Source organism: Shewanella chilikensis (genome assembly GCF_002836945.1).
Taxonomy (GTDB): Bacteria; Pseudomonadota; Gammaproteobacteria; order Enterobacterales; family Shewanellaceae; genus Shewanella; species Shewanella chilikensis.
In genome coordinates this window covers 1-97,323 of record NZ_NIJM01000011.1, presented here as the reverse complement: position 1 = coordinate 97,323, position 97,323 = coordinate 1, and the positions used below count along the sequence as shown (strand labels likewise).

The window sequence follows — 97,323 nt, the reverse complement described above, 5'->3', positions numbered from 1 at the left end:
TATGCTCGTAACTGCGCCCCGACAGTGCATCTTCACCACACAAAAATGCCCTTCTCACGCAACGGTTAATCACGTGGTAAAAGGGCGTACTTTCAGCATCTATCAACTGGCGACGGGCGGTGGTCATAACCAACCTCGACTGAGCTTTGATGGGTATTTCAAAGCCTAGTCAAGCCTGGGCGAAACATCAAAAAGATATGGCTGTCCTGTCTTTTTTATGGATGTCCTGTATTTTTGCAGACCTAATGTATATTTCGCACACTCTTTACCAATCTGAATCGCCACGGATTTTCACCTGAGCAGATAACCCAATTGAATTTGGTACCTAACGGATTTTGTCATTGAGCCGTTGCTCACTGAAAACAAACCCAAGCCAAGCCCCCTTTACCTGATAAAACAAAGCCTCGCGAGTTCGAGGCTTTGGATTCAAAACATTATTTTAATAATCAGAACATTTTTGGGGCCTTATACATATACCTCTTATCAATATAAAGCACTTTGCTTTCCATTGAGTTTGCTATCACTAGATATGACTTTTTATACTCTTTAGTCTCATTGAATCCTGCATATACCATGTACGAAAGATAATCACTATTCAATTTAATGTTCGAGCAATTTAGAGGTTTATTGTCAATCTCATAAGGCTCGTAAACCAAACTTTTACTGCCAGCTAATGCTAAAAGTTCATGCAGGCTTATAGATTCCTTGCCTACTAAGCCTAATGTTTCTCTGGCTTCTTTTTCAATTTCTGGGGGGCAAAAATCCATAGCTTCAGCCTCTGTACTATTACAACCTGTAACCATAAATAACATAGATATGATAAAAAGTTTTAATTCGACTCTCATTTATCCAGCTCCTTCTCTAACCCAATATACAGCAGGAATATACAGGACACCCTAAACACTTTCCGAGCTGCAAGAAAGCCCGCTGCAAGGTGTCACTCTCTGATAAATAACGACGGATTTTTGGAAATGAAACTCTCTGAGACGCTCACTTTCGGAGGTTCATGCAGAATTGCCCTTGCCAGGCCTGCCTGCGGCAGGCTTAAGCCTGTTTCTGCAAAGATCACAATCGATTTAGATTAATAGGGATGCATTTGCTCCAAGACTTTCTGCCGCCACAGCGGCTATCAACTTCGCCCAAGAGCAATGCATGAACCAGCGCTAAACTCAGCTGCCGAATCAGGGATTCGACAGCATTTCTCAGGCTGTGCCGCCGACCGTCAGACGGTCCAGTTTAAGCGTTGGCTGCCCAACCCCGACCGGGACACTCTGGCCGTCTTTACCGCAGACGCCGACGCCTTTGTCGAGTTCAAGATCTGTGCCCACCATGGAGATCTGCCCCATGGCTTCCGGGCCGTTGCCTATCAAGGTCGCCCCCTTCACCGGACTGGTGATCTCGCCGTTTTCAATCAGGTAGGCTTCAGAGGCCGAGAACACAAACTTACCCGAGGTGATATCCACCTGACCGCCACCGAAGTTGGGGGCGTAGAGGCCTTTTTTCACCGACTTGATAATATCGGCGGGCGCCGACTCACCGGCCAGCATATAGGTGTTGGTCATCCGCGGCATAGGCAAGTGAGCATATGATTCGCGGCGGCCATTCCCGGTGGGCTTTTGCCCCATCAGGCGGGCATTGAGCTTGTCCTGCATATAGCCCTTGAGAATGCCGTTCTCAATCAGCACTGTCTTGTGCGCCGGGGTACCTTCATCATCTATGGTCAGCGAGCCACGGCGGTTTTCCAACGTGCCATCGTCCACCACAGTGACCAACTTGGAGGCCACCTGCTGGCCAATCTTACCGCTGAAGGCGCTACTGCCCTTACGGTTGAAGTCACCTTCCAGACCGTGGCCAACCGCTTCATGCAACAAGACTCCGGGCCAACCTGCGCCCAGAACCACAGGCATTTCACCGGCAGGGGCGTCTATCGCCTTTAGGTTGACCTGTGCCTGACGCACGGCCTCGCGGGCAAAGGCAAAACACATGGGCAGGCCGTCATCAGCGGCAGCCATCAGGGTTTGATAGTGGTGACGACCACCGCCACCGGCACCGCCCCGTTCACGGCGGCCGTTTTCTTCGAGGATCACCGAGCAGTTGAAGCGTACCAGCGGCCGGATATCCGCCGCCAGAGTACCATCGCTGGCAGCTACCAGTATCTCTTCATGCACTCCGGCCAGGCTGACCACCACTTGAATGATGCGGCTATCCAGGCTGCGGATATAGGCATCCGCTTCCTTGAGCAGGGCAATTTTACGGCCCTCTTCCAGTGCCGCTATCGGATCTTCACTCAGATACAGCGCCTTGGCGCCGCGGCGCTTCCAGGCCTGAGTTTGATAGCTGCCCCCAGTCTGGGCTATGCCTCTGGCGGCATCGGCGGCGGCAGCCAGGGCCTTGGGGGTTATCTCATCGGCGTAGGCGAAACCTGTCTTTTCACCACTGATGGCTCGAACACCGACACCACGCTCAATATGAAAACTGCCTTCCTTGACTATGCCATCTTCCAGCACCCAGGTTTCATGACGGCTGCCCTGAAAATAGAGATCGGAAAAATCCACCTGGTGTTGGTGGATTCGCTCCAGGTAAGTTTGCAGATCGTCGAGGTGCAGTCCCTCTTGCAGTAAACTCTGTCCCACTTGGGTTAAAAATGGCATTGGGTCTCTCTCAATCCGGCCCTGTGGCCTTGTTGGTTATTTCCGCTTACCGTCGCCCAGTTGCGGCGGCAAAAATCTATTGTGTGTCTCTACGGGCATGGCGCTGCGCACCCGCGCTAACTCGGCCTTGTCCAAACATGCCTGCACCCAGCCTGTGCCTTCGGCCTTCTGCGCCAGAATGCGTCCCCAGGGGTCGACTATCATGCTCTGGCCCCAGGTCTCGCGGCTTCCTTGATTATGCTGGCCCCATTGCGCCGCCGCCAGTATAAAACACTGGGTTTCTATCGCCCTGGCTCTGAGCAACACTTCCCAGTGCGCTTCGCCTGTCACCTTGGTAAAGGCCGAGGGCAAGGCGATGATCTCGGCGCCTTGCAAACGCAGCGCCCGAAACAGATCCGGGAAACGCAGATCATAACAGATAGCCAGGCCGATGCGGCCAAAAGGGGTATCCACCACGCTTATCCGCTCACCCGGGCAAAAAGTATCGCTCTCGCGGTATTGGCCTGTACCGTCGGTCACTACCGCGTCAAACAGATGCAGCTTGTCGTAGTCGCCGAGTACCTGCCCCTGATCATTAAACAGATAACAGCGGCTGTAAACCCGGCCATCGCCACTGGCTACCGGAATAGAGCCGGCCAGCAGGAATACCTGAAACTGGGTGGCAAGTTCGGCCAAGCGCCGTTTGAGCGGGCTTTGCCCAGGCTCACCGGCCCAGGCCAACTGCATGCTCTCATGGCCGCCAAACAGCAGGCTGCACTCGGGCAGCACCACGAGTTGGGGTTCATTATCTTGGCGGGGAAGAGTCTCAAGCTGCGAGACGATAAATTGCAGGTTCTGTTCCGGCTCGCGGCAACTCTGACACTGTAGCAGACTGACTTGCATGTTCGACTTCCTGTTTCACTGGCACTTCTGTCTTGGGTTCACTCGGCGATTTGAGCGGCAGCGGCGTGACTTTATCGGCTTGAGGCAAAGGCTTTTCAGCCTCAGCGCCACCCTCTTCAACAGCCCTCTCTTGGTCGCTATTAAGCACTTTGGCTTTGTTGTCCTTGGCTTGATCACCTTGGCCTGCATCCGTGGCCGCAGGCTCATCGTCCTGCACTTGAGTCTGTCCTTTCCCAGGCGCCGATTTGGGTTGCCGTGGCAATACAGACTCAGGGATCTCTATCTCTTTGCTCTTTCGCTCCAACTCTTCCAGCTTGGGGTCTGACATGGTGCCGGTCAAGCGGAAACGTATCTCTGAAATAATCTCAATCACGGGTTCCAGCACCTTGGTCAGGGCAAAAGCCCCCAGGCCCATGGTCCAGGCGCTGGTACTGAGCAGCACAACAGTCGGCACGCTGGAGGCCAGTTGCGGCACAAAGCGAATATCATAGTTGAGGCTCTCGGTAACCAGATCGGTATAGCCGCGCACCTTCATGTTACCGGCAATGGCGTCCATCTCGGTATTGGTGGTCTTGAGCACCCCGTTCTCCAGGGTCAGATCGCCGCCAAAGGAGTTGTAATACAGGCCCTTGCCAAACACATCGGTAAAGTCCAGTGACAACTTGCGTAAAAGCGAGTCCAGACTAAAGAGAGAGAAGATCCGCGCCCCCTTGTCACTGAGCTGTTCGATATGCCCCTTGCCGAGATCGAAACGTACTTTACCGCTGAGACTCTCCAGATTAAACGCCAGCGGCGCCCCCAGCCAGTTGAGCTCGGCCTTGACCTCCAGCGGCGAGTCTTTCACGCCGGGATCCAGTCCCAAGCGAGTAGCCAACAGATCAAATTTATCTCCCTTGAGATTGAGCTCGACCTGGGTCCGGTTGTTACCATCACGGCTCAGCCATTCACCCTTGCCCTGCAAACTGGCATCGTTGCTGCTGAGCGCCAAGGTCTGGATCTGATAGCCCGTCGCCGACGGGTTAGCCTGCAACAACAAACGCCCCAGCGCCATATCCTGATAGCGGAAATCATCCACCTCCACCGCCAGCGGCGGCAGGTCACTGCCCTGAAGCAGATTGGTTTCAGGCTCGGGCTCGGATTGCGCTTTGGAATCGGGCTCAGCCGCTGCTGCCGCTATCGGATTCAGATACAGGCGCGAGGCCACCAACTTCAATCCTTGGCTGTACCAATCCGGATAGATCTCTACCCGACCGGAAAACTCCGGTGACAGTCCCTCTATCTGCCAGGCATGCTCTCCGGGGCGGGCACTGAGTTGCAACTCGGTAAAACGCTGCCCCAGTAGCTCGAGCTGTTTCACTCTGGCCTCTATCCCCTTGAGCGGAGGGAAGAAGGCCTTGTCGGCTGCAATGCTTGTAGTGCCGGCCGTGCTCTCGGTTTGAGTCTCATCCTGGGTCTTGGCCTGGGTCTTAGCTTGAGTCACGGCTTGAACTGCTGTTTGGCTCTCGCCAGCAGCCTTTTCGTCATGGTTACCACCGCCGACAAAGGCGTTGATCAGCGGCTGCCACTGGGCAAAATCCACCTCATCCAGGGCCAGCCGTAAGTGACCATCCTGCTTCTGCAACTGATCGCCGCTGCGATAGAGGCGCCCCAGCAGCAGGTCATAGTGTTTCAGGCCCTTACCTGAGTCGGCATCAAAGCCACCCCAGAATTCGGCCTTATCCCCCAGACGCACGCCCAGGGAGCTGGTCTTGTTGTCACCGAGCAGCTCGGCCTTGAGCGTCAGCGCCTGCCCAGATGCCTTTTGATAAGGCGGCGGCAACAGCAACTCTGTCTGCTTGAGATTGGCATTAACATTGGCTTGAATTCGATAGCCTATCTCATCAAAGATCAGCTTCAGATTCCCCTGCCAATCCAACGCGCCCTGATAAAAATCGCTGAGAGGATTATCCAGCTCGGACGGCAAGTTGGCGAGGTTCCACTGGCCCTTGAGCCTGGCATTGAGCCCCATATTCTGATTGACCTTGCCGGTATCGAACCCAAACTGCAACGGCTGGCCAAACAGGCTGGCACTCAAGCCTTCACCCTTGACCACCTCGTTATGAAAACTCACCTTGCCGCTGACCTTATCCAGCAGCACCCCTGGCTCACGGATATAAATCGGCACCCCGGCAAACTGGACATCACCGAGGATCTGCGCCTCTTCACCGTCATAGAGCGGAATACTCAAATCCAGCTTGCCGCTGACAGGCCCCTGAACCTGCACCACATCCAGGGTGATACCGACACTGTCTCTAAGCGGCGAGCGCTGCAACACCTCAGTGGCATCCTGCCCTTGAGTCGCCAGTTGCGCCTCGACCCGCAGCAGACTCCGGTGATCCATCTTGGGGATATAGACATGGGCGCCATCGGCCGCCACATTCAACAGCTTGCCCTTATTGACCCAGAGATCCATCCGGGCATTTTCAAACAGCGCCTTGAGACTCAAGTCTGTCACCGCCGGCCAATCCGGCTGGAAGGCATATTCGGCGTGGGTCAGATTGAACCCTGCCTGAAACACCCCGGAATGATCTTGATAGGGAAATCCGGCCAGCTCACCGTGCCAGACCACGGCGGCATCATCGCTACGACCGGCCTTGATGGCGCCTTCCAGATAATCGGCCAGTGACTCACCCATGGCATGGCGCGGGAAATAACGCCCGGCATTGGCGGCGTTGAGTAGTTTGACCCGGGAAGACAGCGCCAGGTGTGGCTTGTCGGCCAGCAGCAAACGCATCGAGGCGTCCAGGCTGATGTCGTCATTGCCCAGATGCAGTGCCGGCAGCACCAGCGCCTGGCGCTCAAGCGAGAAGCCCAGCTCAAAGGCATCGGCGCGAAAACTGAGCGGCGCCTTGAAACCATCGCCAAAGTCCAGTTTATAGTCCTGGCTAGGCAGTGCCGCGCTGAGGAAGTTGTTCCGCCAACCCAGAGAAAGATCGATTGGTGTGCTGCCAGGGATGGACTCGGAAGGCTGCCAGCTAACCCGCTCCAGCGCCACTTTGGCCTGCAGTTCACCGTCCTTGGGGCGATAGATAGCCAAAGGCCCGAGCTTGCCCTGAGGCTTGAGTTGCTGCCAGGTACGCAAGCCTTCCAAGGGCATGCCGGGAACTAGCGGTAACAGCGGCAACAAGCCATCGAGTTGCAGTTCATTGAGTTTGCCATAAAGCACCCCGGCGGTTTCCATGGCGTGAAACTCCAGCTTGGGCCAAGGCTTGTCATTGGTTGCCAGCTTGAGCTCGCTGCTGTCCAGGCGCCAGCCGTCGGCTATGGGCTGCCAGGCGATCACTCCACCGTCTATGGCAAATTTTTGTGGCTCATCTCTGAGCGACCAGCGCAGCCAGCTGGGCAACAGCTTGATCACCCCGGATTCCAGGCCACGGTTGGCAAACTCAATCCAGGCTTCCAGGTTAATCACGCCCTCCAGTGGCAGCTTGGTTTGCGGATCGTAGGGATTGGGCTGGCGCGAGGCCCACTTACCTAGATCCAGCGACTGCGCCTGCAGATAGGCCTGGCCCTTGATACTATCAGGCTTGTAGCCATCGCCCTTGAGATCCAGCCTGAGAGTGAGTTGTTCGGTCGCCGTTGCCAGCTCGTCCAAATAGAGAGCGCCGCTGCCCTGATGCAACTTGCCGCTGTTGCGCCAACTGAGGTCCCGCAGATGAATGGGACGATAATCATGGCTGCTGGACAGCAGTTGCACACTGGCATCGCGAATAGAAAAACGGTCCAGCTGCTCCAGCAGCAAAGCGTAGAGCCAATCGATATTGGTGGCTGGGGCAGGTTTACTTTCAGTATCAAGAGTCGCGGTCGATTTTTGCCCCAGATGATCCAGATCCAGCGCCAGTTGCACCCCGTCGAAGATCACGTCTTCCACTTGCGGGCCGGCGGTCATCAGACTCTGCCAAAAATCCAGTTTGACATCGACCTTGTCGATCATGAGTGTCACCGGCAAACGCTCCTGCGGCGGCAACACCAAGTCCTCAACCGTCAGCGCCGGGCCGAAAGCCTGCCAACGGGCCGACAGATTGCCTATCTGGACCTCGACGCCATATTCGCGCTCGACATAGTCGGCCAATTGCTGCTTGGCTTCATCCAGTTGCGGCAACAGCCCGCGGATGAGACTCACCATCAAGGCAAACAGCACCAAGGTCACGGCCAAAGTGCGCCAGCAATAGCGGCCAAGGGTTCGAGGGCAAAAAGACAGCCGCACTAGACCATCACCACATCATATTTACTCTGCACATACATGGGCTCGCAGTGAATGCGAATACGCTTGCCGATATAGACTTCGAGTTCAGCCACCAGGTGGTTCTCGTCATCGGACAGGCAGGCGTGTACCGCAGGGGCACAGTAAATCAGGAATTCATCGGCATCATAGGTGCGGTTGAGACGGATGATCTCGCGGAAGATCTCAAAGGAGACGGTATCCACTGTTTTCATCGAGCCGGTACCACGGCAGGCAGGACACTCGCCACAAAGTACATGCTCCAGGCTCTCGCGGGTGCGCTTGCGGGTCATTTCTACCAGGCCGAGGCCGGAAAAACCTGAGATATTGGTCTTGACCCTGTCATTGGCCAGTGCCGTGGCCAGGCTGTTGAGCACCCTTTGTTTGTGCTCATCCTGCAGCATATCGATAAAGTCGATAATGATGATGCCGCCCAGATTACGCAGCCTCAGCTGACGGGCAATCGCCTGGGTCGCTTCCAGGTTGGTGTTGAATATGGTTTCTTCGAGGTTACGGTGGCCGACAAAGGCCCCTGTGTTAATGTCCACAGTAGTCATGGCTTCTGTCTGGTCGATGATCAAATAGCCACCGGACTTGAGTTCCACCTTACGCTCCAGCGCCCGCTGAATCTCATTCTCCACATCGTAGAGATCGAAAATCGGCGCCGGGCCACTGTAGTGTTCTATCTTATCGGCAATTTCCGGCATGAACTCCTGGGCGAAATGCAGCAGTTCCTCGAAGGTGTGGCCCGAGTCCACCTGAATGCGATCGAGCTCGGCACCGACAAAGTCCCTGACAATTCGCACCGGCAAGGCCAAGTCCTGATACAGCAGCGTGGCCTTGGGCCTTTTGCGCCGCTCGCTGACCTTGGCCCACACCCGCCGCAGGAAAGCAGCATCCTGCGCCAGTTCATCCTCACCTATGCCTTCGGCCGCGGTGCGAATAATAAAGCCGCCGTCATCGTCGACAAAAGGCAGGGTAATCTTCTTCAGCCGCGCCCGCTCCTCTTCGGAGTCTATTCGCTGGGAAACCCCCACATGGCTTGAGCCCGGCATAAACACCAGGTAACGGGAAGGCAGGGTAATGTCTGTGGTCAGCCGCGCGCCTTTGGTGCCCAGGGGGTCTTTGACCACCTGCACCATGATGTCCTGGCCCTGACGTACCAGCTCGGCAATATCACGCACCACGAAGTTGCCCTTTTCCACATCGGCAACGCACTCTGTGTGCGGCACTATGTCCGAGGCATGCAGAAAGGCCGCCTTTTCCAGGCCGATATCGACGAATGCCGCCTGCATCCCGGGCAAAACCCGACTGATCTTGCCCTTGTAGATATTGCCCACCAGGCCGCGCTTCATACGCCGCTCGATATGCACTTCCTGCAGGACACCGTGTTCTACCAATGCGACTCGCGCTTCCGTGGGCGTCACATTGATCAGCAGTTCTGACCCCATCTTCCGCGGAGCCTTGCTATTGACTGTGCGACTGGTATTCACGATTTACCCTTGTTGGATGTTAATTCATTGATTTTATCGACTGGCGGGCGTTAAAGCTGCTAAAAATTCGTCAGTTTGTGTAAGCGAGCTTACAAACAACCGGCCTTGTGCAACAGCGACCGGGTTTCAGCCATGGGCAGGCCCACTACCGCCGAATAACTGCCTTCAATCTTGGCGACAAAGCTGCCACCCAGCCCCTGAATGCCATAGGCTCCCGCCTTGTCCATGGGCTCGCCCGAGGCAACATAGGCCTGAATATCGGCATCGCTCAAGTCGCAGAAGTACACCTGGGTGACCACCAGAGCCGCCTCTGTGCACTTGCCATCGGTCAAGGCCACGGCAGTCATCACCTGATGACTGCGGCCACTCAGGCTCTTGAGCATGGCGCAGGCATCGGCCTTGTCCACAGGTTTACCCAAAATTCTGTCGCCCAATACCACTATAGTATCTGAGCCCAGCACTAGAGTATCAGACCCTTGCTGATGTTCAGGGTTCCCGCGCCACAGGGCTAAACCTGCAGCCGCCTTCTCTTCGGCCAAACGGCTGACAAACTGCTGCGGGGTTTCCCCGGCTTGATGACTCTCGTCGATATCGGCGGGCAGGATCTCAAAACCAAAGTTCGGATTTCCCAGCGCCAGCTGTGCCAAAAGCTCGCGGCGTCTGGGGGAGGCTGAGGCCAAAATCAGCGGCATATTAACGTACCTTGTAGTGGCGCCTGACGCGGCGCAGTATCCAGAAGACCCAGGGCCAAATGACCAGGCTGGACAGGGAAGGCAGGAATAGCTCCATGGTGAAATGCGCCCCTGATACCACAAACTGGGCCCAGAAAATAATCAGATGATAGAAGCAGATCAGGCTGGCGATCACCAAAGACTGCTGCCACATGGGGAAGTTACGCAACTTCTGAAAGTGCAGTACCACCACATAGATCACCAGGGAAATGGCCAGTGCGCGGATCCCCAGGGTAGCCCCCAGGAGAATGTCCAGCAGCACCCCCAACACCCAGGCGGTGAGAATATTGTATCTATGAGGCAGTGCCACGGCCCAATAGATCATCACCAGCACCAACCAATCGGGGCGCCAGGCGCTGAACATTTCCGGTACCGGCATGATCTGCAGCAGCATACCCAGCAACAGGGTCAGCCATACCGCCAAACGGCCATTGGCATTTTCCAGACTCATGATTCGGCTCCACTGTTGGCGTCGATTGCAGCCGGCTCTAGTGACTCAGGCTTGGCGCCGGGATGGTCTTCAGGCCAGATAAGCAGCAGATAACGGATTCGGTCCAGCGCCGCCAGCGGCTGCGCCGTGACCTTGAGGTAGCTCTGGCCATCGTCCCGGGAAACCGAAATCACCCGCGCCACCGGATAACCTTCCGGGAAGCGGTTGCCAAGCCCAGAAGTCACCAGCAGATCGCCGACCTTGATGTCGGTACTCTTGGCCACGTGTCTGAGTTCTATCTCATCGAGCTCGCCTATACCGTTGGCTATCAGGCGCACATCGTTGCGGGTAATACGCACCGGCAAGCCGTGTTTGGGGTCGGAGAGCAGCAACACCCTGGCGGTGAGTTCGCTGACCTGTACCACTTGGCCGACAACCCCCTGGGCATCCACCACCGGCTGACCGACAAACACGCCGTTGCGACTGCCGTGGTTGATCACCACATAATGATGGAAGGGGTCACTGGCCACTTCCATCACCTCGGCCACCATCTTGCGCGAGTCCATATGCACCGGCGAGCCCAGCAGTTCACGCAAGCGTTGGTTTTCCTGGCGCAGGTGTTCAAAACGCTGCAGTCTTTCACTCATCAGCAGTTGCTGGCGCAAGAGTTCTTTGTTTTGCTGCTCCAGCATGTCACGGGTCGCCAGACTCTGGGCAGACCAATCCAGCAGCTCACCTGGCACATTGGCCAGGTACTGTAGAGGGCTCAGTAAGGATGCCAGCGACTGTCTCGCAGGTTCGAGACGATCATTGGCAACCAGCAGGATCACCGACATGACCACTGCCAATGTCAACCTGAACTGATTTGAAATACCGCGAACAAAAATAGGCTTCATAGAAAAGCTAAGGCGGTAAGATACCGCCTGTGCTGGAAAGTATTAGTTTTCTTCTGAGAACAGGTCACCGCCGTGCATATCGATCATCTCCAGTGCTTTACCGCCGCCGCGGGCCACACAGGTAAGCGGATCTTCGGCGACCATTACAGGGATCCCGGTTTCCTGCATCAGCAGACGGTCCAGATCCCGCAGCAAGGCACCACCACCTGTGAGCACCATACCGCGCTCAGAGATGTCGGACGCCAACTCCGGAGGCGACTGCTCCAGTGCTACCATCACGGCACTGACAATGCCCGACAGCGGCTCTTGCAGCGCTTCGAGGATCTCATTGCTGTTCAGGGTAAAGCTTCTCGGTACCCCTTCGGCCAGATTACGGCCGCGCACTTCAATCTCCAGTACTTCATCGCCTGGATAAGCCGTGCCGATTGTGTGCTTGATGCGTTCGGCCGTGGCTTCACCAATCAGGCTGCCGTAGTTGCGGCGCACATAGTTGATGATGGCATCGTCAAACTTGTCACCTCCGATACGCACGGAAGAGGAGTAAACCACGCCGTTGAGCGAGATGATGGCCACTTCAGTGGTACCACCACCTATATCCACCACCATGGAGCCTGTGGCTTCGGAAACCGGCAGGCCGGCCCCTATGGCGGCCGCCATTGGCTCTTCAATCAGGTAAACCTCACGGGCGCCGGCACCCATAGCTGACTCCTTGATCGCGCGGCGTTCAACCTGAGTGGCACCTACAGGCACACACACGAGTACCCGAGGGCTTGGGCGGAAAAAGCTGTTGTTGTGCACTTGCTTGATAAAGTGCTGCAGCATCTTTTCGGTTACATAGAAGTCGGCGATAACCCCATCTTTCATTGGGCGGATGGCCTGAATATTGCCGGGGGTACGTCCCAGCATCTGCTTCGCCTCAGTACCGACTGCGGCCACGGATTTCTGCCCAGAGCTGCTTCGTTCGCCACGGATGGCGACCACGGAAGGCTCATTCAATACAATGCCTTCTTCACGAACATAAATGAGAGTGTTAGCTGTACCCAAATCGATCGACAGATCGTTAGAAAAAATGCCACGCAGCTTCTTGAACATGTAACTAGCCTGTATTCTGTGGAGTCAGAAGAAATGAAAATCAGCTAACTTTATCAATGCCTCCGGCATTCCACAAGACTCGCGGGGTTAACATTCGCTAATCCGTGAGGGTTTTTGGCATATATCTGTAAAAGCTGTCGCAATGCGCTGAGATAAAGTTGCCAAAAGCTTGGATCATGCCAATCCCTTGACATGATTTGTGTGCTTATTAAGCAAAAAAGGTTTGCACCAACATAAAGAGCCCGGCCGACAAAACTATGGTCATAGGCAGTGTCAGTACCCAGGTCAACAGAATTTGTTTAATAGTGTTTTTCTGTACTCCGGAGCCATTGGCCACCATGGTGCCGGCCACGGCCGAAGACAGGATATGGGTGGTAGATACCGGCATGCCTGTCATACTGGCGATACCGATAGAACCGGCGGCGGTCAACTGCGCGGCGATACCCTGACTGTAGGTCATGCCACCGTTACCAATTTTCTCGCCAACCGTGTGCACAATCCGGCGCCAGCCCACCATGGTGCCGCAACCCAGCGCCAGGGCAACTGCCACTATGACCCATAGCGGCGCGTATTCGGTAATGACGTTAAGCTGACCACGCCAATGTTTTAACTGACTAACGTCTGCAGCGGGCAATGGCTGCTTGGCCAACTTGCGGGTACTGTCATCGATACAAAGGATCAACTGCCTGGCTTGCCGGCGCTGCTCCTGGGTCAGCTGTTTAACCGTATTCCCTTGCTCAAGGAGCCTATCCAGGCTTTGCATCGAAGCTATGGCCGAGTCCTGACAGCGACTGTCGGCGGCGTGCTCACCCAAGTTAGCCACCAGCTGCGGGTTGCGCTCATACAGGGCCATGATGCGCCGGTTGGCATCCTGAGCCTTATCCATATCGAAGCTTTGACTGTTCAAGTCCAGGGCAAAATACCCCGGCGCCATGCAGATAAGCACCAACATCACCAGGCCTATGCCCTTCTGACCGTCGTTGGAACCATGGGCGAAACTCACCCCCATGGCTGAGGCTATCAAGGTAATCCGGGCCCAGAATGGCGGGTGCTTCTTGCCATTGACCGCCATCTGCTCCGCCGGAGTGCGATGCAGTTTGGGCTTACGCCAGATACGTTTCATCACCAACAACAAAATCGCCGCCAGAATAAAGCCCAGGGTTGGAGACAAGAGCAAGGAGAGCATGATATCTATCGCCTTGCCGGTATTGACTCCATCCAGCGGCGATTGACCGTTGAGCCAGGCATAGGCACCACCGACCCCCATGATGGAGCCTATCAGAGTGTGGGAGCTGGAGGCGGGAATACCGAAGAACCAGGTACCCAAATTCCAGACGATGGCCGAGAACAGCAGGGAGAACACCAGCAACAGGCCTTGGGAGGAGTCCATGTCCAACAAGAGCCCGACCGGCAGCAGATGCACTATGGCGTAAGCCACACCGAGCCCCCCCAGCAACACCCCGGCAAAGTTGAACAGCGCCGAAGCCAGTACTGCGCCTCTGGCCGGCATGGCATTGGTATAAATCACAGTGGCTACCGCATTGGCGGTGTCGTGGAAGCCATTGATGAACTCGTATGCCAACACAAAAAGTACAGCCAGGATCAGCCCCAAAGACCAGATCCACCCCAAACCCGCAAGCGCTTCCAACATAATTTAATCAGCCAAATACAGCAGAGGCTGTCGATTATGCTCAATGTGAGTTGAAGACAAAGTTAAATTATCTACATCTTGGCGCTTTAGTGAGTTGCTTCACACTGTGGTGATTCGGCTTCAGTTAACTTCCCGCCAACTGATGATCCTGTCGTTGCCGCGATAACGGCCAAAGAAAGCACTGGCTCTGGGGTCGCTAAGTGTGCCGTCATTGAGACCATTCCAATTCCAGTACCACTGCAACCATTCAGGCGTTTTGAGCGGCGCCGTCACCTTACCGCGATAGCCGGAGCTTCCGAGCGCACGCCACAAGAGTTCAAATTCACCGCCAAAGGCAGTGACTGTGTTGCCGCCGCTGGCGAAGCGGCTAATACTCTGCCCGGCACTGAGCGCAGGTTCATAGCGGTAACCCAGGGTGAGTTGATCCTGTTGATATTCAAGCGGCGTGTTGAACACACTGCAGTTATCCAGCTCGTTCAAACGCCAGCCACTGCCATCCCAATACTCTGTCCTCGCCGCCATGCTCAAGATTTGGGTTTCCGGGCCAAAGGTATTGTCCAACAGCAAACGCCCATGACGCATCTTTTGGCTACCAAGACGCACGGCGCTGCAGCTGCCTGCCACAGAGCAGTCACCGCTGAAATCGCTTTGCATATTGCTGTCCAGCAGCTTGGCAAGCTTGTCCGGATCCTGAATTTCCAGGCCTATATCCAAAAGCGGGAAAGGCCCGTCTGTTGCAACCGGGTCCTTACGGGCAAACTTGAGTTGCCCTTGGAACTCAGCCAGGCCATCCACCCAGGTATCTGAAGTGATCTCGCCCCCCGAAACCCGGCTGTCCAAGGCCACTCCGTCGAATTGATTGACTGCCTGATAATGACTGTAAGCCTTGGCAAAATCACCGACATAATTTTGGGTCACTTGCCTATCCAGTGCCAAGGCGCTGACTTTATAACTGACTTCAAATGGCTGATCCATATAACTGAAACCATTACAGGCGGGCAGCAAACTGGCTTCATCGACTCGGAAAAAAGCCGGCACAAAACGCCCGACTGGCATTTTGGTTTTGCCGCTCGGCCCCTGCCAATAAGCACTGGCCACCAAACTCGGGAAGGTCACACTGCCCTCGTAGGGCAAAGGCGCCGTGACGCCGAATTCAAACACCCCAACCTCACTGACCGCCTGAGCGAGCCGGTTATTCTCAGGCGTTTGCTGGCGCAGATGATCATACTGCTGCAGTTGCAGTTCACCGGGTTGACCTGAAGCCGGTGCAATCAACTTATGCCATAAAGAGAGACCCGCCTGTTGATAGGACGGAGTAGTAAGGTTTTTACAGAGATCGGCATTACCATTATCCGCCCAGGCTTTGGCGCTGATGCTAAGTGGGAAATTTTCCTGCGCTCGCCGAAAAGGCGCACAGGAGGCATCCGCGGCCTGGCAGTATTGCTCTACCTCGATACAGAATCCCAACGGGAAGCTGACAAAATCATCGGCGCCGTGCATCACCAGCCCGGCATCCCCTTCGCTGGTCGTTCCCGTATAGAGGGTGTTTAACTCGACCCGACCGGCATCGGCATAATTGATATCGATTCGGCTTTGGCCTTGACTATCGAAGGCCAAGGTCAGCGGCGTGGCGGCAGCTTGACTGCTGCCTATATCCTGCCAGCTCAGGGCGCCTGTCGGTTTCAGTTGCACCTTGGGTGAACCGACAACTACCGACAGCGCCTCACTCCAGAACGAAAGCGTCTTGTTGGTACTGGCAAAGGCCGGTACACACTGGGCTGTGCCATCTGACTTCATAGCCTTAACTAGCACTCCCGTCTCTGGCTTGTTGGCCAGCTTATCTGCCACATCAAAGATGAAACCACTATCGGCAAAACTCAGGCGACAGGCGGCCGAACTCAAGGGACCGCTGCCACTTCGGCAAAGGGTATCACTGCCGGGGCGTGTGGCCGGTGTCGAGGAGGAAACCCCCAGTGTCAGCGGCGTTTGATCAAACTTTTGCAGTTGAATTTGGGTACTGCCACCGTTGAAAGTCACCGAACTTGCCGGCAACCAACGGCCGTTACTGACGGGGTTAGGGCTCAGATTGGCGGTGACAGTACCAGTGAAGAGCTCTGAGCAGCTGGCATTTTTACAGGCCCTCAAGGTGATGGGTTCGGCGCGACAGGTAAAAGGCGCGCTGCTGTAATCAAACTCAAAATGATGCACCTGCTCGCCCACGGGTTTTGACTCCAGGGCACAAACCTTGAAATTGTCTATCTCATGGTTGTTGTTGGCATCACCGGTAGAGCCGGTCAGCGACAGGTAAAAATCTGTCGGCACACGGCTTTGGCCAGGAAAGTTACGGGCATTGAATGGGCTCACCAGAGTTTGGTAACCGGCACCTGTATCTCGCTCAACAGACACCATGGCCATGTTGGCCTGGCGGGAATCTACAGTAATCTTATACTTGTGCCCCGGCGCAGGAGACTGAGAACCTCGAACATCAATACCGGGACTGATAGAATCTTCCGTCCCCTTCAGGTAACGATAAGAACCCGCCTCTGAACCACGAATAGAAACAGATTGTCGAATCTCCCCCAGGCCTCCGACACGCCCTTCTGTAGGGTTGGAAAAATTTCCGTATTCATCCAGTGCCACCCCCAACCAGCCTCCGGCAAAACCCGGGGTACCATCATTACGCTGGGCATAACCCAAGGCGCCACCAAAACTGCCCGGCTGCGGCGTCACAGCCGCATCAGAAAGGATCACCGCCACCCCATCACCGCCGGTGCCACGCCGGGGCGACCAAGCGTAATAATCAAATTCAACTGTTACCAGGTTGCCTTCGGCCGGAAACAAGCGCTGATAGGTACTGGAGGTTGCCTGATTGCCCCGGGCAGGAGTCAAACGCAGACGCCCACCCACTATGCTGGGCGGCACTGAATTGCCCAGCACCTTGATGGCCCAATCATCTGCCGATAGAGAAGCCGAATTAAAATAATCTTTGAAACAATGCAGTTCCTGCGGTGGAGGATCCACTATGACTTCGTTAACTTGAGTATCACTATTCATTACCAAATGGCGACTGGTTACCCTGCCATTCACCACAGCTCTATTATTTAAAGTCACCGTACCATCGGCGTATACATAACCGTTAACTGTACTATCGCTATTCAATGTCAGGTCATTGTAGGCCACTATGGTCAATTGCCCACCCGAAGCCACGTTAATAGTCGCACCATTTAATTCTGCATTATTAGAGATAAAAATGCGGCTGTTACCTTGCACATCCAACTGGGCGCCCTTATTAAGCTGCAAGGTTTCCAGCCAATAATCTCCCTGTGCCAACATTAACCTGGTATTGTTACCAAGCTCCATTGAACGGAAACGATATTCCATATTCGCATTAGAGAACGTGCCCACACAACCACTGTAGATTGACAGCCTTCCCCACATATTTTGCACGGCACTTTGCTGGGTCAGGGTTGCACAATCAGAAATCGAGCTCCAGCTGGTACTCGTCTTAAATCGATTTTCGTTGGCATTAAGGTTGAAGCCACCAACACTAGAACTGGCAATCTGGCATTGCATTCGCCCACCGTTACCATCATCACACGCATCCGTAGGTGACCCGTTATTTATTGAGCAATACTTCAATGCCATCCCTTGGGTTCCATTGATTTTAGCATTGTTATATAAGGTTAGAGATGAAGTACCCTGCGCATTACAATTCCGATTGTTATTACCATGATGCCCTTGCACCACTGCTGGGAAAATTTCAATATTATCAATAACCTCAAAGGCCATTGCCTGAAAAGAGCAACATAAGGTGATAACCCACAACAAGTATCTATTCACGGGCTTCCACCTCCACAACCCGGCTCACTCTCAGACATTGACTGTCATCAGCCGCGCCCACACCACAACTGCCGCTCTCGCATACCGCCTTGCTGCGGATACGATACAACTTGGCACTGCCCGGGATGGAGTCCTGGCTTAAGGTCTCGCAACTGAGCTGGACATTACAGCCATGAAACCCGGTCACGTCCGGCACCGTCCAACTTGAACCCACGGCGGCGCAACCGGCAGTGCCGCCGCTTAAGGGGAACAGCCTGGCCAGGGCCGCATCGGCGCCGCTGTTGGCAGCATTGAGCGCCCTTAAGCCCCAGACTTCCAGGTTGACGCCCTCGTCGGCGTCGCCGCCAACCCGCAACAGAGTCACCGCCAACAGCGACATCACCAATATTACAAAGATGGCTATCACCAAGGCACTGCCGCCCTGATGCTTTTGCGCATAACAGTGATAATTTCGACTAGGGAACATTGATCACCTGCACTTGATGTTGATACTGAAACTGCTCGCCGACAACAGCAAACTGCGGCTGCAACTGTACTATGGCGTTGTTAACCAGAGTCGCAGGCAGCAAACGCACCGCCGGATTGGTGGCCATATCATTACTCAAGCCTTCGGCCATCAAGGCTCCAGTGCCCATGGTATCGGGCAGAGGTTGGCCGGCATGATAACCATAGTGGCTATAACGGCGAATGCTGCCATCCACGGAAGAAAAGCAGTAGCTGACAGGTTGCCCGGCCACATAAAAGCGCTTCGCCGGCGAGGCTTCGGCAAAATTAACCGCAGCGGCAAACTGCAAGGTCAGCAGTGAGCCGTTGGCAGTGACCTTCTCTATAGCGTGACGCTTGTTGCTGCCACTGCCATAAACCTCCGCATTGGTCAGCGGATACACCAGCAATTGTTCACCGGCCGAAACCGCCGTTGCCGGTGCAAATGCTGTGGCATTGTCCGCCTGGACATCCGGCGCCAGTGGCAATGACAGATAGCTGCCGCTGGCACTGATGGGCAGAAACTCCAAACACTGCAGCTGAGAACTGGACTGCAACCTGAGGCTGGAAGGCACGGCATTACGCAGTTCCCGGCTCAGGCGCTCCATCACGAAACGGCTGCTGCCCAGCACTCTGTCAACGGCGGTAGAATCCACAAAGATACGGGTACCAAAGATAATAAAGCTGCTGACACCCACCACCAGAACCCCCAGGATAAGGATCACAGTGACTAACTCCACCAAGGTAAAGCCCTTGGCGAAAACCTGTCCTTTGAGCTGCATAAATCCCTTACTCTGCCTGCTGTGCATCAGAAATTACTCCTCAGCACGTCGTAACGGATAGCTTCGCCTGCCGGGGTGGTTACCGTGACAGTCACCAGCTTGCTGTTGGCTTGATACTGGGATACCTGAACGCTGAGGCGATAGCCTGGATAGTGTTTAAGATAATTCCGGCTGGCATTAAGCATCAGGCTCTGCTCGTTAAGACCGTGGTAATCGTCGATATCGTCAAATTGATCCCGACTCTCACCATCCGGGCCATAATCGCTAACCCGGGTACAGCTGACACCGCCCAAACCGTCACAGGCGGGTAGACCACCGTTGGCGCCGCTATGCTCATCATAACGCTTGCCCCAGATTTCATTGATCACAGCCTGAGCCAACTCTGCGCTGCGCACTCTATGCAGGGTCTGCGCCGCGTGATCGCTTTGGGGAAACAGCACACTGGTCAACAGCACCAGGGCGATACCGAGCACCAACATGCCGATCACCAGCTCTATCAGGGTGAATCCCCGCGCTTCAGCCCTCATGGATATAACCCTCGGACTCTATGGCGATAGTCAGGGTTTCATCGGCGACCACAGAGAGGCAGGCGCCATTGCAGGCAAGGTTGGTGCGGCCCAAAGCATCGAACTGGATCTGAAAACTGTCAGCGCCGTTACTTTGAAGCAGTATCCGGGTATTGCGCGGCAAGCTTTCGGCGCTATTACTGCGGATAAGGGTGGCGCAATCCTGGGTCAAATGGCTGAGTTGATAAGCGCCGCTGCTGATAGTGAGTCGATAACAGCGGTCGGGATTATTGAGTGCCAACATCTGGGTCTTTTGCAGCTCGGCAATCAATTCCTGTCGCAGCGTCCAGGCACTGTAACTACTGGAAGATACCAATTTGGGCAGCACCACAACAGAAAGAATGGCCAGCAACATGATAGTCACTACCAACTCCACCAGAGTGAATCCCCGGGCGCCTGTACCCTTGGTCGCAGCCATATGATTTCCCGCCAACGCTATCCCCGCTCAAGTATGGCAAATAAGCTCAATAGTTTGAATCCTGACGTAAAAAAGGCCTGCTTGGCAGGCCTTTTCAGCTACGGGCTATCAGCAGCCTGTAGTAACTGCATTCACAGTAATTGGCCCATATGAGGTAAGATTGTTGATGTACTCAACATAGCAAGTTCCAGGTTCATTCGCGGCCTTGGGGCTGTTACTTCCCTGGGGATAAAAGTAAATCGTTTTGGCTTGAGAATCTTCAACATAAAGCCATTCGCTTGAGGTACCTTTATCAGAAGCATTGATATCCAATGCATTGGCTAAAGAGTCAGCCCATTGAGGAAGTGCGTGCCCATAGTTCAACAACACTGAGTTCCCTGCATCCACAATTACACTCGGAGCAGAAGAAGCATCCGAAGCAACTTTTTCATTGCCGGCAATCAAGGATTTGGAGTTAACCAAGGTATCAGCCCCTTTGATAGCAGCCTCCAAACCTTTAATCGTTGAAGCTCTGGCATCAGACTGTAGATTCAAAAACTTAGGCGCTGCGGTGACAGCCAAGATCCCCAAAATAATAATCACCACCACTAATTCAATTAGCGTAAAACCTTGTTGTTTATTCATTTTTAGTCCTCTGGATTAACAGCCTGATGTTTCAACATGGTAGCTGGGCAAAGCACCTTTTGCTGAGGATTGGAGATATTCCACCCAACAAGCAGTATCTGAAGGTGTCAGGTCTGCTGGGTGAATAATTGCTGCATCTGTCAGTGTCGTCGTAACTGAAGGTGCTCCGATAATGGTCCACTCCGAGGAGTCAATATCCAGAATTACAGCCAAATCTGCTTGATTCTGCTGAATATAGCCAAACGCAACGTTAGCACTGATGTCATCACTGGCATCAGCATTTCCTTTATCATCAAGGATGATTGAAGCTGTCGCTGCCCCCTCTTTACCTTGAATGGCTGCCTTGGAATACACCATGGCATTGGCTCCCTGAAGTGCCGCTTTCATTCCCTGGAGAGTGGACTCCCTGGCATCGGATTGCAGATTGATAAACTTGGGCGCTGCTACCACAGCTAAAATACCGAGAATGATGATCACCACCACCAATTCTATCAAGGTGAAACCTTGTTGTTTTCGCATAGCGCTTTCCTTTGGTTCAAAAAATACAATTCAATCAGTTGCTGAAACTCAAGACCTGGCCGGTTCCCGGGTTATAGGTAATACCCTTGGCGCCTGTGGTGTTGAGATCCGGCGCCGGTGTTGCCACGCCTGAACTTTGGTTCAGTGCCAATGATGCCACCTGATGGTAAACACAGAGATCCAGCCCGGTTATTAAAGTACCGTCAATGGCTGTAGCACTTACACCTGCACCATCCAGGGCTCTGACGGTATAACGTTGTTCTCTGGCGTCAGCGGTATAGAGCACATTCTTAGGCGCACTCTGCAGTACTGTGTTGAACACTTGCTGGCAACTGGCATCATCCATGGAAGTGGCCGAAGTATTGCCAGTGCCGGTTGGATAACCGAAACGGGTGTCCAAAGACACGGAAATACCATCGAGGAGCACTGACGTATTACGGCGACCATCAACCTCCCATTGGGAGCGTACAAAACTCACCGCCGTAGCCAGGCCACCCGTCACGCCTTCGAGGCTGGCATCCTCGGCATCATCTGTCACATTCAAAAAACGCGGAATAGCAGTTGCGGCCAGCAGGCCCAGGATAACTATTACTATCACCAACTCGATTAACGAGAAGCCTTGCATCTGTCGTTTCATCTAGGTTTCCTCCACCTGTTCGCCATGGATATTAGCAGCTCCGTTAAGATAAAAAACCATTTAGTCAATAATCTGTATTTGACGTCAAAAAAATGACCCTTCCAGTGTCCAACTGATAGCTCAGACTGTCACCGGCAGGGCTCAGATAACGACAGCTTTGATCCCGGTTGATAAACTGAGCTTGAATCACCGCCTTATCCGGTAGACCTCCCAGAAGCTGCTGCCAAAGCACCTCGCAGCCTTTGTCATTCCGGCTGGGTGCCTGTGGCCAACCGGCCGGATTCATTGTCAATGGACTTGGCTGCACCTCGTGATCCAATGTTTGCCAATCCAATTGCATCTGTTCAGGGCGCCCCAAACGCAACCACTGGGATCTCACCATAGCTATCACATTCAGCAACCTGTGGTGTTCAAGCTGCAGCCCTCTGGCCGATACCTTGTCCACAGCAGAAAAATAACGCATTCCCAACACCGCCAAAATAATCAGCAAAATCAACAGCGCCGCCAGACTGGCAAAGGTTCGCAGCAGATCTTCCTCAGCCTGATGCTGGCTTGGCATCAGCCGCCTCCCTTGACCACATTGAGCATGTCCCACATAGGCAGATAAATACCCAGCGCCAGGATCAGCACCACAACTGCCACTATGCCGATCAAAATAGGTTCCAGCCTGGCGGTGAGGTTCTTGAGGTCATAATCTACCTCACCCTCATAAAAATCGGCGGCATCATTGAGTAGCTGATCTATGCGGCCGGTTTCCTCCCCAACCGCCACCATCTGCAACACCAGAGGCGTAAACAACTGACTCTGATTGGAAACCCTCAGCATAGATTCCCCCGCTTCGACCCCGCGGCGCATGTTGACGATTCTGTCGTGCATATAACTGTTATCCACAGCGTCGGCCACCAAGCTGAGCGCCTGAGTCATGGGCACCCCGGCGCTCAACATCATGGCGAAACTACGGCAATAACGAGCCAGAGTCGAGCGCTCTATGATGGAACCCACCGCCGGAATATGCAGCTTCCAGCGATCCCACTGCTTTTCCCCCTGCTCGGTTTTGTGCCAATAACTCACCCCGAGTACAGTTACCACCAGCGCCACCAGCATCAAGGGCCAATAATTGACAAACAGGTTGGAAGTACCGATAAGCAACCGGGTCGCCCAGGGTAATTCGGCACCGAAGCGGGAAAACATTTCGGCGAACTTGGGGATCACCATAATATTGAGGATCACCAGTGCCAGCACCACCGCCAACAGAACAAACATGGGGTAACGCATGGCAGATTTGATCCGTCTGCGGGTTTCCTGCTCCCGCTCGATATAACCGGACAACTGCAAAAAGGCATCTTCCAGTTTGCCGGTGTTTTCTCCCACATGCACCATGGAGACGAACAAGGCGTCGAACACGTCCGGATGATGGTTCATCGCCGACGACAGCGGCCGCCCGGCGGTCAACTGCTCTGAGACATCCTGCAACGCCTCTTTCATCCGCTTGGAGTGGGTGGTCTCCGCCAGCCCGGCAATGGCTCGCAGAATAGGAATGCCGGAGCGGGTCAGGGAATACATCTGCCGGGTAAAGATCTGCAGCTCATCCAGACTGACTCTGCGTTTGAGCAGGCCCTTGAGGCTAAGATCCCGGCCCGCTTTGACCTCATTGAGTTCCAGCGGGATCACGGCTCTGGCCAGCAGTTGATCGGCCGCCGCACTCTCGGAGGCGGCATCCAGCTGCCCTTTTACCTGTTCACCGCCGGCATCCCGGCCCCGATAGGCATAAAGCGGCATAATCAGACCTCATCCCTAGCCATCATCTCGGCCGCCAACGGCACCTGAGCTTCAGAGACATCTTCCACCAACTTGGCGACCTCTTCTATGGTTGTCAGGCCAGAGTGCAAATATGCCAGTGCCGATTCAGCCAGCGGGGTAAACTGCTCGCTGGCGTAAGCAGCGCGGGCAAATTCATGGGGATTACCGCTGCGCATCGCCTCTATCATGGCTTCATCCAGTTCGAGGATCTCAAATACCCCAATCCGGCCACGATAACCTGTGCCGGAACAGCTCTGACACCCAGTGCCCACTCTAAACCTGGCATCGGAAAAGTCGCGCTTGCTGATGCTCTGGAGCCAGACCCTGTCCTGCGGCGTGAGTTGATAATCTGTGGCGCAGTTCTTACACACCCGCCGCACCAGGCGCTGGGCGATAATGACCCTGAGGGCACTGGCCACCAAATAACTGGCCGCCCCCATATCAAGCAAACGCAGGGCGCTGGTAATGGCGTCATTGGTGTGCAGGGTCGAGAGCACGAAGTGACCTGTCAGGGCGCCGCGCAAGCCGATTTCGACGGTTTCCTGATCCCGCATCTCCCCCACCATTATGATGTCGGGGTCCTGGCGCAGGGTGGTGCGCAGTACATTGGAAAAATCCAGGCCTATCTTGTGATTGACCTGTACCTGGTTGATCCGCGGCAGTTGATATTCCACCGGATCTTCCACAGTAATGATCTTGCTCTCAGCCTTGTTCAGTTCACTGAGAATGCCATAAAGTGTAGTGGTCTTACCCGAACCTGTAGGGCCTGTGACCAACAACATGCCGTGGGGGCGTTTTATCTGCCGCCGTACCCGCTCGAGAATATGCGGCGGCATCCCGGTTTCATTCAGGGTCAAGAGCCCTGCCGATTGATCCAACAGCCGCATCACCACAGACTCACCGTGATAGATGGGCATGGTAGACATACGCACATCTATCTGATGGCCTTTGATTTCAATATGAAAACGGCCATCCTGGGGCAAACGTTTTTCCGAGATATCCAAGCCGGCCATCAGCTTAAGCCTGAGCACCAGCGCCGCGGCGATATTGACCTCTTTGAGCACGTTTTCCTGCAACAGACCATCCACCCGCTGGCGGATCCTGAGCGACTTGTCACCGGGTTCAATGTGAATGTCCGAGGCGCGGATCTGCACCGCATCCTCGAAAATCGACTGCAACAGCTTAACCACTGTGGTCTCGTTGTCGCTGTCGCCTTCAGTCAAACTGGCGAGATCGAACTGATCATCGGCGGCGTATTCCTCCTCCAACTTACCGGCCATCTGGGCAATGTGGCCGGTGCGGCGATAGAGGTTGTCAAAAGCATCGAACAGCTGCTGTTCCTTCACCACCGCCAGTTTCAGGCGTCTTGGCGCCAACAGCACATCCAATTCATCCAGCGCCTGCAGATCGGCAGGATCGCTCATGGCCACCAGCACGGAATCGCTATCGGCCTCAATCACCAAAGCTCGAAAACGCCGCGCCTGCACTTCAGACAAGAGGTTGACCACCTCGGCAGGAATGGGGCGCTTGCTGATATCGATAAAGGGAATATTCAACTGATGCGAGAGAAACTGCAGCAGCTGCTCCTCGCTGATAAAGTCCATGTCTATCAGGGTGCGTCCCAGCTTGCGGCCGGTTTGTTTTTGTTGTGACAGCGCGTTTTGCAGCTGCACCTCGCTGATAATCTGCTCCTGAACCAGGAGATCACCGAGGCGCATTTTCAACTTGGGTTTCACTGGCGGCCTCCTAACTGGACGAGTCGGTTTTCTATGTAGTCACGGGCATCCGAGGACAAGCCCTGGCGCTTGAGTGCTTCCTGGTAACTGGCCTTGGCGGCATCATAATCGCCACTCGCATCCTGGGCATAAGCCAGCCCCAACCACCAGCGCCCCTGGGAGGCATCCTGCTGGATCAAGCTAAGATAACTTTGTTGTACCAAGGGCCAATCCTTGAGACTTTGGCCAAGTTCCGCCTGCAGCAGCCATTTCTCGCGCCCAAGCTCGCTGCCATCGGCTATCTGTTGCAAACTGGCAAGAGCCAGAGGTAACTCGCTGCGAGCCTTCTGCACCCGGGCCAGCAACAACCAAAACACTGGTTGCTGCGGATAACTTTCGGCACCTTGACGCAGCAGTACTGCCGCCTTGTCCAACTCGCCACGACCATAAAACAGCGCAGCCAGCTCCTGGCGGGCGTTGTGATTGGCATCATTCAAACGCAAGGCTTCGGCATAGGCCGACATTGCCTTGTCTGTCTGTCCCAGTTCCTTGGCCTGTTGTCCCTGTTGTAATTTCTTTTGCGACAGCTCTGCCGGGGTCAGAGAGACCTGAGTCACGCTCATTTTTGCCTGGCTTGGTTTAGCAGCCGCTGATCTGGATTGGGTTATCCGGCCACTCTCATTGGAGCTGGGCTTCTGCTCCAAGCCTGACTTTTCATTGCGACCCGGTGTTTTTATTTGTGCTGACTGAGATGGCTCTTGTCCAGCCTCCTGTCCGAGCGGCTCTGCCTTGGCGGCCGGAATATCACCAACAGCCTTGGTATCAAATTTCCCAGAGGCGGCAAGGCTCGAATTGAAGCTGCCCGTTTCTGAGCCATAGATTTCCGGGCTTTTTGTTTCAAAGTCGTTCGTTTCAGAGCTTTTTGTTTCAAAAGCTGAGCCTTGAGCATTCAAGCCCGTATCAGGAGCTTTGGATTGTTCACTTGGAGCCAGGCTCTTGCTGGGAAGTTGCAGCGCCGAGATCTGCGCCTCAGGCTCCAAATTTAATCTATCACTGCCATCGGCAGCGCTTGAGACTGCCCTCGGCTGTGGCCGATTTCGGCCCGTAGGCCCAGGCTCATACGGCACTGTCTGTGATGGCTCTGCTCGGTCACCGCTTTGGTTTTGGTTTTGAGAAGCGCTTTGACTGCCACTTCCCAGATAACCGCCCAACCATAACCCCAGCGCCAACAAAGAGATGCCAAGCAGCGTGCCACCCAGCAGCAACCACCAGGGGTTGGCCGCCGCTTGACTGGCCTGCCCCGCCGGAACATGAGCTAAGTTGTGGGGCTGCTGGCGTTTATCCAGGTCCTTGAGCATCTGATTGACCACGCTCATAGTCCAGTTCCCTTCATGGCATAAACCCCAACCGAGGCGCCGACTGAAGCAAGGAGCAGCGCTAGAGTCGACCAAAGCCAGCGCCAGTTGGAAGTACGGGAAGCATCTTCGGTATCCTTGATGGCGCCTTTGATATGAGTGGATGTTACTTGCTGTTTGCCTTCACCGAAACAGAGCAACAGCGCCTTGTGCGCCAAAATATTCACCAATCTGGGGATCCCTCTGGCGGCGATGGCAATACGCTTACTGTCTGCGGCGCTGAATAACGCCGGCCCCTGATAACCGGCCACTGCCAATCTGTGGCGCAGATAGGCATAGACTTCATCCCGGGTCAGCGGCCGCAAGCGATAGCTGAAGGTGATCCTCTGGCGTAACTGGCGAAACTCTTGCTGCGCCAAGCGCGCATCCAACTCGGGCTGGCCGAAGATCACCACCTGCAGCAACTTGCGGCTCTCGGTTTCCAGATTGGTCAACAGCCGCAAAGCTTCAAGACTCTCATCCGGCAGAGCTTGGGCTTCATCAAGCAGCAAAACAATATTAAGCCCTTGGGCACTGAGCGCCAGCAGTTGCTGCTGAATAAGACCACTGAGTTGCTGCTGATCTTTAATATCACTCACGGCAATCCCCAGCTCCTCGGCAATCGCCAGCCTGAGTTCTGCCGGGGTCAGATAAGGATTAGGCAACCAGGCGCAGCGAAACTGCTGCGGTAACTCGTTGAGCAGTTTGCGGCACAGTAAGGTCTTGCCGGTTCCCACCTCGCCGGTGACCTTGATAAAACCTTCCCCGGTTTGCAGCGCCACCTGCAATACTTGCAAGGCCTCCACATGGGGAGCCAACCCCAGGAAAAAACCTGTATTGGGGGTCAGGGCAAAAGGCATGCTCTGCATGCCAAAGTGCTGCAGATACATAGAAGCGGTTATTCCTGTGGATACCAGCGGTCGAGCAAGCTCTGGGAACGTTGCAGTTCTTTTTGCCAGGTGCCATCAACTACCACGGTCGGCTTGAGCAAAATCACCAGCTCTGTCTTGCGCTTTAACTTACTGCGGTTGGTAAAGGCTTCACCGATAAAGGGAATATCACCCAGCAGCGGCACCTTGGATACCACTTCGGTATTCTCGCTCTTCATCAGGCCGCCAATCACTACCACATCACCGGAAAGCGCCTTGATGACAGTGTCGGACTCACGGATTTCACTCTGGGCCAAGGGCAGATCCAACGAAGAGTCACTTATCTTGATACTCTTGTTCTGCTCTTTCACATCTGTGACTGAAGGATGTACATGCAGCAAGACACTGCCGTCTTTGTCTATTTGGGGCGTCACATCCAGAGCGATTCCCGAGAAGAAGGGCGTCAACTCCACCTCAGGAGAGGTCACAGGCGTAGTGCTGGCCACTGTGGTAGAGGAAACATCCGTGACAAAGTATTCGTCACGGCCAACTTTGATCACCGCCTTCTGGTTATTGGACGCTGTCACCCTGGGGCTTGAGAGCACATCGACATCGCCTTGGGTATCGAGCAGAGTGATCAAAGCCGAAAAATCCGTACCCGTAATTTTCAACGAAGTTACACCGCCGATCACATTTGAGATTGAATCAGCAAACGTTCCTCCAGAAGTACCGAAACCCACCTCAGCTTTATGACCTCTGCGATCATAACTGCCGGTGATTCCATCCCAATTGTTATCTGCACTCCCTCCATCAGAGGCTAACCTATCCCATTGGATCCCCTGCTGATAACCATCGGAGAGGGTCACTTCGAGGATCTTGGCTTCCAGAATAACCTGCCGCTGCAGATGGCTCTCGGCGGTGGAAAGGAAACTGCGAATTTGCCGTAACTCATCCGGATTGGCTCTGACGGTTACCAAGCCGGCCTGGGGAGTGACCACCACGGAGCGGCCATCGCCACTGTTGCCCAGAATTGATTCCAGGGTCTTTTGCAACTCGCCCCAGAAATCTGTCTTGGTGCGGGAACTGATAAAGGTGCCGTTGGTGTTATTGCTGTTCTGGTTGTTGCTATTGTTATTGTTGTTATTGCCAAAACCACTGTTGTTATTGTTGTTCAGGCCATTATTGTTCTGATTGCTATTGCCGTTGTTGTTATTGTTGTCAGAGATCCTTCCCGAGCTGACCGAGGTCAGCGACAGACCGATACGCTCCATATAGAGGTAATTGACCGGGAAAGTCTCGGTTCTAAGGCCAGCGGGATAGACCCTCAAGACTCGTCCTTCCCGGCTGATCTCATAACCGTAAATATCCTGCACTACCTGCAAGGCTTCACTCAGAGTTACGCCCTTGAGCGATAAAGAGATATTGCCGCTCACTTGTGGATGCACAGCCACACTGAAGGGAGTGCCTTCCACCAAACTCGGAAAAAACACTCTGGCATCGACATCATTGGCCGAGACATCAAAACGCCGCTCTGTCTGCATAGGTGCCGCCAGCCCGGCCAAAAGACCATCGGCATTCAACTCCTGCTGCACACCGGGAGGCAAGCTGGCCGGAGGGGGCACTACTGCCCTGGCACTTTGCTGCGCCATGGAATCGCGCAGCGCCTCTTTGGAAGCTGCTGGGTTGGGCCTATCCGTGGTTTGGCAGGCCGCCAGGCCCAGAACCAACAACGGCAGCATAGAGGCGAGTCTGGTTTTCATTAATGTTTTTCCTTGCGCTCGGTAATCGCTTGAAACAGATAGAGTCGGCGGCCATCGGCCAGCAAAACACTGCCCTGATCGATACGGCTTAGCACCACACCTTGAATCCTGTCTCCCTGGCGGTAAATTTGGTTATTGATCACGGCCCGCCTGCCCTGAGGTCCATTGAGCAGACTGCTCAGTACCAAGCCCTGCCCGCCCGGCCCCTTGGCCGGAGCGATCAGCCCCTGCGCCGGCATGGTGGGGTCCCGCAAACTGGCGGCAACGAGATCCTGGCTACAGAGTAGCGCCAATAAGATTAAGCTCTTAGCTGGATGATGCCACACTGATAAAGTCCTCATTGATGCTGAGCGTGTATAACTCAAGTTGCACACTGGCCTTGGGATACTCAGACACCCGGTAATCCAGGCGCTTCCAATAAAGCTTGTCCGGCATCTTTTCCACCGCCTGTACAAACTTGAGCACGGCGAAATAGTCACCTTCCAGCTCCAGCACTATGCCGTGGCTATAAAGATTCATCTGCTGCTCATCGGCTTTGCCTACCACCAGCAAAGGTGTTGGGGCGACAGACTTGAAGCCGGTCAACTGTATTCCCTGCACCCGTTCCAGCAAGGCGGTAAGCAATGACGGCATATAACTGGCGGGCACCATGTCAACCATCTGGCTGTCCAGCTGTTGATCCAGCGTAGCGATATCACGATTCACTTGCGCCAAATTTGCCTTGAGCGCCGTATCCGGATCTTCCGCCAGGCGTTGACGATAGAGCGCCAGCTGTTGCTGGCTGAGCTTGATGCTACTCTGGCCAGCATGCAGCCGTTGCAGATTGCTCTGGCGCTCCAGCCAGAAAGACTCCAGCGGCAGATACAGCAGCAATAGCAGCAACAACAGGCTGACTCCCGCCACCATGCCTCTTTCTCTTTGACTCAAACCATCAAAGGCTTGGCCCAGACGCCGAAGGAAATTCATTTCTTCACCTCCAGGGCTTCACTGGTCAGAACGAAGGCCAATGGCTGGCCTGGCTCCCGAGCCATGGTCATGGAAGCAAACGAGCGCCCTCTCAGACTCTCTGTTTGTTTGAGCTTGTCTATCCAACGCGGCAGACTCTGCGGATATTGGCCGAAACCTTCAAACGCCAATTTGCCTTCTTCCAGCTTGATGCGACTCAGCCACACACTGCCATCGGACACTTGGGCCAACTCCTGCAGCACAGGCGCAAAGCCCTTGGAGGTCATGCGCTCCCGCTGCCCAAGTTCGGTCAGCAGTAACCCCTTGAGCTCCCGCTCCTGAGTACGGCGCTCCAGCTCAACGACCAGCTCGGCACTAGGGCGACGCTTGGCCAATTCGGCTTCCAGTTGTTGTTTTTCGCTCTCCAAGGCCTGGCGCTGCGACTCGACCTCAAGCAACTGCCTGGACACTTGCGTTTGCTGCCACCATCCCAAGCCGATAAGCGAAAGCCCCAGTAACAAGAGCACACCTGCAATAGCCAACAAACGGGCGAAACTGAGCCTTAACCTGGGGGGCAAGAGAGAAGGCGAATAGAGATTGACCCGGGTCTTGCTCATTTACTCCCCCGCTCAAGTTCCTGATAGCTGAGTTCAGCCATTTTCATGCCGACATCCATGCCATCTACCGGACGCACCTGCTGGTTGAAATTACGGGACACAAGTTGCGCCAAGGCATAGGTTTGCCCCTGAACCATAATGTCAATCGAGGCCACCGGCGCTTGCCGAAGCTGACTTTCAAAAAAGTCCATCGAGCGCTGGATCTCCAGGCTAAGGGTATCGGCAACGCCGAACCCCAAGGATTCGGCATCGGTCTGATGCAATTCGGCAAATCCGCGGATACGCCGCTGCATATAGAGCTCACCCTCGCGTACCACAGTGAGTAATAACTCCTGTCCAGGCACTTGGCTTATCACCAGCCTGGCTAAAGGGTCTTGGTTAAAGAGGTTAGTGGGCAGTAACTCTTCGATGCTGATCCCCACCAACTGCATACCGGCCTTATCTATTTCCTGGGCCAAGGCAGACAAGCGACTGTGGGAACAGACGACAACATTGAGTTTGTCACTGCTTTTAATCGGCGATTCAAAGTAATCCAAATGGATATCGGTTGGCGGCGTGCTGACCATATCCTTGACCGCCCACACCAATGCCTGAGCCATCTCATCGGCTTCAACCTTGGGCCGGTCGGCACTCAAAAGTTGATAGCGACCAAAACCTAAAGTCAATTGTAATTTTGAAGGGCCAAAATCGGCATAAACCGAGGAAAACAGTGAGTTCCAATCATCTTTGTGCAGTGGATAGCAGTGACAAAGGGCTCTTTGATCGTCATTTTCCGGGCGAAAGACCCAGGCGTGATTGGCCGCGAGGAACACCCCGGTATTGCTACCGGATTGAGGCGCGCCAAAGTTGAAAAGACGACTGATGAATGACTTGTTCGTCATAAGAAACCCTGAGTCCCTGTGAAAACGGCAGCGTTTATCGTACCCATAAGGTTATGAACTTGCTGCCAATTTAAAGTTAAGTCAATATTTTGGCATGTTCATTCTAAACACTAATCAATTCATTTTATAGGCAAATATTATTAAACTGAGAGCTGCCCTAAAGATAGGCTCAGCAAAGTCGGCAAACAAGTCCAGCCTGTAGTAACCCGGAACTCTTTCTTGATCAGGCTGTTGCCGGCATAGGCTCGCTGAACCAGCTACCCTGAGCGGCGCTGACGCCGAGTATTCTCAGTGTCTGCCACTCTTCAAACAACTCCACCCCCTCGGCGCAAACCTGCACTTCGGTACGGTAGAGTCCACCTATCAAGCTACGAACAAACAGTTGGTTTTCGGGTCGTAAATGGATCTGCCGCACTATGGATCTGTGCAGCTTAATCAGTTGGAAACCTGTGTCCTGAATATATTGGGTGCTGATCACCTGCTGGCCCACATGATCGACGCACAGGCGCGCCCCCATCTTGCGGATCATCTGTAACCTGGAGGCGATTTTCTCCTGATTGGGCGCCGCGATATCCTCACTGACCTCGAAGATCAACCTACCGGTCAGGTCCCGGTATTCCAGCAAGGTGGTACGCAACCAGCGAATAAAGGCGCGGCTCATCAGCGAATCCAGGCTCAGGTTGATGCTGAAACAAACCTTCTTGTCCGGCTCACTCGGCAGCAACTCAAATAAGACTCTTTCCAGAGTCTGGCGCTCAATTTGCGGCATCAGGCCACATTTAACCGCCATAGGCAAAAATAGGGTCGCTCGCACCAGATTACCTTCGGGATCCCTGGCTCGGGTAAACACCTCTCTATGGTGCAGCTTGCCGTCACAATCCATCACGGGCTGGGTATAAGCCAGAAATCGCTTATTGACCAAGGCCATTTCCAGAAAGCTGCGCCAGCGTACCGAGCCCTTGGCGAACTCCTGATCCACCGCGCCCTTATCATACATAAACCAGGTATTGATCCCCTGCAGCTGCGCTGCTCTAAGGGCCATTTCCGCCTCTTCCAGCAGTTGCTGATGGCCATCACCCACCTTGAAATAAGCGCCGCCGAGATGATAGAAGTTGTCGGCATTGTCCAGCTTGGGCAATACCTGGCTTTGGCAGACTTTTAACAAGCGGATCGCCAGTTGATCGGCCTCCGCCAGGGAGATTTGGGTCACCACTATTGCAAACTGGTTATGGGAGCGGCGGGCAAAGAAACTGTTGGGCTGAGACTGCAGGATCTGGCTGATACCGTTGACGTTTTGTCTGAGCAGTTCCAGCGTCAGACTGTCCCCCAGCTTTTGTTGCAGCAGATCCAGATCCTCCAGCTCCAACAGATAGAGCACCCCATGGGCTATCATGCCCTGCTCATTGCTCAGGGCATCGAGGCGATTCTTGAGAAACAGACGGTTACCTATACGGGTGTCGGGATCCAGGAAGGTATTACTGCGAATAAACTTGTCGAACCTGGCACGTTCTTTCTGGGCATCGGCCAGTTCTTCCAGCAAACGGCTGAGGGCACGGTTAATCAACCTGGGTTTACCCTTGCCCGGCATCGCCAGTGCTTTTTCGTGCTCACCCAGGAGAATCAAACGGCTGCGCTGCGCCAGCTCTTCAATCCCCTCCAATTGCCGCGAATACCAGAGATAGCCAAAGCGAACAAACGCCAGTACGGCCCCGACGCCAAGTAGAATGATCAAGACTTCGTACCAACCTGGCCTGTGCTGGGAAAACGGCTGCGGCAGTTCCAGCTCCATGCGAAACTCAGGGTTGCTCTTCAACGAAGATTGATAGCGCACCAGGTTTTCTGTAGCGATATTGCCTTTATATTCAAATAGTAATTTATCATGATGCCAGAGCTTAAAACTGGCGGCATTGTAGGCAATCAACATGGGTGGCAGCCAGGACTCCAGCTCCCAGTTACTGCCGGAATGGTATTGATTGGCCAGCATGGTTTCCAGCTCCGTGACTTTCTGTTGCTGGAACTTGTAGGTCAGTTGCAGAAAACTCATCATGGCGCAGAGCAGAAACACAAATGCCACTATCGTCAGCGATAAGAGCCAAAAACTGGTGAGCTTTTTTGTGAGAATACGGGTGAGTTTCATTGAGGGCGATCCTGCCAGTCTTCTTATTCTTCTTGGGGTGAGCCGCCTCACTGCGGGAACTCAGTCTGCTGATTATTCAGCAGCCATACGCAAAAGGCAACCAACAAGCAGCATAGACCAGAAAATGTCCCAACAGTCTTGCAAAAACAACAAAGGGGCCAACAAGGCCCCTTTGGAATAAAACTGCTATCAGACTTCCGGGTATTGCGGCAAAGTGTCTATCTGAGCCACCCCAGAGTCGATTGCGGCTTGGGCCACAGCCTTGGCGACTTTAGGCAGCAATCTTGGGTCCATCGGCTTGGGCAACACATACTGAGGGCCAAAGCTCAACTCGCTGACATTGGGGTAAGCCGCCAACACAGATTCAGGCACAGGCTCCTTGGCCAGTTCGGCAATGGCATAAACCGCGGCTATTTTCATCTCATCATTGATGCGGCTGGCACGCACATCCAGGGCGCCACGGAAGATGAATGGGAAACAAAGCACATTGTTGACCTGGTTGGGATAGTCGCTGCGACCGGTTCCCATGATCAGATCCTTACGTATCTCATGGGCCAGCTCAGGCTTGATCTCAGGATCCGGGTTGGAGCAGGCGAAGATCACCGGCTTCTCGGCCATCATAGCCACTTCCTCGGCGCCGAGAACGTCAGGGCCGGAAAGGCCCAGGAACACATCGGCGCCCTTGATCACATCCTGCAGCGTGCGCTTGTCTGTATTGTTGGCAAACAGTGCCTTGTACTCGTTGAGATCTTCACGGCGGGTATGAATCACGCCTTTTCTATCCAACATGTAGACATTTTCACGCTGGGCACCACACTTGACCAACATGCTCATACAGGCGATGGCCGCTGCGCCTGCACCCATACAGACAAACACAGCCTCTTCCAGCTTCTTGCCCTGGATCTCGAGGGCATTGATCATCCCGGCGGCTGTCACAATTGCCGTGCCGTGCTGGTCGTCGTGAAACACAGGAACCTGGCAGCGCTCGATCAGCTCACGTTCAATTTCGAAGCACTCGGGCGCCTTGATATCTTCCAGGTTGATACCGCCAAAGGAGTCGGCAATCGCTTCAACAGTATGAATAAACTCTTCAGCTGTGCGGTGTTTTACTTCGATATCTGTGGCGTCGATATTGGCAAAGTGCTTGAACAGCAAAGCCTTTCCTTCCATTACCGGCTTGGATGGCAAGGGGCCGAGGTTACCCAGTCCCAGAATGGCAGTACCGTTGGAGATCACAGCAACCGTGTTGCCCTTGTTGGTGTATCTGTACGCATTGGCAGGATTGGAAGCGATTTCACGTACCGGCTCTGCCACTCCAGGGCTGTAGGCCAGAGCCAAATCCATACTGGTCTCGGCAGGCTTGGTCAGCATCACTGCGGTTTTGCCTGGAACGGGGAACTCATGGTAATCGAGCGCTTTTTGACGGAAATCTGTCATTTTAAAATCCTGAAATGCGGAATGATATTAAGTAAAAACCGTACAAACACAGGTCTGGATCACTGCAAAATTCCTTTCACAGTGACTCAAATCACAAGGCGCTAAAGATACGCGAAAAGGCACGAGTTTAAAACAGTGGATGGCAAATTTTCCACTTAAGTCAAGTATTTTGCTTCTAAGGGGGATTTTCCAAACTTATCTGTGAAGGATGGCTGACGATAATCTGCCACTTTTTGTAGGAAAAATACAACTTACCCCGCACTACAACGGCTCTTTTGAGCGAGTTCAACGCTAAAACCTTGCTAAAATTACCAGATCCGGCCTGAGGTATGCCAACATAGAAGTTATCGTCCAGAATAAGCCACAAATACTGTCCCTTTCTTTCAAAATCCGTCACTACACCTCTGACCAGCCGGTAGTGATTTAAATCCTGTTGGCCGATAACCGAAGTCGCCTTGGGCGCATAGTCGTCAAACTGCCACAAGCCTGCATTCTGAGTGCGCGCTTGCTGCTCCATCTCGGCAAAGCATTCCCAAAATGGATGTTCCTGATAGACCCTGGCCATCGCAAAACCCTGTTGCAGCAACGCCTGCTGCAACAATAAACCATCCGCAGTAAAGACATAGGCCAAGGTGCGACCATAGGGATCCAGCTTGGTAGGACCAAACATCAGCGCCAGCTCATCCCCCACTTTGAGCTTAGAGGCTACAAAGGCCCTGGCCTCCAGACTGTAGCGCTGGGAGAGACTGGGATACTGATGATCTATCTCGGGGGCATTGACACCTATCAAGCGTATCAGGCGGCCATCTTTGAGTGTGAGGGTATCGCCATCATTGATATAGGCGAGTGTGACCTTTTCGCTGGCTGTATAGGGAATGCACAAGTTGTCGGCTGTGCTGGCCTGCGCCAATCCCAAAGACAGCAGAGTGCCCAGCAACAACAAGCCGTTTATCAAGCCTGCGCCTATGCGATTAAGGTTCCTTAGAGATATCATAGCGCCTCCCTTGGCAGTGTTTTTTCTTGGCCGCCCTGACTAACAGCGCAAAATCCTTTTTCACTGTTAACTATGTATCCTAGCCCCGGGTCAAGGTGATATCCGAAACATAGCCGTGAGCGCAGTTTTGTAAGGCGTTGCTTAGCATGGCTGCCGCTTCATCGGCCGTCATAAAATTCGATGTATCCACCAACTTACCGCTGCTGGGCCAAAACCCGGTTGCCATTCCACCTGGGTAGACGGCTATCAGCTTTATCTTGCTGCCCTTGAGCTCCAAGCGCAGAGACTCCAGCATGCCTCTGACGGCCCACTTTACCGCACAGTAACTGCTCTCTCCGGCCTTGGGTTGCAGCGCCGCGGTAGACATGACAATCACCAGTGTCATGCTCTCTTGCCGCCAACGAGCCAGCATGGCTCTAAGCAGCAACAGGGTGGACAGGAGATTATTGTCGATAAGGCTCTTTATCTCGGCCGGTGACTGAGTTTCCAGGTTACCGAAGCGACCACTGCCGGCACAGTGCAACAACATTTCAGGGGCCTCGCCCAAAGTATCTAGCAGAGCCTCAATCGCGCTCGGATTGGTTAAATCTGTTGTTTGACAACTGACTCCTGGCAACTCTGCCGCCAGTTGTTGCAACCTCTGTTCGTTGCGGCCGGTTAACAACAAGGACTCACCTTCAGTATGATAGCGCCTCGCTAGCGCTGCCCCCAAGCCACTGCTGGCCCCTGTGATCAATTTCATTTGCTTTGCTCTCCGACTTCAGATGGGGATTGCGGCAGAGGCCGATAGGTTTGGCTTTGCCAGTCAAATTGATAGGTCTTGCCCTGCCATTGATACAAGGTACGATTACCTTCTTGTATCACCCTGGCGTTAGCCGGCAGACTGGCGCGACTCCCTGTGTCGGCCAAGGTTTCGAAGTGAGTCGTGACTCGCTGCGGTGGCGCAACCACCACAGGTTCCGGCTTGGGTTGCCTGCGATATACATAGGGGCGCTGCCAGCGATCTCTGTACCAAGGATCATCCCACTGCCAACGATTCCATGGGTCGTAGCGCCAGGGCGATAGCCAGGGATTGTTAACGCCCCAATACAGCCCCCAATGACTTCGTGAGCCATGGTTATGGTGGCGATTATAATCTTCTCTATGAATATCGCCCTGATAGTGGCGCTCGGCATGGGAGTTATCCCAAGCAGCAGCCACCTGTGGCAAACTCATCAGTATCAGACTCAGGAAAATTGCTCGTTTCATATAGCCTCCAGGCTTCAAGGCCCGCAGCTTTCATGCTACTACGGCTGACTCCCGGATTCACCAGAGAATCACAGGATAAACGAAGATGACTCAGCGTGCATTCAGCCAAGGGTTAGCTGTTTGTCTCTAGCCACGGCAACTATCTCAGGGAAGATCCGACTTCGACAAGCCCCAGACATGCCTGCAGTCAGATACCTTGACCGCCGATTGCTGTGCAAGCCAAAGTGCCTTGAGGAGTTATTCGCACCTTCCTTAGCAGTTAACCGTTGCCGGGATTAATGCTATAGTGCGCGCCATTAATGCATTCGGAAGCGAGGCTATTTCCACATGAGTTTTAAGGATTTACGCAGTTTTATCGATCACCTCGAGAGTCAGGGTGAGCTCAAGCGTATCAGCTATCCGGTTGATCCTTATCTTGAAATGACCGAAATAGCCGATCGGGTGCTGCGCGCCGGTGGCCCAGCACTGTTGTTTGAAAACCCCAAGGGCAAACAGATGCCTGTGCTGGTTAACCTCTTCGGTACGCCGAAGCGGGTCGCCATGGCCCTGGGCAAGGATGATCCCATGGCGCTGCGGGACGTGGGCGAACTGCTGGCGTTTCTCAAGGAGCCAGAGCCACCCAGGGGCTTCAAGGATGCCATTGCCAAGATCCCCATGTTCAAACAAGCGCTGAACATGCCACCCAAGACAGTGCGTAACGCCCCATGCCAAGAGGTGGTGTTGCAAGGCGATCAGGTCGACCTGAACGCCCTGCCCATTCAACACTGCTGGCCCGGCGATGTTGCACCACTGGTAACCTGGGGTTTGACCATCACCAAAGGGCCGAGACAGAAACGCCAGAATCTGGGGATCTACCGCCAGCAACTGCTCGGCAAGAACAAGCTGATCATGCGTTGGTTGTCACACAGAGGCGGGGCGTTGGACTTTGCCGACTTCAAGCAGCAGCACCCAGGTGAAAAATATCCTGTGGTAGTGGCTCTGGGCAGCGACCCAGTCACCATTCTCGGCGCCGTCACGCCAGTGCCCGATGCCATGAGTGAATATGCTTTTGCCGGGCTGCTGCGCGGTGAGCGCACCGAAGTGGTCAAGGCCTTGAGTTGCGATCTGGAAGTACCGGCCACCAGCGAAATCATTCTCGAAGGTTATATCGATCCCGAAGAGATGGCGGTGGAAGGCCCCTACGGTGACCACACAGGTTATTACAATGAAACCGACAGTTTTCCTGTGTTTACCGTGACCCATATCAGTCACAGAAAAGACGCCATCTACCACAGCACCTACACGGGAAGGCCACCGGATGAACCGGCTATGCTCGGGGTAGCGCTCAATGAGGTCTTCGTTCCTATCCTGCGCAAGCAGTATCCGGAAATCGTCGACTTTTACCTGCCGCCGGAGGGTTGTTCCTACCGGATGGCGGTGATCTCCATCCGCAAACAATATCCCGGCCATGCCAAGCGGGTGATGATGGGAGCCTGGTCTTTCCTGCGTCAGTTTATGTATACCAAGTTTATTGTCATAGTCGATGAAGACGTGAATTGCCGCGATTGGCAAGACGTTATCTGGGCCATAACCACCCGGATGGATCCCAGCCGCGACACTGTGATGATAGACAACACCCCCATTGACTATCTGGATTTCGCTTCGCCCGTGGCGGGACTGGGATCCAAAATGGGCCTGGATGCCACCAATAAGTGGGAAGGTGAAACCAACCGCGAATGGGGCACCCCAATAGTGATGGACCAAGAGGTTAAACAGCGAGTGGACGAGATTTGGGAGCAGTTGGGCATAGAAGACCAAGCGACCCTATAATCCGCAATAACTACGTTAGCCATTATTAAAATAAGCCTTCAACAGAGAGGTAAAAAGGAAGTTCGATGAATAGCATCCGCTGTAAAATAGAGAAAGTTGCCCCATTCAATGACGCTGTGTACCAGGTATTGCTGCGCCCCGAAAAACCGCTGGAGTTCAAGGCAGGTCAATACCTGTGTGTGGTAATGGGTGAGAAAGACAAGCGTCCCTTCTCCATAGCTTCGGCTCCCGGCAGCGAACTCATAGAACTTCACATAGGCGCAGCCGTCAGCGAGAGCTATCCCATGCAAGTGGTCGAGCGGCTGAGAAACAACAGCCATATCGATATCGAAGCTCCGGGCGGCGAAGCCTTCCTCAGACACCAGAGTGTCAGGCCCAGACTGCTGGTTGCCGGTGGTACAGGCTTCTCCTATATCAAGAGCCTGGTAGAGCAGCAAATCGCCCTGGGGCAAAAGGTTGAAACCCTGCTCTATTGGGGCTGCCGCAATCCTGAAGCCATGTACTACGAAACCATCGCCAGAGAGTGGCATCAAGCACACCCTTGGTTGCATTTCGTGCCAGTAGTAGAACAGGCCGATGCCGACTGGCAGGGGAAACAGGCCAATCTACTGTCGCAGATACGCTCGGACTTTGTCAGCCTGGTGGGCTATGACATCTATATCGCCGGTCGTTTCGACATGGTCGGCGCTGCGCGAGAGCTGTTCCGCGAGATGGGACTGGATGAAGCCCACCTCTACGGCGATGCCTTCGCCTTTATCAAATAACTGTCTTCATCTTTATTCAATAGTGGTCGCAGCATGCGGCCGCTATTTTTGCCACTATTAATGTGTGTCAGCTCTCATCCACCGGGGTGCACAGTCCAAGCGCTCTGACATAGAATAAACAGATACACAGAAACCCCGGACACAATGGAGTTCCCATGAGTCATCCTCAAGTCACATCACTGAAACTGAAGCGTAAATCCAAACTGCTCGAGATAGGCTTCGATGATGGCAGTCAGTATCAGCTGAGCTGCGAATTTCTGCGGGTTCACTCTCCGTCGGCCGAAGTACACGGCCATGGCAACCCCAAGCTGGTGACTCACAAAAAAGAGGTCAACATCAGCGCCATTGAGCCGGTCGGCAATTATGCGGTTAAGCTGGTGTTCGATGACGGCCATGATACCGGCCTCTATTCCTGGCAGATACTGCACCAGCTCTGCACCCAACAAACTGAACTCTGGGAACAGTATCTGGCGCGGCTGCGTGCCGAAAAGGGCAGCCGTGAAGCCCTTATCAGCATGAATATCAAATATAACTGAGTAAAATACGACCAAGTTATGCGATGACCTATTCGTACCTTTGCTAGCGGATCAGCGAGCCCAAAGGCAGCCCGCTGAGTGCCCTGGCATCCTGCTTGGAAAACCAGGTGTCGGGTAATGTCACCTGCTGCCACAGCTCCCGGCACAGCGATTGACTGTCCTGCCAATTGCCGGCCAACAGCCAAGGCACCAGCAGATCGCCCACATCCGGGTAGTTAATCGGCTCAGGGCTACCCCGTTTGAGCCAACGTTTCACCGTTTGCGGCTCCAGCGTCATCATGCTGTCGGCCGCTGCCAGCAACTCCAGGGCGGCCACATTCGACAGCTGTTCAAACTGCCCAAGCAAGGGTTTAACCAAGAGCTTTTTACCCAGGGTCAGGGCTTCACTGGCCAGTTCAAATCCGGCATTGGCTATCACACCACCGCAACTGGCGAGGTCGGCCTTAAAGCCTTCACGATCAAAACCATGCCACAGAATATGCTCAGGTAAAGCAACTGGCGCCGCTTGGCTGTGATACACCATAAAACGATAGTCATTAAAAGGAAGTAACAATTCGGCAATAGCTTGTGGGCTCTCAAACGGCAGATATACCAGAATATCGTGTGAATGTTCCACGGCGCAGCGACTGACATCGACAAAGGGCGGCAAAATTGGGTAACCAAAATGATGCCAGTGACACCCCAATGCCTGATCCACAGGGGCAAAGTTCTCCAGCAACCAGTTGTTGAACCAGGAGTTTCCCACCTTGGGCACAGGGTATCTGAGAGAAGCTTGATGGCTAATGCTTATGCTGGGCACCCCCTGGCGCCTGGCAGCCCAGGCCGAAACCGGCTCAAAATCATTGAGCAAGAGATCATAACCACTGAGGTCCAACTCGCGAATGTCCCGCCAAAGTGCTAGAGCAGAGTTATTCATCAGCGTCTTGGGGATGCTGACCTGTCCCTTTTGAGTAATAAAAGTCAGCCCGGCACAGACCCGGTAATCACCGAAGGCCTGCATATCAAAAAACTGCTGCGGCTGGCGACCACTGAATAAATAGTCAACCTGAATATCGTGCTTTGCCAAGGCTTTGGCTACTACCCTGGCGCGACTCAAATGGCCATTCCCTGTGCCCTGAACACCGTAAAGTATCCGCATTGATAGTCCTTATATCCAAACTACTGCTATGAGAGTGGCACTGCAGCCCAAAAGGGCACCCGCCAGGATGTCGAGAGGGTAGTGAACGCCGAGAAACACCCTGGAAACCCCAACCAAAGCAGCCCAGATAAATACCGGCACTGCCAGCTGTGGGTAAATTTGCCATACCGCACTGGCGAACACGAAGGCACCCGCCGTATGGCCGGACGGCAGACTGAATTTGTCAGAGGGCTCAAAGCTGGCCCTGAAGCCCACCAGAACCTGATGACATGGGCGTTTACGGCGAATGGCATTTTTCAGCAGCAGATACAAAGGCAATTCCACAGCGTACGCCAACAGCAACAAGGCGAAAAAACGCGGCCCATCCTGCTCCAATAACATGAGCAGCGCCAGACACAGGTAAAGCGGGCCATTACCCGATGCAGAAAACTTGAGGGCACAGGCTTCCAGATCATGTTTGCGGCCAAATTGTGTCAGCGCGCGAAAGGTTCGAAGATCGAGTTCAGCGAGGTATGTAAACATGGCTGAGGCTCCTTCTGTGGACAGTAAGGAGCCGGGGCAAGGGCTCCAATCTGTGTAGCAGTAAAGAGCCTAGTCAAGGGGTGTGACGGGCAGGTGACACCTGCCCTAAGCTTTTATGACATCAGGCAGTGATTGCCGCCCGGCCACGATAGATTTTGATCAAATGATAAACGTTGATACAAGCCACAAAGGCGTTCATTCCCGCTACCGGCCAGGCAGAAATGGCCGCACCGTAAATCACGAACAGGGTACAACCGGTAAAGTTGATCCAACGGAGCCAGATAATATCCTTCATCATCAGAGAAATGGCCACCATGATGGAGGCAAAATAGCCAATGATTTCAATTGTGTTAAGAGCTTCCATAAGGCACCTCGTTCAGGCCCTCTGCCGTCCATAAGCCTGACGGGGGATCCGTGCCCCTAAAGCAGGTTAAAGTTAAGTAAGTTTGGATGGTACTTATATTAACAAAAGCCACAGCACATTTGTAATAAAAATACGTTATTTAATGACTCACATCAAAAAATGGTGCACATTTATACACTAGCCACGAAATATTACCACACAAATGTTAACAAAAAGAAAATCCAGCAATACCGTGATTGATAACACTTTTCTTTTCAAGAATCCCTTATATACTGGCACTTAGTGCGTTATCCCGCGGTCTTGTCAGACCTTGCGGTTCAACAGGAGTGTAAATATGGAATACAACACCTCAGAACTTTGTGACATGTACTTGGATGTTGTCGATGTCGTCGAGCCTATGTTCAGCAACTACGGCGGTTGTAGTTCATTTGGCGGCTCCATTAGCACCATCAAGTGTTTCGAAGACAACGGCCTCATTCTCGATGTATTGCAGGACGATGGCGAAGGAAAGGTTCTGCTGGTAGACGGCGGTGGTTCTCTGCGCCGAGCGCTGATCGATGCCTCGATTGCCGAGGTTGCAGTCAACAACAACTGGGAAGGCATTATCGTTTACGGTAGCGTGCGCGATGTCGATGCCCTCGAAGAGCTGGATATAGGTATCCAGGCTCTGGCCTCCATTCCTGTTGGTGCCGATGGCAATGCCATTGGTGAAGTGGACATCCCAGTGAACTTCGGTGGTGTTACCTTCCTTCCAGGCGATCATATCTACGCCGATAACACAGGGGTAATTCTATCTCCAGAACCCTTGGATATCGACTGATATTCACTGTTGAACCAAAGCCGGCTTCTGCCGGCTTTTTTGTTGCCTTTTGCTCAGCCTCAGCCAGAATAGAGGCTATTCTTGCCCCGTCAGAGAAAGGGATACTCTATGGAACTGCCGCTCTCCCCCATCACGCAAGCCAAGCTGGCCCAATCTTTCAGCCCAAGAGAAGGTGAAACCCGTCTGGGTCAGAAAGTGCGCCTGCTGCCAGGCGCGGCGAGCTATATGGATGCGCTGACTCAGGCCAAAGCCGCAGGCGCCCGTTTTGCCATCATAGGTATCAAGGAAGATCTTGGGCCCAGAGCAAATCTGGGACAAGGCGGCGCCAACCAGGCCTTTGACGCCATGTTGCCGGCACTGCTCAATCTGCAGTCTAACCGCTTTCTCAGTGGTGAAGAATGCCTGCTGCTGGGGGAGATCACCCCGGTTGTCAATGCCGCCAATAATTGCCAGCAACTCAGACAAGAGGTGGAGTCGCTGGATCAGCAGGTCATCGAAGCCCTGACTCCGGTTTTTGCCGCCGGACTTGAGCCCATCGTCATCGGCGGTGGCCACAACAACGCTTTTGGCATACTTAGCGCCGCCCGGGCGGCGTTATCCAAGCCGCTGGCAGCGGTCAACCTGGACCCTCATTCAGACTTCAGGTTGCGAGAAGGCCGCCACAGTGGCAACGGTTTCAGCTATGCTGCAGCTAACGGCTCTCTGGGGCATTATCACGTGCTCGGGCTGCATGAACTGAAAAACAGTGAAGCCAACCTGGAGCAACTTTCGGCATTTGGTGGCAGCTGGCACAGCCTGCAGCAAATTTGGGTACGTCGCGAGCTGAGCTTAGAACAGGCTCTGAATGACATTGCCCGCCAGCTGCGCCATACGGGGCTGCCGGTCGCCATAGAGCTGGATCTGGATGCCATATCCCAGATGCCCTCCAGTGCCTCTACGGTTGCCGGTATTCCATTGTTGGATGCGGCGCATTATGTCAGCCATATGGCGCGCCACACCTCTAGTGTCTATCTGCATCTGGCCGAAGGCGCCCCGGCATGCCACGATGCAGGTTTAGCCGCCGGCTACAAGGCCGTGGGTCAGTGCCTTGCCGAACTGATTTACGCCTACCTACAGGCCAAACAGGTCTGAACACTGCCACACTCTTTTCGCTTTAGCACCGCCAAGCTTGCCCGTGCTCAAATAGGCAGGACGGCTCAGCGAAGTTCAGCCGCAATAGGGAATGCTATGGCGGCTGAGGCTATTCACCCCCGGCAGATATTGTGGTCTAATGCGCAGTCTGGCCACGGGGCCAACAGCGTTTTTTACTGCGGCGATCACAGCTTGGCCGCGCAAAGATTCAGCAAGCCGCACCAATAGCTTACACTCGCGGCAATACAAGTTAGTCATAGGAATACACTGATGTCTGAAGGCTCACCAAAGAGTACACATTTCGGGTATAAAACTGTCGAAGCTGAAAAAAAGGCCGACCTGGTAGCCGGAGTCTTCCATTCCGTTGCCGCTAAATACGACATCATGAACGATGTCGCTTCCTTTGGTATCCATAGATTCTGGAAACGCTTCACCATAGAGTGCGCCGGTGCCCGTCCGGGAATGAAGGTATTGGATCTGGCCGGAGGCACCGGTGATTTGACCGCAAAATTCTCGCACCTGGTGGGCGAAAAAGGCCAAGTTATTCTGGCGGATATCAATGATTCCATGCTCAAAGTTGGCCGCAGCAAGCTGCGCGACAAGGGCATAGTGGGCAACGTCAGTTATGTACAGGCCAACGCCGAAGCGCTGCCCTTCCCGGACAATCACTTCGATATCATCACCATCGCCTTTGGCCTGCGTAATGTGACCGACAAAGATGCGGCGCTGCGCTCAATGCAACGAGTGCTCAAGCCTGGCGGTAAATTGTTGGTATTGGAGTTCTCCAAGCCACAGCATGAGATCATGCGCAAGGCCTATGATCTGTATTCGTTCAAGATCCTGCCCAAGATGGGTCAGTTGGTTGCCAAAGACGCCGACAGCTACGAATATCTGGCCGAGTCCATCCGTATGCACCCGGATCAGGAAACCCTGAAGCAGATGATGCTGGACGCCGGCCTGGAGCAGGTGGATTACATCAATATGACCGACGGCGTAGTCGCTCTGCATCGAGGCTATAAGTTCTGAGATGAATGAACTGAGCCTGACATCACAGTGGCGGCTGCTGTGCTGCGCCGCTCTGGAGATGGCGCTAGAGAAAGTCACCGACCAAGCCGAGGGCGAATATGCCCGGTTGAAATCGCTGCACGGTAAAGTCCTGTGTCTGCAGCTCAGTCAACTGAATTGGCCGCTTTATTTAGTGTTTGCCAAAAAAATTCAGGTGCTTTCCAACTATGAAGGCGAGGTGGCGGTAACCGTCAAGGCCGATGCCACCACTCTCTATCGCCTGGGCGAAGGCGAGAGTCTCACCGAGCTTATCAAGCAAGATAAGCTGGTCATCGAAGGTGAACTCTCTCTGTTGCAAACATTCAGCCATTTCCTGCAACAGGTCAGATTCGACTTTGCCGAGCCTTTGTCCCGTTATCTGGGTGATGCCCCGACGCATATACTATTGAGCGGTCTGGAGCGAGCCAGGGCAGATTTAAGCCGGGTGTTTAACAAGACCCAGTCCCATCTGGCGCAATTAACCACCGAAGAGTATAAATTAGCCCCTCATCGGCTTGAATTTATTCACCATTGCGACAAAATTGACGAGCTTGCGACCGCCACGGACGCCTTAGAACAACGACTCGCCAATTTGAAGGACAAGAAAAGCCCATGAGTTTCGCCAGTATCAAGAGAGGATATCAGGTTATCAGCATTGCCCTGCATTATGGTTTGGATGAGCTGTTGCCGAAAAAGTTGACCCCTTGGTACTTCAAACTCTGGCGTCGCAGTCTATTTTGGCTACACAACAAACATAAATCCAAGGCAGGCGGTGAACGGCTGAAACTGGCGATGCAAGAGTTGGGGCCGGTTTATATCAAGTTCGGCCAAATGCTCTCCACCCGTCGCGATCTGCTCAGTGATGAATGGGCCCATGAATTGGCCATGTTGCAGGACAGAGTCCCGCCATTTGACTCCAAGTTGGCGCGGCAAGCCATTGAGGCCGAGCTCAAGGCCCCCATAGAAACCCTGTTTGACGATTTTGACGATACCCCGCTGGCCTCGGCGTCTATTTCCCAAGTGCACACGGCAACGCTCAAGTCCAACGGTAAGCCTGTAGTCCTCAAGGTATTACGCCCCAATGTAGAGCAAAACATTCTCGCCGACTTGCAGTTGATGAGCCAGAGTGCCAAGCTGCTGGGAACCATTCTCGGCCCGGATAACCGCCTGCGCCCGGCCGAAGTGGTGGAAGACTACCGCACTACCATTTTGGGGGAGCTCAACCTTAAACTGGAAGCGCTCAATACGGTCAAGCTGCGCAACAATTTTATCGACTCCAACGCCCTCTATATTCCCTATGTCTATGAAGAGCTTTGCTATCCAAGGATGATGGTGATGGAGCGCATCGAGGGGATCCCTGTATCTGATATAGCAGCGCTCAAGGCACAGGGCACCAACCTCAAGCTGTTGGCCGAGCGTGGGGTGGAACTCTTCTTTACCCAGGTCTTTCGCGATAATTTTTTCCACGCCGACATGCACCCGGGCAACATCTTTATTTCCCGCGAGCACCCGGAAGATCCTTTCTATATCGGTCTGGACTGCGGCATTATGGGAACACTTAACGACACGGATAAACGCTATCTGGCAGAAAACTTCCTTGCCTTCTTCAATCGTGATTACCGCCGTATCGCTCAGCTGTATGTGGAATCCGGTTGGGTTTCGGCCGATACCGATATTCAGGCCTTCGAGCAAGCAGTCAAAGTGGTGTGTGAACCTATGTTCAACAAGCCGCTGAATGAGATCTCCTTCGGCCATGTATTGTTGGAACTTTTTCGCACCGCGCGCCGCTTTCATATAGTGGTGCAGCCGCAGTTGGTCTTGCTGGAAAAGACCTTGCTCTATATCGAGGGCTTGGGACGTCAGCTTTACCCTCAGCTGGATCTGTGGCAAACGGCCAAACCTTTCCTTGAGCAGTGGATGGCAGAACAGGTCGGCCCCAAGGCAATGTTCAAAAAAGTGCAAACACAATTGCCCTTCTGGTCTGATAAACTTCCAGAGTTTCCGGAGCTGATATATGACAATCTGAAGCTGGGGCGTAATCTCCTTGGGGCTCAGCAGCAGATGCTGGATAAGTATCTTAAGCACCAGCAAAAAGCACACAAAAGTAATTATTTGTTAATCACATCCGCAATTTTGTTGATCTGTGGCACGATTTCACTCAGTCAGGACGCTACACTGTGGCCGTCCTATGTCAGTATTGGGGCCGGAGCAATCCTATGGTTTGTTGGATGGCGATCCAGGCCTAAAATTAAGAAATTTTAATTAGTACATTTTAATTAAAGGTTCATAATTGAACCAAGATTATCTAAGAGGAAACCTTCATGGGTGGTATCAGTATTTGGCAACTTCTCATCATCGCGTTAATTGTAGTGCTGCTGTTCGGCACCAAGAAGCTGCGTTCACTGGGCGGCGACCTCGGCGGAGCAGTTAAGGGATTTAAAAATGCCATGTCCAGTGACGACGACAAGAAGGCCATAGAGGACACTTCTGCACAGAACACTCAGGCAGACCCAAAAGCACAGGCGACTGATAAGAAGCCTGAGTCCAAGGACAAAGAACAGGCGTAATTCCCTATGTTCGATGGTATCGGCTTTATGGAGCTGCTGCTCATCGGGGTATTGGGGCTGGTCGTTCTCGGCCCCGAACGTCTCCCGGTAGCGGTACGTTCAATTACCGGCTGGATCCGTGCCATGAAACGCATGGCTAATTCGGTCAAAGATGAACTTGAGCAGGAGCTCAAGATCGAGCAGTTACATGCAGACCTGAAGAAGGCCGAGAGTAAGGGCCTCAGCAATCTGTCTCCGGAACTGCAGGAATCTATCGATCAACTGAGAGAAGCGGCCCAATCGGTTAACCGCCCCTATCAGGTTGAAGACAGCAAATCTCCAGCCCAGGAATCCCCCAAGGCAGAAGCCGCTGTCGAGGAGAAAACACCTGCCACCGAGACGGCTCCCAAGCCGACAGGTACTGACACTAAATAATGGGTAACGCATGTCGCAACAGCAGCCATTAATCAGCCACTTGCTTGAACTGCGCACTAAACTGCTCAAAGCCATTGCAAGTGTGCTTATCGTGTTTATTGCCCTGGTTTACTGGGCCAATGATATCTATCACTATATGGCGATCCCATTGATGCAGTCATTGCCGGATACCGGCAGTATGATTGCAACGGATGTGGCCGCGCCGTTTTTTGCTCCCTTTAAACTAACACTGGTACTGTCTTTTTTCATTGCGGTGCCCTATGTGCTATTTCAGATCTGGTCCTTTGTCGCGCCCGGACTATATAAACATGAAAAACGTCTGGTAGTTCCGCTCTTATTCAGCAGTACTCTGCTGTTTTATTTGGGAATTGCCTTTGCCTACTATGTAGTGTTCCCGGTCGTATTCGGCTTCTTTACCAGTGTGGCTCCGGAAGGGGTTCAGGTCGCGACCGATATCAGCAGTTATCTGAGCTTTATTCTGAAGCTGTTCTTTGCCTTTGGTTTGGCATTCGAGATCCCGGTCGCCGTGATTTTGCTGTGCTGGGCCGGAGTCACTACTCCGGAAGACCTAAGAGCCAAACGCCCCTATATCGTTGTCGGTGCCTTTGTGGTGGGCATGATGCTGACACCGCCAGATGTCATCTCTCAGACTATGCTGGCCGTGCCAATGCTGTTATTGTTTGAAGGTGGACTCTTGGCTGCCCGTTTTTACAGCAAGGCTTCGGATGAATCAGACGAGGACGAAACCGAGGAAAAGCAGGCATAATCAGCAGGCAGCAAGGGTAATAACAAGAATAAAAGAAGGATGATATTCATGCGTTTAACCTGGATTGCTGCCTCTACTGCTGCACTGCTTTGTTTTCAGGCTCAGGCCGGAATCGAGCAGGAGTTGGCTCAATGTGCCTCCCTAACTGATAAACTCGACCGGCTCATCTGCTACGATGAGCTGGCTGCCAAAGTCTCTCATGTAAAAGCCCCCCAAGTTAGTCCTGCCGAAGTAACCACTGTGGTTGCCGCTGCGCCTGTAGCCAAGAGTGTCCAGGTCGATCCTGCGGCCGACTTCGGTGCCGATAACCTGGAATCCACTATCCAGGCCAGCAAGAAAAATGAAGTTGCGAAGATTTTCCTGACCATCAGCGAGGTCGAGAAAGACCCCTATGGCGCCCTCAAAATCAGCTTCAATAACGGTCAGGTTTGGAAACAGACCGACAGCCGCAATTTCCGCCTGAAATCCGGGCAGAAGGTTTATATCGAAAAAGCCGCCTTAGGCTCATTCCTGTTGGGAGCTGAAGGGCGCAACAGCACTATCAGGGTCAAACGTCTGCAGTGAATCAATACCTGGATATCGCTGTCAATTTGATTGGCAGCCACCTGGAACAAGATCTCAATCGAGTTATCAATGAAGCGGCAGGCGAAGGCGTCTCGCCGCTTATCATTATTGGCAGTCATCTGGATGAAAGCCGAAACTGCATCCAGGTTTGCCGGCAATATCCCCAAAAAGTCTACACTACAGCAGGTGTCCACCCTCATCATGCCAGCGAATGGCAAACGGAGAGCGCCGCAGAACTGAAGCTACTGGCCGGACAACCGGGCGTGGTTGCCATAGGGGAATGCGGCCTGGATTACAACAGAGACTTTTCGCCGCGCCAGCAGCAACGCCAGGCCTTTGAGGCCCAGTTGGCTCTGGCGGTAGAACTGCAATACCCGGTACTGATGCATCAGCGAGATGCCCATGATGATTTTCTGGCTATTCTGGATGACTATCTGGAAGCCCTGCCGGCGGCGCTGCTGCACTGTTTTACCGACGGCCCCAAACAGGCCGAAGACTATATTGCCAGGGATCTGTATTTGGGCGTAACAGGTTGGGTTTGTGACGAACGTCGGGGACAGGATCTGGTCAGCGCTCTCCCCTTAATCCCGGACAACAGATTATTACTGGAAACCGACAGTCCCTATCTACTACCACGCAGCATGCGGCCCAAGCCCAAATCCGGCCGCAATGAGCCCAAGTATCTGCCTTACATAGCCCAAGCTGTCGCCGACATCCGAGGTCAGTCGCTGGAGAGTCTTGCGCGCCAATGCTTTAGCAACAGCTTGCGTTTCTTTAAACTGGAGAGCATTCATGGCTAATGCCTACTCCATTCTATTGCTCTTCTTGAGTTTACTATCTCTCAGTCTTGCTGCCGAACCCAGAGTCGCGTTGTCGGCAACCGAAGGGCTGGATTTAGATCTACGCCCCAGCACCCGAGTCACAGAACAAGGCACTGATAGTCGCCTCAGCCAGATACAGAATTTACCGGATACCGCCTGGCACCCAGCCAATGACTACAACTTTATCGAAATGGGCGCCGATGGCCTCTGGTTCAACTTCAGCCTTTATGCCAAAGAGCCGGGCCATTTCAACAGAATACTAGCCTTCAATAACCCCAGTATGGACAAGCTGGAGATCTACCACTATGTCGATGGTCGTCTCCAACGTCAGCTAACTCTGGGAGATACCCAGGCCTTTGGCCACAGAAGCATATTAAGTACCAACTTCCTCTATGCCTTTCATATCAGGCAGCAGGAGCAGCACCAATTCTGGCTGAAATTGACCACTGCCGGCAGCAGCTATCTGCCTATCCACCTTTGGGAGCCATACGAGCTGCTACAAAGCCAGGAAACCCGCAATATGCTCAATGGCATACAGTTAGGCGCCCTGGCCGCTATAGGCTTGTTTGCATTGTTTATCGCCCTAACAACCCGCTCCTTTAGTTACAGCTATTACGCCGGCTATGTATTGACCATGACCTTATTGGTTGCTTGCATCAATGGCACGGCCTTTCGCTATCTTTGGCCCAATGTGCCGCAGCTGCAACAATATGTTATCCCTTCGTTGGTCCCTCTGGTTATCGCCTTTGGAATACTCTTTACCGAGAAGGTATTGCAGCTCAAGTACCACAGTATCCGTATGTTGAGAGCCTGTCGCTATACCGCGGCCAGCGCCATACTGCTGATGTTTGCCACTGTAGTGCTCGATTATGCGCTCGCCATCTATATCGAGATCATCTCAGTCATGTCTGTGAGCCTGATGCTACTGTTTTTCAGCATACTGCAGGCGATACGCGGCAATAAACTCGCCAAACTCTACACTGTCTCCTGGAGTGGCATGACGCTGGGGATCTTTGTCTCCTGCCTCATGTATCTGGGTCTTATCAAACTGCCCTTGATGCCCCAAACACCGGTGCTATTGGGACTCACCTTCGAGGTGGTGTTTATGGCGGCAGTACTGGCAATACGCTACAACGATGAACGCAAGGCCAAGCAAAGAATTCAGCAAGAAGCCCTGAAACAGGCGGAGCGAATCCGCGAAGCCAGGGAAGAAACCCTGAGAATGGAAGCCGAGAGCAACGAGAAGCTGGAACGTATGGTGCAGGAACGTACGCTGGAGCTGGAAATTGCGCTCAGAGAACTGAACGAAGCCAACCAGAAACTCACTGAGCAAGCCACCATAGATAGCCTTACCGGGGTCAAAAATCGCTCTACCTTCGACAAGCGTCTGCAGGCCGAAGGGCGCATCAGTCGACGGCAACAGACGTCGCTGGCGCTGCTGATGCTGGACATAGACAGATTCAAGACCATTAACGATACCCATGGCCATTTGGCCGGCGATCAAACCCTTAAGAGTATTGCCAATACCCTCAAGAATATCCTCAGGCGCCCAAGTGATCTGGTATCACGTTTTGGCGGTGAGGAGTTTGCTATTATATTGCCTAATACTGATACTAACGGGGCCCTGAGTGTGGCAGAACAGATACGTCACGCCATCTCGGCCTTGGATGTCAGTTGGGACAAACAAACAATCCCTCTGACCGCCAGTATCGGCGTCAGCGTCGCCATCATAGAGTCGGATATGCACATCACCCAATTGTTGGAGCAAGCCGACAAGGCGCTGTATCACGCCAAAAATTCAGGCAGGGATCGGGTCTACGCCTTTGATCCCGAGCAAGATACCCTTTCAGATCCAGCCAGGAGCCCAAAGTGAACATAATTACCAGTGCCTACCCACAGCGTCGTATGCGCCGTATGCGCAAGCATGAGTTCAGTCGCCGCCTGATGGCTGAGAACCAGTTGACGGTCAATGACCTCATCTACCCCATGTTTGTGCTCGAAGGTAACAAGCGTACCGAATCTGTAGCCTCCATGCCGGGCGTTGAGCGTTACAGCATAGATCTACTGCTCAAAGAAGCCGAAGAGCTGGTAGAGCTGGGGATCCCTTTGATTGCCCTCTTCCCGGTAACACCGGCGGAGAAAAAGTCTCTGATGGCCGAAGAAGCCTACAATCCTGACGGTTTGGTGCAAAGAGCCGTTCGTGAGCTCAAGGCAGAGTTCCCTCAATTGGGCGTGATGACAGATGTCGCACTGGATCCCTACACCACTCATGGCCAAGACGGGATCATAGATGAGACGGGTTACATCATTAATGACATCACCACAGAAATTTTGGTGAAACAGGCACTGTCCCACGCCGCAGCAGGTGCCGATATGGTAGCCCCTTCAGACATGATGGATGGTCGCATAGGTGCCATACGTCAGGCGCTCGAAGCTGCAGGCCACGTCAACACCCAGATTATGGCTTATAGCGCCAAGTATTCTTCCAACTACTATGGCCCCTTCCGCGATGCGGTCGGCTCTGCCGGCAACCTCAAAGGCGGCAACAAGCACAGCTATCAAATGGATCCGGCCAACTCGGACGAAGCATTGCATGAAGTCGCCCTGGACATTCAGGAAGGCGCCGATATGGTGATGGTGAAGCCAGGCATGCCTTATCTGGATATAGTGCGCAGAGTCAAAACCGAACTGGGTGTGCCGACTTTTGCCTATCAGGTCAGCGGTGAATACGCCATGCATATGGCAGCAATTCAAAACGGCTGGCTGGCAGAAAAAGCCATAGTGATGGAATCTTTGCTGTGCTTCAAACGTGCCGGCGCCGATGGCATTCTCACTTACTTTGCCAAGCAGGCCGCCCAATGGCTGAAAGACGCCAAGTAAATTGAACTCCAAAGCCGCCTTCAAGGCGGCTTTTTTGTATTTATACCATTCCCGGCAAGAATCCACTCCCTGGTTGAAAAACCTCTTTGTTCAGATCAAAATTATTTAGTGATCTTGCTAACATACATAGTGTTTGTCTCTTTGATATATCCCTCACCAATGTTTGAATCAGGGTATGGAGTCACCCCACCCGAGGTAGTATGATGCACCAGAATGTAAAAGCGTTACTCGCCACCACCGCGTTATTCTTCAGTTGCCAGGTTATGGCCAATGGCGGTTGTGGTTTCGAAGACAAACAGGAAGGCTTTATCGCCACCTGCAGCGAGGAGAAACAGGAAGTGATCTTAACGGGCGCAGTCGAAGCACAGAAACTGGTGACAGAATTACCCGAATTCAGCAGTGGCTATCAGAGTTATCAGGTAGAGACAGATGCCTTGGCTCCAATAAAAGCGGTCGATAAGGCCACAGAAATTGTCGTCATCATAGGCACCTGGTGCCCGGACTGCCACAGAGAAACACCGCGCTTTATCCGTATCATGGAGCAAGTGGCCAACCCTAATATCCAGGTGCGTTATATCGGGGTAGATCGCCAGAAACAGGATCCGGAAGGCTTGGCCGCCCAATATGACTTCCAGCGGATCCCAACCTTTATTGTACTTCAGGATGACAAAGAGATTGGCCGTATCGTTGAACGCCCGGAAGTCTCTCTGGAGCAGGATCTGGCCAAGATCCTCAAGTAATCTTTCAAGCCACTATGCCGCGTAACCTAAGGTGCACTAGGGCTGTAGCAACAAAAAAATGAGATAGTAAAAAGGACCTGGTTAAGGTCCTTTTTTAATTGTGCTTATTCTGCAGACTGCCGTTTGGCCAACATCTGCAACACCCCTTCACGCAAAGCGCCGCCGGATAAATGCAGTTGTTCAATACCCAGCAGCTCAAACAGCGCCAGCAAGATGGCAACACCGGATGTAAAGGTCGGTGCCCGCTCTGGAGCAAGGCCATCTATGCCATCCAGAGTTAAGCTCTCCTGAGCCAATAACTCCTGTTTCAGTGATTCCAACACCGCCAGAGTCAAAGTTTCCGACCTCTGCCTATGTTGCAACACTTCAACCACTGACTGCACTGCTCCGGAAGCGCCGACCACCGAATGCCAACCCAGCGCTTTCAAAGTCGATTTGTGTTCAGCCAAGGCCAGTTCCACCCTGGCTCGCACATCGTCAAAGTCCAGCGGTTGCAAGGGAGCAGAGGTGAAAAAGCATTGGTTGTAGGTGACACAGCCTATAGGCAGACTGGTTTTAAACAGCACCTTTTCACCGTCACCCACAATAAACTCGGTACTGGCACCACCTATATCTATCACCAGGCGTCGCCCTTCGCCATGAGTGGTCGCCACCATGCCTTGATAGATAAGTTCGGCTTCACGCATACCGCAGATGATCTCTATCGGGTGCCCTAATATTTGCAGGGCACGACGATTGAATTCATCGGCGTTGCTGATACAACGAAGGGTTGCTGTGGCAATGACTGCCACATTGACATCATCGACTTGATGTTCGACAAGCATATTGGAGAACATGGCCAGGCAATCGAGGCCACGTTCGAATGCCGCCAGATTGAGACTGCCATCAGCCTCAATTCCCTCGGCCAACCTCACCTTACGTTTGTACTTGGCGAGAACCTTGGGCTGGCCGCCGACGGTACGGGCAACCAGCATATTGAAGCTATTGGAGCCAAGAGTTATGGCAGCGTAGGCGGGTTTCGGCATTCAGGAATGTCTGCGAGTCCTGTCGTGACGAGGTGGACGACCACCGCTACGATGAGCTCCCTGAGGACGTCCCTGACCGCGATCACGGGTATTGCGCGGTCCGGCATGCTTACGATGGATACGAACCGGTGCTGGAATATCATCGAGCAAGGCTTCGGCATCATAAGAGGTTACCGGAATCGAGTGCTTGATATAGTCTTCGATAGCCGGCAGGTTGAGGGCGTATTCTTCACAGGCAAAGCTGACCGAAACCCCTTTGGCACCGGCACGGCCAGTACGACCGATACGGTGAACATAGTCTTCACAGTCATCAGGCAGGTCGAAGTTATAGACATGGGACACATCAGAAATATGCAGGCCACGGGCCGCTACGTCTGTGGCCACCAAAATATCCAGATCACCCTTGGTGAACAGCTCCAGGATCTTAAGGCGTTTCTTTTGTGGCACGTCACCGGTCAGTAGACCGACTCTGTGACCATCACCTTCGAGCCAACCCCAGAGGTTTTCACACTGATGTTTGGTATTGGCAAAGACTATCGCCTTATCCGGCCAATCTTCCTCTATCAGGGTAAGCAGCAGTGGGATCTTGTCTTTCATCGAAGGATAGAACAGCTCTTCCTTGATGTTTTTCGAAGTTTTCTCTTCCGGTGCAATTTCGACTTTGACCGGGTCATTCATATGGTCATAAGCCAGCTCCTGCACCTTCATCGACAGGGTAGCCGAGAACAGCATGTTGAGCCTGTCTTTGGCATCCGGCATGCGGCGGAACAGGAAGCGAATGTCTTTGATAAAGCCCAGATCAAACATACGATCCGCTTCATCCAACACTACGGCCTGAATAGCGCTGAGGTTGATAACCCCTTGACGCACGTAATCTATAATGCGCCCCGTAGTACCAATCAGGATATCCACGCCCTTGTCCAGCACCTTGCGCTGGACATCATAGCCTTCGCCGCCATAGACAATCCCCACCTTGAGTTTGGTGTGTTTGGACAGCAAGGTGGCATCTTTGGCTATCTGAATCGCCAGTTCCCGGGTTGGTGCCATGATGATGGCTCTGGGCTGATTAAGTTGGCGTTCGGCGGGAATGTCGGTGGAAAGTAAGTGGTTAAAAGTTGCTACCAGAAAGGCCAGGGTCTTGCCCGTACCTGTCTGCGCCTGACCGGCGATATCCTTGCCCTGCAAAAGTACCGGCAGGGAAAGTGCCTGAATAGGCGTACAATATTCGAAACCGTTTTCTGCAAGCGCCTGAATTACTTCAGGATGTAGTGGCAGTTCGGCAAGTTTTTGTTGAGATAAATGTGTTTCGCTCATAGCGCAAGCATACCAGTTAGGGTTGCAATAAGATACTCGATCGTTTGAAATAGCGACAAGAAAAAAACGGTGACTTGAATTGCCGTTAATCCAACCCAATATACAGGTTAAGCCATTAACAGACCAGTAATGGCAACCCAACTGGAGAACATCATGAGCGATAAAATTGTGTACCTGAGCGACGACAGCTTTGAAAACGACGTCCTGAAATCAGAACTGCCTGTATTGGTAGACTTCTGGGCCGAGTGGTGTGGCCCATGTAAAATGATCGCTCCCATCCTGGACGATGTTGCCGAAGAATACGCCGGCAAACTGACCATCGCCAAATTGAACATAGATCAAAATAACGCTTCACCTGTTAAATACGGTGTTCGCAGCATCCCTACTCTGTTGCTGTTCAAAAACGGTGAACTGGTTGCCAATCAGGTTGGCGCCCTGTCCAAGACTCAGTTGAAAGAGTTCATCGACGCCCAGATTTGATCACTCAAATCAAATAAGTGACACCCGGCACGCCCTAGAAATAAAAATGTGCCGGGTTCAGTTAAACTTCTGGACGCCCTGTCCTGATAGTGCTACTTTAATAACCAGATTCTTTCTACTAACCCACTTCTCGCTGTTCAATCAACATCCATCAAGTCCAATTTGAGAGATTGAGCGCGTAAGCTTTGTCGCGTGAAACAAGACCCACCAAAAATGAATTTAACTGAATTAAAAAACAAGTCTATTGCAGACTTAGTCGCACTGGCCGAAGAAATGAAGCTGGAGAATATGGCTCGTGCCCGCAAGCAGGATATCATCTTCTCTATATTGAAAGCCCATGCCAAGAGCGGTGAAGACATCTTCGGCGGCGGCGTTCTGGAAATACTTCAGGATGGATTTGGTTTCCTGCGCAGTGCCGATGGTTCGTATCTGGCCGGTCCCGATGATATTTATGTTTCTCCAAGCCAGATCCGTCGTTTCAACATGCGAACGGGTGACACCATTTTCGGCAAAATACGTCCCCCTAAAGAAGGCGAACGCTATTTTGCTCTGCTGAAAGTTAACGAAGTTAACTTCGACAAGCCTGAAAACTCTCGCAACAAGATCCTGTTTGAAAACCTTACCCCACTGCATGCAGAAGAACGTCTGCGTATGGAACGTGGTAACGGTTCCACCGAAGATATCACAGCCCGAATTCTGGATCTCTGCTCACCTGTGGGTAAGGGCCAGCGTGGGCTGATTGTTGCGCCACCCAAAGCCGGTAAGACTCTGCTGCTGCAGAACATTGCCCAATCAATCACCTACAACAACCCTGAAGTAGTGTTGATGGTGCTGCTGATCGACGAACGTCCTGAAGAAGTCACCGAAATGCAGCGTCTGGTTCAGGGTGAAGTGATCGCTTCCACCTTCGATGAGCCTGCAAGCCGTCACGTACAAGTTGCAGAGATGGTTATCGAAAAGGCCAAGCGCCTGGTTGAACACAAGAAAGACGTAGTGATTCTGCTGGACTCCATCACCCGTCTGGCTCGTGCTTACAACACGGTTGTGCCTTCATCCGGCAAGGTGCTGACAGGTGGTGTGGATGCCAACGCGCTGCACAGACCCAAGCGTTTCTTCGGTGCAGCCCGTAATATCGAAAACGGTGGCAGCCTGACTATTATCGCCACTGCGCTTATCGATACCGGCTCCAAGATGGACGAAGTGATTTACGAAGAGTTCAAGGGTACAGGTAACCAGGAACTGCATCTGTCACGCAAGGCCGCTGAAAAACGGGTATTCCCTGCCATTGACTTCAACCGCAGCGGTACCCGTCGTGAAGAGAAACTAACCACGCCGGATGAGCTGCAGAAGATGTGGATCCTGCGTAAGATCCTCAACCCTATGGATGAAGTCAGCGCGATGGAATTCTTGATCGACAAGTTGGCAATGACCAAGACCAATGAAGAGTTCTTCACTGCGATGAAACGCACCAAGTCTTGATGTAAAAGGCAACGGTCCCAATCGGACCGTTCCTGCTCTGACACCCATTAACACCATTCAGTCAAAGTTTGTTTAACTGAATGGTGTTATGTCAAACAAGTTGATTCTTACAAGTCGAGCGCCAAGATTTTCGAGCGGCGATGGTAGTTGTAAAGCTGCTTCTTCTTGCTAGGCAAAGCATCCACCTCCACCAATTCAAAACCATGTTCCAGGAACCAATGAATGCTGCGGGTCGTCAACGCGAATAACCTGGAATAACCACGTACCTTGGCCTGGCCTATAATGTTTTGCAGCAGCAAACTACCACGATCGGCATCGCGATAGTCAGGGTGTACCACCAAACAGGCAAATTCGCCGGCATTGTCCTCTTCAAAGGGATAAAGCGCCGCGCAGCCTATCACCAAGCCATCACGCTCAATCAGCATAAACTGCTCTATTTCTATCTCCAGTTGTTCGCGGGAGCGACGCACCAGGATACCCTGCTCTTCCAGCGGGCGGATCAGGTTGAGTATGCCGCCAATGTCGGCAATGGATGCGCGCCGTAAGCGCTCGGCACTCTCAGTGACTATCTGGGTACCTATACCTTCACGAGAAAACAATTCCTGCAACAGGGCACCATCTTCCAGATAGCTGACCAAATGGCAACGGGGTACGCCACTGCGACAGGCATCAATACTGGCCTTAAGAAACGCCATGGTGCCGACGCAACCTTCACCCTGGCCGGCCAGTTTATCGAGAATTTTCTGGGCATCGTTGGGCATCAGTTCGGCAATCACATCACCATTACGGTCCAAAATACCGTTCTGGGAGCTGAAGCCTATCATCTTGTCGGCTTTAAGCTTGATTGCTACTTGAGTCGCTACCTCTTCAGCGGTGAGATTAAAACTCTCGCCGGTGACCGAAGCTGCTATCGGCCCCATCAGGATGATGCAGTTATTTTCCAATTGCCGCTTAAGCCCTTGAACATCAATACGGCGCACCTTGCCGGAGAGGCAATAGTCAATGCCATTGTCGACCCCCAAAGGCTGGGCAATCACAAAATTACCGCTAACCACATTGATCTGAGCTCCCTGCATAGGTGTGTTCGACAAGCTCATGGACAACCTGGCAGTAATATCAAACTGCAAAGAACCAGCCACCTGCTTAATCAGCTTAAGAGTCGCTTCGTCGGTGATCCGTACACCTTGATGGTAGGCGGGCTCAATCTGATGATGAGCCAAGGATTCGTCTATCTGCGGCCGGGCGCCATAAACCAATACCACCTTGATCCCCAAGCTATGCAGCAAAGCAACATCATTGATGATGGAACGAAACTTAGGCTGAGCCAGTGCCTCCCCTCCTAACATCACAACAAATGTCTTACCCCTGTGGGCATTGACATAGGGAGCAGAATGACGAAAACCATCAACCAATTCTGTGGTACGCACCTTGGGATTTACCTCACACTCGTTAAAGCCGGCAGAAATGAATGCCACACCTGTGGCACGAACAACATAATAATGCATTTAAATTCACTTAAAAAGCATTTATTTGCAAATACGACCATTTCAACTCCTAACCATTCACATGCAGGACAAGCAATCTCCAAATACTTTTCCAAAGACAACTATCGAGTCAACATTCACAGCCAGGGTTCCAGTTATCGCAAAGAAAGGTATAGCAGGGATCTGTTGAGAATGTATGAACCCTCCAGCGACCCGGAACCTGCGCCATAAGGTTTGCTATCGTCGATGGGCAGATAGACAGGGCCCGCAACTCAGCCTTCCCAAACAAGAAACATTACAGGTAAGAGTTATAGATGCGGCGAATATAGAATCCAAAGTCAAACCCCAAGTGCCGACGTGCTGCCTGCGGGCTCGTACCTGGAAGGAGAGTTTCTGCAAATATCTAAACAACTGCCGCCCGATTATCAATTTTGAATTCAAACGCGGATCAAAATCAGGCTGATTGCTGTACCATATAGCCTCAGTTGCAGAGGCGATATCGAATAGGGCATCACAGCATCGGCCCGGTCTGATTGACATCGGCGACCGACATCTTTAAAACGTCAGCCAAGTTGGCGATAGCGCTACGAGACACAGCAAGGACACGGAACGATGGGACAGCTTATAGGAAATTTCTTCTCGGTAGTTTGGCGAGTTCTCGCTGCGGTTTTTGGTCACTGGCAAGCGCCGCCCTGGATGCATTGGTGCATAAAGCATCCCTTTAAAACCTTGGGAAGCCTACTGCTGCTATCTGTGCTGACTGTGCTTTGCTGGGGCGGCTGGTATTGGTATCAGCATTTACCCAAGCCCTATACCCTACACTATACGCTCAAGGCGCCGCAGCTAACCGATTACCACCAGGCCAAACCTCAGGTCGCTCCCTTGACCCTGACCTTCAGTGGTTCGGTCGCACCTTTGGACGTCATAGGCAAACCAGTCTCCAAAGGCGTCAGCCTCAGCCCCCAACTCGCCGGGCAGTGGCGCTGGGCCAGTGACAAGCATCTGCAATTTATTCCGGATAACGACTGGCCGATTGCGGAAAAGTTCGCGGTCAGCCTGGATAAGAAGCAGCTGCTGGCAGACCATATCTTACTGGATAAATACCAGAGCGAATTCAGCACAGCCGCCTTCACCGCCACCATCTCTGATGGGCGTCTGTACCAGGATCCGGCCCAGCCGAGTATTCAAAAGCTGGTCGCTACCCTGGCCTTCAGCCACCCGGTGGATACGACCTCGGTCAAACCCCAACTGGCGATATTGCTGAGCCCCGGCTTGACCTACAGCGGCAATGGCGATACCGAAGTCACCTTCGACGACAAGCATCTGTTCGCTTACATACATTCTCCTGCGCTCGCCACACCACTTGAGCAGAGCACTGTAACCCTGGAAGTCAGCAAAGGGATCCTGGCGGCCAGCGGCGGCAACAAGGCAGGCAAGAGCCAATGGCAAGTAGAGGTTCCCGGCCGTTATCAGCTGAGCTTTAAACAGGCTCAGGTCAACTTCGCCTACAACGACAAGGATGAACCCGAGCCGGTACTGACAATGGAAAGCTCACGTCCGGTCAACGACGAAGCGCTTCAAGGCAAGGTACATGCCTGGTTGCTGCCGCTGAAAAATCCCAAGGGAAGCCGTCACTGGTATCAGGAAAATGTCACCGAACAGGTGCTGGCCAAGGCCGACAAACTGACCTTGACCCAGATCCCCGGTGCCGAAGGCCTCAACCAGTTGCACAGCTTCAAGCTGAAAGCTCCGGTCGATCGCTACGTGGCGGTAATGGTGGATAAGGAAGTCGAAGGCCAAGGGGGTTATCTGTCCCGCGATGCCGTGCTGACTGTGCTGCGAATGCCGCAATACCCCAAGGCGCTCAATTTCCTCGGCGAAGGTTCCTTGCTGACTCTGGACGACGATCAACGCCTCGGCTATCTGGCCCGAGGGGTACAAAAGGTGCAGATTGAGGTCGCCCAGTTACTGCCTGATCAGCTCAATGCCCTGATAGATCAAAGCTCGGGCAGCTTTGCCGAGCCCTACCTCAACAACACAGATTTCGACCGTTTGGTCACCCGTCAGGTGTTCAAGCAACAGCTTGCCGGGCGCGATCCCAGCAAGACGCTCTACGGCAGCGTCGACCTCAAGCCCTTCTTCAAGGACAAGCGCGGCATCTTTGTGGTCAAGCTTACTCCGGCCGATGAAAGAGACAGCCAAACCTTCGACTATTACCAAACCGAGGCCCACGATCTGCGCTTTGTGGTCGTGACAGATCTGGGCATACTCGCCAAACGCAGCCGTGATGGCAGCCAGGATCTATTCGTGCAATCCCTCGGCAAGGGGACTCCGGTGGCAGGAGCCCGGGTGGCCGTCATCGGCCGCAACGGTTTGCCGGTAGCCGAGGCTTTAACCGATGAACGCGGTCATGCAAGCTTTGCCAAGCTTGGCGATCTGCGCCGGGAAAAGACCCCGCTCTACTATCGGGTCGAAAAGGATGGCGATCTCTCCTTCTTACCTTTGGCTGATTGGCGTCGCCAGCTCAATCTGTCCCGTTTCGACACCGGCGGCAGCTATGAAAGCGACGATCCCGGCGCCCTGAGAGCCTACCTCTTCACCGACCGCGGGCTGTATCGCCCCGGTGAGACGGCTCATATCGCCAGTTTGGTGCGGGGGCAGGACTGGAGTACCGCCCTGGGTGGCCTGCCGGTGAAAATGCAGATCACCGACCCCCGCGGGGTAACCGTGCTGGATCGCACCTTCAAACTCGATGGCAGCGGCTTTGACAGCCTGGACTTCAGCGCCGGTGAAACCGCGGTTGCCGGTGACTATCTCGCCACTCTGTCCCTCATCAAAGACAGATACCGCCTCACGCGTCTTGGTGATGTCACCTTCAAGGTGCGCGACTTCGAGCCGGATCGTATCAAGGTGCGAGTCTATTTGGGCACCGACTTGGGCACCGACAAGCAGTTTGAAGGCTGGCGCACGCCGCAGCAACTCAAGGCCGAGGTCTTGGCCGAGCAACTCTTCGGCGGCCCGGCGAGCGATCGCCGAGTCAGCGGCGAGATGGTGCTGTCACCAACCGATATCAGCTTCAAAGCCTGGCCAGGCTATCGTTTTGGGGTATTGGGCAAGCTCAAGGAATCGTTCCGCGAAGACTTGAGCGAAACCACCACAGACGGCGAAGGCAAGGCCAGCCTGGACTTGGCGCTGGACCGCTTTGCCGGCAGCACCTACAAGCTGCACTTGCTGGCTCGGGTATTTGAAGCCGGTTCAGGCCACGGTGTCAGCGCCCAAGACCAGCTACTGGTATCCGATGCCGACTGGTTACTGGGCTACAAGAGCGATGGCGATCTGGACTTCATCAGCAAAGACGGCAAGCGTGTGCTCAACCTGCAAGCCGTTGGCCAGGACCTTCAAGGTGTGGCTACTGAGCTCAAAGTCGAGCGTATCGCCCGGCGCTGGGTGTCTGTGTTGGTGAAACAGAATGACGGCACCTACCGCTATGAATCGCGCCGCAAAGACAAACTGCTGGGCAGCACTGCCCTGAGTCTGGCCGCAAGCGGTGGCCAATTGGAACTCGACACCAGGGAGCCGGGTGACTACCGCCTGAGACTGCTGGATGCAAACGGCCGCCAGTTGAACCAAATAGATTACAGCGTTGCCGGCAGCGGCAACGCCAGTCGCACGCTGGAGCGCAACGCCGAGCTGGAACTGACGCTAAACAAGGCGGAATATCTGCCGGGTGAAAGCATTCAGGTAGCGATCCAGGCCCCTTACAGCGGTGCCGGACTCATCACCATAGAGAGAGACAAGGTTTACGCCTTCAAATGGTTCAAGGCCGACAGCACCCGTTCGTTGCAAAGCATTACCCTGCCGCAAGGCATTGAGGGCAATGCTTATATCAATGTGCAGTTCCTGCGGGCACCGGACTCGGAAGAAGTCTTCATGAGCCCGCTGTCCTATGCCGTGAAACCCTTTAAGGTGGATCTAGGTGAGCGGCGTCAGGCCATCGCCCTGAGCCTGCCGGAAAAGGTTAAACCCGGGACGCAACTGGATATCGACCTCAAGCTGCCAAGCAAAGCCAGAGTCGTGGTATTCGGGGTTGATGCCGGTATTTTGCAGGTGGCCCGCTATGAAGCGCCGGATCCACTGGCGCACTTCTTCGACAAGAAGGCTCTCAGCGTAGATTCGAGCCAAATTCTCGACCTGCTGCTGCCGGATCTCAAGGTGCTGATGCGCCAGGCCGCACCCGGAGGTGACGCCGCCGCGCTGCTGGCAGCCAACCTCAACCCCTTCAAGCGCAAACGCGCCAAGCCTGTGGTCTACTGGTCGGGTATTCGTGAGTTGGCCGCCGGAAAGCAGCGGCTGCAATATACAGTGCCCGACAGCTTCAACGGCAGTATCCGCTTCTTTGCCGTCAGTGCCACCGAGAGCGGCATAGGCACCAGCGAGGCCAGTGTCGCGGTTAAGGCGCCTGTGGTGATGAGCCCCAATGTGCCGGCATTCCTGGCACCCGGCGACAGCGCCGATGTGACTGTGGGGCTCTATAACACAGAAGCCGAGGCGCAGGATGTTACCCTGACCCTCAACCTGAGCGGCGCCCTTCGTAGCGACCTGCAACCGCAGCAGTTCCATATCGAACCGGGCCGTGAGGCCACGGCGCACTTTGCCGTCAAGGCAGGTGAAAATCTGGGTCAAGGGGAGCTCCACTGGAAGCTGGCCACCAGCGAAGGCGAGCTCAAGATCAGCGAGAGCATCTCGGTACGGCCGTTAACGCCCCACCGGTTGACCCTGGCCACGGCTGTGCTCGACCGCTCCGAAGCCAAGCTCAAACTTGACCGTCAGCTGTTTACGCCGTTCAGCAAGGTGGAAGCGGCCCTTGGCAACAGCCCGCTGGTTTGGGCTCAGGGGCTGAGCCACTATCTGGACAACTATCCTCACGCCTGTACCGAGCAGTTGGTATCCAAAGCCGTACCGGCACTGCTGCTGGGCAAGCCCCAGGATAATCTCAATGACTTTAACCAACTCATTGGCCAGTTGCGTAGCCGCCAGAACAGCAGCGGCGGCTTCGGTCTCTGGGCCGCCAACCCGATAGTCGAGCCTATGGTGGCCTTGTATGTGGTAGACATGCTGCTGGACGCCAAGGCCCAGGGTTACCCCGTGCCCCAGGATCTACTGGACAAGGCCAACAGCTATCTATCGAGCGTGAGCTCCGGCCCCAGCAGCGGCCTGGATGAGCTGCGCGAGCGTGCCTATGGCGCGTATCTGCTGGCCCGCCAGGGCGTGCAGGTTAGCGGCGCCCTGGCCGACATCCGCGAGCGTTTGCAGCGCTACTATCCCAAAGATTGGCAAGCAGACATCGCCAGTGCCTGGCTGGCCGCCAGCTTTACCCTGATGCAGCAGCAACAGTTGGCCGAGCCGCTGTGGCAGGCGCAGAAGTGGCAGCTGCTTGAGGACAAGCCCCAGCGCCTCGGCCTCTACCTGGATCCCATGGTGCACGATGCCCAGCTGCTGACACTCATCGCCCGTCAGGCGCCACAGCGCCTGGATGACCTGCCGGAACAGTTGCTGCCGCGCATGGGCCAGTGGCTCAGCGAGCAGCGTTATAGCTCGCTGTCTGCCGGTACTCTGGTGCGGGCGCTGACCGCTCTGGATAACTCCCGCGGCGATCAGGGGCTGTCCATGCAAGCACTGGTCGATAAGGCCTGGCAGGCACTGAGTCTACCCAAGGCTAAGCTGCCCCTCGGCAGTGAAGAGGTGAAATACCAGAAAACCGGCACTAATGATGCCTTCTATCTTCTCAGCCAGCAGGGATTTGACCAAAGCCCGGCCAAGCCTTTCAGCCAAGGGCTGGAGGTGAGCCGCGACTATCTGACCCTGGAACAGCAACCTCTTGGCAAGGTCAAGGTCGGGGATGAATTCCTGGTCAGGCTGCGGCTGCGCTCCACAGATATGGACAAGTTGCAGCAGGTGGTCGTTATAGATCTGCTGCCCGGCGGCGTGGAGCCGGTTTATCGTGACAAGGATGACAGCTTCGACGGCTGGCAGCCGCCTGTAGGCATGGCTCAGCACAGCGACTGGTCGCCACAGTGGCTCAATGTACGCGAAGACCGCTTGGTGCTCTACGGTACCGCCTGGCGCGATGCCAAAACCTTTGTCTACAAGGTACGGGCCACCAATGTCGGCCAGTTCCAGGTGCCGCCCGCCTACGCCGAGGGGCTGTATGATCCCCTGATTCAGGCTCAGGGCCCAAGTGGTGAGTTGGTGATCGAAGCGCCATGAAACGCCGCTATTTGTGCCTGCTGGCCCTGGCAGCCTTGCTGCTGGGGCTGAGACTCTGGCCGGCACAACCTTTTTCAAAGCTGGCGCCCAGTTCCCGCATGGTGTTGGCCGCCGATGGCAGTCTGCTGCGGCTGACGCTGGCCAGTGATGGCCAGTATCGGCTCTGGCAACCCCTGGAAGGGGTTTCAGACAACATGGTGCAAGCCATCTTGCTCAAGGAAGACCGCTATTTTTACTTCCATCCCGGTATCAACCCGGCGGCCACCGCCAGGGCGATAGTCGCTACCTATCTTAAGGATGATCGCCAGGGCGCTTCGACCCTGACCATGCAACTGGCCCGGCGGGTTTACAACATCAACAGCCGCCAGGTTGCCGGGAAACTGCAGCAGATGCTGGCGGCGCTCTGGCTGGAACTGCGTTACTCCAAGCATGATATTCTCGAGGCCTATCTCAATCTGGCGCCCATGGGCGGCAATATTGAAGGTGTTGGCGCTGCCAGCCGCATCTACTTTCATAAAGACGCCGGTGAGCTGTCACTCAGTGAAGCCCTCAGCCTGGCGGTCATGCCGCAAAGCCCGGCGCGCCGCGCCCGCTTCGGTGCCGACTTTCAGGATGCCCGCGACCGTCTGGCGTTGCTCTGGCAACAAAGCTATCGCGACGATCCCCGCAACAACGGCCTGTTGACCCTCACCGCCATCGGCCATGATCGCACTGAGCTGCCATTTCTGGCGCCGCATTTCAGCCGCCGCCTGCTGCGGGATAATAGTGACACCCAAATTCACAGCACTCTGGACGTCAGCCTGCAGACCTTGCTGGAGCGGCGCCTTGGGCTGTATATCGAAAGCCAGCGCCATCTGGGGGTAAAGAATGCCGCCGCAATCCTGGTGGACAGCCGCGATCAGAGCATCAAAGCCTGGATAGGCTCGGCAGACTTCTTCGATACCGATATCCAAGGCCAGGTGGACGGCGTCAGCGCCCGCCGCTCGCCGGGTTCAACCCTGAAGCCATTTCTGTTTGGCCTGAGCATAGATCAGGGGCTCATACACCCGCTGAGCATACTCAAGGATGCACCCACCGCCTTTGGCAGTTTCCAACCGGAGAACTTTGACCACAGATTTACCGGCCCCATCAGCGCCCACGATGCCCTGGTCAAGAGCCGCAATCTGCCGGCGGTGTGGCTGGCAGGACAAGTGAACCAACCCAATCTCTACGGCTTCCTGCGCCAGGCCGGTATTCAGGGGCTCAGGGGTGAAAGTCATTATGGTTTATCCCTGGCGCTGGGCGGCGGTGAGCTGACCATGGCGGAGCTGGCGCGGCTGTACCTGATGCTGGCGAGCCAGGGCCACGACTATCCGCTGCGGGATCAACAAAGCCAGCCCATCAGTCCGCAAGGAAAGAGGTTGCTGAGCCCTGCCGCCGCCTTTATGGTGCGGGACATACTCAAGGACAACCCCCGCGCCGACGGCCTGCCCGGCAGCAACTGGACAGTGGCCTGGAAAACAGGTACCTCCTGGGGATATCGCGATGCCTGGAGCGCCGGTATCACAGGCCCCTATGTGTTGGTGGTCTGGGTGGGTAACTTCGACGCCACCCCCAACCCGGCCTTTGTCGGCGTCCGTACCGCCGGGCCCCTGTTCTTCGCCCTCAGCGATGCCTTGCAGGGCGCGCTGCCCGGCACGGCCGACATGGCCAACACGCCGCCGGATACAGTGAAAAAGGTGGCCTTCTGCGCCGCCTCCGGCGAACTGCCCAACCCTTGGTGCCCCAAATTGGTCGATGGCTGGTATATCCCGGGAGTTTCCCCCATCAAGGTCTCCAACTTGCATCGCCCCGTGTGGCTGGATAACAAAACCGGCGCCGCCGTCTGCCCGCCCTACGACTCGGCAATTCACCACCAGGAGGTGTTTGCCTTCTGGCCGTCAGACTTGGCGGCCCTGTTCGAGCAGGCAGGTTTACCCCGCAGGAGGCCGCCGGAGCTTCCGGCCGCCTGCAGCCAAAGAGTCGCGGTCAGCTACTCGGCCCCGCTTATCCGCTCCCCCTTGAAAGGCGTCACCTACAGCCTGCGCCAAAGCGTGGCCAATGAACACATAGCCCTCAAGGCCGACGCCGCCTCCGACAGCCAAATACTCTACTGGTTTGCCGGTAACAGCCTGCTCGGCCAGAGCCTGCCGGGCCAAACCCTGGAATGGCGCCCACCCAGAGCCGGACGCTTCCAACTGTCGGTCAGCGACGACAAAGGCCGCAGCGCCAGCAGACTACTGCGAGTAGATATGCTGCCTTGAGCCGGGCCGCTATTTAGATCACCTCAGTTTCGACCTCTTCAGCCCCACAAATGCAGGACGTTCGGATTTTGCTGGGGTTGTACAGTAAAGAAATACACTTTATCCCCGTGGATGCGGGGAACTCGACTATAGCTAGCAACTGTAATGAACCCGTTACGGTTTATCCCCGTGGGTGCGGGGAACTCTCTCCGAACGGCGTCAGAAGATCGTCAAGCATCGGTTTATCCCCGTGGGTGCGGGGAACTCTCAACCTATGCCAAGCAGGGCGCTATTCCCGGAGGTTTATCCCCGTGGGTGCGGGGAACTCGGTAGCTCGTTGAAGCGGCCATCTTCGTGGTACGGTTTATCCCCGTGGGTGCGGGGAACTCATTAATCCGGCCACTTATCACCCCCAATTACGCGGTTTATCCCCGTGGGTGCGGGGAACTCTCGTCACGTCCACATTGGCGTATGACGCGAGGCGGTTTATCCCCGTGGGTGCGGGGAACTCATCTTCATTCGATGTTCCGAAAAATAAACAGGCGGTTTATCCCCGTGGGTGCGGGGAACTCTAGGACATCTAGATTTAGATAAAAGATCTAAAGGGTTTATCCCCGTGGGTGCGGGGAACTCGGTCTCAGCCGCGGCGACTGCCAGCAATTCGGCGGTTTATCCCCGTGGGTGCGGGGAACTCTCTAACAACGGCTATTGCTGTATAAATACATCCGGTTTATCCCCGTGGGTGCGGGGAACTCTGTTGATATGGATTTACTACATCCTGTTTCAGCGGTTTATCCCCGTGGGTGCGGGGAACTCATGCAGCTGGCATTGTTGCAACTTTGTTTGCGCGGTTTATCCCCGTGGGTGCGGGGAACTCACCCGCATCGTAACCTGATTCGATAGCAGCAGCGGTTTATCCCCGTGGGTGCGGGGAACTCAAAAAATAAGGGGCAGGTATGTTCGATAAAGCCGGTTTATCCCCGTGGGTGCGGGGAACTCATATCAAGCGGCCGGAACATCTTGCCGGCACCCGGTTTATCCCCGTGGGTGCGGGGAACTCCACGTTGCGGCGATGCTCCGCCATGATGTCACCGGTTTATCCCCGTGGGTGCGGGGAACTCATCCACTTAATCACTGGGTTGCCTATGCAATACGGTTTATCCCCGTGGGTGCGGGGAACTCTCCGTCTGCCTGATAAGCCGACAGCAGAAGACCGGTTTATCCCCGTGGGTGCGGGGAACTCAATTCAAGCTGAAAACGGCCATAGCCTGGAGCCGGTTTATCCCCGTGGGTGCGGGGAACTCGCGGATAGGTACGGGCTGAAACAACACACCGAACGGTTTATCCCCGTGGGTGCGGGGAACTCGTTTACAGCCTTGCGGTGAGCTACGTTTTCAGCCGGTTTATCCCCGTGGGTGCGGGGAACTCGCAACACGGTCAATTTCGACCTGAACCATGGCCGGTTTATCCCCGTGGGTGCGGGGAACTCCTGCACTTGGTCGCCAAACTCATCGACCATGGCGGTTTATCCCCGTGGGTGCGGGGAACTCACTATGTAGCTGATAGAGACCAGGTCACGAGCCGGTTTATCCCCGTGGGTGCGGGGAACTCTCTATCTGGGCGCCGTCATCAATGGCCTGGTGCGGTTTATCCCCGTGGGTGCGGGGAACTCTCAAAGCGTTGCGCTCTGCCTCGAATTGTCGCCGGTTTATCCCCGTGGGTGCGGGGAACTCTTTATTTTAGGCGGCACAAAAAAGCCCGCGAACGGTTTATCCCCGTGGGTGCGGGGAACTCCTGATTTCACCAAACCGCAGCAGACTCTCTCGCGGTTTATCCCCGTGGGTGCGGGGAACTCACCTGCAATATTGAAATGGACATTTGTTTCTCCGGTTTATCCCCGTGGGTGCGGGGAACTCGATCGCGTGGTGTTTATCCGCGGCCGTATCGGCGGTTTATCCCCGTGGGTGCGGGGAACTCCAGCAGCAAAAATATCAGCCATAATTGGCCTCCGGTTTATCCCCGTGGGTGCGGGGAACTCGGCTGGGAACCAGTACAGGCCACACAAGCGGGCGGTTTATCCCCGTGGGTGCGGGGAACTCATATTTACTGGTTTAATTCTAGCACTGGAGCGCGGTTTATCCCCGTGGGTGCGGGGAACTCTCTTGGTAAATACTATTGTTTTTTAAGCGATTTTTCACTTAAAAATATTCACCAACTTTTTAGGCTATTATTCCAAGTTGTTAAAGAGCAATATTTTGTTATTTTTCAGTTGGATAAAATGAGACCAGTCGCAGACCATCCAAATCCACCGGCATACGACGATTCTCACCCAAGGTTTGAAATTCAAATCCTGATTCTGTATTGGTGGCCCAGGCCATCACCACATTGCCTTCCTCTGCCAATTCACTGATTTGATACCAAATCATTTCCCTCACCTTGCGGGAGGTGTCACCCACATAAACCCCGGCACGCACCTCCAGTAACCAGATGGCCAAACGACCACGTAAGCGAGGCGGTACATTTTCGGTCACCACAACCAACAGACTCATAGTTACTGGCTCCTGTGTCCTTGTTCTCCCAACGGTTTCGGCTCTGGTATAGCAATGGGCTGGGCATCCTTTGGAGTTGGAGGCGGCTCAATTTCACCGGCTGCCAGTACCTCCTCGATAAGGGGGATCAAACGGTTAAGCACCTTATCGTTACGAAAAATTTCCCGGCAGGCGATGCGCACCTGCCGCTCTGGCTCGCGCGGATTTTGCTTGGCAATGGCAAAGGCTTTAGGCACTACGCTGTCAAACTTGATGATATCGGCTATGTCGTAAACAAATGAAAGTGGTTTACCACTGTGAATAAATCCGATTGCCGGTGCATATCCAGCCGCCAAAATCGCGGCCTCGGTAATACCATACAGGCAGGAGGTTGCTGCACTGATACATTGATTGACCTTATCACCGCGGTTCCAGTCTTTAGGATCATAACGGCGGCCGTGCCAAGGTACACCATACTGTTGCGCCAGCATTTTATAGGTAGCCTTTACCCGCCCGCCCTCAATACCGCGCAACTGTTCCACTGAGCGGCGGCTGGGTGCCGGTTCGCCAAAACGCAGTTCAAACATCTTGCGTACCACTTTTAAACGTAACTCTTCATCCAGGGCCAATTTGGCCTGATAAAGCAGCTTATCGGAACGCGCTCCTCCGGGTTGGCCACTGGCGTATAGCCTGACACCGGCTTCGCCCACCCACACCAACAGAGTGCCTACCGCAGCAGCAAGCTTAGCAGCCGCATGAGAAACGCGGGTGCCCGGCTCCAGCATGATGCAAGCCACTGAGCCCACTGGGATATGGGTACGAATGCCGTTTTTATCCACCAGCACAAAAGCACCATCAATTACATCAATCTGCCCATATTGCAAAAAGATCATCGAGACTCTGTCTTTCATGGGGATGGGCTGCAGTGGAATAAACGGCATAACGTCTCCTTGTTATGAGTTATGAGATGACAGGTTTAATTAACATAAGCCCACATCCAAAGCCCTTGGCGGGGCCTATGCCTTGCGCCAGCAATTGCAAGAATTGTTGTGGCTCGTGCACAATTAACTCGCCTTGCAGATCAACACTGCGAAATTGCGCTTGCTTACCTTTTTCCGGAATAGGATGCGCCTGATAGGCTTGCCATTGAAACTGGCTAGCTTCAACCAGCTCATCGCTTTGTTCATCTTCCACCGGGTAGGACACCAGCGACATAATGCCTTGGCGGGACGGATTATCCGTAAGCCAATGCTGCAGACGGACTGAGACAGCCTCTTGCAGCGCCAGCGTCAGCAACGACTCGCAGGCCAAACCTCTCACTGCGGCAAAGTAACGAGTTTGGCTCAAATAGCTCAAGAGCCAATCATTTAACTGTGGTCGTATGGCTGCTGGTTTTAGCTGTTGCAACAACGCCCCTTTACTCGCCGCAGGTGTTAAGCCCAGTTCCTTGGCGATACGCTGATAAAAAGCAATTTGCTCATCCATCACCAAGTCGTGCCGTTTGCCTTTTTTGGTCACCACGGGATTGGCCCGCAGCCGAAAAGCCAAGCGCGTGCCCTCTACCAAAGTAGGTGCAAAGGGTTTGCTCACCACTGAAAAGAGTGGTGAGTCCAGTTTAGGTTGGGTTTGCGACAGGATAAAAAACAGCGGCCCATCTTCCAACGCCATATCTGGGCTATTTTGCTGCTTGGCGAGTTCCGTCCGATACAGAAAATCCCGTTGGGATTGCTCAAAGAGATCCCAAAGCAACTGGTGATAACCATAGCTGTTGCCAGCCAATACCTTCACCAACTGCGAATTGTGTAAAATATCCGGACGGAAAGTCACTTTAGATAAGAACATCAGCTCTCCTCCGATAGATGTAGGTGATACACGCAGCGCGGTTCAAACTGCCAGCGTTGACGACAGCGCAACTGATCGTGCAATACCAATTGCATCACTTGAGACTCCCAGTCGCCCTCGGCGGCATAGTCCTGCAGCTTACCTTCCCAAAAGTAATCTCTAGCGTGAGTGTCACGAGGCAAATTCAATGCAACCAGGGGCTGATACTGACGAAATGCGTCGGCAAAACCCTTTGCTTGAATGAGCTGAGGCTCCATAGGCGCCGCAAGCACACAGGCTTTACGCCCAAGATAAGGCACAAATACCGGCCGAGTAATGGCATCCATCAGTTGTTGCAGGCTATAGGGTGCATTGTCATTAGCTTTGAGTGCCACTAACGCACAGGCATCGGTACGATATTCCCTTGTTGAAAGCACTGTGCCCAGCCTGTCTCTCCCCAAGATTAACTCGTCGCGGCGGGTTCGATATTGAAACTTCCCCACCTTATCCGGTGCCTGCACTGTATGATAATCCCGCAACAGCTGACCAGCCTGCACCTCTGTCGCCAGTTGGTAACCACGATTCAGGGCTAAGTGTTGCGCTTCCTGCTCCCGCTTGAGCCCCAATGTTGCAGCCACCAACCCCATTATTGCCGCCTTGGTTGGGCCATAGTGGCTGTGACGGGATTCGCCGATGGCAATATCCCCCCAACTGGCCATTGGCCCATAGAGGCGCATGACTAAATATTCCATGCCGCCTCCGTTACTTATCTGCCCCGGCAACAAATGCGAGCAACTCGGCGAATGTGCCCTGTTCGGCATTCACATTCAGCTCGTAGCGCTTGGCGGCACACGCTCCATAGGCTTTGTCAAACAGTTGATATTGGGTTTGAATGCGTGAAGTGGCCTCTTCGAGATAGTCAGCATCTTTCCACCCCCTTATCTCTATGGGCTTGAGAAAGGCACTGGCTAAAGATCTCGGCTGCTGCTCGCCGATTTCGGTTAACACATAGCTGGCGTAGCTCTGCTGGGCAAAGCTGTTTTGTTTACCGGAAGGAGCCACTTTTACGGCAGCTTCTATCAATGCCGCCACCGCCTTATCAGCAAGCGCAGCATCACCGCCAAGGTTGTCGGCCAGCTGTTCACGATTAATGCAGATATAGCTGTAAAACAATCCAGCGGCAAAACCGGTTTCACCTATATGGGATGAACCCGAATCTTCGCGGCCATCGTTGAGGTCGTCCACCGCGGTGAAGTAATCATCTTCAATCACCACAGGGTGAACGCTTAAGGCATGGGCCACCTGACAAGCGGCTTCAATATTAAACTCGGGTTTAGACGCCAACATGCGGCCAAACATAGCGATATCCACAGCACTGGTATTATGACGCAGCAATGCCAGTTCTTCTTTGAGCGGCGCACGTTGCTCGGCAATCAAAGTTTCCACCAAGGCATCTATCGCTGCCAACTCGTCACCGCTGACATGCACCAGCTGTTCAATTTCCAGTTCTATCAATGGCTTGTCTTTATTGGCCTTTTTCAATTTGCCAAACACTTCGGCAATAGCGCAGCTCCATTCGATAGCACTTTTTTCTTTCACGCCAGCAGCCAGCAACTTATCAAAAACCTTGGCGCCCAGCATTTTGGTGCGAACCCCAAGATGCCCCGCCAGGGCACTCTGGAATAACTCTGAGGTACGCCAGTGGCGCTTCAAACTCTGGGACGACACTCGTAAACGCTCGATCCCACCCATTTTGGCGGTCTTGGGTCTGCCTTGGTCATCACGATTTAAGTTAGCGGGTGGATAGCTGGTCAACATATGTACCTGAATAAAACGACTCATCATTTTTTCCTTAAAATTCACCATAAAATTGAAGGTTAAGCGGCGTAATAATCCCGCGCCCATTTAACGGCCAGACGATTAACCGGGTTACGTTCAGGCCCCTGATAAAACTCCCGATACCACTGCAAAATATCCGCTGTCAGCGACAATAAATTCACCTTGCCATCGAGCAGACGAACAGCGCGCAGCAAGCGCCGATAAAACTCCTCGGGAGTACGGCTTTTCAGCAACTGTTTGAAGCGCATTTCACTCATAAGCGGGCGTTCTTCGTGGCCTTTCAGTTGGCTGGCAAAACTGCGGCCAACGTCATCTGTTTTAACCCAGGGCAGAATGGCAGCAACCAGAGCACTCGCCATCAGCTGTTGCTCAGTACGCCAGGAGGCCGGTACTCGTTGCAAAAAGTGGGCGAAAGCCTCTGTCATCAACACTTCTTCCGGTTTATCGACTCGGCGCAATTGCGCCCGCATGCCACGTTGTTCATCGAGAGAGGTATGCCAGCGCCTAAGCGCCGTGCCATCCGCTCCTTGTAACCCATGTTCCTGCAACCCATAGTTTTCGCTCATCAGACGGCCTCCTTGGTTGTGGATTTGCTCGGTTTAATGACTTTAATTTGCTTATTGGTATTAAAACTTTTAAAGAGGGATGCCCTCGCCTGCATAACCCGTTTCAGGTCGAGATCTTCCGGGGTGGCATTCAAGGTAAATTGATCAAACACCCTTGCCAGCGTGCGCTGCAGCTGTTGATGCCAGACATGAAAAATCTCGGAGCGTTGAAGACTTTGCCCCTGAACCGCAACGAGGCAATCATTCAACAAGTTGTAAAAGTGAGTAGATGTGCTGTGATAAAACTCGGCATCGATAAAGCTAATGTCACCGGATACATCCTGGGGACGCCGATACCAGGCTTGCTTAACATGATGACGTAACAGCTTGGCAGATTCGCGGGCAGCATTGACCAGGTATTGCACCAACTCCTGCATCTGAGTGGTGTGCTCGCTCGCCAACTGCAATACCGGCATCGTCTGTTCGTACCAACAGCGGGCTTTCATGTTGTCCATATCATAGCCAAAGCACCACAGTTGCAGTTGCTGCTTGCTACTCAGAGCATAGGTTTTGTGTTCATAGAAGTCCTGCACCACTTTGGCCGCCTGGTCGCCGTTGTCGCTGTCGGCCAGCGTCAGCCCCAGCCAGTGGCGATAACCCAGGCCCCCTTTTTGCCCCTTTAATGACAAGGGAATTTTTTCCCTCTTGGGGTCGACTCGATAGGGCGTCAATGGATGCCTCCAGGCTCCATCATAGTTCACCCCATAGTTACGGGTGATAAACTGAGTGACACCAATCTGGCTATTCTGGCCACAAAGATCGCACTGGCAGGCCATCTCGGTTGGTCGCAGGCGAATACGACGCGGCATGCCCCAATACATTTGCAAGGCGTGCACGTCCTGCGGAAAAGTCGCCGTGCCGCCCTTGTCCGAAAGCCGGGTTGGCCCCAACCAAGGGAAAATATCGGCGGATAACGGCTCAAGCGGCGGCTTAAACCCGGTTGAAGTATCCAGCACATTCAACCATAGCTTTTGCCACAGACTCGATGGCCCAACCGGACGCAGCAGCGTGGTCAATGGCCCGCCGCCCCGCAACCCAACCCTATGACCAACCCCGCCGGAAGGGGCATTGGTTTGCAGGGTAAACAATGCCTGGGCCGCACAGGCAGGACAAAGCTGCTTGATTAGGCCGCCTTTAATAAAGAAATCGAGATTGTCTTTAATGGTTTTACCGCCCGGCGCCTCGATTAACAGCCCGGCAATCTCCTTCGCTTCGCCTTCTGCCAGACCCAAGTCCTGCAAGAAGGCCGCTTGAGCTGTTTCACTGAAAAGCTCAAACGCAGGCGCCAACTGACTAAAACGAGCCTTTAACTGCTCAGCATCCGGCGCATCTTCATACCTATCGCTCCAGTCTTCCGCATCTTGCGGGGCCACAACTGTCTGCAGCAAGCCAATCAAGAATTGATAGAGTGCGCCTTGAAAATCTGGCCGCACTGCGGCGAGTTCCACCACGGGGTTGTCCGTTTCGGCTAGCTGCCAAGGTGCAATTTGGCAGGTTGAACCATCGGCCCGAATCGCCGGGATCCAAGCGTCATTGATTAGATTCATATCGCTTCTCCTTGTTGCCCCACCCAGCCCAGCTTGGCGGAGTAAAATGTTTGCCACTGCTGAGTCAGCGGGAACAACTGATGCCACTTCAAGGCAGGGGTTACGGCCTGCAGGGCTTGCAGTTGCGCCTTAATATCGGCCGAGAGGGCCGCATCGGCTTCGACCCATTGCTTTTCTCTCAGGGTTAATTGACTAAGGTCCCAAGCAAATTCATGCTCTTGGGCATAGGGTTGCCATTGGCCCTGTTCATCTTTGCCCACTAATACCACTGATAGGGTCTTATCGCTGAGGCGGGTGGGCACATTGAGCTCTTCCCCCCAACCTGTCTCGTTACTCGACTGACTGTACCCTTGCTCTATGTTCAGCAGGTTGGCATTGGCAATGCTGATGGCAGCCTTATGCTCCCCCAAGGCTTGATAACTACTGTCGAGTAAGGCTTCTGGAGCATCGAGAGGGGTATCCATGTCATAGGCGGTCTCAATCAAGTCGCGGGCATCTTCAGGCATGCGATAAGCCGGTTTGCCAAACAGCAAATAAGCTGAGCGCCACAACAACGCCAAATCTTGGTATACGGCGCGACTACCGCTGCGTTTGGGCAGCCAATCCGCTTCGGCATCCAGAGTCGGTTCCGGGCTAACCACGTAGAGACAAGGTGTACCACGCCGATCGGCAGAGTCATCTGTAATGGGATCGCCATTGGTAAGGCGACGATGCCGATGTAAGCGCCCGGCTCGCTGCAGCATTAAATCGATTGGAGCCAGGTCGGAAATCATCAGATCAAAATCCAGATCCAGGCTCTGTTCAACCACCTGAGTGGCAATTAACACTCGTCCGGCTCGAGTCGCCGCATTGCTTTCCTTGCCAAAGGCGCCGAGTACTTGCTGTTCAATCCTTTGCCTGTCCACCATGGCAAAGCGACTATGAAATAAAGTCAGCCGTTCCGCGTCAAAGCCGCAGTTGTGCAACATTTCATAAGCCGCGCGGGCTTCATCTACGGTATTACGCACCCAGCAGACACACTCTTGCCTGGCACAACTTTGTTTTATCAATGCCAGCGCTTGCTGCTCATCTGCCAACCTGGAAACATTCACGGTGCGGCACACTTGGGCACGAGTAGCCAAGGGGTATTCATGGCAGGAAACGGCTGGAAACTGGGTTGCCAGAGGATAGTCATTGCACGTTAACTCCGGAGACGGTTGCGCCAAACCTTCGGCATAAGCCTTGAGCAAGGTGGTTTTCATCGCCTGGGGCAAGGTTGCCGATAATAAGATTGCGCTGCCCCCCTGGCTGGCATGCAGTTTTAGGAGTCTTGCCAGCAAGGTTTGCATATAGGCATCGTAAGCATGGACTTCATCCACCAACAACACCTTGCCGGACAGCCCCAGTAAACGCAGTGATTGATGACGGGCGGGTAAGACACTCATCAATGCTTGGTCCAGCGTGCCCACCCCTACATTGGCCAGCAAGGCCTTCTTACGGCTATCGGCCAACCACTGGTTACAATAGGCCGAGGCCGAGAGTTCCTGATTTTGGTAACTGAGGTCCTTGGGCTGTTCCGGTAACATAACCGATTGACGAAACAGGCTCGATAGGTGACGGGCCCCATGGGACAGCACCAGCGAAGGGCGACTATCGGGATTAAACAACGCCTGATAGCAAGCCGCCAACCTTTGATACATGGCATTGGCAGTCGCCATAGTCGGTAAACCAACATACAAGCCAGATGCCAAACCTTGAGCCAACATTCTGTGTACCAAGGTGAGTGCCGCCTCTGTCTTACCGGCTCCGGTGACATCTTCCAGAATGAACAACTGCGGGGAATCACTGAGCGCTTGGTCGACAGCATATTGCTGCAAGGGAGTGGGAGTTTGAATAAAGGGGAACAGTTGCTGAATCGAATTGAATGGATTAGCAGCCAGGGACACTAACTGTGCCTGCGCTATTGCTTCAGCAGCCTGCTTTTGAGCCTGTTGGTAATAGTCACTCAGGGAGATAACACGACTCTGATAAGGAAAGAAATGCTGATTTGACCCCTGCCAGTCTGCCAAAACGGCCAGGCCCGCCAACTGCCAGGAACACTGCTGCAACCGAGCGCGCAATCCCTTATCAAACAGCAGCCCGACCTCGTCCGGAGTAAGCCAAAAGGCCAGCATCTCTTTTACAAAACTAGCGGCGGCGGCAATATCATTTGTGCTAAAAAACTGCGGCAGTGATTTAGGCCGCGCTTTCGGTGGCTGACCATGGTGACCCATCACTATCTGCAACCAACAGCTGAATGTAGCGCTAATAGCTACTTTTGGCGCCGAGAGTTCGGCTTGATTGGCAAATGCCTCAATAACATCATCAGCCCCCTTGACCAACCAAAAGCCCAAGGAATCATGCCGCTCTGTATACAGGTAATCGGATGACGACTCGGTTAACTGTTCAGATAGATGGGGAGCCAGGTTTTGAAAAGCCCGGGCAAATTTACCGAGATCATGAATACTAAGTAAAAAAGCAAACAAGCGTTGTAACTGTTGCTGAGATATTTGCAACTGCTTTGCGAGGCGTTTGCCAAAGTCATAGTTTTCTGACAGCAGGCACCAACCACAAGCAGCTACATCCAAGGCGTGATAAGCCAATAAATGGTATTCATCTCCGGAGCGATCGACACCTTTTTGTGCCTTACCCCAATAACGATAATAGTGTTCTGTCATGCCATTCGCGTCCGTTCCCTACTCTTGGGCTTAGCTTTGACCAAACCCAACACACTGACAATCCTGTAAATTCTTACAGGTTAACTGAGTTTACCTTGGCTTAAACCATGCCTGTTCTAGCTATTGAATAACCACTGCTTGATGTCATTTCGGTTTACCAGCACCAACTGCTGAGCCTCTGGAGTGCCATCCAGATACTTGGTATTGACCTGCATTTCCCTGAGCAGGTAATCCACCAAGGCTGCCCGGCACTGAATAATGAGTTGTCCCCCTTCCATCTGATAATCCTTGGCCAGCACCTGTTGTTGCTGGGCTGTCAGGCGGGGATCCGGAGCCAGAATTACCGCCAGCATGGTCTGCCAGGCCGAGTCATCTTTTACAGTTTGATGGGCGATGCCCTCCACAACAGGAATTCCCCGAAAACGGCTCAGGACAAGATCGCGAAAAGCCGCTGACTTTTCACAGTAACCCCGAACATGGTAGCGGCTGCCGGCTTTGACTAAGGTGTGAGGAGTAAAAATTCGGCCTTCATCTTCGGGATTGGATAGAGAGACATATTCCACCTCAAGCCTGAGGTTTTGCTCGATGGCATTAATCAAACCGGCGAGGACATGGCGGCAAGTGTTGCGTTCCGGCAATGCCATTCGGGTGGCACAGGAGCCATTCAAGGGGCGGGGCTGAGCAAAGTAACCTGTCTCGTACCAGAGGAAAAAATCATCCAGGGAAGCAGATGAGTAGCTGAGACTGGCATGCTCTGCAAACCCAAAACAGGCCTTATCGAGCTTTATCAGGGCGCCTGGGTGCAATTCCCGGTATTTGGCCAAATCTTTGTGGGCTTGCTGACGGGTAATGGCAAATTGGTGTTCGATATCTTTATTGCGGACTCTCCCTTTCCAAAAGGCCAACATCTCGAGAAAAGCAAATCGCTCTATCGGCAACTTACAATTGCTCACCTTACCCTCCATGGACATTTAACTGTCGTCACCTGAACATAAATTCAGTCTGCCATAGCCCCATGTCAACGAGTAGGTCTGATGGCGAAATATTCGACACGCATCATACCGTATAAAGGACTGTAAGCTGAATGCCTTAGAAAGGTGAGAACAAATCCCTTGCATACTCTGCGTTGGCCTATAGGCTTGGATGCATGGTGTGATTCGCAGCAACTCACCAAGCAGTTACGGCCCTGAGCCGCTATCCACTCCAATTGCAAAATGTGATTAACCAAGCAAAACGGTCAAGTTTTATTGGCCTAAGCTTGGCTAAAGCTAAAGATGCTTTTATTATGCATGTAAATTGATAATACAGAGAGCATCCTATGTCAGCGCAAATCTCCCTCGAACGCAGAGTCGGCGAACTGGTCGCCGAAGACTTCCGTAACGCCCATGTTTTCAGCCGTTTTGGTATCGACTTTTGCTGTGGCGGTGGCCGCTCATTGGCATCGGCCTGCGAGCGAGCCGACGCCGAGCCCACCGAGGTACTGCACGCCTTGAGCCAACTGGCCGCAGAGGGCACGCCGGACGATGCCTTGGCCAAATTGCCACTTGGTGAGCTTATCGACCATATCGAAGCGACCCACCACAAGTACATACGCGATACCGCACCGCTGCTGCTGGAATATGCCCAGAAGATGGTGCGGGCCCACGGTGAGCATTATGAAGAGATCAAACCCTTGGCCGGTTGGATCCGCGCCCTGATGGACGACCTCTTGCCCCACCTGCAAAAAGAGGAACAGATACTGTTTCCGGCCATTCGTGCCCTGAGTCAAGGGCAAGAGTTCAACACCTGTTTCGGCCATATAGGCAATCCTATCCGGGCAATGGAATATGAGCATGATGAGGCGGGGCAAATTCTGGCCAAGCTGCAGCAGTTGACCAATCACTACCAGGCCCCTGAGCATGCCTGCACTACCTGGCGGGTATGCTATGCCACCCTGGCCGAATTTGAAGCCGATTTGCACCGCCACATCCACCTGGAAAATAACCTCTTGTTTCCCAAAGCTCTGGCACTGGTGGACTGAGGGCTGTTCAAATCCCGGCTGACTTGCTACAACTGCATTAACAGCAGTAAACAAGGAGTTAGTCATGCCGGTTACAGGTTTCATTCTGGACGATATTGAAAATCTGCGTGAGTCTGCCGCAGTGGAGTTCAAACTCGCCGCCGGCCGCCATGGCAAGGGTGCGCTGCCACAGGCGCTGTGGGAAAGCTACAGCGCCTTTGCCAATACCAATGGCGGCGAAATCATTCTTGGTGTCAGAGAGGAAAAAGGCGAGTTTTATATCGAAGGAATTGCCGAACCCAGGCCCCTTATCGATGAAGCCTGGAAGATACTCAACAATTCGCAAAAAATCAGTGCCAATATTCTTGGTCCGGCCGATATCCAGCTGATAGAACTGGCCGGTAAACAGTTGATCCGCTTTCATGTGCCTCAGGCCGACTACAGCCAGCAACCCATCTATCTGGGGACGGAAGCAATTGGCGGCACCTATATCAGGGTTGGAGATGCCGATATGCGCGCCAGTCCAGCGCAGGTGAAACGTATGTTAAGACGCAAAAAAAGACACAAACTCAAGCCAGCCACAATTCCAAAGTTAAATAACTTCCCACCAAGGCAATAGCCGAGCCCATGAGTTGCACCGCCCGTTTACGCTTGCCATCCGGGTTTATCAAACTGCCAATGGCCACTCCGGCAACATGAATCGCCGCCGTCCCCAGTATAAAGCCCATTGCATAAATACCAGGCCTTGCCAATTCGGGCATTTCGGTGCCGTGGACATAACCGTGAAACAGAGCAAAAATGCCGACAAAAGCCATGCCGAAAGAGATTGGCATTTCTCGATTGAGGGCTATGACCAACCCCAGCAACAATACCGACAGCGCTATGCCAGGCTCAACAAATGGTATCGGGGTAGCGATCATGCCCGTGATAGCACTCAAAGTCATAAAAAACAGAAATGCCAACGGTACTGACCAGATGGCGCTGCGCCCTAGCTGAGTGCTGAAAATACCAACACTGAGCATAGCCAGCAGATGATCAAATCCCAGCAGGGGATGATTGAATCCATCCCAGAAACTACCATCCGCATGCAGCTCGTGTGCTGAGACCGGCAGGCTCAACAGCAACGAAAACAGCATGATTATTCGGGATGGCATAGGTTAAATCTCAGGCGATAACTGTAAATGATTATACATTAGCATCAAGTTTATGTTGTGAGAATGATAACAAAGAAAAGAGGTGAATTAACGCACACCTTAATGAAAAACAATTGTTTCAATTAATTGCATTCAGTGGATATACAGGTCTAGAAACCTAAAGCAACCTATTGATTATAAATGATATATCATCAAAGCCACAGATGAGCTACAGCAAAAGAGTCAATTCACTCAAGGACCTAATCTGTATGTGAGGCAGTAAGCTATTAGCCACCCTGCAGTTGTCACCGGCAAATGCCGGATTGAGCCAAGCAGCCTGACAGCCGGCCTTACGGGCACCTTCGACATCTGTCAGCGGGTGGTCGCCGACATGCAGCAGCGCCTCAGAGGGTAAGACCAGGCGCTCGGCGGCCAACTGGAACATATCCCGCCAGGGTTTACGTCTGACACCATTGCCCGGATGCAGCACAAACTCAAACATCTCTCCCAGGCCAATTCTGCCGGCATCCACATTGCCATTGGTGATCCCAACCAGGCGAAATCGCTCAGCCAATTGCGAAAGTAAGGCGAGCACTTCCTGTGACACCCTAAAGTCGCTGCGCCGCTCAAGGAACAAGGCCAGACCCGCTTTCGCGCCAAGCTTTGCCTTGTGCTTATCATATCCGAGCATCTCCAACCCGGTTTGCAGCAGCGCCAATCGCGCGGCACTGGTGTCATGAGTCAGCTCGGCTTGCTGCAGCAACAGCTGGCGCTTCAACGCCCGCCAGTCTGCGGCCTGCCAGTTGCCGCTCAGTGGGTATTCTTTGGCCAGCCAGTCAAGCAATGCGCCTTCGGCGGCAGCGATGATTGGCCGGTTATCATAGAGGGTATCGTCGAGATCAAAACTGATGGCTTTAATAGCGCCGGGGCGAAGAAACACCTGCATCACTTGTCCTTTTTAGCTCTGGGGTGAGCGCCGTCATACACCTTGGCCAGATGCTGAAAGTCCAGACTGGTATATATTTGGGTGGTCGCCAGATTGGCGTGTCCCAGCAGCTCCTGTACCGCCCGCAAGTCGCCGCTGGATTCCAGCATATGAGTCGCAAAGGAATGCCTCAGCTTGTGGGGATGAACCCTGGCGGATAGCACCTGCTCCCGCCCCCAGCGCGCCATGCGCGCCTGAATACTGCGATGCGCCAAGCGCTTGCCCTTGGCGGTCACGAACAGCGCCTGATCTTCACAGGGAATATCCCGGCGGTAATCCAGCCATTGTTGCAATGCGGCAATGGCGACCGAGCCCACCGGCAGCAGCCGTTCCTTGCCACCTTTTCCCATCACCTTGATTTGCTGCTGGGCGAAATCCAGTTGCGGCACATCCAGCGAGGCCAACTCAGCCAAACGCAGCCCTGAGGAGTAACACAGCTCCATCATCGCCTTGTCACGGGCACTGAGGGGATCTGTCACCTCAATATCCAACAGATGGCTGATGCTGTCGGCGTCGAGATTCTTGGGCAGCGGCTTATTCTGTTTTGGGGCGCTCAGTTGCCGGGCGGGATTGCTCTTGACCAGCTCTTCGAGCAGCAGAAATTCGTAGAACTGCTTGACCGCCGACAGACACAGAGACAAAGAGCGGGGGCTAAGCCCCTGACGGTGTAACTTGGCCAACACAGCACTCAACTGGGGATCGGTTACCTGATCCCAATCAATATCCTGCGGCAACAGCCCGGCAACCCGTTGCAGTTCGCGCAGATAGTTGCGGGCTGTATAAGGAGACAGCTGCCGCTCGGCACTGAGATAGCGCTCGAAGCGGCCAAGCCAGGGAGAATCCTGTTTAACGGCCATCAGAGCTTGGGCAGCAGATGGTCCAACAGCTGCCGCAACTGATCCAGCAGCATATTGTCCATCTCCGGATGGAAGTGGGTCACATCGGCACTGGCGATAGCAAAGATCACCTGGCCATTTTGTTCCGACAGCCGTGCCAGTGACACTGAGCCGACTTCAGAGCCGAACAAACGCTTGGACTCCTCCTTGGTCAGGCGACCAAAGTAATAGCCGTGCTGCAGGCGCTTACGCCAGATGGCCGAGAGTTCTGAGTCGATATCATGCACGGTAATCAGGCGGACATGGCTGAAGTTAAAGGCTTCTTTAAGCTCGGCGCACAGCACCTGTCTCAGCTCGCCCATATCTTCACAATCGAGCAGCTTCAATGAAAGCTGGGTATTGAAGCGGAAGATTTTCTCGTTGCGGCTGGCCATGCCAAGCAGCGCGGTGATCTCCTCTTCCAGCTGTTGTGCCCGGCTGCGCAGCAGCTCCTGCCGCCGCTCTACCAGAGAAACTGTGCCACGCTCGCCGTGGGGCAGACGCATAGCCAACAGCAGCTCGGGGTGACGGCAGAAAAACTCCGGATTATCCAACAGATATTCACGGATGATCTGCTCATCAAAAGGTGGATTGAGCTTAGCTTTGGCGTCTGTCATATCTGTATCTGTCCGTCGTATACCTGTTCGGCCGGGCCCGTCATCCACAGCGGCTTGCCCTCACCGTCCCATTTGATTGTCAGGGTGCCGCCGGGCAGGTCGACCCGCACAGTGTTGCCCAGCTTGCCCTGCAGTTGGCCCACCACAGCAGCCGCACAGGCACCACTGCCACAGGCCAGGGTTTCGGCGGCACCGCGCTCATAAACCCTGAGCTTGATATGGCCCTTGTTGATCACCTGCATAAAGCCGACATTGACCCCTTTGGGGAAGCGTTCGTGATTGGTCAGCTGCGCGCCAATAAAATCGACATCTGTGGCAGCCACATCTTCGACTTCCAGCACGCAGTGGGGGTTACCCATGGAGACAGCACCGCAGAGGAAGGTTTGCCCTTCGGTTGGCAAAAGGTAGGTCTTTTCGGCCTTTTTGGCCTTGAAGGGGATCCGAGCCGGATCCAAGATAGGTACGCCCATATTGACGGTGACATTGCCATCACGCTCCAGGCGCAGGGTCATCTTGCCGGATGAGGTGCTGACCTTGATCTTGTATTTCTGAGTCAGGCCCTTGTTGCGAACAAAACGGGCGAAGCAACGGGCGCCGTTGCCGCACTGTTCGACCTCGCTGCCATCGGCATTGAAGATACGATAATGAAAGTCCAGATCCGGATCATAGGGCGGCTCGACCAGCAGCAGTTGATCGAAACCGATACCGAAGTTGCGGTCGGCCAGGCGCCGGATCTGCTCCGGCGAAAAGTACACATTCTGAGTCACGCCATCGACGACCATAAAGTCGTTGCCCAGACCATGCATCTTAGTAAAGTGGATCAAGATTACTCCTAGGTTCCAACGCCTACAGCGGGAAAGTACTTACACTAGTTTACGGCAGCAAGTGCTCACCTTGCCACAGTTGTTCCAGCTTTTCCCGTTCACGCACCAGATAATGTTCACTGCCATCGACCATGACTTCGGCCGCTCGCGGACGGGTGTTGTAGTTGGAGGACATCACAAAGCCATAAGCACCGCTGGAACGCACCGCCAGCAGGTCGTGGGCTTGCAGCACCAAGGCGCGCGATTTACCCAGAAAATCCCCGGTTTCACACACTGGGCCGACTATGTCGTATTCCCGGCTTTCACCCTCTCTTGGCTGCACCGGGATAATCTGTTGCCAGGCGCTGTAGAGTGACGGGCGGATAAGGTCATTCATGGCACCGTCCACTATCGCAAAATGTTTGCCGGCATTCTCTTTCTGGAACAGCACCTGGGTGACAAAGATCCCGGCATTGGCGGCAATCGCCCTGCCCGGTTCGAAAATTAGCTTCAGTGGTCGTTCACCCAGACGCTCGAGCAACGCGGCGGCATACTTGTCCGGTTGTGGCGGTGTTTCTTCATCATAGGTGACCCCCAGGCCACCGCCCACGTCCAGATGCTCAATCACTATGCCTTTTTCTGCCAGCCTATCGATCAATGCCAGCATTCTGTCCATGGCATCGAGAAACGGCCTGAGCTCAGTAAGCTGTGAGCCGATATGGCAGTCAGCGCCCTTGATAGCCAAGTGCGGCAAGGATTGCACCTGCAGGAAGGCTTCCTCGGCTTCATCCATGGCGATACCGAACTTGTTTTCTTTCAGGCCGGTGGAGATATAGGGGTGAGTACCGGCATCCACATCCGGGTTGATCCGCAAGGAAACCGGCGCCTGTTTACCCAAAGAGCCTGCCACTTCGTTGAGCAGTTCAAGCTCGGCGCGGGATTCAACATTGAAGCAATATATACCCAGCTCCAGTGCCAGCTTCATTTCCGCCGCTGTCTTGCCGACACCGGAAAACACCACCTTGGCCGGATCGCCACCTGCGGTGATTACCCGGGTCAGTTCTCCGCCTGAGACAATATCAAAGCCACTACCAAGGCGTGCCAACACATTGAGCACCGCCAGATTGGAGTTGGCCTTAACCGCATAGCAGATAAGGTGCGGATGACTGGCCACGGCCCTATCAAAGGCATGCCAATGGCGCTCCAGTGTCGCCCGCGAATAAATATACAAAGGCGTACCATATTGAGCCGCCAAATCGGCTACGGCGCAGTCTTCGGCATACAGAGCCTGAGCTTGATACTGAAAATGATCCAATTAGTTTTCCTCTGTCGATTGCTGGGGTTGTTCGGTTTGTTCCGCCTGGGGTTGGTTCTCCGGCAGATCCGGGCTCTTGTAAAGAACGCCTTTTTGACCACAACCAAGCAGCATCAGGCTAGCAAGCATCAGGGATAAAAACAGTCTCATTTTACTCAACATCTGGGCAGCAGGATTACATTAGCCTTATAATCGCATTCATCTTGATGAAAGCAAAGGACAGATATTCCATGGCCATGACAGATACCGAATATCATCAGCTCGCCGATGAAATGTTCGACCGGATAGAAACCGCAATTGAGAATGCAATCGATGAACAAGATGCCGATGTTGATATCGACGCTTCAGGCAATGTGCTGCAGCTCGAATTCGCCGACAGCTCCAAAATAGTGATTAACAAGCAGGAACCACTGCACCAGATCTGGGTAGCAACCCGTTTCGGTGGTTATCACTTTGGTTATGTCGACGGTAAATGGATAGACGAGCGCAACGGCGGCGAATTTATGCCCTTCGTCAGAGAGTCCATCAGCCGCCAAGGCGGTATAGAACTGTCGTTCTAATGATTTAGGGGCGGTCAGAACTCTGTCTGCGCCGCCCTTGCCGTAACCCCGAAAGGCACCACATCCAGATTACCGCTCTGGCGCACCAGGCGGAAAAACTGCGGAAAGTTGAACTGATTTTTAAGGTTCAGTACTTCACCGAAGGCGTAATGCTGGGTGACAGTATTCACCAGTTCACTGACATCCGGATTGCTGTGCACATAGTGGCTCAAGCCATTTCCTTCATCCAATACAAACACGTCCAACTCATCTTCCCGGCTACGCAGGAAATACTGGATCACCCCTTTCACCGCATAGTTCTGGATAACCTCAGGCACCTTGACCCAAGGATCGTTGGCAAGCTCGGGCCTTGGCAGACTTTGTAGCTCGCCCCTGGCCAACTGACGATAGAGGGACTTCACATCGCTGAGATCCCGGTAACTCATGCCCTTGGCATCGAAAAACAAGCCATATTTCTTTTCACCCAGTTGCAGTGGCTGCACTAAAGTCTTGGACGGACAGGCGTCTTTTATCAGTCGGTGCACCTGCTTGAGAGTATCCACTACAGTTTGTTCCAACTGGGACTGTAGCTTTTGCGAGGCACTGACAACATCGAAGGCCACCTGTTGTGGCGCTCTTCTCATACCTGGAGTGGCGAAGGCGATGGCCTCCAGCAGGGCCTTCTCACCGCTAAAGCTGTGGCAATGCCATTCCCCCCAAGAGTTAAGGCTCATCAGTTGTACCGAACCCAGCAAACTGGCTGCCGGTTTTCCTGTCGCCAGCAGGTTGCTGCCCATGAGTTCAAGCATCAAGGTTTGACCCTGCCAATGTTCGCTGGGGTCCTGCTCCAAATTAAGGATCCACACCAACTTGCGATAATGCCAAGGCTGGCACAGATCCAGTTTCGACACCCGCCATTTCTTGTCTTCGGTATAAGGCAGCAGACGTTCGGCCACCTGGTTAAGACGCCGACACCGTAGACGCCCCGTGCCGTATTCAAACCAACGACTATGGTTGGTTGCCACCCCATTAAGGCAGGCCCAAATCATCAAAGAAGCGGCATCATCGGCCTGATAGATGGCTACTTCGCCCATAAACTGCCGCGGCTCCGGAGATAGACGATAGAGATGACAACGGCCATCCTGTTCGCTGCGAACTATGGTCAAATTCGGCTCAGCCAGCGACTGACTCCAAAGCCGATTGAGCCGCAGGATCTGCTGCTTGTCTTCGCTGAAATAGGTGTGCAGCTTACGAGTCAACAGCCCCAAGTCTTCTACTTTAAAGTACTCACTCAGCCTGTGAGTCGAAGCGAAATGCAAAAGAGTTTGATAGCTGGCCAGCATCAACTCGTTAAGTTGAGCGTTGAACCACTGAAGCTGGCCACTGTGCCAATGTTCGCAATCATCCAGAGTAATCAGCAGGCTCTGGGGCCATTCCCACTGCTCCACCAATTGCTTGAGTTTGTGGTAGCGCCAATCGTGACACTGCTCGAGATCACTGAGCCTGATACCACACTTGAGGTAAAAGCAGCGGCGCACTATCTCCAGCCGACGATCATCTCCCACTTTAAGCAGATAAGACTCGATATATTGATACAGGAGCAGATAGGCGTCGTTGGCGTTGGAAAAGTCACCGGCCAGAGTTCTCAACCATACCCATTCACTGACCAGATTGGTTTGTGGATAGTTGCTGGCATAGGCTTCCAGCAGCAGCACCTTGAGCAGGGCCTTGTGCGGCTTGTCCAAGCCTTTGTAGAGCTGCCATAAAGAGGCACCAAAATACTCATTGGCGGGTAGTTGGTGCACATCACCAAGAAACAGGAAATCGCTGCAAGGCTGAGCATTGGGCCACCAGGCGACCGTCTTGCCGGCCAGGCGAATATGGCTGCGGTAGAACTCTTCCAACAACAACCAATGCTGGGCGCTGCCGCTGTGTTCATGCCCCAATAGCTCCCACTCGGCGTCTTGATTGCAAGTGTCGTCACGACAAAACTGCCGCGGGTGTACCAGATAAAAGTTCACTTCGAATTGAAAGCCGGCAAACCAGCGGGTGAGTTTGAGGCTCTTGTCCCGCAGCAACTCTACTTCTTCCTGGGTCAACCCGGCGTCATAGACCAACCAGACATCCACGTCGCTCTTGGGGTTCTGGCCAAAACTGGCAGTACTGCCCATTACGTAAACCCCTTCCAGCACAGGACTGGCATGCTGGTGATCCTCGAGCTGCGGTAACGTGAGGGTAGCGAGCGATTCCTGGAGCTCAACTGAGAGTTGGAACCCCTTGATTCCGCATGGTGTCAAGGGACTATTATGTCCGGGCAGGCGGTTGTGATGCTGATGCAACAATAGAGGGATCAGGTTAAACAGATGCCTTTGCAATGGGGAAAACAGCGCCTGAGCACGAGCCAAACGCACTCGATTGAGGCGCTCGGCGTATTCGGCGTATTGTCGCTGACGCTCGGTCATCCAAATTTCACTATCCCTGAAGCAGTTGGATGATCATGCTAACACTTTTGCGGTAGCAGGCAAGTAATGAGATCAAGATCACACTATTTGGCAAAAATTTAACGTGCCCACTTCAAAGATTGAGCAGCGTTCGGTGCCATTCTCCAATAGGCAATGTTAGCATTGGCGCATTTAATGTACTCTCACGGAAAAGATTGGCATGTCAGAAAATCGCATTCGCATCGCAACACGTAAAAGCCCTCTCGCCATGTGGCAGGCAGAATTTGTCAAAGCCGAGCTGGAACGCATTCACCCTGGGCTGACAGTAGAACTGCTGCCAATGAGCACCAAGGGTGATGTCATCCTGGATACTCCTCTGGCCAAAGTAGGCGGCAAGGGATTGTTCGTTAAAGAGCTGGAAGTCGCCATGCTGGAAGATCAAGCTGATATCGCGGTGCACTCCATGAAAGATGTGCCGGTTGAATTCCCGGAAGGTCTGGGATTGGAAGTGATCTGTGAACGTGAAGATCCCCGTGATGCCTTCGTTTCCAACAGCTACAAGAGTATAGATGAACTGCCTCAAGGCGCGGTTGTCGGTACTTCAAGCCTGCGCCGTCAATGTCAGCTCAGAGCCCGTCGCCCGGACCTTATCATCAAAGATCTGCGTGGCAACGTGGGAACCCGTCTGGGTAAGCTGGATGCCGGTGAATATGATGCCATCATTCTGGCTGCCGCCGGACTTATCCGCTTGAAACTGTCAGAGCGTATTGCCAGCTTTATCAGCGCCGAAGAATCACTGCCGGCCAACGGCCAGGGTGCTGTCGGCATCGAATGCCGCACCAATGATGAGCGGGTAAAAGCCTTGCTGGCACCGCTTGAACATAAAGAAACCCGCTACAGGGTATTGGCCGAAAGAGCAATGAATACGCGTCTGGAAGGAGGTTGCCAGGTACCTATCGGAGCTTATGCCGAGATCCAGGGAGAACAACTGACCTTGAGAGGTTTGGTAGGTAATCCTGACGGCTCTGAAGTCATTTCAGGAGTGGTAAGTGGTCATCAAGACGAAGCGGTGGCCCTGGGTAACGCCCTGGCAGAAGAACTGCTGAGCAAAGGCGCCAAAACCATATTGGATGCCGTTTACGGCAAATAACAAGGCGGCACTATGAAAGTGTTGTTGACGCGCCCTGAGGGGCGCAATCACGCCATGGAACAGGCGCTGACAGAAAGGGGCATACCTTTTATGGTGACCCCTCTCTTGGCCGTCGAGGCCATGGAAGACAAAAGTATCTCCCCTACCGAGGTGCAGAATGCCGACATCATTGTATTTGTCAGCACCAATGCGGTGCATTTCGGCACTCAAGCGCTGAATGCCTCCTGGCCGTCACACATTCAATATTTTGCCGTCGGCGAAGCCACCTTCGAGGCCTTTGCACATTATGGCATTCAAGGGCATAAGGCTCCGGATGACAATCAACAGACCGAAGGCCTGCTAACCCTGCCGGGGTTACAACCCGAGGCAGTAAAACACAAGAAAGTAGTCATAATTAGGGGTAACGGTGGCCGGGAAGTACTGGGAAAAACACTTCAGCAATATGGCGCTGAAGTCAAATTCTGGGAGGTCTATCGCCGTACCTGCCCTGCCTATGATGCAGTACAGCTGGTCAAGGAATGGCAAGACTTTGGGATAGACACCATAGTGATCAGCAGTGCAGAAAGCCTGACGAACCTTATCCGGCTGCTGCCAAAAGAGTATTTTGCTTGGCTGCAAGCATGTCATATTATAGTTCCCAGCATTCGGGTGGTAGATAAGGCCGTGGTCGCCGGATTAACTCAGGTGACTGATGCCACTGCAGCCAACAGTAAGGCCGTACTCAAGGCATTGAGGCTTTAGTTTTCCCCCCTCCCGATTTCCAGCCCTATTGTCGCGTTAAAGGACTGCATTAATGGATAACAGCAAGCCAGAAGTCGGGAGCGATACCCCCGCACTGCCTACTCCACCTCAGGGTTCCACAGAGCAAGATACCCCTGCGGCGACAGCCAAGCACAGCTCATGGCTCCTGAAACTAACCCTCCTATTGAGCCTGTTGCTGGCACTGCTGGCCTGCGCCACAGGTGCTTATCTCTTTTGGCAACTGCAGCAACAGCAAGCCACCAATGCGCAGCTGGCAACTTCCCTCGAACAAGTCAAACAAGCTCCTGAGGCCAGATTGCAGGCGCTTGAGCAGCAACTGAGAAGCGACCTGCAACAAAATCAACAACAGCAAGGCGCCATAGAACAACTGAGCGAAGCTCAACAACAGATGCAAACCCGTATCGCCACTCTGGCACAGCGCAGCCCCAACCATTGGATGGCGGCAGAAGCCGAATACTTGGTGCGGATGGCGGGACGTAAACTTTGGTTGGAGAAAGATCCGCAAACTGCAACCGGCCTGCTACAGGCCGCCGATGAGCGTATTGCCGCTATGCAGGAGCCATCACTAATGCCACTGCGTCGCGCCCTCGCCAACGATATGGCGGCGGTAAGCGCCATCAAGAATACCGACATCGCAGGTACTGTGTTCACCCTGGATGGCATTATCACTAAGCTGGACAAGCTGCCGCTCAACCGTGTCGGCAGTCAACAAATGGAGCCGGAAACAGAAAGTAAGATGTCTGACTCTATTGGTGACTGGCAGAGCAACCTGGCCAAGACCTGGAGTGCGCTGAAGGAAGACTTCTTCACTATTCGCAAGATAAGCTCAGATATCACACCACTGCTGTCTCCCCAGCAGGAATGGTACCTGCTCGAAAATATCCGTAATAAACTACTGCAGTCACAGCTGGCCCTCTACCAATATGATGAGCTCAACTACCGCCAATCATTGGCCATGGCCCGCAAATGGATCCAACAATATTTCGACCTTGACGATCCGCGCACCGAAGAAGTGCTGACTGCAATTAATGCTTTGTCCAGTCTGCAGCTGGATCCTATCAATCTGACTAAATTTGAATCCAGCGCCCAGCTCAAGCAGTTGGTCACCTATGGCGAACTCATGCCGGGGGCCGAACTATGATAAGAGTACTCATCTATCTGGTGATTATTCTGGCAGGCGCCTGTCTGAGTCCGCTCTTAGCCGGTAAGACGGGTTATGTTTATATCGCCTTCCTGGATTGGCAACTGGAAACCAACCTGCTGTTTGCCGTTATGGCACTCATCATCTTCTTTGCCCTGCTGCAGCTACTGGAATGGCTACTTGTCACTATGCTGAATCTGGTATTAAGCAGTCGCTACCTGCCGCGGCGCTGGCGCCGCAATGCCGCCCGCAAGCACACGCTCACCGGCGCCCTGGCGCTGGCAGAAGAAGATTGGCCTGCGGCCGAAAAGGCGATGCAAAAAGGCGCCGAAGCCGGTGAACTGCCCGCTCTTAATTATCTGGCAGCCGCCAGAGCAGCCCAAAGACAGTTCAAAAATGAAGAACGGGATGAGTACCTGAATAAAGCGGCCCAATTGCCTCTGGCGACCCAAGCGGTCACCACCACCAGAGTGCGCTACTACATGCAGCAAGGCGAACTTGAAAAGGCCCGCGAGCAACTGGATAAACTGCAGCCCAGCAGTAAGAGTAAGGCGCCGGTACTACAACTGGCCTTGGAACTTTATCAGAGCCAGCTGGACTGGCAGGCGCTGAAACTATTGCTGCCCACACTGCGTAAAAAACAGCTCCTGGATAATGAAGAGTATGAACTCCTGAACCAAAGAGTAAACAATGCTCTGCTGGCGCAAGCGGCCCTTCGCAACGAGCAGGAACTGGAAAAATGTTGGCACTGGCTAAGCCGCCAGGAACGCAGCCAGCAGCCCAATATGGCGCAATATGCTTTGGGTCTGGCTGGCTTCAACCGCCGTGAAGATGCCCTAAAACTGCTGAATAAGGCGCTGAAAAAAGAGCCTTGTGCTGCGGTTTTGGAAGTATTGCCGAAAATTTTTGAGCCGCAGGACAGCGAAACCCTGAAACTGCTGAAAAATTTGGAGCCCAAGCTCGAAAATCATGCCGACTACCAACGCTGTATGGCTCAAATTCATGAGCTCTGTCGTGAATTCAGTCTGGCCCGCGCGGCATGGGAACGCTTGTGTCATTTACTGCCCCGCAAAGAATACTGGCTGGCCTTAGCCAAACTTCAGGAACAATTAGCCGATAATCAAGGGGCTTTCAAGAGCTATAAGCAAGCCGCCAAGTGCGACTAATCGATAGATCTTTTCGTAATAAAAAAGCCACTTATTTAGTGGCTTTTTTATTAATCATCACTAGATTATCCGCACACATACTGTAACCGCATGAATGCGAGACAGATTCTAAGATATGGACATTTTGTCCCATCCATACCATTTCGCAGCCATTAACGTCACATATTTGACAGTCTTTGTTTCAACCCCAGACTTAATAATTAATACCTTTAACTGACGCTCATAGGCACAAAGTGACCTTGCCGTCAGTATATGTGTGCAAAGGAGTATGAGTTATGGGCGTCGCAATCAGTAAGCAAGACGCGGTTGTCACCAATCTGGTTGGACAACTCAAGGCCAAGGACGAAAATGGCAATATCCGCGATCTGAATATCGGGGATGTCATTCGCAATGGTGAAGAGATCATCTTCACTGCAAATGATACTTTCACCATAGAATATGCTGATGGTACAAGGCTGACAGAGCAAAATGCACAACCCAGCGCTCAACCTCAGCCAGATGCCTCGGCCGCAGATGTAGCCCAATTTGCCAATGAAGGGGTCGATGCCGAAATAGCCGCATTGCAGGCACAAATACTTGCAGGTGATGACCCTACCGCTAACCTGCCCGCTACAGCTGCCGGTGCCGGGACAGCTGGTAATCAGGGAGGATTCGACTATATCTCCGTAGCCAGGGATGGTTCTGAAGTATTGGCGAGCGCAGGTTACGATACCAGTGGCTTTGAGCAAACTGCCATCACCACCCAAGAAGAAATACTGCTTGAGGACCTTCCTTTGGTGGGCCCTACCCTTGATAGCGGTACAGCCACACTCTCTGATGCCAACTTGCCCACAGGGACGACGCCATCGTCCACAGCCTTGACCCAAACCGGTAACTTGAGCTTTAGCGCCGCAGCCGGTGTGGCAAGCTTGACCCTGGATGGGATAGCCATTGTCTCTGACGGCGTATTTGATGGCCCTGTCAGTATCAATACCGAATACGGTGTACTCACCATCAGCGCCGTTGACCTGATAAACGGCAATATCAGCTATAGCTTTACCCTCAATTCCGCGGTTGACCACAGCTCAAGTGATGACTTCTCCCAGGCTTTCAACCTGATATTGACAGATCTAGAAGGAAACAGTGTCGGTAATACCCTTACCATCTCGGTACTGGATGACGCTCCAAGCGGCCAGGATGACATCAACAGCGTAGATGAAGACTCACTACTGGCCATTAGCGGCAATCTGCTCGACAACGATGTTCAGGGCGCAGATACCGCACAGGTAACAGCAGCCGGCAGTGGCGGCAACCTTGATAATGCCATATCCAATCAAAGCCAGGTTTCAGGCAGCTACGGCCTGCTGACCCTCAATGCCGATGGCAGTTACAGCTATCAAATCAATTCTACAGCGCAAGCCGTTCAGGCGCTCGCTCAGGGAGAATCGCTGACAGAAACCTTCTCCTATCTGCTGACTGATGCCGATGGTGATACCAGCATCCAGACCTTGACTATCACTATCACTGGCACCAATGATGTACCTGTGATCAGCACTCCCCAGCCGGGTGAGGCCGACGGCGCTGTGCGAGAAGCCGGCCAGTTCGATGACGGCAGCATAGACCCAGGCACCCCTAGTGTCAGTGGCCAACTGAGCGCCAGCGATGTGGATAATGGTGCCGTGCTTATTTGGTCCGGCAGTGCCGACAGCCCTCTTGGCAGCTTCAGCATAGATGCCACCACGGGCGCTTGGAATTATCAGCTCGATAACGCCGCAGCCGATGGGCTGCTGGAAGGTGAAATTCGCACTGAAACCTTCTCTGTTACTGTGACGGATGAGTTTGGCGCCAGCGCCGAGCAACTGGTCACTATTACCATCATAGGGACCAATGACGCCCCTATTCTCAGCGCCGATAGCAGCGGCAGTCTCACCGAAGATGTTGATATCATCAATGGTATACTCAGTGACAGCGGCGCCTTGAGCTTCACCGATGTGGACATTGGTGACAGCCATGTTGTCAGCAGTAGCTACAATGGCGATGCAAGTTGGAGCGGCGGCGTTCTGGATCAAGCCACCCAGGATGCTCTCGCCCAGGGCTTTAGTGCGGACAATTCCGGCTGGAGTTATGAGATCGCCAACAGCCTGGTGCAGTTCCTCGCCGTCGGTGAGACCATCACCTTAAGCTTCACGCTGACGGTCACCGACGACTTTGGCGCCAGTGATTCACAACAAGTCACTCTGACCATTACCGGCACCAATGATGCGCCTGTGCTAAGCATCGACATGAGCGGCGCGGTCACCGAGGATGTCGATGTCATCAATGGCATGCTCAGCGACAGCGGCGACTTGAGCTTCACCGATGTCGATATCAACGACGGCCACAGCGTCAGCAGCAGTTACAACAATGATGTCAGCTGGACCAATAATCCCCCACTGGATC

General features: G+C 53.7%; 84 protein-coding genes, 1 pseudogene and 1 CRISPR repeat array. Of the genes and pseudogenes, 28 read left to right on the top strand and 57 right to left on the bottom strand.

All coding sequences use genetic code 11. The features are described 5' to 3' along the window. From CX651_RS06225 to CX651_RS06060, 34 genes and pseudogenes are all read right to left on the bottom strand, one after another. Positions 1-127 (bottom strand): annotated as a pseudogene (locus tag CX651_RS06225) (alpha-amylase family glycosyl hydrolase); the annotation flags it as partial. A gap of 319 nt (positions 128-446) precedes the next feature. Further along, on the bottom strand, positions 447-845 hold the full coding sequence (locus CX651_RS06220) for a hypothetical protein (protein WP_101054766.1): 399 nt from the start codon (positions 843-845) through the stop codon (positions 447-449). A 357-nt stretch (positions 846-1,202) separates the two neighbouring features. Beyond that, positions 1,203-2,651, bottom strand: a complete 1,449-nt coding sequence (gene tldD / locus CX651_RS06215) for a metalloprotease TldD (RefSeq protein WP_071475647.1) — start codon at positions 2,649-2,651, stop codon at positions 1,203-1,205. Between the two features lie 36 nt (positions 2,652-2,687). Next, positions 2,688-3,533 (bottom strand): carbon-nitrogen hydrolase family protein, encoded by an 846-nt coding sequence (locus tag CX651_RS06210; RefSeq protein WP_101054763.1) that lies wholly within the window; start codon positions 3,531-3,533, stop codon positions 2,688-2,690. Continuing rightward, positions 3,457-7,779 (bottom strand): YhdP family protein, encoded by a 4,323-nt coding sequence (locus CX651_RS06205; RefSeq protein WP_101054760.1) that lies wholly within the window; start codon positions 7,777-7,779, stop codon positions 3,457-3,459. Before CX651_RS06205 ends, CX651_RS06210 begins: the two co-directional genes overlap by 77 nt. Continuing rightward, a complete protein-coding gene (rng, locus tag CX651_RS06200) occupies positions 7,779-9,245 on the bottom strand; it encodes a ribonuclease G (protein WP_044735291.1) in 1,467 nt (488 codons plus the stop codon). The genes CX651_RS06205 and rng overlap by 1 nt, the downstream gene beginning before the upstream one ends. Before the next feature lie 131 nt (positions 9,246-9,376). After that, entirely contained in the window at positions 9,377-9,979 is a 603-nt protein-coding gene (locus CX651_RS06195; RefSeq protein ID WP_101054757.1) for a Maf family protein, read from the bottom strand. Between the two features lies 1 nt (position 9,980). After that, positions 9,981-10,469: a rod shape-determining protein MreD gene (gene mreD / locus CX651_RS06190; RefSeq protein ID WP_071238668.1), complete on the bottom strand. Its 489-nt coding sequence runs from the start codon at positions 10,467-10,469 to the stop codon at positions 9,981-9,983. After that, positions 10,466-11,344 (bottom strand): rod shape-determining protein MreC, encoded by an 879-nt coding sequence (gene mreC, locus CX651_RS06185; protein WP_101054754.1) that lies wholly within the window; start codon positions 11,342-11,344, stop codon positions 10,466-10,468. Before mreC ends, mreD begins: the two co-directional genes overlap by 4 nt. 42 nt (positions 11,345-11,386) lie before the next feature. Further along, on the bottom strand, positions 11,387-12,436 hold the full coding sequence (locus tag CX651_RS06180; protein ID WP_025011854.1) for a rod shape-determining protein: 1,050 nt from the start codon (positions 12,434-12,436) through the stop codon (positions 11,387-11,389). 208 nt (positions 12,437-12,644) lie between these two features. After that, entirely contained in the window at positions 12,645-14,087 is a 1,443-nt protein-coding gene (locus tag CX651_RS06175; RefSeq protein ID WP_101054751.1) for an inorganic phosphate transporter, read from the bottom strand. 120 nt (positions 14,088-14,207) lie between these two features. Then, entirely contained in the window at positions 14,208-17,468 is a 3,261-nt protein-coding gene (locus CX651_RS06170) for a DUF6701 domain-containing protein (RefSeq protein WP_146225998.1), read from the bottom strand. Between the two features lie 451 nt (positions 17,469-17,919). Next, entirely contained in the window at positions 17,920-18,393 is a 474-nt protein-coding gene (locus CX651_RS06165) for an MSHA biogenesis protein MshP (RefSeq protein ID WP_101054746.1), read from the bottom strand. After that, complete coding sequence (locus tag CX651_RS06160) at positions 18,383-19,219, bottom strand: PilW family protein (protein WP_229839750.1); 837 nt, start codon at positions 19,217-19,219, stop codon at positions 18,383-18,385. The genes CX651_RS06165 and CX651_RS06160 overlap by 11 nt, the downstream gene beginning before the upstream one ends. Next, positions 19,219-19,719, bottom strand: coding sequence for a prepilin-type N-terminal cleavage/methylation domain-containing protein (locus tag CX651_RS06155; RefSeq protein ID WP_101054742.1), 501 nt, complete (start codon positions 19,717-19,719; stop codon positions 19,219-19,221). Before CX651_RS06155 ends, CX651_RS06160 begins: the two co-directional genes overlap by 1 nt. Continuing rightward, positions 19,709-20,176: a pilus assembly FimT family protein gene (locus CX651_RS06150; protein ID WP_101054739.1), complete on the bottom strand. Its 468-nt coding sequence runs from the start codon at positions 20,174-20,176 to the stop codon at positions 19,709-19,711. The genes CX651_RS06155 and CX651_RS06150 overlap by 11 nt, the downstream gene beginning before the upstream one ends. A gap of 108 nt (positions 20,177-20,284) precedes the next feature. Beyond that, the gene (locus tag CX651_RS06145; protein WP_025888270.1) at positions 20,285-20,800 is read right to left on the bottom strand and encodes a type II secretion system protein; all 516 of its coding nucleotides are present in this window, start codon (positions 20,798-20,800) and stop codon (positions 20,285-20,287) included. Between the two features lie 15 nt (positions 20,801-20,815). Beyond that, positions 20,816-21,319 carry a prepilin-type N-terminal cleavage/methylation domain-containing protein gene (locus tag CX651_RS06140; RefSeq protein WP_101054736.1) on the bottom strand — a complete coding sequence of 168 codons (504 nt, stop codon included), beginning with the start codon at positions 21,317-21,319 and terminating at the stop codon, positions 20,816-20,818. Between the two features lie 34 nt (positions 21,320-21,353). Beyond that, the gene (locus CX651_RS06135) at positions 21,354-21,956 is read right to left on the bottom strand and encodes a pilus assembly FimT family protein (protein ID WP_039034083.1); all 603 of its coding nucleotides are present in this window, start codon (positions 21,954-21,956) and stop codon (positions 21,354-21,356) included. 64 nt (positions 21,957-22,020) lie between these two features. Then, the gene (locus CX651_RS06130) at positions 22,021-22,515 is read right to left on the bottom strand and encodes an MSHA biogenesis protein MshF (protein ID WP_101054734.1); all 495 of its coding nucleotides are present in this window, start codon (positions 22,513-22,515) and stop codon (positions 22,021-22,023) included. After that, complete coding sequence (locus CX651_RS06125) at positions 22,515-23,735, bottom strand: type II secretion system F family protein (RefSeq protein ID WP_039034081.1); 1,221 nt, start codon at positions 23,733-23,735, stop codon at positions 22,515-22,517. Before CX651_RS06125 ends, CX651_RS06130 begins: the two co-directional genes overlap by 1 nt. 2 nt (positions 23,736-23,737) lie before the next feature. After that, positions 23,738-25,492, bottom strand: coding sequence for a GspE/PulE family protein (locus tag CX651_RS06120; RefSeq protein WP_101054731.1), 1,755 nt, complete (start codon positions 25,490-25,492; stop codon positions 23,738-23,740). Next, a complete protein-coding gene (locus CX651_RS06115) occupies positions 25,489-26,847 on the bottom strand; it encodes a tetratricopeptide repeat protein (protein ID WP_101054728.1) in 1,359 nt (452 codons plus the stop codon). The genes CX651_RS06120 and CX651_RS06115 overlap by 4 nt, the downstream gene beginning before the upstream one ends. Continuing rightward, the gene (locus tag CX651_RS06110; protein WP_101054725.1) at positions 26,844-27,755 is read right to left on the bottom strand and encodes an ExeA family protein; all 912 of its coding nucleotides are present in this window, start codon (positions 27,753-27,755) and stop codon (positions 26,844-26,846) included. The genes CX651_RS06115 and CX651_RS06110 overlap by 4 nt, the downstream gene beginning before the upstream one ends. A gap of 8 nt (positions 27,756-27,763) precedes the next feature. After that, positions 27,764-29,494: a pilus (MSHA type) biogenesis protein MshL gene (gene mshL / locus CX651_RS06105; RefSeq protein WP_226564640.1), complete on the bottom strand. Its 1,731-nt coding sequence runs from the start codon at positions 29,492-29,494 to the stop codon at positions 27,764-27,766. Continuing rightward, positions 29,494-29,787, bottom strand: coding sequence for a general secretion pathway protein GspB (locus tag CX651_RS06100; RefSeq protein ID WP_229839749.1), 294 nt, complete (start codon positions 29,785-29,787; stop codon positions 29,494-29,496). Before CX651_RS06100 ends, mshL begins: the two co-directional genes overlap by 1 nt. Positions 29,788-29,800: 13 nt before the next feature. Next, positions 29,801-30,460, bottom strand: coding sequence for a type II secretion system protein GspM (locus CX651_RS06095; protein WP_101054718.1), 660 nt, complete (start codon positions 30,458-30,460; stop codon positions 29,801-29,803). Beyond that, positions 30,457-31,056: a PilN domain-containing protein gene (locus CX651_RS06090; RefSeq protein WP_101054715.1), complete on the bottom strand. Its 600-nt coding sequence runs from the start codon at positions 31,054-31,056 to the stop codon at positions 30,457-30,459. Before CX651_RS06090 ends, CX651_RS06095 begins: the two co-directional genes overlap by 4 nt. After that, complete coding sequence (locus tag CX651_RS06085; RefSeq protein WP_101054712.1) at positions 31,053-31,937, bottom strand: MSHA biogenesis protein MshI; 885 nt, start codon at positions 31,935-31,937, stop codon at positions 31,053-31,055. The genes CX651_RS06090 and CX651_RS06085 overlap by 4 nt, the downstream gene beginning before the upstream one ends. Positions 31,938-32,160: 223 nt before the next feature. Then, positions 32,161-34,074: an RNase E specificity factor CsrD gene (gene csrD, locus CX651_RS06080; RefSeq protein ID WP_101054709.1), complete on the bottom strand. Its 1,914-nt coding sequence runs from the start codon at positions 34,072-34,074 to the stop codon at positions 32,161-32,163. 189 nt (positions 34,075-34,263) lie between these two features. Continuing rightward, positions 34,264-35,511 (bottom strand): malic enzyme-like NAD(P)-binding protein, encoded by a 1,248-nt coding sequence (locus CX651_RS06075; RefSeq protein ID WP_101054707.1) that lies wholly within the window; start codon positions 35,509-35,511, stop codon positions 34,264-34,266. A gap of 175 nt (positions 35,512-35,686) precedes the next feature. After that, the gene (locus tag CX651_RS06070) at positions 35,687-36,505 is read right to left on the bottom strand and encodes a thermonuclease family protein (protein ID WP_101054705.1); all 819 of its coding nucleotides are present in this window, start codon (positions 36,503-36,505) and stop codon (positions 35,687-35,689) included. 79 nt (positions 36,506-36,584) lie between these two features. Further along, positions 36,585-37,247, bottom strand: a complete 663-nt coding sequence (locus CX651_RS06065) for an SDR family NAD(P)-dependent oxidoreductase (protein WP_101054702.1) — start codon at positions 37,245-37,247, stop codon at positions 36,585-36,587. Beyond that, a complete protein-coding gene (locus tag CX651_RS06060; RefSeq protein WP_101054699.1) occupies positions 37,244-37,753 on the bottom strand; it encodes a hypothetical protein in 510 nt (169 codons plus the stop codon). Before CX651_RS06060 ends, CX651_RS06065 begins: the two co-directional genes overlap by 4 nt. 327 nt (positions 37,754-38,080) lie before the next feature. Between CX651_RS06060 and ubiD the strand changes: the two genes are divergently transcribed. The 3 genes from ubiD to CX651_RS06045 all read left to right on the top strand — a co-directional run bounded on the left by ubiD (position 38,081) and on the right by CX651_RS06045 (position 40,862). Next, positions 38,081-39,562 carry a 4-hydroxy-3-polyprenylbenzoate decarboxylase gene (gene ubiD, locus CX651_RS06055; protein ID WP_101054696.1) on the top strand — a complete coding sequence of 494 codons (1,482 nt, stop codon included), beginning with the start codon at positions 38,081-38,083 and terminating at the stop codon, positions 39,560-39,562. A 65-nt stretch (positions 39,563-39,627) separates the two neighbouring features. Next, positions 39,628-40,326, top strand: coding sequence for an NAD(P)H-flavin reductase (fre, locus tag CX651_RS06050; RefSeq protein WP_101054692.1), 699 nt, complete (start codon positions 39,628-39,630; stop codon positions 40,324-40,326). A gap of 155 nt (positions 40,327-40,481) precedes the next feature. After that, positions 40,482-40,862 (top strand): gamma-butyrobetaine hydroxylase-like domain-containing protein, encoded by a 381-nt coding sequence (locus CX651_RS06045; protein ID WP_100141861.1) that lies wholly within the window; start codon positions 40,482-40,484, stop codon positions 40,860-40,862. Positions 40,863-40,905: 43 nt separating this feature from the next. Here the strand turns inward: CX651_RS06045 and CX651_RS06040 are convergent, their stop codons facing one another. The 3 genes from CX651_RS06040 to CX651_RS06030 all read right to left on the bottom strand — a co-directional run bounded on the left by CX651_RS06040 (position 40,906) and on the right by CX651_RS06030 (position 42,886). Then, the gene (locus tag CX651_RS06040) at positions 40,906-42,000 is read right to left on the bottom strand and encodes an MJ1255/VC2487 family glycosyltransferase (protein WP_101054689.1); all 1,095 of its coding nucleotides are present in this window, start codon (positions 41,998-42,000) and stop codon (positions 40,906-40,908) included. Positions 42,001-42,009: 9 nt separating this feature from the next. Then, positions 42,010-42,522, bottom strand: coding sequence for a phosphatase PAP2 family protein (locus CX651_RS06035; protein ID WP_101054686.1), 513 nt, complete (start codon positions 42,520-42,522; stop codon positions 42,010-42,012). Positions 42,523-42,643: 121 nt separating this feature from the next. Then, the gene (locus CX651_RS06030) at positions 42,644-42,886 is read right to left on the bottom strand and encodes a YgjV family protein (RefSeq protein WP_101054684.1); all 243 of its coding nucleotides are present in this window, start codon (positions 42,884-42,886) and stop codon (positions 42,644-42,646) included. Between the two features lie 334 nt (positions 42,887-43,220). On the opposite strand from CX651_RS06030, the gene rraA reads away from it, so the two are divergent. The 13 genes from rraA (at position 43,221) to CX651_RS05965 (ending at position 54,633) form a co-directional block, all read left to right on the top strand. Next, complete coding sequence (rraA, locus tag CX651_RS06025) at positions 43,221-43,706, top strand: ribonuclease E activity regulator RraA (RefSeq protein ID WP_025011574.1); 486 nt, start codon at positions 43,221-43,223, stop codon at positions 43,704-43,706. Between the two features lie 108 nt (positions 43,707-43,814). Further along, positions 43,815-44,837 (top strand): formimidoylglutamase, encoded by a 1,023-nt coding sequence (locus CX651_RS06020; protein ID WP_101054681.1) that lies wholly within the window; start codon positions 43,815-43,817, stop codon positions 44,835-44,837. Between the two features lie 270 nt (positions 44,838-45,107). After that, positions 45,108-45,863: a bifunctional demethylmenaquinone methyltransferase/2-methoxy-6-polyprenyl-1,4-benzoquinol methylase UbiE gene (gene ubiE, locus CX651_RS06015; protein WP_101054677.1), complete on the top strand. Its 756-nt coding sequence runs from the start codon at positions 45,108-45,110 to the stop codon at positions 45,861-45,863. A gap of 1 nt (position 45,864) precedes the next feature. Then, a complete protein-coding gene (locus CX651_RS06010; RefSeq protein WP_101054675.1) occupies positions 45,865-46,497 on the top strand; it encodes a ubiquinone biosynthesis accessory factor UbiJ in 633 nt (210 codons plus the stop codon). Next, complete coding sequence (ubiB, locus tag CX651_RS06005) at positions 46,494-48,143, top strand: ubiquinone biosynthesis regulatory protein kinase UbiB (RefSeq protein ID WP_101054671.1); 1,650 nt, start codon at positions 46,494-46,496, stop codon at positions 48,141-48,143. The genes CX651_RS06010 and ubiB overlap by 4 nt, the downstream gene beginning before the upstream one ends. A 59-nt stretch (positions 48,144-48,202) precedes the next feature. Further along, positions 48,203-48,448, top strand: coding sequence for a Sec-independent protein translocase subunit TatA (tatA, locus tag CX651_RS06000; RefSeq protein WP_101054667.1), 246 nt, complete (start codon positions 48,203-48,205; stop codon positions 48,446-48,448). A gap of 6 nt (positions 48,449-48,454) precedes the next feature. Beyond that, complete coding sequence (tatB, locus tag CX651_RS05995) at positions 48,455-48,862, top strand: Sec-independent protein translocase protein TatB (RefSeq protein WP_071475672.1); 408 nt, start codon at positions 48,455-48,457, stop codon at positions 48,860-48,862. A 10-nt stretch (positions 48,863-48,872) separates the two neighbouring features. Continuing rightward, positions 48,873-49,628, top strand: coding sequence for a twin-arginine translocase subunit TatC (gene tatC, locus CX651_RS05990; RefSeq protein WP_039034057.1), 756 nt, complete (start codon positions 48,873-48,875; stop codon positions 49,626-49,628). 48 nt (positions 49,629-49,676) lie between these two features. Continuing rightward, positions 49,677-50,192, top strand: coding sequence for a hypothetical protein (locus tag CX651_RS05985; protein WP_101054664.1), 516 nt, complete (start codon positions 49,677-49,679; stop codon positions 50,190-50,192). Then, complete coding sequence (locus CX651_RS05980; protein ID WP_101054661.1) at positions 50,189-50,992, top strand: TatD family hydrolase; 804 nt, start codon at positions 50,189-50,191, stop codon at positions 50,990-50,992. The genes CX651_RS05985 and CX651_RS05980 overlap by 4 nt, the downstream gene beginning before the upstream one ends. Then, positions 50,985-52,886 (top strand): sensor domain-containing diguanylate cyclase, encoded by a 1,902-nt coding sequence (locus CX651_RS05975; RefSeq protein ID WP_101054658.1) that lies wholly within the window; start codon positions 50,985-50,987, stop codon positions 52,884-52,886. The genes CX651_RS05980 and CX651_RS05975 overlap by 8 nt, the downstream gene beginning before the upstream one ends. After that, positions 52,883-53,893 carry a porphobilinogen synthase gene (gene hemB / locus CX651_RS05970; RefSeq protein WP_101054656.1) on the top strand — a complete coding sequence of 337 codons (1,011 nt, stop codon included), beginning with the start codon at positions 52,883-52,885 and terminating at the stop codon, positions 53,891-53,893. Before CX651_RS05975 ends, hemB begins: the two co-directional genes overlap by 4 nt. Positions 53,894-54,096: 203 nt before the next feature. Further along, a complete protein-coding gene (locus CX651_RS05965; protein WP_101054773.1) occupies positions 54,097-54,633 on the top strand; it encodes a thioredoxin family protein in 537 nt (178 codons plus the stop codon). Between the two features lie 104 nt (positions 54,634-54,737). Here the strand turns inward: CX651_RS05965 and CX651_RS05960 are convergent, their stop codons facing one another. After that, positions 54,738-55,658: a Ppx/GppA phosphatase family protein gene (locus CX651_RS05960; RefSeq protein WP_101054653.1), complete on the bottom strand. Its 921-nt coding sequence runs from the start codon at positions 55,656-55,658 to the stop codon at positions 54,738-54,740. Then, on the bottom strand, positions 55,659-56,972 hold the full coding sequence (rhlB, locus tag CX651_RS05955) for an ATP-dependent RNA helicase RhlB (RefSeq protein ID WP_101054649.1): 1,314 nt from the start codon (positions 56,970-56,972) through the stop codon (positions 55,659-55,661). A 153-nt stretch (positions 56,973-57,125) separates the two neighbouring features. On the opposite strand from rhlB, the gene trxA reads away from it, so the two are divergent. Both trxA and rho read left to right on the top strand, forming a co-directional pair. Beyond that, the gene (gene trxA / locus CX651_RS05950; RefSeq protein WP_025011563.1) at positions 57,126-57,452 is read left to right on the top strand and encodes a thioredoxin TrxA; all 327 of its coding nucleotides are present in this window, start codon (positions 57,126-57,128) and stop codon (positions 57,450-57,452) included. A 213-nt stretch (positions 57,453-57,665) separates the two neighbouring features. Next, on the top strand, positions 57,666-58,931 hold the full coding sequence (rho, locus tag CX651_RS05945) for a transcription termination factor Rho (protein WP_025011562.1): 1,266 nt from the start codon (positions 57,666-57,668) through the stop codon (positions 58,929-58,931). Positions 58,932-59,038: 107 nt separating this feature from the next. Here the strand turns inward: rho and argA are convergent, their stop codons facing one another. Continuing rightward, positions 59,039-60,358, bottom strand: a complete 1,320-nt coding sequence (gene argA, locus CX651_RS05940; protein ID WP_101054770.1) for an amino-acid N-acetyltransferase — start codon at positions 60,356-60,358, stop codon at positions 59,039-59,041. A gap of 669 nt (positions 60,359-61,027) precedes the next feature. Between argA and CX651_RS05935 the strand changes: the two genes are divergently transcribed. Both CX651_RS05935 and pbpC read left to right on the top strand, forming a co-directional pair. Beyond that, the gene (locus CX651_RS05935) at positions 61,028-66,682 is read left to right on the top strand and encodes an alpha-2-macroglobulin family protein (RefSeq protein WP_101054645.1); all 5,655 of its coding nucleotides are present in this window, start codon (positions 61,028-61,030) and stop codon (positions 66,680-66,682) included. After that, entirely contained in the window at positions 66,679-68,964 is a 2,286-nt protein-coding gene (gene pbpC / locus CX651_RS05930; protein WP_101054642.1) for a penicillin-binding protein 1C, read from the top strand. Before CX651_RS05935 ends, pbpC begins: the two co-directional genes overlap by 4 nt. Before the next feature lie 95 nt (positions 68,965-69,059). Beyond that, positions 69,060-71,103: a CRISPR direct-repeat array (repeat unit 29 nt; unit sequence CGGTTTATCCCCGTGGGTGCGGGGAACTC). A 98-nt stretch (positions 71,104-71,201) separates the two neighbouring features. On the opposite strand, the gene cas2e is transcribed toward pbpC, so the two are convergent. The 9 genes from cas2e to CX651_RS05885 all read right to left on the bottom strand — a co-directional run bounded on the left by cas2e (position 71,202) and on the right by CX651_RS05885 (position 80,932). Then, positions 71,202-71,492, bottom strand: a complete 291-nt coding sequence (gene cas2e, locus CX651_RS05925; RefSeq protein WP_039034047.1) for a type I-E CRISPR-associated endoribonuclease Cas2e — start codon at positions 71,490-71,492, stop codon at positions 71,202-71,204. A gap of 2 nt (positions 71,493-71,494) precedes the next feature. After that, positions 71,495-72,412: a type I-E CRISPR-associated endonuclease Cas1e gene (cas1e, locus tag CX651_RS05920; RefSeq protein WP_101054639.1), complete on the bottom strand. Its 918-nt coding sequence runs from the start codon at positions 72,410-72,412 to the stop codon at positions 71,495-71,497. Positions 72,413-72,431: 19 nt separating this feature from the next. Further along, the gene (gene cas6e / locus CX651_RS05915) at positions 72,432-73,313 is read right to left on the bottom strand and encodes a type I-E CRISPR-associated protein Cas6/Cse3/CasE (RefSeq protein WP_101054636.1); all 882 of its coding nucleotides are present in this window, start codon (positions 73,311-73,313) and stop codon (positions 72,432-72,434) included. Further along, the gene (cas5e, locus tag CX651_RS05910) at positions 73,313-74,044 is read right to left on the bottom strand and encodes a type I-E CRISPR-associated protein Cas5/CasD (RefSeq protein ID WP_101054633.1); all 732 of its coding nucleotides are present in this window, start codon (positions 74,042-74,044) and stop codon (positions 73,313-73,315) included. The genes cas6e and cas5e overlap by 1 nt, the downstream gene beginning before the upstream one ends. A gap of 10 nt (positions 74,045-74,054) precedes the next feature. Next, the gene (gene cas7e / locus CX651_RS05905) at positions 74,055-75,137 is read right to left on the bottom strand and encodes a type I-E CRISPR-associated protein Cas7/Cse4/CasC (protein WP_229839748.1); all 1,083 of its coding nucleotides are present in this window, start codon (positions 75,135-75,137) and stop codon (positions 74,055-74,057) included. Positions 75,138-75,169: 32 nt separating this feature from the next. Further along, complete coding sequence (casB, locus tag CX651_RS05900; protein WP_101054627.1) at positions 75,170-75,697, bottom strand: type I-E CRISPR-associated protein Cse2/CasB; 528 nt, start codon at positions 75,695-75,697, stop codon at positions 75,170-75,172. After that, a complete protein-coding gene (casA, locus tag CX651_RS05895) occupies positions 75,697-77,283 on the bottom strand; it encodes a type I-E CRISPR-associated protein Cse1/CasA (RefSeq protein ID WP_101054624.1) in 1,587 nt (528 codons plus the stop codon). Before casA ends, casB begins: the two co-directional genes overlap by 1 nt. After that, the gene (locus CX651_RS05890; protein WP_101054621.1) at positions 77,280-79,979 is read right to left on the bottom strand and encodes a CRISPR-associated helicase/endonuclease Cas3; all 2,700 of its coding nucleotides are present in this window, start codon (positions 79,977-79,979) and stop codon (positions 77,280-77,282) included. Before CX651_RS05890 ends, casA begins: the two co-directional genes overlap by 4 nt. A gap of 116 nt (positions 79,980-80,095) precedes the next feature. Continuing rightward, positions 80,096-80,932, bottom strand: coding sequence for a WYL domain-containing protein (locus CX651_RS05885; protein ID WP_197021478.1), 837 nt, complete (start codon positions 80,930-80,932; stop codon positions 80,096-80,098). A 365-nt stretch (positions 80,933-81,297) separates the two neighbouring features. On the opposite strand from CX651_RS05885, the gene ric reads away from it, so the two are divergent. Together ric and CX651_RS05875 are read left to right on the top strand one after the other, a co-directional pair. Then, the gene (ric, locus tag CX651_RS05880) at positions 81,298-81,999 is read left to right on the top strand and encodes an iron-sulfur cluster repair di-iron protein (protein WP_101054619.1); all 702 of its coding nucleotides are present in this window, start codon (positions 81,298-81,300) and stop codon (positions 81,997-81,999) included. 64 nt (positions 82,000-82,063) lie between these two features. Beyond that, the gene (locus CX651_RS05875; RefSeq protein ID WP_101054616.1) at positions 82,064-82,597 is read left to right on the top strand and encodes an AlbA family DNA-binding domain-containing protein; all 534 of its coding nucleotides are present in this window, start codon (positions 82,064-82,066) and stop codon (positions 82,595-82,597) included. Here the strand turns inward: CX651_RS05875 and CX651_RS05870 are convergent. The 7 genes from CX651_RS05870 to lptM form a co-directional block, all read right to left on the bottom strand. Next, entirely contained in the window at positions 82,548-83,132 is a 585-nt protein-coding gene (locus CX651_RS05870) for a HupE/UreJ family protein (protein ID WP_101054613.1), read from the bottom strand. The two genes, CX651_RS05875 and CX651_RS05870, sit on opposite strands and share 50 nt — an antisense overlap. A gap of 208 nt (positions 83,133-83,340) precedes the next feature. After that, the gene (locus CX651_RS05865) at positions 83,341-84,057 is read right to left on the bottom strand and encodes an HAD-IA family hydrolase (RefSeq protein WP_101054610.1); all 717 of its coding nucleotides are present in this window, start codon (positions 84,055-84,057) and stop codon (positions 83,341-83,343) included. Beyond that, the gene (gene xerC / locus CX651_RS05860; RefSeq protein WP_101054607.1) at positions 84,057-84,953 is read right to left on the bottom strand and encodes a tyrosine recombinase XerC; all 897 of its coding nucleotides are present in this window, start codon (positions 84,951-84,953) and stop codon (positions 84,057-84,059) included. The genes CX651_RS05865 and xerC overlap by 1 nt, the downstream gene beginning before the upstream one ends. Next, the gene (locus tag CX651_RS05855; protein ID WP_101054604.1) at positions 84,953-85,588 is read right to left on the bottom strand and encodes a DUF484 family protein; all 636 of its coding nucleotides are present in this window, start codon (positions 85,586-85,588) and stop codon (positions 84,953-84,955) included. Before CX651_RS05855 ends, xerC begins: the two co-directional genes overlap by 1 nt. Continuing rightward, complete coding sequence (dapF, locus tag CX651_RS05850; RefSeq protein ID WP_101054602.1) at positions 85,585-86,412, bottom strand: diaminopimelate epimerase; 828 nt, start codon at positions 86,410-86,412, stop codon at positions 85,585-85,587. The genes CX651_RS05855 and dapF overlap by 4 nt, the downstream gene beginning before the upstream one ends. 49 nt (positions 86,413-86,461) lie before the next feature. Then, positions 86,462-87,706, bottom strand: coding sequence for a diaminopimelate decarboxylase (lysA, locus tag CX651_RS05845; RefSeq protein ID WP_101054599.1), 1,245 nt, complete (start codon positions 87,704-87,706; stop codon positions 86,462-86,464). Further along, positions 87,707-87,856: an LPS translocon maturation chaperone LptM gene (lptM, locus tag CX651_RS19955; protein ID WP_165564220.1), complete on the bottom strand. Its 150-nt coding sequence runs from the start codon at positions 87,854-87,856 to the stop codon at positions 87,707-87,709. 80 nt (positions 87,857-87,936) lie between these two features. On the opposite strand from lptM, the gene cyaY reads away from it, so the two are divergent. Then, positions 87,937-88,266 carry an iron donor protein CyaY gene (gene cyaY / locus CX651_RS05840; RefSeq protein ID WP_025011356.1) on the top strand — a complete coding sequence of 110 codons (330 nt, stop codon included), beginning with the start codon at positions 87,937-87,939 and terminating at the stop codon, positions 88,264-88,266. 14 nt (positions 88,267-88,280) lie between these two features. Here the strand turns inward: cyaY and CX651_RS05835 are convergent, their stop codons facing one another. Next, entirely contained in the window at positions 88,281-90,707 is a 2,427-nt protein-coding gene (locus CX651_RS05835; protein ID WP_101054596.1) for a class I adenylate cyclase, read from the bottom strand. Positions 90,708-90,906: 199 nt separating this feature from the next. Here CX651_RS05835 and hemC point away from each other — a divergent pair, with 199 nt between their 5' ends. The 5 genes from hemC to CX651_RS05810 all read left to right on the top strand — a co-directional run. Continuing rightward, entirely contained in the window at positions 90,907-91,836 is a 930-nt protein-coding gene (gene hemC, locus CX651_RS05830) for a hydroxymethylbilane synthase (protein WP_071475691.1), read from the top strand. Positions 91,837-91,848: 12 nt separating this feature from the next. Beyond that, entirely contained in the window at positions 91,849-92,577 is a 729-nt protein-coding gene (locus tag CX651_RS05825; RefSeq protein WP_101054592.1) for a uroporphyrinogen-III synthase, read from the top strand. Positions 92,578-92,629: 52 nt separating this feature from the next. Beyond that, positions 92,630-93,739, top strand: coding sequence for a uroporphyrinogen-III C-methyltransferase (locus CX651_RS05820; RefSeq protein WP_101054590.1), 1,110 nt, complete (start codon positions 92,630-92,632; stop codon positions 93,737-93,739). Beyond that, a complete protein-coding gene (locus tag CX651_RS05815) occupies positions 93,736-94,905 on the top strand; it encodes a heme biosynthesis HemY N-terminal domain-containing protein (protein ID WP_101054587.1) in 1,170 nt (389 codons plus the stop codon). The genes CX651_RS05820 and CX651_RS05815 overlap by 4 nt, the downstream gene beginning before the upstream one ends. 275 nt (positions 94,906-95,180) lie before the next feature. Beyond that, on the top strand, positions 95,181-97,323 hold a 2,143-nt coding region (locus tag CX651_RS05810; RefSeq protein WP_157822674.1), incomplete at its 3' end, for a retention module-containing protein.

What these genes read in the sequence shown, in the direction of transcription:
- CX651_RS05820 (WP_101054590.1), top strand. Translation starts at nt 92,630, where the DNA reads ATGGATAACAGCAAGCCAGAAGTCGGGAGCGATACCCCCGCACTGCCT.
- rho (WP_025011562.1), top strand. Translation starts at nt 57,666, where the DNA reads ATGAATTTAACTGAATTAAAAAACAAGTCTATTGCAGACTTAGTCGCA.
- tatC (WP_039034057.1), top strand. Translation starts at nt 48,873, where the DNA reads ATGTCGCAACAGCAGCCATTAATCAGCCACTTGCTTGAACTGCGCACT.
- hemC (WP_071475691.1), top strand. Translation starts at nt 90,907, where the DNA reads ATGTCAGAAAATCGCATTCGCATCGCAACACGTAAAAGCCCTCTCGCC.
- pbpC (WP_101054642.1), top strand. Translation starts at nt 66,679, where the DNA reads ATGAAACGCCGCTATTTGTGCCTGCTGGCCCTGGCAGCCTTGCTGCTG.
- tatA (WP_101054667.1), top strand. Translation starts at nt 48,203, where the DNA reads ATGGGTGGTATCAGTATTTGGCAACTTCTCATCATCGCGTTAATTGTA.
- CX651_RS06125 (WP_039034081.1), bottom strand. Translation starts at nt 23,735, where the DNA reads ATGCCGCTTTATGCCTATCGGGGCCGGGATGCCGGCGGTGAACAGGTA.
- CX651_RS05825 (WP_101054592.1), top strand. Translation starts at nt 91,849, where the DNA reads ATGAAAGTGTTGTTGACGCGCCCTGAGGGGCGCAATCACGCCATGGAA.
- CX651_RS05985 (WP_101054664.1), top strand. Translation starts at nt 49,677, where the DNA reads ATGCGTTTAACCTGGATTGCTGCCTCTACTGCTGCACTGCTTTGTTTT.
- CX651_RS06090 (WP_101054715.1), bottom strand. Translation starts at nt 31,056, where the DNA reads ATGAGCAAGACCCGGGTCAATCTCTATTCGCCTTCTCTCTTGCCCCCC.
- CX651_RS06010 (WP_101054675.1), top strand. Translation starts at nt 45,865, where the DNA reads ATGAATGAACTGAGCCTGACATCACAGTGGCGGCTGCTGTGCTGCGCC.
- mreD (WP_071238668.1), bottom strand. Translation starts at nt 10,469, where the DNA reads ATGAGTCTGGAAAATGCCAATGGCCGTTTGGCGGTATGGCTGACCCTG.
- CX651_RS05875 (WP_101054616.1), top strand. Translation starts at nt 82,064, where the DNA reads ATGCCGGTTACAGGTTTCATTCTGGACGATATTGAAAATCTGCGTGAG.
- CX651_RS06210 (WP_101054763.1), bottom strand. Translation starts at nt 3,533, where the DNA reads ATGCAAGTCAGTCTGCTACAGTGTCAGAGTTGCCGCGAGCCGGAACAG.
- CX651_RS06085 (WP_101054712.1), bottom strand. Translation starts at nt 31,937, where the DNA reads ATGACGAACAAGTCATTCATCAGTCGTCTTTTCAACTTTGGCGCGCCT.
- tldD (WP_071475647.1), bottom strand. Translation starts at nt 2,651, where the DNA reads ATGCCATTTTTAACCCAAGTGGGACAGAGTTTACTGCAAGAGGGACTG.
- mshL (WP_226564640.1), bottom strand. Translation starts at nt 29,494, where the DNA reads ATGAAAACCAGACTCGCCTCTATGCTGCCGTTGTTGGTTCTGGGCCTG.
- CX651_RS06035 (WP_101054686.1), bottom strand. Translation starts at nt 42,522, where the DNA reads ATGTTTACATACCTCGCTGAACTCGATCTTCGAACCTTTCGCGCGCTG.
- trxA (WP_025011563.1), top strand. Translation starts at nt 57,126, where the DNA reads ATGAGCGATAAAATTGTGTACCTGAGCGACGACAGCTTTGAAAACGAC.
- CX651_RS05865 (WP_101054610.1), bottom strand. Translation starts at nt 84,057, where the DNA reads ATGCAGGTGTTTCTTCGCCCCGGCGCTATTAAAGCCATCAGTTTTGAT.
- tatB (WP_071475672.1), top strand. Translation starts at nt 48,455, where the DNA reads ATGTTCGATGGTATCGGCTTTATGGAGCTGCTGCTCATCGGGGTATTG.
- ubiD (WP_101054696.1), top strand. Translation starts at nt 38,081, where the DNA reads ATGAGTTTTAAGGATTTACGCAGTTTTATCGATCACCTCGAGAGTCAG.
- CX651_RS05855 (WP_101054604.1), bottom strand. Translation starts at nt 85,588, where the DNA reads ATGACAGACGCCAAAGCTAAGCTCAATCCACCTTTTGATGAGCAGATC.
- CX651_RS06175 (WP_101054751.1), bottom strand. Translation starts at nt 14,087, where the DNA reads ATGTTGGAAGCGCTTGCGGGTTTGGGGTGGATCTGGTCTTTGGGGCTG.
- ric (WP_101054619.1), top strand. Translation starts at nt 81,298, where the DNA reads ATGTCAGCGCAAATCTCCCTCGAACGCAGAGTCGGCGAACTGGTCGCC.
- CX651_RS06155 (WP_101054742.1), bottom strand. Translation starts at nt 19,719, where the DNA reads ATGAGGGCTGAAGCGCGGGGATTCACCCTGATAGAGCTGGTGATCGGC.
- CX651_RS06130 (WP_101054734.1), bottom strand. Translation starts at nt 22,515, where the DNA reads ATGCCAAGCCAGCATCAGGCTGAGGAAGATCTGCTGCGAACCTTTGCC.
- CX651_RS05935 (WP_101054645.1), top strand. Translation starts at nt 61,028, where the DNA reads ATGGGACAGCTTATAGGAAATTTCTTCTCGGTAGTTTGGCGAGTTCTC.
- CX651_RS06220 (WP_101054766.1), bottom strand. Translation starts at nt 845, where the DNA reads ATGAGAGTCGAATTAAAACTTTTTATCATATCTATGTTATTTATGGTT.
- CX651_RS05960 (WP_101054653.1), bottom strand. Translation starts at nt 55,658, where the DNA reads ATGCCGAAACCCGCCTACGCTGCCATAACTCTTGGCTCCAATAGCTTC.
- CX651_RS06180 (WP_025011854.1), bottom strand. Translation starts at nt 12,436, where the DNA reads ATGTTCAAGAAGCTGCGTGGCATTTTTTCTAACGATCTGTCGATCGAT.
- CX651_RS06110 (WP_101054725.1), bottom strand. Translation starts at nt 27,755, where the DNA reads ATGTATCTGCAGCACTTTGGCATGCAGAGCATGCCTTTTGCCCTGACC.
- fre (WP_101054692.1), top strand. Translation starts at nt 39,628, where the DNA reads ATGAATAGCATCCGCTGTAAAATAGAGAAAGTTGCCCCATTCAATGAC.
- cas7e (WP_229839748.1), bottom strand. Translation starts at nt 75,137, where the DNA reads ATGATGAGTCGTTTTATTCAGGTACATATGTTGACCAGCTATCCACCC.
- rhlB (WP_101054649.1), bottom strand. Translation starts at nt 56,972, where the DNA reads ATGAGCGAAACACATTTATCTCAACAAAAACTTGCCGAACTGCCACTA.
- CX651_RS06060 (WP_101054699.1), bottom strand. Translation starts at nt 37,753, where the DNA reads ATGAAACGAGCAATTTTCCTGAGTCTGATACTGATGAGTTTGCCACAG.
- CX651_RS05835 (WP_101054596.1), bottom strand. Translation starts at nt 90,707, where the DNA reads ATGACCGAGCGTCAGCGACAATACGCCGAATACGCCGAGCGCCTCAAT.
- CX651_RS06140 (WP_101054736.1), bottom strand. Translation starts at nt 21,319, where the DNA reads ATGCGAAAACAACAAGGTTTCACCTTGATAGAATTGGTGGTGGTGATC.
- cyaY (WP_025011356.1), top strand. Translation starts at nt 87,937, where the DNA reads ATGGCCATGACAGATACCGAATATCATCAGCTCGCCGATGAAATGTTC.
- CX651_RS06030 (WP_101054684.1), bottom strand. Translation starts at nt 42,886, where the DNA reads ATGGAAGCTCTTAACACAATTGAAATCATTGGCTATTTTGCCTCCATC.
- CX651_RS06040 (WP_101054689.1), bottom strand. Translation starts at nt 42,000, where the DNA reads ATGCGGATACTTTACGGTGTTCAGGGCACAGGGAATGGCCATTTGAGT.
- CX651_RS06170 (WP_146225998.1), bottom strand. Translation starts at nt 17,468, where the DNA reads ATGGAATATCGTTTCCGTTCAATGGAGCTTGGTAACAATACCAGGTTA.
- mreC (WP_101054754.1), bottom strand. Translation starts at nt 11,344, where the DNA reads ATGAAGCCTATTTTTGTTCGCGGTATTTCAAATCAGTTCAGGTTGACA.
- CX651_RS06020 (WP_101054681.1), top strand. Translation starts at nt 43,815, where the DNA reads ATGGAACTGCCGCTCTCCCCCATCACGCAAGCCAAGCTGGCCCAATCT.
- CX651_RS06045 (WP_100141861.1), top strand. Translation starts at nt 40,482, where the DNA reads ATGAGTCATCCTCAAGTCACATCACTGAAACTGAAGCGTAAATCCAAA.
- CX651_RS05890 (WP_101054621.1), bottom strand. Translation starts at nt 79,979, where the DNA reads ATGACAGAACACTATTATCGTTATTGGGGTAAGGCACAAAAAGGTGTC.
- csrD (WP_101054709.1), bottom strand. Translation starts at nt 34,074, where the DNA reads ATGAAACTCACCCGTATTCTCACAAAAAAGCTCACCAGTTTTTGGCTC.
- CX651_RS05815 (WP_101054587.1), top strand. Translation starts at nt 93,736, where the DNA reads ATGATAAGAGTACTCATCTATCTGGTGATTATTCTGGCAGGCGCCTGT.
- CX651_RS06075 (WP_101054707.1), bottom strand. Translation starts at nt 35,511, where the DNA reads ATGACAGATTTCCGTCAAAAAGCGCTCGATTACCATGAGTTCCCCGTT.
- rraA (WP_025011574.1), top strand. Translation starts at nt 43,221, where the DNA reads ATGGAATACAACACCTCAGAACTTTGTGACATGTACTTGGATGTTGTC.
- casA (WP_101054624.1), bottom strand. Translation starts at nt 77,283, where the DNA reads ATGAATCTAATCAATGACGCTTGGATCCCGGCGATTCGGGCCGATGGT.
- cas2e (WP_039034047.1), bottom strand. Translation starts at nt 71,492, where the DNA reads ATGAGTCTGTTGGTTGTGGTGACCGAAAATGTACCGCCTCGCTTACGT.
- rng (WP_044735291.1), bottom strand. Translation starts at nt 9,245, where the DNA reads ATGGGGTCAGAACTGCTGATCAATGTGACGCCCACGGAAGCGCGAGTC.
- CX651_RS06135 (WP_039034083.1), bottom strand. Translation starts at nt 21,956, where the DNA reads ATGAAACGACAGATGCAAGGCTTCTCGTTAATCGAGTTGGTGATAGTA.
- CX651_RS06065 (WP_101054702.1), bottom strand. Translation starts at nt 37,247, where the DNA reads ATGAAATTGATCACAGGGGCCAGCAGTGGCTTGGGGGCAGCGCTAGCG.
- ubiE (WP_101054677.1), top strand. Translation starts at nt 45,108, where the DNA reads ATGTCTGAAGGCTCACCAAAGAGTACACATTTCGGGTATAAAACTGTC.
- xerC (WP_101054607.1), bottom strand. Translation starts at nt 84,953, where the DNA reads ATGGCCGTTAAACAGGATTCTCCCTGGCTTGGCCGCTTCGAGCGCTAT.
- cas6e (WP_101054636.1), bottom strand. Translation starts at nt 73,313, where the DNA reads ATGTTCTTATCTAAAGTGACTTTCCGTCCGGATATTTTACACAATTCG.
- cas1e (WP_101054639.1), bottom strand. Translation starts at nt 72,412, where the DNA reads ATGCCGTTTATTCCACTGCAGCCCATCCCCATGAAAGACAGAGTCTCG.
- lptM (WP_165564220.1), bottom strand. Translation starts at nt 87,856, where the DNA reads ATGAGACTGTTTTTATCCCTGATGCTTGCTAGCCTGATGCTGCTTGGT.
- CX651_RS06160 (WP_229839750.1), bottom strand. Translation starts at nt 19,219, where the DNA reads ATGCACAGCAGGCAGAGTAAGGGATTTATGCAGCTCAAAGGACAGGTT.
- CX651_RS05870 (WP_101054613.1), bottom strand. Translation starts at nt 83,132, where the DNA reads ATGCCATCCCGAATAATCATGCTGTTTTCGTTGCTGTTGAGCCTGCCG.
- ubiB (WP_101054671.1), top strand. Translation starts at nt 46,494, where the DNA reads ATGAGTTTCGCCAGTATCAAGAGAGGATATCAGGTTATCAGCATTGCC.
- CX651_RS06070 (WP_101054705.1), bottom strand. Translation starts at nt 36,505, where the DNA reads ATGATATCTCTAAGGAACCTTAATCGCATAGGCGCAGGCTTGATAAAC.
- CX651_RS05965 (WP_101054773.1), top strand. Translation starts at nt 54,097, where the DNA reads ATGCACCAGAATGTAAAAGCGTTACTCGCCACCACCGCGTTATTCTTC.
- CX651_RS05975 (WP_101054658.1), top strand. Translation starts at nt 50,985, where the DNA reads ATGGCTAATGCCTACTCCATTCTATTGCTCTTCTTGAGTTTACTATCT.
- CX651_RS06115 (WP_101054728.1), bottom strand. Translation starts at nt 26,847, where the DNA reads ATGAGCGTGGTCAATCAGATGCTCAAGGACCTGGATAAACGCCAGCAG.
- cas5e (WP_101054633.1), bottom strand. Translation starts at nt 74,044, where the DNA reads ATGGAATATTTAGTCATGCGCCTCTATGGGCCAATGGCCAGTTGGGGG.
- CX651_RS06195 (WP_101054757.1), bottom strand. Translation starts at nt 9,979, where the DNA reads ATGCCGCTGATTTTGGCCTCAGCCTCCCCCAGACGCCGCGAGCTTTTG.
- CX651_RS06150 (WP_101054739.1), bottom strand. Translation starts at nt 20,176, where the DNA reads ATGGCTGCGACCAAGGGTACAGGCGCCCGGGGATTCACTCTGGTGGAG.
- CX651_RS06165 (WP_101054746.1), bottom strand. Translation starts at nt 18,393, where the DNA reads ATGTTCCCTAGTCGAAATTATCACTGTTATGCGCAAAAGCATCAGGGC.
- CX651_RS06095 (WP_101054718.1), bottom strand. Translation starts at nt 30,460, where the DNA reads ATGAATTTCCTTCGGCGTCTGGGCCAAGCCTTTGATGGTTTGAGTCAA.
- casB (WP_101054627.1), bottom strand. Translation starts at nt 75,697, where the DNA reads ATGAGCGAAAACTATGGGTTGCAGGAACATGGGTTACAAGGAGCGGAT.
- CX651_RS06145 (WP_025888270.1), bottom strand. Translation starts at nt 20,800, where the DNA reads ATGAATAAACAACAAGGTTTTACGCTAATTGAATTAGTGGTGGTGATT.